Source organism: Sphaerotilus natans, from assembly GCF_900156335.1.
In the GTDB taxonomy this organism is placed as follows: domain Bacteria; phylum Pseudomonadota; class Gammaproteobacteria; order Burkholderiales; family Burkholderiaceae_C; genus Sphaerotilus; species Sphaerotilus natans.
Genome location: NZ_FTMZ01000017.1, coordinates 1 through 106,446, shown reverse-complemented (window position 1 = coordinate 106,446; position 106,446 = coordinate 1). Strand labels below are relative to the sequence as shown.

Genomic DNA, 106,446 nt, shown 5'->3' with positions numbered 1-106,446 from the left:
GTTGAAGACATAGCGCAGCACCACGTTGCCGAACACCAGCACCACCATCGCCGCCAGCAGCAGCCCCATCACGGCTTCCAGCAGCCGGCAGAAATTGTCCAGAACCTTGGCCATCACGGCTCTCCTTGTCATCGCAAGAGCAGTAATGTACGAACTGGTTAGTTTTACAAACCTAGTAAGAACCCTAGGTTTCGGGAATGTCCTCAGGCGCGCACGAAGCGCACGATCATCTCGACGATGCTGTCGCGCCGGGCCTCGATCGCGGCCGGGTCGTCGAAGTCGTGCTTGAAGATCAGCGAGAAGGTGTGGCGGTTGGAGACGTTGAACACCGACAGCGCCGAGATCGACATGTGCAGGTCGATCGGATCGATGCCGCAGCGGAAGACGCCCTCGCGCACGCCGCGCTCGTAGACCGAGCGCAGCAGGTTGATGGCCGGCACGTTGAGCTGCTGGATCAGCCGGGACTGCGCCAGGAACTCGCCGTGGTGCATGTTCTCGTTCATCACCAGCCGGATGAAGTCGGGATTGCTGCGCTGGTAGTCGCAGGTGAAGGCGACCAGACGGCGCAGCGCGGTCTCCGGCTCGAGATCCTCCAGATGCATGTCGGTCTCGATGTGGCGGATGCGCCGGTAGGCCTCCTCCAGCACCGCGACATACAGCCCCTCCTTGCTGCCGAAGTAGTAGTAGATCATCCGCTTGCTGGTGCGGGTCGCGGCGGCGATCTCGTCGATGCGCGCGCCGGCCAGCCCCTTGGCCGCGAACTCCCGGGTGGCGACATCGAGAATGTCGGCCATCGTGGCTTCGGGATCGTTGGTGCGACCGGTCTCCGCGGCCGGGGTGTCGGCGGCGGAGGCGGTCTTCGCGGCGCGGCGGCGGCGCGGGGCGGGGGCAGGACGGACGGGTTCGTTCATGGGGCCGTGAGCATACCGCGCGCGGCGGCTCAGGCGACCGGCTCCAGCAGCATCAGGCCCGAGGCGGTGTTCGAGATCGGGATGTGGTAATTGCGGTGCAGCTCGCGCACCGACTCGCCCAGCGCGCCGCGGGTGGCCAGCCACATCAGCAGCTCGATGCCCTGGGTGCCGGCCTTCTCGACCAGCTCGTGGATGCTCAGGCGCGTCGCCCAGGTCGGGTCCTGGACCAGGCTGTCCATGAACTGCAGGTCGAAGGCCTTGTTGATGAAGCCGGCGCGCTCGCCGTCGAGCTGGTGCGACAGGCCGCCGGTGCCCAGCACCATGACGCGCGCATCGGACGCCCAGGACCGGATCGCCCGACCCACCGCCTGGCCCAGCTTCCAGCAGCGCGCGGCCGTCGGCAGCGGGAACTGCACCGTGTTGATGCAGATCGGCACCACCTTGACCGGCCAGGCCTGGTCGGGCCACAGCAGCGCCATCGGCAGCGTGAAGGCGTGGTCGACCACCATCTCCTGGCAGGTGGTCAGGTCGAACTCGGCCTCGGTCAGCGACTCGACCAGATGCCACGACAGGTCCTGCTCGCCGGTGAAGGCCGGCACCTGCGGGATGCCCCAGCCCTCGTCGGCGTTGCTGTAGCTCGGGGCGGTGCCGATCGCGAAGGTCGGCATCTTGTCGAGGAAGAAGTTCAGGCCGTGGTCGTTGTAGAAGACCACCACCACGTCCGGGCGGGCCTCGGCCAGCCAGTGCTGGACCGGGCGGTAGCCGTCGAAGAAGGGCTTCCAGTACGGGTCGTCCTGCAGGCCGCGGTGGATGGCGCGGCCGATGGCCGGGACGTGCGAGGTGTTGATGCCGCCGATGATGTGGGCCATGGGGAAATCCTGGTGAGCTGAGGAAGGTCGGGCGAGGGTCGGGCGGGATGGGGCTTCAGCCCGCGGCGGCCAGCAGCCTGGCCTTGAACTCGTCCTTGCTCAGGCCGGTCTGCTGTGCGCCCAGGTCCTGCACGTCCAGGCCGAAGATGCCGGCGAACTTGGCCAGGTAGTACACATTGCCGCCGGCGGCGATCAGCGCGAGCACGTTGCGCTGGCGGATGGCCTCGCGCTGCTCGGCGTTCAGGCCGTGGCGGGCGCAGTAGCCGTCCTCGTCCTGCACGAAGGCGGCGCGGTTCTCGGCCGTGTTGAACGAGTAGCACATGCGGTTGAGCGCGTAGCCGCGGCGGGCCATGCGGCCGTCGAACAGCGTGGTGCCGAAGATGTCGGGCATCGTCATCGGGAAAGTCTCCGTGCGGGGCAACGAGGGAGGGTGTGAGGCGATGACCTCAGTGTCCCGATCTGCAATCATTCGATAAACAGATGCATGCTGATGGCTGACATGAACGATATCGATGATTCAGGCCGGATCGAGCTCGACGGCCGGCTGCTGCAGGCGCTGGTGGCGGTGCATGAGGAGGGCTCGCTCACGCGTGCGGCGCAGCGGCTCGGGCTGACGCAGTCGGCGGTGAGCCATGCGGTGGAGCGGCTGCGCGCCATCACGGGCGATGCGCTGTTCGTGCGCTCGGGCCGTGGCATCGTGCCCACCGCGCGGGCCGATGCGCTGGTGGTGGGCGCGCGGCGCCTGCTCGCCGAGCTGCGCGACTTCGGTCAGGCAGGTGCCTTCGATCCGGCACAGCTGCGTCGCACGCTGACGATCGCCGCCAACGACCTGCAGCGCGACCTGCTGCTGCCGCCGCTGCTGGCGCGGCTGCGTGCACAAGCCCCGGGCGTGCTGCTGCGCGTGATCCCGGCGGGCGCGCCGACGCCCGAGCTGCTGCGCGACGAAGCCTGCGCGCTGGTGCTCACCCCGCGGCCGCCGGAGGCGGGCGACATTCTCCAGCGCCGGCTCTTCGACGACGAGTACCGGGTGTTCTTCGACCCGCAGGCGCGTCAGGCTCCGCGCGACCAGGCCGACTATCTGGCCGCCGAGCACCTGACGGTGGCGCATGACGGGCGGCTGCGCACGCTCGACATCGACGACCGCATCGCTGGCCTGGGCCTGCAGCGGCGCATCGTCGCCACCGTGCCGGTCTTCGCCGGCCTGGCCGCGCTGCTGGCCGGCAGCACGCGGCTGGCGACCGCGCCCGGCCGGCTGCGCCACGGCGTGCTGCGTGGCCTGGCCGACGCGCCGCTGCCCTGGCTGCAGCCGGCGCCAGGACTGACGATGTACATGGTCTGGCACCAGCGCCACCAGGATGACCCGATGCACCGCTGGCTGCGCGAGCTGCTGGTGGCGTGCGCCGGCGCGGCGGCGCCTCAGCGGTCCGCATCCCCACCGCCGCCGAGCACCTTGTAGAGCGTGATCCGGTTGCTCTGCTCGGTCAGCTCCAGCGTGATCAGCGCCTGCTGCGCGGCGTAGAGCGAGCGCTGCGCGTCCAGCACCGTCAGCCAGCTGTCGGCGCCGGCGCGAAAGCGGGCCTCGGCCAGCGTCAGGCTGCGGCTCCAGGCCTGCACCAGCGCGCGCTGCGCGTCGAGCCGCTCGGCCAGCGCCGCGCGCACCGACAGCGCGTCGGCCACCTCGCGGAAGGCGGTCTGCACCGCCTTGTCGTAGGTGGCGCGGCGGATGTCGCGGGTGGCCTCGGCGCGGGCCACGCCTGCCTCGATCGTGCCGCCGTCGAGGATCGGCCAGCTCACCGAGGGCACGAAGCTCCAGGCGCCGCCGGCGAACAGGTCACCGAGCTGGCGGCTGGCGGTGCCGGCCGAGGCGGTCAGGCTGATGCGCGGAAAGCGCGCCGCCCGTGCGGCCTCCAGATCGGCGCGCGAGGCCTGCAGCAGGTGCTCGGCGGCGATCACGTCCGGGCGACGCAGCAGCACGGTGGAGGCCAGCGCGTCGGGCAGGCCGACCAGCGCGGCTGCCTCGTCGGTGTCGGCGTCGGTCGGCAGCAGCACCTCGGGCACCGCGCGGCCGACCAGCAGCTCCAGCGCGTTGCGGTCGCGCTGCACCTGGCTCTCGAGCACGGCCACCTGGCCGCGTGCGGTCTCGACCGTGGTGCGGGTCTGCGCCAGCGTCAGGCCGGAGGCGGCGCCCAGCGCCTGGCGGCGCTCGGTCAGGCGCAGGGTGTCCTGCTGGCTGGCGAGCGTCCGTCGCGCCAGCGCGAGCTGGCGGCGGTCGGCGCCCAGCGTCAGCCAGGCGGTGGCGACATCGCCGATCAGCGTCAGCCGGGTGGCGCGCTGCACCGCCTCGGTGTTGAGCCAGCTCTGCAGCGCCGAGTCGCGCATGCTGGCGACCCGGCCGAACAGGTCCAGCTCCCAGGCGCTGATCCCGACGCCGACGCTGTAGCTGCGGTTGAGCGTGTCGCGGCCGGCGCTGCTGGCCTCGGCCGGGGTGAAGGAGGCGCTGGAGCTGCCGGTGGCGTTGAGCGTCGGGCGCCGGGCGGCGTCCTGCACCTGGTAGGTGGCGCGAGCCTGCTCGATGCCGAGCAGCGCCACCCGCAGGTCGCGGTTGTGCTCGAGCGCCAGCGCGATCACCTCGCGCAGCCGGGCATCGCGCACCAGATCGCGCCAGGCGGGCAGGGCCGCGGCGCTGGCGGCCGGCACGGCGGCGGCATCGCTCCAGCGCGCGGCGGGCAGCTCCAGCGCCGGGGCTTCGGCGCGCGGCGGCGCGGAGGCGCAGCCCGCCAGCAGCAGGCCGGCGGCGACGGCGAGGGCGAGGGGCCGCAGGCCCGGGCGGATCGTCTTCATGCTCGTCGGGTTCAGGGTCGTGGAGATCATCACGGCGTCTCCGGGGTCGGGGCGGCGCGACGCGCCATCAGGCGGCGAACCACCACGAAGAAGACCGGCACGAACAGCAGGCCCAGCACGGTGGCGCTGGCCATGCCGCCGAGCACGCCGGTGCCGATGGCGCGGCGGCTGCCGGCCCCCGGCCCGGTGCTCAGGGCCAGCGGCAGCACGCCGAACATGAAGGCCAGCGAGGTCATCAGGATCGGCCGCAGCCGCAGTCGCACCGCCTGCTTCGTCGCCTCGATCAGGTCCATGCCCTGCTCCTGGAGCTGCTTGGCGAATTCGACGATCAGGATCGCGTTCTTCGCCGACAGGCCGACGGTGGTCAGCAGGCCGACCTGGAAATAGACATCGTTGGACAGCCCGGCGAGCTGGGTCAGCCCGAGCGCGCCGATCACGCCCAGCGGCACCACCAGCATCACCGAGAAGGGCACCGACCAGCTCTCGTAGAGGGCGGCCAGGCACAGGAAGACGAACAGCACCGACACCGCGTAGAGGATCGGCGCCTGCGCGCCCGACAGCCGCTCCTGGTAGGACTGGCCGGCCCATTCGATGCCGTAGCCCGGCGGCAGCGCGGCCACCAGCTCCTCGAGCACCGCCATCGCGGTGCCGGAGCTGACGCCGGCGGCGGCCTCGCCGACGATCTCGTAGGAGGACATGCCGTTGTAGCGCTCCAGGCGCGGTGCGCCGAAGGTCCAGTCGGTGCTCGCGAAGGCCGAGAAGGGCACCATCGCGCCGCTGCTGCTGCGCACCTGCCACTGCAGGATGCTGTCGGGCGCGCTGCGGAAGGGCGCGTCGCCCTGCAGGTAGACCCGCTTGACCCGGCCCTGGTCGATGAAGTCGTTGACGTACTGGCCGCCCAGCGCCGCCGACAGCGTGCTGTTGATGTCGGCGGTGGACAGGCCGAGCGCGCCGGCCTTGCGGTCGTCGATGCGGATGCCCAGCTGCGCGGCGTCGTCCAGGCCGCTGGAGCGCACCTGCGCCAGCTCCGGGCGCTGGCGCGCGGCCTGCAGCAGCTGGTCGCGGGCGCGCACCAGCGCGTCATGGCCCTGGCCTGCGCGGTCCTGCAGCTGCAGCGTGAAGCCGCCGCTCGAGCCCAGGCCGCGCACCGTCGGCGGCTGCATCACGATGACCCGTGCGTCGCGCAGGCTGGCGAGCTCGCGGTTGGCGCGCCGCGCGATCGCCGCGGCGCCCTGGTTCTCGCCGGTGCGCTCGCTCCAGTCCTTGAGGCGGATGAAGGCGCGACCGGTGGCCTGGTCGCCGGAGAAGCCCAGGATGGTGGTGTAGCCCTCGATGTCGTCCTGGCGGCCCAGCCAGTTCTCGAGCGCGTTCATCGACTTCATCAGCCGCTCGCTGGTGGCGCCCGAGGGCAGGCGCACCTCCACCATCAGCACGCCCTGGTCTTCCGCTGGCAGGAAGGAGGTCGGCAGCTGGCGGTACATGAAGGCCATCGCCGCGACGATCAGCGCGTACAGCAGCATCATGCGTCCGCCCCGGCGCACCAGCGTGCCGGTCAGCGCGGTCAGGCCGTGGGTGCCGCGGTCGAAGCCCCGGTTGAAGCCGCCGAAGAAGCGCCCGAGCAGGCCGCGGTGCGGCGCATGATGCGCGCCCGGCGGCAGCGGCTTGAGCAGCGTGGCGCACAGCGCCGGCGTCAGGCTCATCGCCACCGCGACCGACAGCAGCATCGCCGTGACCACGGTGATCGAGAACTGGCGGTAGATCACCCCGGTCGAGCCGCCGAAGAAGGCCATCGGCACGAACACCGCCGACAGCACCAGCGCGATGCCCACCAGCGCGCCGGTGATCTCCTGCATCGAGCGCCGGGTGGCCTCGCGCGGCGGCAGGCCTTCCTCGGCCATCACCCGCTCGACGTTCTCGACCACCACGATCGCGTCGTCCACCAGCAGGCCGATGGCCAGCACCAGGCCGAACATCGTCAGGCTGTTGATCGAGTAGCCGAAGACCGCCAGCACCCCGAAGGTGCCCAGCAGCACCACCGGCACGGTGATCGCCGGGATCAGGGTGGCGCGCCAGCTCTGCATGAACAGGTACATGATCAGCACCACCAGCACCACCGCCTCGAGCAGGGTGTGGGCCACGCCCTCGATCGACACCTTCACGAAGGGGCTGGTGTCGTAGGTCAGCGCGGTCTGCAGCTGGTAGGGGAATCCGGGCTGCAGCTCGGCGAGCCGGGCCTTGACCGCGTCGGCCACCGCGATCGCGTTGGCGCCTTCGGCCAGGCGCACGCCCATCGCCGCCGAGGGCCGGCCCTTGAAGCGGGTCACGACGTTGTAGCTCTCGCCGCCGAGCTCGACCCGCGCGACATCGCCCAGGCGCACCGCGCTGCCGTCGCTGGCGGTCTTGAGCACGATCTCGCGGAACTCGCGCACCGACTGCAGCTTGCTGCGCGCGGTGATGGTGACGTTGAGCTGCTGGCCCGGCGGCGCCGGCAGGCCGCCGACCTGGCCGGCGGAGATCTGCGCGTTCTGCGCGTTGACCGCGCTGGCGATGTCCGAGGGCATCAGTCCGTAGGCCGCCAGCTTGGCCGGGTCGAGCCACAGCCGCATCGCGTGGCCGGTGCCCAGGGTCTGCACATCGCCCACGCCGTCGATGCGGCTGATGACGTCGGCCAGGCTGGAGGTGATGTAGTCGCCGATCTGGATGTTGGTGGCGCTGTTGTCGGCCGAGTACAGCGCGACGATCATCAGGTAGTCGGTGCCGGTCTTGGTGACGGTGACGCCCTGGTTCTGCACCGCCTGGGGCAGCTGGGACAGCGCCTGCTGCACCTTGCTCTGCACCTGCATCAGCGCGACATCGACATTGGTGCCGGCATTGAAGGTCAGCGAGACGCTGGCCTGGCCGGACGAGGCGCTGGTCGAGGACATCGCCTGCAGGCCGTCGAGGCCCTTCATGCGCTGCTCGATGACCTGGGTGACCGAGTCTTCCAGCGTCTTGGCCGAGGCGCCGGGATAGGTGGTGCTGACCGAGATGCGCGGCGGCGCGATGTTCGGATACTGCTCCAGCGGCAGCGTGGTGATCGCCAGCGCGCCGGCCAGCATCACGATGATGGCCAGCACCCACGCGAAGATGGGGCGGTCGATGAAGAAGCGGGCCATGGCGGTGCGCTCCTGCTCAGCGGGCCGGGCCCGAGGGCGCGGAAGCCGGCGCGGCGGCGGAGGCCGCGCGCGCACCGGCCGGTGCCGACAGTGCGGCCGTGTCGACCTCGTGCGGCTTGACGGTGTCGCCCGGGCGCACCTTCTGCAGGCCCTCGACGATGACGCGCTCTCCCGCCTTCAGGCCCTCGCCGATCAGCCAGGCGTTGCCGAAGGCGCGGGTGGCGACCACCGCGCGGCGCTCGACCTTGTCCTGCGCGTCGACCACCATCACGCTGGCGGCGCCGCGTGCGTCGCGCTGCAGCGCCTGCTGCGGCACCTGCAGCGCCTGCTCGACGGTGCCGGTCTCCAGCACCGCGCGCACATACATGCCCGGCATCAGCACGCCCTCGGGATTGTCGAAGCGCGCGCGCAGCGTCACCCCGCCGGTGGCGGTGTTGACCGAGACGCCCGAGAAGCCGATGCGCCCGGGCAGCGGGTAGCTGCTGCCGTCTTCCAGCAGCAGCCGCAGGCGGGCCTCGTCACCGCCGATCTTCTGGAAGCGTCCGGCGGCCAGGTCGCGCCGCAGCCGCAGCAGCTCGGCGCTGGACTGGCTGATGTCGACCTGAATCGGGTCGAGCTGGCGCACGGTGGTCAGCGCGGTGGCCTGGTCGGCGGTGACCAGCGCGCCCGGCGTGACCGCCGACAGATCGACCCGGCCGGAGATCGGCGCGGTGACCGTGGTGCGGCTCAGGTTGAGCTGGGCGGCGGCCTGCGCGGCCTGGGCGCTGGCCAGATCGGCCTCGGCCTGCTTCAGCGTGGCCTGCGCGTCCTGCAGATCCTGCTGGCTGACCGCGTCGATCTTCAGCAGCTCGGCGCGGCGCTGCACGGTGAGTCGGGCGGTCTCGACGGCTGCCTGCGACTTCGCCACGCTGGCGCGGGCGCTGTCGAGCGCGATGCGGTAGCTGTCGGGCTCGATCTGGTAGAGCGGCTGGCCGGCGCGCACCAGCGCGCCCTCGGTGAAGCTGACCTCGCGGATCAGGCCGCGCACCTGCGGGCGCACTTCGGCCACCCGGGCGGCGCTGACCCGGCCGGGCAGCTCGGTCGACAGGCTGGCGCGGCCGGTCTGCAGCACCACCACGCCGACTGCGGTCGGGCCGGCGGGGGCCTTGGCGCCTGCTGCACCACCGGCGCCGCCGGCTGCAGCGCCTCCTGCGGACGGGGGGGCCGGGGCATCGTTCTTCTGGCATCCGGCCAGCAGGCCGCTGCCGAGTGCGGCCGCCAGCAGGCTGGCCGCCAGGGCTGCAGCAGGGCGGCGGGGGGTCTTGCGGGGAATCATCGGTGGAGCTCCGGAGAGAGTCGGGGCAGAGAGTGGGGCCGCGCGCTCGGCTCAGCGCATCTGGAACAGTTCCTGGTGGAAGGCCCGGGCCGGCAGGCCCCGGGCGGCGAAGTCGGCGTGCAGCGCGCGGCCGAAGCCGCCGGGGCCGCAGAACCACAGGCTGGCCTGGGCCCAGTCGGGCACCAGGCGGCGGATGCGCTCGCCGTCGAGCAGGCCATCCTCGGCATCGACCAGCACATGCAGGCGGATGCCGGCGGCTTCGGCGTCGGCGCGCAGCCGTGCCAGCGCCGCCTCGTCGCGCTGCGCGGTGGCATGGAAGAGGTCGACCTGCGCGTGCGGGCCGCCGCGGCGGGCGAGCTGCTGCATGCGTGCGACGAAGGGCGTGATGCCGATGCCCGCGCCGACCCAGATCTGGCGCGCGCGGCCATCCTCGAAGTCGAAGCGGCCGTAGGGGCCCTCGACCGTCACCGCTCGCCCCGGGCGCAGCAGCTCGGGCAGCGCACGGGTGTGGTCGCCCAGCGCCTTGGTGATGAAGCTCAGGCGCGGCGACTGCGCGTCCCAGGCGCTGGCGATGGTGTAGGGATGCGCGCCGTCCTTCGCGTCGACCGTCACGAAGGCGAACTGGCCCGCAGCATGGCCCGGCCAGCCCGGGGCCATCTCGATCACCGTCTCCAGCGAATCGACGCCGGGATAGCGCCGCGTCTCGACCACCGTGCCGCGCACCTTGCGGCGGGCGCCGACGCGGCCCGCCAGCACCAGGACCGCCGCGACCGTGCCGCCGGCCATCAGCAGCGCCAGGATCACCCCGACCGGCTGGGTCCAGTAGGAGAACTTCACCAGCACCACCGAGTGGAAGACCAGCGCCAGATAGGCCGCGGCCAGCCACTTGTGGGTCTTGGCGAAGAGGTGATAGGGGAAGCGCTTGACCAGCGCCAGGATCATCAGGATCGCGGCGGCGTAGAACACCCACTCGCCCACCGTTTCGGCCAGGCCGCGCTGGCTGCCCAGCAGCGCCTCAAGATAGCTGCGCTCGACGCCGGCCGGACGCGGCCCGCGCACCGGGCGCTCCAGCCAGCCCCAGCCCACCATCCACTTCGTGCCCTTGGCGAACCACCAGTGCAGCACCGAGGTGCTCAGCGCGGCGATGCCCAGCCATTTGTGCAGGCGGTACATCTTGTCGAGGCCGTCCAGGTGCGGCTCGAGCCGGCGCGGGCGCAGCGCGAGCAGCATCGCCACGCTCATCACGCCGATGGCGATGACGCCGCTGTACTGCACGAAGACCGCGCGGAAGGAGAACCAGGTCAGCGGCTGCGGCCAGGGGCTGGGTTCGGCCAGCAGCCACAGCAGGGTGAGCGCCGCCAGCAGGGCAACGAGGGCATGACGGATGCGATGTGTTGGCATGATGGCGTCAGCATCGCGCCCGAATGTGCAGGAAATTTGGATGTCCGCCGCGCTGGCCGGTGCGGTCGGCGACGACTTGCCTTCGCCTGCGTCCGGTGCGACGCTCGCCAGGCCATGATCATGATGAAGCTGAATCTCTCCCGCCTGCGCCCGCCCTGGCCCCGGCCTGGTCTGACGGTGCGGCTGTTCTTTGCGGTGCTGGCGGTGGCGGTGCTGGTGGCGGTGATGATCGGTCTGGCCGCGCAGCTGGGCTTTCACCGCGGCTTTCTCGGCTACCTGAATCGCCAGGCGGTCGAGCGCATGGAAGCGGCCGTGCCGCGGCTGCGCGATGCCCACGCCGAGCATGGCAGCTGGGACTTCGTCGCCGGCCGGCCCGGGGCCTGGTTCCGGCTGGTGGAGAACGATCTGCCGCGCGGCGATCCGCATCAGGAGCTGGGCGCGATCGACACCGCCCAGCTCGCGCCCAGCCTGCTGGGCTACGGCCGGCGGCTGACGCTGCTGGATGCGCAGCGTCAGCATGTGATCGGCTTCCCGCGCATCCTGGCCAACTCGGAGGAGCGCGAGATCGTCGACGAGGCCGGGCGCACGCTGGGCTGGATCGTGCTGGCGCCGGTGCAGTCGGTGACCGATGCGGCGGCGCTGCGCTTCCAGTCCGAGCAGCTGCGTGCCACGCTGGTCGCCGCCGTGCTGGCCCTGCTGCTGGCCGCGCTGGTGGCCTGGTGGGTGGCGCGCGCGCTGCTGGCCCCGGTGCGCGCGGTGGCGCAGGCCACGCACCGGCTGGCCGCTGGTCACCACGACACCCGCGTCGAGGTGCGCGGCCAGGACGAGGTGGGCCGCCTGGCGCAGGACTTCAACCTGCTCGCGCAGACGCTCGAGCGCAACGAGCGCCTGCGCCGCGAGGCCATGGCCGACATCTCGCACGAGCTGCGCACGCCGCTGGCAGTGCTGCGCGGCGAGATCGAGGCGATGCAGGACGGCATCCACCCGCTGACGCCGCAGGCGCTCGGGCTGCTGCACGGCGAGGTCAGCGCATTGACCCGGCTGGTCGACGATCTGCACCAGCTCGCGCTGGCCGATGTCGGCGCGCTGCGCCTGCGCCATGAGCGGCTGGACCTGGCCGCGCTGGTGCGCGCCCAGACCGAGGCCTTTGCGGCGCGCTGTGCCGAGCGCCGGCTGCGGCTGATCGTCGATCTGCCCGAGGCGGCCGCCACGCTGCTGCCGCCGCTGCTGGCCGACGCCGACCGCCTCGGCCAGCTGCTGCACAACCTGCTCGACAACGCGGTGCGCTACACCGATCCCGGCGGCGAGCTGCGGGTCGCCCTGGCCCATGACCCGGCCGCCGCGCAGCTGCTCCTGACGGTGGAGGATTCCGCCCCCGGCGTCGCGCCCGAGCTGCTGCCGCGCCTGTTCGAGCGCTTCTTCCGCGTCGAGTCCTCGCGCGGGCGTGCCGGCGGTGGTTCCGGCCTGGGCCTGGCCATCTGCCGCAGCCTCGTCGAGGCCCACGGCGGGCGCATCCACGCCGAGGCCTCGCCGCTGGGCGGGCTGAAGATTCGGGTGGCGCTGCCCGTCGAGACCGAGCGCGGTACGGGCTTGTAGACTTCTGCCCCTGTCATCGGCCCTTGGGCCCTCAGCTTCGGGAGTGATGAAAGATGAAGATCTCGTTCGATCGTCTCAAGGAGGCGACGGCAACGACCTTGTCTGCGGCCGGCAAGGCCGGCACGGCGATTCGGGATACAGGTCAGGAGCTGGGCGCCCAGGCCCTGAATCTGCTGGAGCAGGAGCATGCACAAGCGGCGATGCGGCAGGTTCGATCGATCTCGGAGACCGCCTTGGCCGAAACCAGCAGGCTGACCGGACAGGTCATCGACAAGGTCAAGGAGGTCGACCTGAGCCACAAGGCCGTGGCGGACAAGGCGGAAGCGGTCTCCATGGGGCTGGGCATCACGTCCGGCGTGGCGGTGGCTGGTGCAGCCATCGCGGCGCCAACCGGGCTGAGCGCCGTCGGCGTGGCCTTGGGCATCACCAGCGCACCGCTGATCGTGACCGCCGCCCCCGTTCTGGGTGCGGCCGCCACCGCTGCGGGCGTGATCTCCGGCGGAGCCTACTTCTATTCCAGATGGCGTTCCGCGCAGGAAGAAGCAGAAGCGCAGGACGAGGCGCAGGACGCAGGGCGAGACAGCGCCGGTGCATGAGTGGCGGCATGTCTTTGTCCGACCTCATCCTCGTCGTCGAGGACGAACCCCGGCTGTCGCGGCTGGTGGCCGATTACCTGAAGGCCGCCGGCTACGACACGCGCATCATCGACAACGGCCTGGACGTGATGCCGGCGGTGCGCGAGCGCGTGCCGGCGCTGGTGCTGCTCGACCTGATGCTGCCGGGCCAGGACGGCCTGGCGGTGTGCCGCGAGCTGCGCGCGCACGGCGACACGCCGGTCATCATGCTGACCGCGCGGGTCGAGGAGGTCGACCGGCTGATCGGGCTGGAGAGCGGCGCCGACGACTACATCTGCAAGCCCTTCAGCCCGCGCGAGGTGGTGGCGCGGGTGCGCACCGTGCTGCGGCGCTGGCGGGCGGTGCCGCCGTCGGTCGAGGGGGCTGCCGCGCGCGCTGCGCTGCTCGAGCCGGCGGCGGCGCTGCCGGTCGCGCGGCTGCAGATCGACCTCGACAGCCACCGGGCGCGCTTCGACGGCCAGACGCTGGACCTGACGCCGGTCGAGCTGCGGCTGCTGGCAGCGCTGGCGGCTGCGCCGGGCCGGGTGTTCTCGCGCGACCAGCTGCTCGACCGGCTGCATGACGACCAGCGTGCGCTCAGCGACCGCACCGTCGACAGCCACGTCAAGAACCTGCGCCGCAAGCTCGAGCAGGTCAGCCCTGGCGTGGAGCCGATCCGCTCGATCTACGGCGTGGGCTACCGCTTCGAGCCGCCGGCCGGTTGGCTGGCGGATGTGGGAGTTCGGGCGTGACTCTTGGGTGCTACGCGAGCGAGCCGTCTGCCTGACGGGCGAGCTTGCAGCCGAGGCCGGCCTGCTCGCGGGCCCGGTAGAGCCGCTCCAGCGTGATGCGTCGCACCTCGAGCTTGCTCTGCGCGATGTGGGCTCGCAGCAGGCGCTGCGCCTCGTCGCTGCGCCGGCGGGTGATGGCGCCGAGGATGCGCGCATGCTCGTCGTAGGTCGCGGCGATGCGCGCGGTCTGGGTGAAGTCCAGGCGCCGGATGATGCGGATGCGCTCGGTGATCTCGGCATGCACCCGCACCATCTCGCGGTTGCCGCTGCCGGCCACCAGCGCCCGGTGGAAGGCTTCGTCCTGCAGGCCGACCTGCACCCCGTCGCGCAGGCGCTCGTTCTCGGGCAGCAGCCACAGCGCGGCCAGCGCCTGCAAGCCGGGGCGATCTTCCAGGTCGCACAGTCGCTGCACTGCGGCGCACTCCAGCAGCACGCGCAGGTCGTAGAGCTCGTCGAAGGCGTCGAAGTCCAGCGGCGCGACCTGCCAGCCCTGCTTCGGGAAGACCTGGAGGAATCCTTCGCGTTGCAGGCGCTGCAGCGCCTGGCGCAGCGGCGTGCGGCTGACCTCGAGCTGCCGGGCCAGATCGCTTTCGGAAAAGTGATCGCCGGGCATCAGCATGAAGTCGAAGATCAGCGCCTTGACGGCCGCGTAGGCCTGCTCGGCCAGCGAGGGGGGCGGGTTCAGTCGGGGAAAGGCGTCCATTCGATCATGCTGACGTGTGCGGCCGCGATTTTCCATCCCTGCCCGGCCAGCCGGGCCCAGACTTGGGTCTGGAAGCCGCGCAGCACGCTGTCGCTGCGCAGGAACTCGACCTGGATGACGGCCACGTCCGCACCCAGTCCGAGCAGGCGCAGGTGCTGCAGCCGGCGGCTGAAGTCCGGGCTGGGCACGCCGGCGCGCCAGGCGGCCAGCGCGGTCGCGCCCCACTGCCTGTCGGCGATGCCGTAGCGGGTCACGCGCTCGTCGTCCCAGAAGAAGCCGGTCAGCGCCGCGATGTCGTTGGCCATCAGCGCCGCCTCGTAGGCCTCGAACAGCGCAGGCAGCTCGGCATGGGTGGATGGCAGGTCCAGGGCCTGCGGCGTCAGGCCTGCTGCAGGCGGTGGTGCGGTGTGCAATGGCGCCGGCGCCTGGCTCCCGCCGGCCGCAGCCATGTAGCCGCGCCAGCCGCCGAAGCGGCTGACATCGGGGGCGCCGCGCAGCGCCGCCGGTTCGCAGATGAAGCCCTTGACCTGGCGGCCATCGGCCAGCTCGATCGTGCCCAGGCCGAGCGGCGGCGGGATCAGCGCCAGGAAGCTGCCGATCTGGTCGAGCGCGATCTCGTGCACCTCCACCTCGATGGCGTGTCCGGTCTCGTCGTCGGCCACCCGTGCCAGCCCGGGCTTCGGGGGCACGGTGCCGGGCAGCGCATGCAGGCGGTAGCGCGGTGCGGTCCGGGTGCGGGCCAGCAGCCGGGCGCCCCGCTCGACGAGCTGCCCGTGCAGCGGCATGCCCTGCAGGTGCGCACCGACGACGGCCAGCGCCATCGTCGGTGCGCTGGCCGGCAGCTGCAGCGGACGCAGCGCGTCGGGGGCCGGTGCGGGCAGGCCCGCGCCTGCGGGCTGCCGGCCCGGCGGTGCGGCCAGCTGCCAGCAGGCGCCCAGCATGGCCAGCGCGGCGTCGCTGCCGCCCGGCGCGACCCAGGTCACGCCGAAGGGCAGGCCGCTGGGGGTCTCGCCGGCCGGCACCGCCAGCGCGGCCAGCCCGAGCAGATTGACGAAGTTGGTGTAGCGGCCGAGCGCGCTGTTGCGTCGTACCGGTTCGGCCGCCACCTCGGCCAGCGTCGGATGCGTCGGCGCGGTCGGCACCAGCAGCACGTCCATGTCCTGCCAGACCGCCTCGGTCCGGCGAGCCAGCGCGGCGAGCTGGTAGCGCGCCTCGAAGGCGGCAGTCGCGTCGAAATCGCGGGCGCGCTCGATGACCTGGCGCACCGTCGGATCGAGTGCCTCGGGCTGCTGGTCCATCAGCGTGCGCACCACGCTGTGGCGCTCGGCCACCCAGGGGCCGTCGTAGAGCAGCGCCGCCACCGCATCGAAGGGCGCCATGTCGACGGGCACGATCGTCACGCCCTCGCCGGCCCAGGCGGGCGAATCGCCGGCGGCTGTCGGCGACAGCGTCGCCAGCCGGGCCAGCGCTGCGCCCCAGGCCTGCGGATAGCCGAGTGCAGCGTCCAGCGCCGACAGCTCGGCAGGCACACCGACCCGCAGCGGCTGTCCTTGCCGACCCAGCCAGGCCGGTCGTGGCACGGCGGCGTGGAAGACCGGGCCGCCATCGTCGCCTTCGATGATCGCCATGACCTGCGCCGCATCGGCCACCGTCAGCGCGAACACCGAGACCACGTCCAGCGTGCGGCAGGCCGGCAGCACCCCGTTCATGCCGACCCGGCCTGGCGTGGGCTTCAATCCGACCAGATGATTGAATCCAGCCGGCACCCGGCCTGATCCGGCGGTATCGGTGCCCAGCGCGAACGGCACCAGTCCGCGCGCCACCACCGAGGCCGAGCCTGAGCTGGAGCCGCCGCTGATGCGGGTCGGGTCCAGCGTGCAGGGCACCGCGCCGTGCGGCGAGCGGGTGCCGACCAGCCCGGTGGCGAACTGGTCGAGATTGGTCTTTCCCATCAGGATGGCGCCGGCATCGAGCAGGCGCTGCACCACGCTGGCATGGCGGTCAGGGCGACGCTCGAAGTCCGGGCAGGCCGCGGTGGTCGGCAGGCCGGCGACGTCGATGTTGTCCTTGACCGCGAAGGGCACGCCCGCCAGCGGCAGCACATGGCCTTGGCGCTGCAGCGCTGCCAGGCGATCGAGCTGGGCCTGCAGATGGGCGGCGTCGCAGCGCAGGATCCAGGCCGGATCGCCGGCATCGAGCTGCGCCGCCAGGGCCGGGATCAGCGCGTGGGCCTGGGCGCCGTCGCGGTAGGCGGCCAGCCAGTCCGCGATCGTCACCGGCAGGGCATGGGGCCGCGTCGTCATGGGCAGGGTCCTTCGGTGCGCATCGCAGCCAGGGCGGCGATCAGGTCGGCCGAGGTGGCGGTCCAGCCGACGATCGCGCCCTGCGCGCGCACCATCGCCAGCGTGGCGGCCTTGAACTCGGGGAAATAGCTCTCGGTGGCATCCTCGATCAGCACGCAGTCGAAGCCGCGGTCATTGGCCTCGCGCATGCTGGTCTGCACGCAGACCTCGGTGGTCACGCCGGTGAAGACCAGATGGCTGATGCCGCGTGCGGCCAGCCAGGCCTGCAGGTCGGTGCCGAAGAAGGCGCCCTTGCCGGGCTTGTCGATCACCCGCTCCCCCTCGGTCGGCGCCAGCTCGGCAATGATCGCGTGGCCGGGCTCGCCCTGCACCAGCAGGCGACCCATCGGGCCGGTGTCGCCGATGCGCAGGCCCGGCGAGCCGCGCAGCCGCTTGGCCGGCGGACAGTCCGACAGGTCCGCCCGGTGGCCCTCACGGGTGTGCACCACCGCGCCGCCGGCTGCGCGCCAGGCCGCCAGCAGCCGCTGCAGCGCCGGCACGATCGCCTGCAGCCGCGTCACGTCGTTGCCCAGGCTGGCACCGAAGCCGCCCGGCTCGACGAAATCGCGCTGCATGTCGATCACCACCAGCGCGGCATGCCGCAGCGGCAGCATGAAGGGGCCAGGCCGGGCCGGCACGGTCAGGATGGAGGAATCCGGCATGAAGAAGTCTCCCGGTCAGTGGCCGCCCATGTGGTGGCCGATGCGCTGGCGGTCGGCATCGGCCGCCGGGGTCTCGAACACGAGGCGCCCGGCGCTCATCACGACGATGCGGTCCGACAGTGCGAGCAGCTCGTCGAGATCCTCGCTGACCAGCAGCACCGCCGCGCCGCGGTCGCGCGCGGCACGCAGGCGGGCATGGATCTCCTCGACGGCCGCGAAGTCGAGGCCGAACACCGGATTGGAGACCAGCAGCAGATCCGCGCCGTCGGAGAGCTCGCGCGCCAGCACCGCGCGCTGCACATTGCCGCCCGACAGCGTGCGGATCGGCGCCTGCTCGCTGCGGGCGCGCACACCGTACTCGCCGATCCAGCGTCGGGCCTGGGCGCGCAGCGCACCCCAGCGCACCCAGCCACCCCAGGCGAACGGGGCGGCATCGAAGCCGCGCAGGGCCAGGTTCTGCGCGATGCTCATCGTGCCGACGCAGGCGTTGCGCAGCGGCTCCTCGGGCAGGCTGCGCACCTTCAGGCGGCGGTTCTGTTCCCGGCTGGCGCGGTAGTCCTCGCCCTCGACCTGCACCCGGCCGCCGAGCCGGCCGCGCTGGCCGACCAGCGCCTCCATCAGCTCGCGCTGGCCGTTGCCCGACACGCCGGCGATGCCGACGATCTCGCCACCGTGCACCGCCAGGTCCAGGCCGGCGACCGCCCGCTCGCCGCGGTCGCCGCTCACCTGCAGCCCACGGATCGACAGTCGTGGTCTTGCCTGTGTCCGTGTCTGTGTCTGTTTCTGCGCAGGCGTCTGCTCCGGCCGGGGCTCGGGCCTGACCAGGGCCGGCGCGGGCGTGTCCGGCGCTGCCGTGCCGATCATCGCCGCGGCCAGCTGGCCGGCGCTGCTGTGCGCGACCGTGCCGGTGTGCACCAGGCGACCTCGCCTGAGCACGCTGACATCGTCGGCATGCGCGGCGACCTCGCGGAACTTGTGGGTGATCAGCACGATGCTGCAGTCGCCGGACCGTGCGCGCTCGCGCAGTGCGCCCAGCACCTCGTCGGCCTCCTGCGGCGTCAGCACCGAGGTCGGCTCGTCCAGGATCAGCAGCCGCGGGCGCAGGTAGAGCTGCTTGAGGATCTCCAGCTTCTGCTTCTCGCCGGCCGACAGATCGGTCGGCGTGGCGTCCAGGTCGAGCCGGAACGGCGTGGTCTCGAGGAAGGCCGCCAGCTCGGCGCGCATGGCCCGCCAGTCGACCACCGCCGACAGCCGGCCACGCGCCAGCAGCAGGTTCTCGGCCACCGTCATGCCCGGCACCACGGTGAAGTGCTGGTAGACCATGCCGATGCCCAGATCGCGCGCCACCGTGGGCGAGGTGATGCCCACCTCGCGGCCGTCGATCATCACTGCGCCGTCGCTCGGCGGCTGATAGCCGACCACGCACTTGACCAGCGTGCTCTTGCCGGCGCCGTTCTCGCCCAGCAGCGCATGCACCGTGCCCGGCCGCACCGACAGCGAGACATCGTCCAGCGCGGTGAAGGCGCCGAAGCGGCGCGTCAGGCCCACCGTCTCCAGCGCGAGCGCGCCCTGGCGCGGCGGACGGGCGAGGCGGGGATCGAGCGGGGCGGTCATGCGGCCACCTCGCGGCGGAAGACCTCCAGCGTGCGGGCCTTGACGCGCACGAACTCCGGATCGCTCATCACCTCCGGACTGCGCGGTCGCGGCAGATCGAAGGGCACGATCTCGGCGATGCGCGTGGGCCGGCGCGTCAGCAGCAGGATGCGGTCGGCCAGGAACACGGCGTCCTCCAGGTCGTGCGAGACGATCACCATGGTCACGCCGGTGGCCAGGTGGGCCTCCTGCAGCTTGGCGCGGATGAACAGCGTCATCTCGAAGTCCAGCGCGGAGAAGGGCTCGTCGAGGAACAGCACCTCCGGCTCGGTGGCCAGCGCGCGCATGATGCACACCGTCTGCTGCTGGCCGCCCGACAGCTCGTAGGGGTAGCGGGCGAGGTCGAAGCGGATCTCGAACAGCGCCATCAGCTGCTCGACGCGGGCCCGCACAGCAGCTGGCTTCATGCCGCCACGCCGCAGCGGATAGGCGATGTTGTCCCAGGCGCTCAGCCAGGGAAACAGCGCGTCGCGGTAGTTCTGGAACACATAGCCGATGCGGGTCTCGCGCAGCGTCTTGCCGTCGAACAGGATCTCGCCGGCGTCCGGCGGCATCAGGCCGGCGATCATGTTCATCAGCGTCGACTTGCCGCAGCCGTTGGGGCCGAAGATCGAGACGATCTGGCCGCGCGGAAGGTCGAGGTTGAAGTCGGTGTACAGCGGGCTGCCGGCGAAGGCCTTCGACAGCCCGCGCACCGTGACATGGGTGCGCGGCGCCGGCGGCAGCGTCAGCACCGTGTGCGGGGCCTCGGACGAGGGAGACAGGGAAGCGTTCATGCCTTGCCGCTCCAGTGGATGAGGCGCTTCTCGGCCAGCAGGAACACCAGGTTCAGCAGATAGCCCAGCGCGCCGGTGACGAGGATGGACGCGTACATGTCCTTGACGTTGAACACCTGCTGCGAATCGATGATGCGGTGGCCCAGCCCGGTCTCCGAGCCGATGAACATCTCGGCCACGATGACGATGACCAGCGCCATCGACACTGCGCTGCGCAGGCCCACGAAGGTCTGCGCCAGGCTCTCCATCAGCAGCACGTCCTTGAACACATGCCAGCGGCTCACGCCCATGATCTGCGCGGCCATCACGCGGGTCTTCTTCGCGTTCATCACGCCATAGGCGCTGTTGAACAGCACGATCAGCGTCGCACCGAAGCTGGCGATGGCGATCTTGTTGATGTCGGTGATGCCGAAGATCAGCAGGAACAGCGGGATCAGCGCCGAGCTGGGCGTGGAGCGGAAGAAGTCGATCAGGAACTCCACGCTGCGGTAGGCGCCCTCGGCGCTGCCGAGCGCCACGCCCAGCGGCACGCCCACCACCACCGCGATCGCGAAGGAGGCCAGCGTGCGCCAGACGGTGGACTGCAGGTCCGGCCAGATGGCGCCGCTGACCAGCGTGCCCCAGAGGTGGCCCAGCGTTTCGCCCGGCGGGGGCAGCAGCACCGGCTTGACCCAGTGCGCCGAGATCATCAGCTGCCACAGACCGAGCAGCAGCAGCGGGCCGATCAGGGGCAGCCAGCGCCGCTCGGCCACCAGGGTGCGCAAGGGGGCGATCATGCGAGCCGCTCCGCTCAGCCCGCGTAGAGCAGCGAGGCCACATCGACCCGGCGCGAGAAGATCTTGCGCTCGAGGAAGACATCGAAGAACTTCTGGAACTGCGCGATGTCGGCCGGCTTGAACTCGTTGTACAGCGTGAAGCCCGACAGTGGCACCTCCTTGACCAGCGACTCCTCGATGGCGGTGAAGCCGTCGAGGTGGCGACGCGACTCCTCGGGGTTCTTGCGCACATGCTCCACCGCGCGGGCGTAGGCGGCGATGTATTTCTTCGCGTCGGCCGGGCGCTCCTTCAGGAAGGTGGTGGTCAGGCTGGCCGAGCCGCCGAACCAGGGCGCCTCCGCATCGCCCAGCACGTATTTGGAGATCACGCCGTTCTCCAGTACGCGCGTCAGGCCCTTGAGCCGGCCGGCGGTGCCGGTGGGCTCCAGGGTGTAGACCGCGTCGACCTGGCCGGCGGCCAGGGCCGCCACATGCTGGCCCACCGGCAGTTCGGTGACCTGCGGGCTGGCGATGCCGTTCTTCTCCAGGATGATCCTGGCCAGCGTCACGTTCTGGATGCCGGGACCGGAGGCGATGCGCTTGCCCTTGAGCTCGGCGATGGTCTTGATCGGCGAGTCCTTGGCGACCAGGAACTGGTCAAGCACCAGCCTGTGGTTCGACGGGTTCGAACAGATGATCTTGAACAGCCCCGGCGAGGTGATCTCGGCCAGGGCCAGCACGGCAGAGGCCGTGCCGTTGGCCGAGCCGTGGATGCGCCCGGCGATCATGGCCTCGGCCACCTGCTGCGCGCTGGCGAACTTGGCGCCCTCGACGTTCAGGCCGGCCTCCTTGAAGAAGCCCTTCTCCAGAGCGACATACAGCGGCAGGCCGGAGGCGATCGGCCAGTAGCCGATCAGGATCTTGTCGTCGGTGGCGCGGGCCTGCGGCGGCAGGGCCAGCGCGCCGGCGGCGCCCAGTCCGGTCTGCAGGATCTGGCGGCGGGTCGGTCGGGATGCGGTCATGGAAGCCTCGGAGGTCAGGGAGACGGAAGGGCGTGGTGGCGTGGGGACGACGGGCCAGCGGTCTGCACAGCGCTCAGCCGGTGGGGTCCGGCCAGCCCGCGAGCACCGCCAGCACGGAGGCCGAGTCGGCCACGGCGCCGAAGACGCCGCCCTGCATCTGGATCATCTTCAGCGCCGCCTCGTGGTTGCCGCGGTCGGTGGCGCCGGTGCAGTCGCCGAGCATCACGCACTCGAAGCCGCGGTCGTTGGCCTCGCGCATCGTGGTGTGCACGCACACGTCGGTGGTGATGCCCGTCAGGATCAGGTTGCGGATGCCGCGGGTGTGGAGGATCAGCTCCAGGTCGGTCGCGCAGAAGCTGCCCTTGCCGGGCTTGTCGATGATGGGCTCGCCAGCGATCGGGTAGAGCTCGGGAATGATGTCCCAGCCGGGTTCGCCACGCACCAGGATGCGCCCGCACGGGCCGGGGTCGCCGATGCCGGCGCCGATGCGCTGGCTGCGCCAGCGCTTGTTGGCCGGCAGGTCCGACAGGTCCGGCCGGTGGCCCTCGCGGGTGTGGATCACATGCAGGCCGGTGCGACGGGCCTCGGCCAGCAGCCGCTGAAGCGGTTCGATCGGCGCACGGGTCAGGCTGATGTCGTAGCCCATCGTGTCGACATAGCCGCCGACGCCGCAGAAGTCGGTCTGCATGTCGATGATGACGAGCGCGGTGTTGGCCGGCGTGAACTGGCCGTCGCAGGGCCAGGGATAAGGCACGGAGTTCAGATGGACAGGCATGTCGGTCTCCCGGAGAGGTGTCAGCGCTGCACGCCCAGCTCGGCCGGCGCGCCGCGCAGGCTGCGGTCGGGCGAGCAGGTGAGCACCAGGATCAGCAGCGTCAGCGCATACGGCACCGCGTTGAACAGGTAGTAGTGGCCGGTGACGCCGACCGACTGCAGCGCCGGCCCGAGCGCGCCCGCGCCGCCGAACAGCAGCGCCGCGCCCAGGCAGGCCAGCGGGCGCCAGCGCGCGAAGATGACCAGCGCCACCGCGATCAGGCCCTGGCCGCTCGACAGGCCTTCGTTCCAGCTCCCCGGGTAGACCAGCGTCAGCGAGGCGCCGCCCAGACCGGCGATGAAGCCGCCCGCGGTGGTCGCCGCGATGCGCACGCCGTTGACCGGGTAGCCCAGCGCCCGCGCCGCATCGGCCGAGTCGCCCACCATGCGCACGATCAGGCCCCAGCGCGTGTTCGCCAGCCCCCACTGCAACAGTACGGCCAGCACCACGCCCAGCGGGAACAGCGCGTTGATCGACAGCGCCGACTGCACGGCGGGCGAATCGCTCCAGCCGCCGAGCGCGATCACCGGGATCTGCGCCGCCTGGGGCTGGATCAGCGGCTTGCCGAGGTAGAAGGCCAGCCCCGCGCCGAACAGCATCAGCGCGATGCCGGTGGCCACGTCGCTGACCCGCGGCAGCGAGCACAGCAGGCCGTGCAGCAACGCCAGCGCCGCCCCGCTCCCCCCCGCGATCAGCAGCCCGATCCACGGCGAGCCGCTCCAGTAACTGCCACCGAAGCCGGCCATCGCCGACAGCACCAGCACGCCCTCCAGCCCGAGGTTGATGCGCCCGGACTTCTCCGTCAGGCACTCGCCCAGGCTGACGAACAGGAAAGGGGTTCCCACACGCACCGCCCCGCCCAGCACGGCCAGCAGCACGTCGAACCCGAGGAATTCACCTGTGCCCGTCATCGACATCATCGACCTCCGCCAGAACCACCGGAACCACCGAACAGCCGGCCACGCCCGGCTTCGGCCGCCAGGATCAGCACGAACGCAAAGCCCTGCAGCACCAGCACCGAGGCGTCGGGCAGGTCCATCCGGCGCTGCAGCAGACTCCCCGCCGCGCCAAAACCGCCGAACAGGATGGCCACCGGCGGGATCGCCCACGGGTTGTGGCGTGCGACGAAGGACACCAGGATGCCGGTGTAGCCCAGGCCGGCGATCAGCGAGGCGTTCGCGGAGGTGTGGACCGCCAGCACCTCGATCGCGCCGGCCAGCCCCGCCGCCGCCCCGCCCAGCGCACACCCGGCCAGGATCAGCCCCAGCGTCGGCAGCCCGACCAGCCGCGCCGCCCGCACATTGCCGCCCACCACCCGCAGCGCGAAACCCGAGGCGGTGAACGTCAGCCAGACCCCCGCCGCGAGGCAGAGCAGCACGCCCCAGGCCAGCCCCCAATGCACGTCCGTCACCGCGCCGTCCCACGGCAGGCCGCCGATGCGCAGCGACTCGGCCACCGGCGGTGTCGACGGTTTGTTCAGGCTGGCGGGGTCGCGCAGCGGGCCTTCCACAAAATGCTTGAACAGCGCGATCGCCAGGTAGCCCAGCAGCAGGCTGGAAATCGTCTCGTTCACCCCGCGCGCCTGCCGCAGCCAGCCCGCCAGCGCCACCCAGCCCGCCCCGGCCAGCGCCCCCGTCAGCAACATCAGCCCGCTCCCCGGCCAGCCCGCCAGCGACGGCGCCAGCATCGGCAGCGCCGCACACGCCAGCGCCCCGAGCACCAGCGCGCCCTCGCCCCCGATCACTGTCAGCCCCGCCTGCGCCGGCAGCGCCACCGCCAGCGCGGTCAGCATCAGGGGAGCGGCGCGCTGCAGCGTGTTCTGCCACGAGAAGCTGTCGCCGAACGCGCCCTTGAACAGCAGCACCCAGGCCTCGACCGGGTCACGGCCCGACAGCCAGACGAACACACCAAACGCCAGCAGCGCCCCGGTCAGGGCCAGCACCGGCAGCGCCACCGCCTCGGCGGATTCGCGCCAGTGACCGTCGGCGTCGGACTGGGCAGAAGCGGAGGTGGCAGCGGCCAGCGTGCTCATGGCGGCCTCGCCTCAGACCTTGCCGATGACGCCGTCGACCAGGTAGTTCATCGACTCCAGCTCGACATCGGTCTGCTTGTAGACCTTGCCCTTCGGGATGACGACCTTGCCGGTGTTGTCCTTGAGTTCGCCCTTGAAGATGTCGAACTTGCCCGCGACCATCGCCGCCTTGACGCCGTCGGCGGCCTTGCGCGCGCCTTCCGGCACCATCGCGCCATAGGGCGAGGTCTTGACGAAGCCGTCCTTCAGCCCGCCGCGCACGAAGTTCGGGTGCGGCTTGCCGGTCTTGGCCGCGTCGATGATCTGGGTGTAGGCGGTGACCCAGTTCCACTCGGCGCCGGTCAGGTAGGCGTTCGGGGCGAGCTTGGCCTGGCTGGCGTGGTAGCCGCAGACGAACTTGCCGCGCTTGGCCGCCGTCTCGACGATCACCTTCGGGCCGTCGACGTGCATCGTGAAGACGTCGACGCCCTGGTCGGCCAGGCTGTTGGTGGCCTCGGCTTCCTTGACCGGCATCGACCAGTCGCCGGTGAAGATGACCTGCGTGGTGATGGTCGGGTCGACCGAGCGGGCGCCCATCGTGAAGGCGTTGATGTTGCGCAGCACCTGCGGGATCGGCTTGGCCGCGATGAAGCCGAGCTTCTTCGACTTGCTCATGTGGCCGGCGATGACGCCGTTGAGGTACTGCGCCTCGTCGATGTAGCCGAAGAAGCTGCCAGTGTTCTTCGGGTGCTTGCCTTCGCTCCACAAGCCGCCGCAGTGGGCGAAGCGCACGTCGGGGTTCTTGGCCGCCACCGCCAGCATGTGCGGGTCGAAGTAGCCGAACGAGGTCGGGAACAGCAGCGTGGCGCCGTCCTGCGAGATCATGCCCTGCAGGGTCTTCTGCACGGCGTTGGTCTCGGGCACGTTCTCTTCCTCGACCACCTTGATGCCGGCCATCTTCTTCACCACGGCCACCGCTTCAGCGTGCGCCTGGTTGTAGCCGAAGTCGTCCTTCGGGCCGACATAGACGAAGCCGACGGTCAGCGGCTTCTGGGCCAGCGCCAGGCCGGGCACGCCGGAGGCGGCCAGGCCGGCTCCGGTGAGGCCGACGGTGCGCAGCCAGTCGCGGCGGTTCGGGTGGCGGGGGAGGGAACGCATGGCGGACTCCAGCTGTTGGTTGGGATTTCAGCTGGTATACAAGCAGGCGCCATGCCATGCCGGTGCGTGGCGCCACGGCCAGGCCGTGCACCGATCGGGTGGATCGGCCGCACTGCCCTGGGTCGATCCGGGCGCAGGAACGGTGCTTCAGGTCACCGGCGCCGGATTGAACAGCACCAGCGCGTTGTGCAGCTTCCAGTGCTCGGCCCAGGTCTTGCGGCCGCTGGCGACGTCGAGCATCAGCCGGAACATCGCCCAGCCGGCCTCCTCGATCGTCTGCTCGCCGTCGGCGATGCGCCCGGCGTTGACGTCCATCAGGTCGTGCCAGCGCCGCGCCAGGTCCGAGCGGGTCGCCACCTTGATGACCGGGCACTGCGCCAGGCCGTAGGGCGTGCCCCGGCCGGTGGTGAAGACATGCAGGTTCATGCCGGCGGCCAGCTGCAGCGTGCCGCAGATGAAGTCGCTGGCGGGGGTGGCGGCGAAGACCAGACCGCGCTGGTCGGCGCGCAGCTTCTCGCCCGGCGAGAGCACATGCGAGATGGCCGAGGAGCCGCTCTTGATGATCGAGCCCATCGCCTTTTCGGCGATGTTGGACAGGCCGCCGGCCTTGTTGCCCGGCGTGGTGTTGGCCGAGCGGTCGACGCGCCCGCGGTCCAGATAGCGGTCGTACCAGCCCAGCTCGCGCACGATGGCCTCGGCCACCTCGGGCGTGGCCGCGCGGGAGGTGAGCTGCTCGACCGCGTCGCGCACCTCGGTGTTCTCGCTGAACATCACGGTGGCGCCGGCGCTCACCAGCAGGTCGGCGGCAAAGCCCACCGCCGGGTTGGCGGTCACGCCGGAGAAGGCGTCCGAGCCGCCGCACTGCACGCCCACCACCAGCTCGCTGGCGGGAATCGTCTCGCGCCGACGCGCGTTCAGCCGCGCCAGATGCGGCTTCGCGCGCTCGACGATGTCCTCGATCATCGACATGAAGCCGACATGGGCCTCGTCCTGCAGGCACACCGTGTCGGGGCCGCCTTGCGGGTCGCGCCCGTCGTGGATGGGGAAGGAGCCGGGCGGCAGCAGCCGCGCGGGCTGCAGCTTCTCGCAGCCGAGGCTGACCACCAGCACCTCGCCGCCGAAGTTGGGGTTCAGCGCCAGGTTGCGCACCGTGCGGATCGGGATGATCGCGTCGGGCGCGTCGATCGCCACGCCGCAGCCGTAGCCGTGCTCCAGCGCCACCACGCCGTCGACGTTCGGGTAGTGCGGCAGCAGCTCTTCGCGGATGCGCCGCGCCGCGTGATCGACCACGCCGGCCACGCACTGCACCGTCGTCGTGATCGCCAGCAGGTTGCGCGTGCCCACCGAGCCGTCCGGGTTGCGGTAGCCCTCGAAGGTGAAGCCTTCCAGCGGCGGGGCCGGCTCGCGGCGCACGGTGGCCATCGGCAGGCCCTCGAGCTCGCGGGCGGCCGGCATCTGCAGCCGGCGCTCGTTGACCCATGATCCGGCGGGCAGCGGCTGCAGCGCGTAGCCGATCGGCACGCCGTAGCGCAGCACCGCCTCGCCCTCGGCCAGATCACGCAGCGCGACCTTGTGCCCTTGAGGCACCGTCTCGCGCAGCACCAGGCCGCAGGCCAGCGCCGTGCCGGCGGGCAGGCCGCCGTCGTTGGCGACGATGGCGACGTTGTCGTCGGGGTGCATGCGCAGCGTCAGCGGAGCGCGCGGGGCCGGGGCGGCGTTGTCGTTCATGGGCAGACCTGGATCCGGGGAATGAGAGGTGTGATTGTTCCTTGTTGTACGACAACATGCAATTGCCGCAAGCAGCATGGCGCCAAAATAGCACTGATCGTGTAGGGCTAAGGGTTTTCACTGCTAGGGCATTGGGGAGGGCTAGTTGTACGATGACTGTCAACGCTGATCGATAGCGATCCCTGTCACCCCCCACGGAGCCAATCACCATGTCGCCTCAAGAGCTCAAGCTTGTCCTCGAATCGGGCCTGCTGTCCTTCCCGCTGACCGACTTCGACGCCGAGCTGAACTTCGAGCCCAAGGGCTATGCCGAGCGTTTGGAGTGGCTGCAGCCCTACGGCGCCTCGGCGCTGTTCGCCGCCGGCGGCACGGGCGAGTTCTTCTCGCTGGAGCCGGGCGAGTACAGCGAGGTCATCAAGGTGGCGCTGGACACCTGCCGCGGCCGCACCCCGATCCTGGCCGGCGCCGGCGGCCCGACCCGCGTGGCGATCCAGTACGCCCAGGAAGCCGAGCGCCTGGGCGCGCAGGGCATCCTGCTGCTGCCGCACTACCTGACCGAAGCCAGCCAGGAAGGCCTGATCGCCCATGTGCAGGCCGTCTGCCGCAGCGTGAAGTTCGGCGTGGTGGTCTACAACCGCGGCGCCTGCCGCCTGACGCCCAAGAGCCTGCTGGTGCTGGCCGAGACCTGCCCGAACCTGATCGGCTTCAAGGACGGCATCGGCGACATCGAGAAGTTCGTCGCCATCCGCCAGACCCTGGGCGAGCGCTTCGCCTATCTGGGCGGCCTGCCCACGGCGGAAGTCTTCGCCGGCGCCTACAAGGCGATGGGCTGCCCGGTCTACTCGTCGGCCGTCTTCAACTTCATCCCGAAGACCGCCATGGAGTTCTACAACGCCCACGCCGCCGGCGACACCGCCACCTGCGACCGCCTGATCCGCGACTTCTTCCTGCCCTACATCGCGCTGCGCAACAAGGGCGAAGGCTATGCGGTGTCGATCGTCAAGGCCGGGGCCGCGATCGCCGGCCACTCGGCCGGTCCGGTGCGCCCGCCGCTGTCGGACATGCTGCCCGCCGAGGTGGAAGAACTGCGCGCGCTGATGGCGCCGCTGGGCGCCCAGTGATCGGCTGATTGGCTGATCGGCTGAACTTCTTTCCGTCCCCCACCAGAAGAACCTACCTTCCCGGAGACATCCGACCATGAAGATCGCGAAGAAGCTCCTTGCGGCCTGCGCCCTGACGCTGCTGGCCGCCGCCGCCCAGGCCCAGGCCTGGCCCGCCAAGCCGGTCACCCTGCTGGTGCCCTTCCCGCCGGGCGGCGCCTCCGACATGGTGGCGCGCACCATCGGCACCAAGCTGCAGGAGCGCTTCAATCAGACCTTCATGGTCGACAACCGGGCCGGGGCCACCGGCACGATCGGCGCGGCGCAGGTCAAGCGCGCCGCCCCGGACGGCCAGACCTTCCTGGTGACCTCGCTGGGTCCGCTGGTGATCGCGCCGCACCTGATGAAGTCGGTGCCCTACGACGCCACGAAGGACTTCGACCACCTCTCGGTGCTGGTGCAGGCGCCCAATGTGCTGGTGGTGCCGGCCAGCTCGCCGCACAAGTCGCTCGCCGACGTGCTGAGCTTCCTGAAGGCCAATCCGGACAAGATGACCTTCGCCTCCTCGGGCAACGGTTCGTCCGACCACCTGACGGCCGAGCTGTTCTGGCTGCAGACCGGCACCAGCGGCACGCACGTCCCGTACAAGGGCGGCGGCCCGGCCATCTCCGACCTGCTCGGCGGCCAGGTCGATGCCGGCTTCATGAACATCAACTCGGTGCTCAGCCACATCAACGCCGGCAAGCTCAAGGTGCTGGCGATCACCGGCGAGAAGCGCTCGCCGGTGCTGCCCAACGTGCCGACGCTGGCCGAGTCGGGCGTCAAGGGCGCCGACGTGCAGTCCTGGCAGGCGGTCTCGGCCCCGAAGGGCCTGCCGGCCGACATCCGCGCCAAGATGCACGAGGCGCTGGTGGCGGTCATGAACGATCCGAAGATCCGCCAGCAGTTCACCGCGCTGGGCTTCGAGATCGTCGCCAACACGCCCGAGCAGTTCGCCGCCTACCAGCAGCGCGAGAGCGCGCGCTGGAAGCAGCTGATCGAGACGCGCAAGATCACGGCCGACTGATTTCTCCCCGATCCTCACCCTCCGCCCCACGATGACCACCTCCTCGACCCTCGGCCTGTCCGCGCTGCCGCGCATCGCCTCGCTGCGCGTCGTGCCTGTCGCCGGCCGCGACGGCATGCTGCTGAACCTGAGCGGCGCGCATGCGCCCTTCTTCACCCGCAACCTGCTGATCCTGACCGACAGCGCGGGTCGGACCGGCGTCGGCGAGGTGCCTGGCGGCGAGAAGATCCGCCAGACGCTGGAGGATGCGCGGGCGCTGGTCGTCGGCCAGGCGGTGGGCGACCACCTGCGGGTGCTGCGCGAGGTGCAGCAGGCCTTCGCCGACCGCGACTCGGGCGGCCGGGGCCTGCAGACCTTCGACCTGCGCACCACCATCCATGCGGTGACGGCGGTCGAGTCGGCGATGCTCGACCTGCTCGGCCAGCACCTCGACCTGCCGGTGTGCGACCTGCTCGGCGAGGGCCGCCAGCGCGACGCGGTCGAGATGCTGGGCTATCTGTTCTTCGTCGGCGACCGGCGCAAGACCGATCTGCCCTACGCCAGCGAGCCGGACTCTGATGACGACTGGTTCCGTCTGCGCCACGAGGCGGCAATGACGCCGGAGGCCATCGTGCGGCTGGCCGAGGCCACCCGCGCCAAGTACGGCTTCAACGACTTCAAGCTCAAGGGCGGCGTGCTGGCCGGCGACGCCGAGGTGGACGCGGTCACCGCCATCCACGAGCGCTTCCCCGAGGCGCGCGTGACGCTCGACCCCAACGGCGGCTGGCTGCTGAAGGACGCGATCCGCCTGGGCCAGCGCATGCGCGGCGTGGTGGCCTACGCCGAAGATCCCTGCGGCGCCGAGGGCGGCTTCTCCGGCCGCGAGGTGATGGCCGAGTTCCGCCGCGCCACCGGCCTGCCGACCGCCACCAACATGATCGCCACCGACTGGCGCCAGTTCACCCACGCGCTGAGCCTGCAAAGCGTGGACATCCCGCTGGCCGACCCGCATTTCTGGACGATGGCCGGCTCGGTGCGCGTCGCGCAGACCTGCCGCGACTGGGGCCTGACCTGGGGCTCGCACTCCAACAACCACTTCGACGTCTCGCTGGCGATGTTCACGCATGTGGGCGCCGCCGCGCCCGGCAAGGTCACCGCCATCGACACCCACTGGATCTGGCAGGACGGCCAGCGCCTGACGAAGGAGCCGCTGCAGATCGTCGGCGGCCATGTCCAGGTGCCGAAGAAGCCGGGCCTGGGCGTCGAGCTCGACATGGTCGAGGTCGAGAAGGCGCACCAGCTCTACCTGCAGCACGGCCTGGGCGCGCGCGACGACGCCATCGCCATGCAGTACCTGATTCCGGGCTGGACCTTCGACAACAAGCGACCCTGCCTGGTGCGTTGAGCGCGCCGGCCGGAGGAGACATGACCATGAATGACACGACCCCCAGCCGCCGCCAGATCCTGAAGGTGGCCGCCAGCACCGGTCTGGCCGCGCTCGGCGCCCCGGCACTGGCGCAGTCCATCGCCTTCAGCCCGAATGCGCGCTACCCCGACCCGGCCGTCCAGATCCTGGACCCGTCCTTCGCCAGGTACCGCATCTACAGCAGCACGCTGGAGCAGGTCGCCACCGGCATGCGCTGGGCCGAGGGCCCGGTGTACTTTCCCGGTGACAACGGCGCTCCCGGCCATGTGCTGGTGAGCGACATTCCCAACAACCGCATCATGAAGTTCGACGAGAAGACGGGGGCTTTCACCGTCTTCCGCAGCCCGTCGAACTGGGCCAACGGCAACACCCGCGACCGCCAGGGCCGCCTGCTCACCTGCGAGCACTCGGTCACTCGCCGGGTCGTCCGCACCGAGAAGGACGGCAAGATCACCGTGCTGGCCGATCGCTTCGAGGGCAAGCGCCTGAACGCGCCCAACGACATCGTCGTCAAGAGCGACGACAGCGTCTGGTTCACCGACCCGCTGTTCGGCATCAACGGCGAGTGGGAAGGCTTCAAGGCCAAGCCCGAGCAGGCCACCACCAACGTCTACCGCATCGACCCGAACGGGCAGATCACGGCCGTCATCACCGACATCGTCAACCCCAATGGGCTGGCCTTCAGCCCCGACGAGAAGAAGCTCTACGTGGTGGAGTGGAAGGGCACGCCCAACCGCAGCATCTGGGCTTTCGACGTGAACCCGGACGGCAGCGTCTCCAACAAGACCAAGCTGATCGATGCGGCCGACCAGGGCGCGCTCGACGGCTTCCGTGTCGACCGCGACGGCAACCTGTGGTGCGGCTGGGGCAGCAATGGCGCGCTGCAGGCCGAGCCCAGCGACGTCGGTGGCCGCAAGGTCTTCCAGCTCAAGGGGCGTCCCGAAGATCTGGATGGCGTGATGGTCTTCAACCCCGCTGGCAAGCCGCTGGCCCACATCCGCCTGCCCGAGCGCTGCGCCAACCTGTGCTGGGGCGGTCCCAAGAACAACCGCCTCTACATGGCCAGCTGCCACTCGCTGTACGCGATGCATTTCGAGGCGCACGGCGCCACCTGAGCCGCCTGACAGGGCACGAAACGATTTCCTGGAGTTGATCTTCCCATGAGCCAGATGCTTTCCTCCTTCGACGCCCGCACCGGCGCGCTGCTGGCCGAACTGCCGGCGACCTCGCCCGCCCAGCTCGACGCCGCCTGCGAGGCCGCGGCCGCCGCCTTCCCGCTGTGGCAGGCCGCCGCCGGCGCCGAGCGCGCCACGCTGCTGCGCGCGCTGGCCGCCGCGCTCGAGTCCGACCGCGAAGGCCTGGTGGCGCTGGCCGACCAGGAAACCGCGCTGGGCCCGGTGCGCCTGAACGGCGAGCTGGACCGCACCGCCTTCCAGCTGCGCCGCTTCGCGGACATTGCTGAACGTGGCGAGCCCTTCGCCTTCGTGGACGATCCGGCGGTGGCCGGCGCGCCGCCGGCCGGGCATCCGGCGATGCAGCGCTGGAGCGTGCCGCTGGGCCCGGTGGCGATGTTCTCGGCCTCGAACTTCCCCTTCGCCTTCTCGGTGCTGGGCGGGGACACCGCCTCGGCGCTGGCCGCCGGCTGCCCCGTCGTCGTCAAGGCCCACACCGGCCACCTGCAGCTCTCCAACCGGGTGTTCGGCCTGGTGCAGGGGGCGCTGGCCGCTTTGGGCCTACCCGCCGGCCTGATCGGCCTGGTGCAGGGCGGCGGGCGTGACATCGGCGTGCGGCTGATCCGCCATCCGGCGATCGCCGCCGGCGCCTTCACCGGCTCGACCCAGGGCGGCGCGGCGCTGGCCGCCGAGGCCGCCGCCCGCCCGCGCCCCATCCCCTTCTTCGGCGAGCTGGGCTCGGTCAATCCGGTGATCGCGCTGCCCGACCGGCTCGCGACCGACGGCGCGGCGCTGGCGGCCACGCTGGCGGGCTCGATCGCGCTGGGCTGCGGCCAGTTCTGCACCAACCCCGGCCTGATCCTGCTGATCGACGAGCTGCAGCCCGGCGTGGCCGCCAAGGCGATCAACGACCGCTTCGTGGCCCAGCTGCGCGAGGCGCTGGGCGGCCAGCAGCCGCACGCGATGCTGACCCGCACGATGCGCGGCGCCTTCGAGGCCGGCGTCGCGCACTGGGAGGAGGCCGGCGCCGAGCTGCTGCTGCGCGAGTCGGCCGCCGCCGGCCAGCCGCCGCGCCCGGTGCTGGCGCAGGTCAGCGCCATCGAGTTCATCGCCCGCGCGGCGCTGCGGGAAGAAGTCTTCGGCCCGAGCAGTCTGATCGTGCGCGCGGCCAGCTTGAGCCAGGCGCTGCAGGTGCTGCAGGCCGTCGGCGGCAGCCTGACGGTGACGCTGTGGGGCGTCGAGCAGGACGGCGACCGCTCGCGGGCGCTGGTGCGCGGCGCGATGGCGATCGCCGGGCGGGTGCTGTTCGCCGGCGTGCCCACCGGCGTGGCGGTGACGGCCGCGCAGCAGCACGGCGGCCCGTGGCCGAGCAGCACGCGCCCCGAGAGCACCTCGGTGGGCGACGCGGCCCTCGTGCGCTTCCTGCGCCCGGTGTGCCTGCAGGACGCGCCGGCCTGGCTGGTCGGGCGTCAGGGCCGACCGGTTTGAACGTTCAAACTCGCTGAAGGAGACAAGCATGACGATGAACCGCCGGGCCGCCGGTGCCCGAACCCTCGCCCTGGCGCTGGGCGGCCTGGGCGCTGCGCTGATGCCGACCGGAACCGCGCTGGCGCAAGGCCAGAAGGCGCCAGCCTGGCCGGACAAGCCGATCCGCATCGTCGTGCCTTATCCGCCGGGCGGATCATCCGACATCATCGCCCGCGCGATCGCGCAGCCGTTGTCGCAGGCGCTGGGCCAGACGGTGATCATCGACAACCGCGCCGGCGCCAACGGCAACACCGGCGCCGACGCGGTGGCCAAGGCCACCGACGGCCACACGCTGCTGCTGTGCGATGTCGGCGCGCTGGCGATTTCGCCCTCGGTCTATCCGAAGCTGCCCTTCGACCCGAGCCGCGACCTGCGCGGCGTGGGCATGCTGGCCTACTCGCCGCACCTGCTGGTGGTGCATCCCTCGGTGCCGGCCAACAACCTGGCCGAGCTGGTGGCGCTGTCGAAGCGCGAGCGGCTGAACTTCGCCGTCACCGCGATCGGCAGCGCGCCGCACCTGGCGGGTGTTGCCGTCGAGAAGGCCACCGGCGCGCAGTGGAACTACATCCCCTACAAGGGCGGCTCGCAGGCGATCAGCGACACGATCGCCGGCCAGACGCAGATCCTGATGAACGGCATGCTGGCGACGCTGCCGCAGGTCCAGTCGGGCAAGCTCAAGGTGCTGGGCGTGTCCAAGGCCACCCGCGTGCCGCTGCTGGCGCAGGTGCCGACCATCGCCGAGCAGGGCGTCAAGGGCTTCGAGTCCGGCACCTGGCAGGGCGTGATGATGCCGGCTGCCACGCCGCCGGCGGTGGTGCAGAAGCTCTCGGCCGAGCTGACGCGCATCATCCGCTCGCCCGAGGTGCGCGAGCGCTTGGTCGCGCAGGGCGCCGAGGTGCGCACGATGACGCCGGCCGAGCTGGGCGGCTTCTTCGAGCAGGAGCGTCGCCGCTGGGCCCAGGTGGTCGCGCAGGGCGGCGTCAAGCCCGAATGACGGCGCCGGCGCAGCCCCATCGCCATCGGCTGCTGCAGGCCGGGCCGCTGCTGCCGGCTCTGGAGCAGGCGCTGGTCGCGCGCTACGCGGTGCAGCGCCTGAGCGACGAGGCCGACCCGCAGGCTTTCCTGGCCGCCCACGGCGCCGACTTCGACGGCTATGTCACCTCGGCGGTCATGGGGCTGGACGCGGCGCGGCTGGCGCAGCTGCCGAAGCTGCGGGTGGTGTCGAGCTTCGGCGTCGGGCTGGACCGCATCGACCTGGCGGCGGCAGTGGCGCGCGGCGTGCAGGTCGGCTTCACGCCAGGTGTGCTCGACGACTGCGTGGCCGATCTGGCCTTCGCGCTGCTGCTCGACACGATGCGCCGGGTCAGCGCGGCCGACCGCTTCGTGCGGCGCGGCGCCTGGCCGGCCGGGCCGTTCGGCCTGTCGCGGCGGGTCAGCGGCGCGCGGCTGGGCCTGGTCGGCTTCGGCCGCATCGGCCAGACCATCGCGCGCCGGGCCAGTGGCTTCGATATGGCGGTGCGCTACCACAGCCGCCGTCCGGTCGAGGGCTCGGCCTGTCCGCACGAGCCCTCGCTGCACGCGCTGGCCGCCTGGGCCGACGTGCTGGTGGTGATCACCGCCGGCGGCGCGGCCACCCGGCATCTGATCGATCGCGCGGTGCTCGACGCGCTCGGCCCCGAAGGCTTCCTGGTGAATGTCTCGCGCGGCAGCGTGGTCGACGAGGCGGCGCTGGTGGAGGCGCTGCAGACCGGGCGCATCGCCGGCGCCGGGCTGGACGTGTTCGCCGACGAGCCGCAGGTGCCCGAGGCGCTGCGCGCGCTCGACTCGGTGGTGCTGACGCCGCATGTCGCCAGCGCCACCCGCGAGACCCGCCAGGCCATGGCCGACCGGGTGATCGACAACCTGGAGGCCTTCTTCCGCGACGGACAGGTGCGCTTTTCGGCCCTCAGCTGACGTGGCTGGCGGCGCCCAGCGCCCGCGCATGCCAGGCCACATGCTCGCCGATGAAGCTGGCGATGAAGTAGTAGCTGTGGTCGTGGCCGGGGTGGATGCGCAGCGTCAGCGGGTGGCCGGCGGCCTCGCAGGCGGCGCGCAGCAGCTCCGGGCGCAGCTGCACGCTCAGGAAGTCGTCGGCCTCGCCCTGATCGACCAGCAGCGGCAGGCGCTCGGTGGCCTGCGCGATCAGCGCCACCGTGTCGTGCGCGGCCCAGGCGGCCGGATCGTCACCCAGGTAGGCGGCGAAGGCCTTCTGCCCCCACGGCACCTGGCGGGGCGCGACGATCGGCGCGAAGGCCGAGACGCTGGCGTAGCGGCCCGGATGGCGCAGCGCCAGGCTCAGCGCGCCGTGGCCGCCCATCGAGTGACCGCTGATCGCGCGCCGGTCGCTGGCCGGGAAATGCGCCTCGATCCAGCCCGGCAGCTCGTGCACCACATGGGTCTCCATGCGGAAGTGCGCCGACCACGGCGCCTGCGTGGCGTCCAGGTAGAAGCCCGCGCCCTGGCCCAGGTCGTAGGCGGGATCGTCGGCCACCTCGGCCCCGCGCGGGCTGGTGTCGGGCGCCACCACGATCAGGCCGTGCGCGGCCGCATGCTGCTGCACACCGGCCTTGGTGATGAAGTTCTGCTCGGTGCAGGTCAGGCCCGAGAGCCAGTACAGCACCGGGCAGCGCTCGCCCGCCAGCGCCGCCGGCGGCAGGTAGACGCCGAAGCGCGCCGGCCCGCCCAGCGCCTCGGAGTGATGGGTCCAGACCTCCTGGCGGCCGCCGAAGCTGGCGTGCTGCTCGATGCGTTCCATGGCATGTCTCCCAGCGTCTGGTCGGCGATCAGTAATGCACCACGCTGCGGATCGACTGGCCCGAGTGCATCAGCTCGAAGGCCTCGTTGATCTCGGGCAGGCCCATGGTGTGGGTGACGAAGGGCTCGAGACGGATCTTGCCGGCCATCGCGTCCTCGACCATGCCGGGCAGCTCGCTGCGGCCCTTGACGCCGCCGAAGGCCGTGCCCAGCCACTTGCGGCCGGTCACCAGCTGGAAGGGGCGGGTGGAGATTTCCTGGCCCGCGCCGGCCACGCCGATCACCACCGACTGGCCCCAGCCGCGGTGCGCGCATTCCAGCGCCGCGCGCATCACGTTGACATTGCCGATGCACTCGAAGCTGTGGTCCACGCCCCAGCCGGTCATCTCGACGATCACCTGCTGCACCGGCTTGTCGAAGTCCTTGGGGTTGACGCAGTCGGTGGCGCCGAAGGTGCGCGCCAGATCGAACTTGTCCGGGTTGGTGTCGACCGCGATGATGCGGCCCGCGCCGGCCATCTGCGCGCCGTGCACCACCGCCAGGCCGATGCCGCCCAGGCCGAACACCGCCACGGTGTCGCCCTTCTGCACCTTGGCGGTGTTCTTGACTGCGCCCAGACCCGTGGTCACGCCGCAGCCCAGCAGGCAGACCTGCTCGGGGTTGGCGTCCGGGTTGACCTTGGCCAGCGAGACCTCGGCCACCACGGTGTACTCGCTGAAGGTCGAGCAGCCCATGTAGTGGTAGATCGGCTGGCCGTTGTAGGAAAAGCGCGTCGTGCCGTCGGGCATCACGCCCTTGCCCTGGGTGGCGCGCACGCTCACGCACAGATTGGTCTTGCCCGACTTGCAGAACAGGCACTCGCCGCACTCGGCGGTGTAGAGCGGGATGACGTGGTCGCCGGGCTTGACGCTGGTGACGCCTTCGCCCACCTCGACGACGATGCCGGCGCCCTCGTGGCCCAGCACCACCGGGAACAGGCCCTCGGGGTCGTCGCCGCTCAGGGTGAAGGCGTCGGTGTGGCAGACGCCGGTGTGGGTGATCTTGACCAGCACCTCGCCTTTTTGCGGCGGGGCGACATCGATCTCGACGATCTGCAGCGGCTGGCCGGCAGCAAAGGCGACGGCGGCTCGTGACTTCATGGCAGGGGTCCTTGCTCGGGGCGGGTGGGGGAGTGGGGTTCAGCGCAGATAGGAGCGCACCAGCGCGGTGAGGTCGCGCGCCAGCGCCTCGGGGTCGTCAGGCGCGGCCAGCTCGTCGCGGATGTGTGCGGCCATCACCTCGGCCATCAGGCCGTTGACCGCGCCGCGCATCGCCGCGAGCTGCTGCAGGATCGGCGCGCAGTCATCGCCGGCCTCGAGCGCGCGCTCGAGGGCCTCGGCCTGGCCGCGGATGCGACGCACCCGGGCCACGGCCTTCCTGCGGTCTTCCGGCGAGTTGGGCATGGGGCTCTCCTGTACTCCCGGGCAGTATATGGTCCTGCCGCCTCGCTGTCACCGCCCGCGTGCCAGATAGCCCGCCATGTCCTCGTCCGGCACCATGCTGCCGCCGGTGGCCCAGGCGATGTGGGTGGCGTCCGCGGCCTGCTGGGGCGGCAGGTGATCGGCCAGCCGGGCGATGCCGGGCACGCCCGCCAGCGCGGAGGGCTCCAGCCGCAGCCCTTCCTCGCGCTCGGCCAGGGCCAGCAGCGCGAACAGCTCGTCGTCCTGCACGGTGAAGCCGCCCGCGATCAGCCGGCGCAGCGCCCGGCCGACGAAGCCCGAGGCGCGCGCCACCGCCAGCCCGTCGGCGGCGGTGCGGTTGTCCAGGCCGATGTCGTGCACCGAGACGGCCTCGTGCAGGTCGGTGATCAGCCCGAGCAGCATGCAGGGCGCGGCCACCGGCTCGGCGAACCAGCAATGCACCGCGTCGCCCAGCAGCAGCTTGAGCCCGAAGGCCACGCCGCCGGGGCCGCCGCCCACGCCGCAGGGCAGGTGCACATGCAGCGGATGCGCGGCATCGGCCCGGATGCCGGCCTCGGCCAGCTGCGGCAGCAGCCGCTCGGCCGCGACCGCGTAGCCGAGGAAGAGGTGGCGCGAGTTCTCGTCGTCGATGAAATGGCACAGCGGATCGGCCTCGGCCTGGCGGCGGCCCTCGGCGACCGCGGCGCCGTAGTCGGCGCGGTGCTCGACCACGGTGACGCCGCCGGCGCGCAGCCGCTCCTTCTTCCACGGGCGCGCGTCGGCCGACATGTGCACCGTGACCTGCAGGCCCAGCGCCGCGCCCATCAGCCCGATCGACAGCCCGAGGTTGCCGGTCGAGCCCACCGCCAGCCGGTGGCGGCCGAAGAAGGCGCGCGCGTCGGGCGCCAGCAGCCGGCGGTAGTCGTCGTCCTGCCGCAGCAGCCCGGCCGCGAGCGCCAGGGCCTCGGCATGCTGCAGCACCTCGTGGATGCCGCCACGCGCCTTGATCGAGCCCGATACCGGCAGGTGGCTGTCGAGCTTCATCCACAGCCGGCCGGGCAGGGCATCGCGCCCCAGGCGCCGCGCCATCGCCGCCTGCAGCCGCGGCACCTCGCGCAGCGGCGACTCGATCAGGCCGCCGGCCGCGGCGGTGGCCGGAAACAGCTCGGCGATCAGCGGCGCAAAGCGCCTGAAGCGCGCGCTGGCCGCCGCCACATCCTGCGGCCCCAGGCCGACATCGGCCAGCGCCTGGGCGGCCGGCGCCTGGCGAGGATTGGCCCAGAGCAGCGGCTGGCGCGCCTGGAGGATCGGAAGTTCGGGATGACGGTCGATCAGATCAGCGGGGTCAGTCGGGGCGTGAGGCAGGGCGTTCATGATGCGATTCTGCCGCTCGGCCCGAGCCGGCATCGCTGCGGCAGACGCTCTTGCGCATCAGCCCGATCACGCTCAGGCTCAGATCGCTGCAAGGGCGGACCCGGCAGGCCAGGACCCGGCCGTCGCGCTCGTCGTCCTCGCTGACATGGTCGCGGCTCATCACGCGCGAGGCATAGTGGCCGTCGCGGATCTGCACCTTGCACACGCCGCAGCCGCCATTGCGGCAGCCCACCGGGATGCCCTTGCGGCCCAGCGCCTCCATGCCCTCCAGCAGCGAGCGGGTGTCGGCGCAGCGGTAGGTCTCGCCGGTGTCTTCGATGCGCACCGCGAAGCGCGCGGTCGGGGGTGTGCTCATCGCCATGGTGTGTCTCCTGTCTCTGTCTGTTTTCCTGGCGGGAAGGACGATAGCCAGACCCCTTCCCGCCTGTCCAATACCGAAAAGGTCCGCCGCGATGCCCGGCGGGTATGCTGCGGCGCAGCAGTGCTGGGCCCGCTCGCTCAGACCGAACGGAACAGCGGACTGCGCACCCGCTGGGCGTCGGCGGCCGACAGGAACTGCTCGGTGTGGATGTCGCGCTCGAACAGCCGGCCCTGCATCAGCGCCGAGACCGAGGCCTCCACCATCGCCGGCGGGCCGCAGAGGTAGGCCTTCAGGCCGCGGAAATCGCCGCCGAACAGCTCGCGCGCGGCCTCGTGCGCCCAGCCGCGCAGGCCGCGCCAGCCGCTGCCCTCGGGCTCGTGCGACAGCACCGGCAGGTAGCGCAGCCGGGCCGGGTCGGCCTCGGCGCGCGCGATCCAGTCCTCATGCTCGTAGAGCTCCTCGCGGCAGCGCTGGCCGACGACCAGCGTGATCGGCGGGCCGTCGCCCTGTTCGAGCAGATCCAGGATCATGCTGCGCGGGCTGGCCAGGCCGGAGCCCCCGGCGATGAACAGCATCGGCCGCGCGGCCGAGCTGCGCACGAAGAAGCGGCCGTAGGGCCCGGCGAGGTCGAGCGTCATGCCCGGGCGCAGCGTGTCGTGCAGCCAGCCGGTGCCCGCGCCGCCGGGCACGCGGCGCACCTGCAGCGCGATGCGCGCCTCGTCACGCGCGAGCGACGGCGGCGAGGCGATCGAGAAGGCGCGCCGCGCCGCCAGCCCCGGAATCGCCAGGTTGATGTACTGGCCGGCCTGGAAGTCGATCGGCCGGTCGAGCTGCAGCTCGATGCCGAGGATGGTCGGCGTCAGGGCGCGCGTGGCCCGCACGGTGGCGCGGAAGTCCTCCACGGGAATCGTCCGCGCATCCGGGTCGATGTCGAGGTCGGCCTCGATCACCGCGTCGGACTGCAGCGTCGCGCAGCAGGCCAGCGTCTGGCCTTCCTCGCGCTCGAAGTCCATCAGCGCGAAGGGCGAGGCCTCGCCGTGGTCCACCTCGCCGTCGAGCACGCGCACCTTGCAGGTGGCGCACAGCCCGTGGCAGCAGGCGTGCGGCAGCCAGAGGCCCGCGCGCAGGCAGGCGTCCAGCACGGTCTGGTCCGGCGCGACCTCGACGGTCTGGCCGGTCGGTTCGATGCGCAGCTCGAAGCTCATGGGGCTGCCTCCTGCGCGCTCAGAAGGCCGCGCCGGCCAGGCCCGGCAGGGCCGGCGTGCGCAGGCGCAGCGAGGTCTTGTGACCGATGCCGTTGGCCGCCAGGCTCGCCGCCGGGTCCGGCGCGAAGGGCTGGCCGCCGCGCAGCCATTGCACCTGGTCCCAGTCGATGCGCGCGAAGTCGGGATGCTGGCCGTACAGGCCCGGCAGCACCGCCGCCTGCAGCGCGCCGAAGGGCATCTCCGGCGGCACCGGAATGCACAGCGGCGCGGCGAACATCAGGTGCCGGTCCCAGCCGATGTAGAGCAGCTGCTGGCCGCGGTAGTGATCGACGCTGTCCTTCATGTCGCCGTGGTAGTCGGGGGTGATCGCTTTGACGCTCATTCGTGTCTCCTTCTTGGGGCGCGGCGGGCTCAGGCGGCCGGGCCGTGCAGGCTGGCCGGGCGGCCGGTCCATTCGGTCCAGTGGCGCGCGTCGGCGTGGGTGTCGAAGTCGCCGCCGTCCACGCCCGGCTCGATGCCCATGTAGCGCAGCGCCGCCACATGCGGGTTGAAGTCGGGCGCGCTGGGGTCGCTGTCCGGGTGGAACTGCGTGCCCTGGTAGATCTGATGGACCGGCAGATGCGCATGCACGTACTTCTGCGGCTCGCGGCGGAAGATGTCGCGGCAGCCGTCGGAGCAGCAGTGGAAGGTCTCGCCGAGGTATTTCTCCTCGCGGTGGCAGATCTGCGTCGGGTCGCCCGGCTCGGTGAACAGCATCGGCCACTGGCAGACCTGGCAGAGCTGAGGCAGCGTGCCGTTGACGAAGGGCCGGCCCTCGGCGGCCATGCGCGCCCAGTGCGCGTAGCGCGGCCGGTAGAGGCGGTCGAAGCTGTCCGGGTACTTCACCGACAGCCAGTCCATCTCCTCGGCCGAGGGCAGCCAGACGGGGAAGCCCGCGGCGTGGCGGTACTGGTAGAAGGTGCTCCAGAGCTGGTGGCTGGCGTGCGCCTTCTCCTCGACGGTGACCTCCCAGTGCGCCGGCATGCGGATGCCGTAGCGCGCCAGATCCTTGAACAGCGCGCCGCCGTTCTGCTCGAAGTAGATCTCCCAGGCCTCATGCCAGCTCATCACCCGCTTGGGCAGCATGTAGTCCATCATCGCCGCCACCAGCGTCAGCAGCCGGTAGCCGCGCCAGAACCACTTGTCGATCCAGCCCTGCACGATCGGCACGTTGGCCGGGTCCTGCTCCAGCAGGAACTTGATCACCTCGATGCCCAGCGTCATGTGGCGCGCCTCGTCGCTCTGCGCGGAAAAGCCGAAGCTCACCGTCGAGAGGTCGCCGTTGTAGGCCGCGCCCGACATCCATGGCATGAACACCAGATTGGTCAGGACGTACTCGAAGGAGAAGCTGATCGCGACGATGAACTCGAAGGGGCCGGCGCTGATCGCGTCCTCGAAGAAGGACTTCGGGATCGACAGGTACCAGGTGCGGTCGAACTGATGCGGGAACTCCGCCATCCCGGTGAAGAAGCGGTTGTAGTGGCTGAGCGCGTGGATCTGCGTCTGCGCGTGGCGCAGCTCGTCGATCGACTGCATCTGCGCGGCGATGCGCGCGCCGGTGCCCGGCAGCTCGCGCCCGATCATCGCGAAGCCGCGGTGCGCGGTGTATTCCAGCCCGATGACGCCGTTGACGAAGAGCTTGAGCGCCTGGATGTAGCGCGCGTCGCTGACGTTGAACTGGCCGTTGTTCTGCTGGAAGGCGTCGATGATGGCGTAGAGCTTGCGCTCCTTCTCGCCCTGGTATTTCCAGTAGGCGTCCATCGTCAGCCGGAACGGGTCTTCCCAGCCGCTCCAGTCGTGGATGCGGATGCCCTCGAAGGCGGTCAGCGGATAGACCGCCTCGGGCGGCTGGTAGCTCGGCGTCCAGCCCAGGTCCTGGGTCAGCAGCGCGTGGCTTTCCTTCAGGCCGAGCTTGCGGGCGGGGGCGGTGGCGGTGGGGGCGGCGGTGGCGGTCATGCGTTCTTCCATTCGAGCGTGAAGTGATCCTCGGTCTCGTCGACCTCGCCGGAGAGGGAAATCAGGTTGAGCTGCATCTCGCGCAGGTCGTAGGCGCGGCCGATCTGCGCCTCGACCGACTCGCGCCGGATCACCAGCACGCCGGGGGCGTTGATCTTGACCATGCCGGGGTACTCGATCACCTCGGCGTGCGGGTTGTCGGCGCGGATCGCCTCGACGATCGGCAGCGTGTCGTGGTTGGCCTGCAGCGCGATGAAGACCGGCGCGCGGGCGGTGGCGGGCGCGGGCGCGCTGGGGTGGGAGATCGTGTCCATCAGGAATCCTCGGTGCGTGTCAGCGGAGGGCCGGCGCCAGGCCGAGGCGGGCCAGCCGGGCCTGCAGCGCGGTGTCGGCCTCCCGCAGCGCGGCGTCGCCGGCCGCCTCGCCCAGCACCCGGCGCGCCAGCGGGCGCAGCGCGGCGGTGAAGGCGCCGCGCCAGTGCTCGGCCCAGTCGCGCAGCCGGGCGCGGTTGTCCTCGCTCTCGGCGGCCATCACCTTGACGAGCGCATCGACCCAGCGCGCCGACTCCTCGTGCCAGCGGCGGGGGAAGTCCAGCAGCATCGCCATCACCGCGGCGTCGCCGCCCGGGCCGCTCCAGGCCGGCTCGAAGCGGCGCAGCACCAGCGCATCGACCAGCGCGTCCTGCACCAGCGCCTGCGCCACCAGCACCTCGATCGGGTCGCGGCAGACGAAGAGGTTTTCCACCTCGCGGCGCAGATCCTGCCAGGCCGCGTCCTCCAGCCAGGCGCTGCGGGCCGCCTTCAGGCTGGTGCCGGTCTGGCCGTCGAGCAGCAGGCCGATGCGCGAGATCTGCTGCGCCAGGCCGAGCCGGTCCATCATCGCCATCGCCGCGGCCTGGGTCAGCGCGGTGCCGTAGCCGTAGGCGGCCACCAGGCTGAAGCTGGTGTTGGCGCTCCAGTCCACATGGCGCAGCGGCAGCAGGCCCAGGATCACGCTCTGGCGCGCCTCCTCGCCGAGCTGGCGCAGCCAGTCGCGCTCGCGCACCAGCTCGATCTGGCGCTCGACCGATTCCTGCTGGCGGGCCCGTGCGATGGTCCAGCTGCCGTAGTAATGCTGGCGCGGGTCCTTCAGCGCATACCAGTCGCGCATCACGATGGCGGTGCGGCGCCGGTCGTAGATCTCGCGCTCGGGGTCCCAGAGCGGCTTGTAGTGGTGGTTGACCTCCGACTGCAGGTCGTAGGTGCCCTCCTGGTAGCGGCTGGCTGGCTTGTCGCCGAAGCGGCGGGCGATGTGGCCGAAGGTGTGGCGCAGCGGCTTGACGCTCTGCACCCGGATCTCGACGGTCATGGGCGTGTCTCCTCGCGGTTTTCGTTCAGGGGCCAGGTCCGGACGCGCTGCTCGGCGCAGAACGCGGTGAAGGCCTGCCCGGGCAGGATCAGCTCGACGGCCAGCGCCGGATCGCCGATCGAGAACGCGAACTCGACGAAGCCGTCGGGTCGGTGCTCCAGCACCCGCACCCAGCGGGGCAGGTCGGTGGCGGTCGGATCAGGCATCGGGCAGGTCTCCACGGTTGGGCGTGCGTCGTCTCGGATGCCGGGCGGGGGAGCTGTCGAAGCTGATGCAGCGCGCCCGGCTGGCTCCTCTGGCGCGAAGGTCGTGCCAGAACACGGCGAGAAGGCCGCGGATGGGCCAAAGATCAGGGTAGATCCTGAGTCGGACGGCTCGGGGCGACCGCGCACGGGCGTCCTGGGGGCTCTTGGCGTCGGTGCGCGACACGGCAGCGAGGTCGGGGTGTCTGGAATCCGCCAGGTCCGCGGGCGGTGGCTGCGGATTCCTGCACGGCCGGGCCGGTGGCTGGACAGGCAGCGGGAAGCGGCCAATGATGGGCCGATCATCCGTTCCATCCCCAACCCGACAAGGAGTCCCGCCATGTTCCGAGGTCTGCTCATCGACAAGCAGGACGGCCCGCAGACGGCCGTCGTGCAGGACCTGTCCGAGGCGTCGCTGCCCGAGGGCGATGTCACCGTGCGCGTCGCCTGGTCGACGCTGAACTACAAGGACGCGCTGGCGATCACCGGCCGCTCGCCGGTGGTGCGGCGTTTCCCGATGGTGCCGGGCATCGACTTCGCCGGCGTCGTCGAGAGCTCGGCGGACCCGGCCTGGCAGCCCGGCGACGCGGTGCTGCTCAACGGCTGGGGCGTCGGCGAGACCCGCTGGGGCGGCCTGGCCGAGCGTGCGCGCGTGCCGGGGCGCTGGCTGATTGCGCTGCCGGCGGCCTTCGACGCGCGCCAGGCCATGGGCATCGGCACCGCCGGCTACACCGCGGCGCTGTGCGTGCTGGCCCTGGAGCGCCACGGCCTGGCGCCGGGCCAGGGGCCGGTGCTGGTGACCGGCGCGGCCGGCGGCGTCGGCAGCGTGGCGGTGGCGCTGCTGGCGCGGCGCGGCCACGAGGTGGTCGCGCTGACCGGCCGGCCGCAGGAGGAAGACTTCCTGCGCGGCCTCGGCGCCTCGCAGGTGATCGCCCGCGCCGAGCTCGACCGGCCCGGCCGCCCGCTCGAGAAGGAGCGCTGGGCCGGCGCGGTCGATGTCGTCGGCGGCCAGGTGCTGGCCAGCGTCTGCGCGGCGATGCGCTACGGCGGCACGGTCGCCGCCTGCGGCCTGGCCGGGGGCATGAGCTGGCCGGCGACGGTCGCGCCCTTCATCCTGCGCGGCGTCACGCTGGCGGGCATCGACAGCGTGATGGCGCCGATCGAGGCGCGCCAGCAGGCCTGGGCGCGCCTGTCGAGCGACCTCGACCCGGCGCTGCTCGAGCGCCTGCTGCGCGAGATCGCGCTGGACGAGGCGGTCGCGCTGGCGCCGGAGCTGCTCGACGGGCGGGTGCGCGGGCGGCTGGTGGTGCGGATCTGAGACCACGGGGTCTGCCCGCCCGTCCGCCTGCCGCCTTCAGGCGTGGCGCCCCTCCTGCTCGATCAGGCGCGCCAGCAGCCGGCGCACCCGCACCGGTGCGACATCGCTGGTGATCAGCACCGGGTCGAGCGCGAAGAAGTCGCGGGTGTTCATCTCGCGCTGGGCGGCCTCGATGATCGGGCCGTCCTCGCCGACGAAGGCGCCGTGCATCGCCTCGATCTTCATCTGGTTGTAGGCCTCGTCGTCGACCAGATGGTTGCGCCGGGTGGCGAAGAAGTAGTGCGTCTCGGTGGCGCTGGCCGGGGTGCAGGTGTGCAGGTCGTACTGGCCCTGGGTGTGGGCCAGGTCGAGCGCGGCGTCGGCGTCCTGGGTCGCGCCGATGCTGAGCTGGATGGTCGCCGGCGCATGCCAGGTCACGGTGACGAAGTGGCGAGCCGAGGCCGCGGGGTCCGGCAGGAAGTTGGCCAGGATCAGGATCGGCGGCGTCTGCTGCCATTCCCAGCGCACGCCGACGGTGCCGTTCTCCTCCTTCACCGGCGGGATCTGCGGCGTGAGCTGGCCGCGGGTGGAGATGATCTCGCCGTGCACATGGTCGACATGGCTGAGGTCCATGACGTTGTCGATGATCAGCTCGTAGTTCGCCTTCATCGACATGCTGGTGTGGCCGATGCCGCTGGCCGGTCCGTCGTCGAGCGGGCTGAAGTCCGGCAGCTTCGCCGGATCGGCCGGCGCGTCGCCCATCCAGATCCACACGAAGCCCCAGCGCTCCAGCAGCGGGAAGCTGCGCACCCGGGCCGCGGCCGGGATGCGGCCGTGGCCGTGCGGGTTGTGGGTGCAGGCGCCGCTGCAGTCGAAGCGCAGCGCGTGGTAGCGGCAGACCACCTCGTCGCCCTCGCGCCGGCCCATCGACAGCGGCACGAAGCGGTGCGGGCAGCGGTCATGCAGCGCCACCGGCGTGCCGTCGGCGCGGCGGTAGAGCAGCACGCCGGTGTCGAGCAGCTGGCGCGAGAGCATGCCCTCGGCCGGAACCTCGCGCGACAGCGCCGCCGCGTACCAGCAGTTCAGCAGGTAAGGCGTGTCCGGCTTGCCGACCGGGTTGCCCGAGGGATGCAGCAGGATGCGCGCGGGGGCGGTGCTGGCAGGGGTCTGGGTGTTCATCGTCTGTCTCCTTCGTGATGTCGTGATGTCTCGCTGGACATCGGGGTGAGGCAATTCAGGCGGCCGGCGTCCAGCCCAGCGGCGCCAGCACCAGCCGGCTGGCGGCGGGCGCCCGCGAGCAGCAGGGCGTGAAGCGGCGCTCGACCTGGTGCTCGTGCGCGCCGTAGACCAGGTCGCGGTGATCGGCCGGGCCGTCGAGGTGCTGCACGCAGCACTGGCCGCAGATGCCCTGCTCGCAGCTCAGCGCCACGGCGATGCCGGCGGCCTGCAGCACCTGGGCGACGCTCTCGTGCGGCGCCACCGCCAGGCGCTGGCCGGTGGGCGCCCAGTCGATCTCGAAGCCGCCGGCCGCGACCGGTGCCGCCGGCGGTTCAGCCCCCGGCGCGGCGAAATGCTCGGAGACGACCCGGTCGGCGCTCCAGCCGGCGCGTGTCGCGGCCGCGCGCACCGCCGCCATGAAGCCGGCCGGGCCGCAGGTCCAGATCCAGGTGCCGGCCGGTTGCACGGCGATCAGCTGGTCGAGCGTCTCCGTGTTGGCCTGTGCCTCGTCGTCGGCCAGCACCTGCACCGCCTGCGCCCAGGGCGCGTCCTGCAGCCGACGCGCGAAGGGCAGCCGGGTGCGGCTGCGCACCCGCACCTGCAGCGCGAAGCTGCGGTCCTGCGCCCACAGCGTCTCGGCCATCGCCAGCAGCGGCGTCAGGCCGATGCCACCGGCCAGCAGCAGGTGGTGCGGCGCCGGCTGCAGCGCGAAGAGCTGGCGCGGCGCGCTGGCGTCGATGCGGTCGCCCGGCTGCAGCTGCGCGTGCAGCCAGGCCGAGCCGCCGCGGCCGGCGTGCTCGTGCTGCACCGCGATCAGGTAGCGGTCGCGCTCGCCCGGCGGGTTGCACAGCGAGTAGCTGCGCCGGCGCGGCGCCTGGCCCGGCCGGGCGGGCGGCAGGTGCAGGTCGATGTGCGCGCCGGCCTCGAAGGCGGGCAGCGGCCGGTCGTCGGCCGCGCGCAGCTCGAAGGCGACGATGTCGTCGCACAGGGGCTCGCGCCGGCTGACGCGCAGCGTCAGCGTCTGCGCTGGATCGAGGGGCATGGGCTTTGTCTCCGTCAGGGTCCCGGTGTTCCGGTGTGGCCGTCCTTCTGCAAGCCGCGGGCCAGCGGGGTGAGACGGGCCGCCGCTGTCGATTCCCAGACATGAGGAGCAGTGCGGATGGCCGCGGCGCCGGCCGCGCTTCATGATCTGGCGCAGCCGCGGCCCGCGGGCGTTTCATGAATCCAAGCAAGGCCCCCCGACGATGATCCGAGCCATCACGCCCAGCGGCGACACCCGCGCGCTCGCGGCCCATCTGCACTTCGCGCCGGAGTCCGGCCACATCCGGCTGTTCGACCAGCGCATGCTGCTGATGCATGCCGGCGCCTTGGCTGGGCTGCGCCGCGAGCTGGTGGCGCGGCTGGGACGGGCGCAGGCCCGCGAGCTGCTGATGCGCCTGGGCTGGCAGCAGGGCTTCGAGGACGGGCAGCGGGTGCGTCAGATGGTAGACGCGCGCACGCCGCAGGCGGTGGCGCAGGCCCTGGCGATGGGGCCGCGCCTGCGCGAGATCGAGGGCTTCGTGCGCCATCAGCCGGTCGAGGCCATGCAGCTCGATGTCGAGCACGGCCGCTTCTGGGGCGACTTCCTGTGGCACGACAGCTGGGAGGCGCAGGCGCATCTGGCGCACTGCGGTCCGGGCAGCGAGCCGGTCTGCTGGACGGTGACCGGCTATGCCGACGGCTACAGCACCGCGGTGACCGGCGTGCCGATCCACTGGCGCGAGGTCGAGTGCGTCGCGATGGGCCATGCCTGCTGCCGGGTCGAGGGCCGCACGCTGGCCGACTGGCAGGCGCATGACGCCGAGGCCGATCCCAGCGCCTACCTGCGCGCCGACAGCTTCGTCAGCGCGCCGGACACGACCGGTGCGGCCGCGCCTGGGCTGGCGGGCTTCGTCGGCGCCTCGGCCGGTTTCAATGCGGTGGCCCACCTGGTGCGCAAGGTCGCGCCGACCGACTCGACCGTGCTGTTCCGCGGCGAGAGCGGCGTCGGCAAGGAATGCTTCGCGCGTGCCCTGCACGCGGTGAGCCCGCGTGCGGCCGGCCCCTTCATCGCGGTGAACTGCGCGGCCATTCCGCCGGATCTGGTCGAGGCCGAGCTGTTCGGCGTCGAGCGCGGCGCCTACACCGGCGCGGAGCGCTCGCGCCCGGGCCGCTTCGAGCGCGCGCACGGCGGCACGCTCTTTCTCGACGAGGTCTCCAGCCTGGCGCTGGCGGCGCAGGGCAAGCTGCTGCGCGCGCTGCAGGAGCGCGAGTTCGAGCGGGTGGGCGGCACCGAGCTGCGCCGGGTGGATGTGCGCATCGTCGCGGCAGCCAATGTCGACCTGCGCGAGGAGGTGGCGGCCGGGCGCTTCCGCCGCGACCTGTTCTACCGCCTCAACGTCTTTCCGATCGAGATCCCGCCGCTGCGCCAGCGTCCGGAGGACATCGCGCTGCTGGTGGCGCATTTCCTGGCCCGCAGCAGCCGGCGCTTCGGCAAGACGCTGCAGGGCCTGAGCCCGCAGGCCGCCGGCGCGCTGCACGACTACGACTGGCCCGGCAATGTGCGCGAGCTGGAGAACATGATCGAGCGCGGCGTGATCCTGGCCGACGAGGGTGGCGTGATCGAGGTGCAGCACCTCTTTGCCGGCGGCGAGCGGCTGCGCGGGCGCATCTGGCGGCTCGGCCGCGGCGGTGCGCTGGAGCAGCCGCCGACGCCGGGACCGGCCGAGCCGCCAACCGATCCGCGCGCGCGCCGGCTGGTCGATCAGCTGCTGGAGACGCTGCCGTCCTTCGACGCGATCGAGCAGCTGCTGATCGACCGTGCGCTGCAGCGCTGCGAGGGCAATGTCTCGGCGGCGGCGCGGCTGCTGCAGGTCGGCCGCGGCCAGATGGACTACCGGCTGAAGAAGCGCGCCGACGCCGCGGGCGCGGGCACGGCCCCTGCGCCTCAGCCGTCCGAGGCCGCCTCCAGCCCCTTGAGCCGATAGATCAGCTGCGCCCGGCTCAGACCGAGCAGGCGCGCGGCGGCCGACTGGTTGCCGCCGGTGGCGGCCATCGCGCCGCGCACCAGCGCGGCCTCCAGCTGCTCGAGCGAGAGCCGCGCGGCCGCGCCCGGCGTCGCCTGGCCGGTCAGCAAGGCCTGCACCTGGCGCGCCAGGCGCTCGCTGTCGCCGTGGGCGCTCGTCGTGCCGTCGACCTCGGGCGTCGCCGGATCGTTGGCGGCCTGCAGGCGCAGGCTGCCGTCGCGCTGCAGGGCCAGCCAGCGTGCCGGCAGCGCCTCGTCGCCGACAAAAAGGTGCGCGATGTCGATCGCGCCGTCGTCGCTGGCCAGCACCACGCCGCGCTCGACCAGGTTTTCCAGCTCGCGGATGTTGCCGGGCCAGTCGTAGGCCAGCAGCGCGTCGATCGCCCGGCCGGTGAAGCCGGTGACGCGCCGGCCATCGCGCTGGTTGAAGCGGTGCAGGAAATGGTTCAGGAAGACCGGGATGTCCTCGCGGCGCTCGCGCAGCGGCGGCACGCGCACCGGCAGCACGTTCAGGCGGTAGTAGAGGTCGGCGCGGAAGCGCCCGGCCTCGACCTCGCGCTTCAGATCGAGGTTGGTCGCCGCCACCACCCGCACATCCACCCGCACCGTCTGCGTGCCGCCGACGCGCTCGATCTCGCGCTCCTGCAGCGCGCGCAGCAGCTTGCCCTGAGCGGTCCAGCCGAGGATGCCGATCTCGTCGAGAAAGAGCGTGCCGCCGTGCGCGCGCTCGAAGCGGCCTGGGCGCGTCGCCATCGCGCCGGTGTAGCCGCCCTTGTCGACGCCGAAGAGCTCGCTCTCGATCAGCTCGTCGGGGATGGCGGCGCAGTTGATGGCGACGAAGGGGCCGCCCGCGCGCGGGCCGATGCGGTGCAGCGCCTGCGCCAGCACCTCCTTGCCGACGCCGCTCTCGCCCAGGAAGAGCACGGTGGCCTGGGTGCGCGCGGCCCGACGCACCATGTGGCAGACGGCGTTGAAGGCGGCCGAGACGCCGACCACCGCCTGGTCGTCCAGCGGCGAGCGCGCACCGCGCGCCGCCACGCCCAGGCTGAGCTCGTCGGCGCGCAGCCGCGCCAGGTCGGCCTCGGCGCCTGGCGCATCCTCCGTGTCCTGCCAGGCCTCGGCGGGGCGGCCGACGATGACGCAGTGCGGCGCGCCCTGCGCCCGGCACTGGATCTCGCGAAAGACTACCGGCCGGCCCATGAAGCGGCTGACGAAGCCGCTGGCGTAGCCGCTCTGCTGCCAGCAGACGGTGTCGCTGCCGATGCCGTAGGCCTGCACATGCGCCTCGGCCTCGGCGCAGCCGTGCCAGTTGAACTCGCCCAGGAAATGGCCGGCCTCCTGGTCGACCTCCAGGCGCACCTTCTCGACCCGCGCCACGCCTTCGAGCATGTGCAGCTGCGGCCCGATGCAGACCGCGTCGGCCGAGGCGCCCTGCGGGTGCAGGTGGCGCGCCAGCTCGGCGTCATGCGCGCCGCAGTGGTAGCCGATGCGGGTGATCAGGCCGCGGGCGCGGTCCAGCCCCAGGCCCTCGATCAGCTCCTGGCGCAGCACGCCCATCGTGCTGTTGTGCAGCAGCAGCATGCGCTGCTCGCCCAGCCAGATGCGGCCCTCGGCGGCATCGAAATGCAGCCGCGAGACCAGCTCGTCGGTCGGGCTCAGGGATTCGCAGGCGCAGCCGTGCGGCTGCAGCCGGCAGGCGCCGGACTCGGCCATGGCGGCTCCCGGCTCAGAGCGGGAAGACGGCCTTCAGCCACAGCGAGGTGCCGCTGGAGTGATGGCGCGCGCCGCTTTCCTTCAGCACCCGCATCTCGAGCGAGGGGCTGGTGGGCGCGCCCTGCCAGCGCACGGCCGGGCCGGCGGCGAAGACGCGGGTGCGCAAGCCGTCGCCCACGGTGGCGCCGGCCTGCCGGTCGTCGGTGGTCTGGTGGATCAGGTAGCCCTGCAGGCCGATCTGCCAGGTCGGCGCGACCCGCCAGCCCAGGTTCCAGTCCGCATGCAGATACTGGCCGCTGCGGTAGTCGGTGGCGCTGTTCTTCTGGTTGATCGAGTAGGTCAGCTTGGTCGAGGCATCGACCGACTCGCCCAGATAGGACGCCACGTACACGCCGCGCAGCGTGGTGATGTGGCTGCCGGTGTTGGCCAGGCGGTTCTTGTCGTAGTCGCCGGTCGGCAGCACCCCGACCAGCGCGGCGGCGGTGTGCAGCTGCGGGCTGTGGTGCCAGGCGACGAGCGGGCCGGCCTCCAGGTCGCCCAGGCCGGTGTGGCTGCTGCGGGCGCCGCCCGCCTCGACCTGCAGATCGACCAGCGGCAGCACGCCATAGGCGCCGAGCTGGCCGCCCAGCACGCTGGTGTCGCTCATGTAGACGAGGCGCCCGACCACCGCGTTGGCGCGCACCTTGAAGCCGGGAATCAGGCGGTTGCCGTCGCCGTCGTTGAAGCGGTCGGCGCTGTAGTGGTTGACATAGACCAGGCCGTACAGGCCCGCGGGCGGCAGCGCGCCGGCCAGAAAGCCCTCGGCGCCGGCGGCGGCGGTGGTCAGGCCGTTCTCGGTGGCGTGGGCGCCGGCGCTCAGGGCCAGCAGCAGCACGGCGGCTGCAGTGCGGGTGAAGTTCATGCTTGTCTCCTCGTGGGAAAGAGGCCCGGTCTGGATCGCCGGGGTACCTCGGAACATTCGGGGAAGGCGGGCGCGCCGATCAGCGCCGCGCTGCCAGCTCCGCCGCGCGGGCGACGCTGGCGGGCACGCCGCCGATGGCCCAGCGGTCGGGGTGGACCGGATCGATCATCACCCGCACCCGCTGCGGATCGCCACCGAGCACCCGTGCGGTGACCGCGCTCATCTCGGCCATGACGCGGTGCAGCGTCTCGACCGGGCGGCCGTCCATCAGCGCCAGGCGCACCAGCGGGATCTCGACCTCGGCGCGTGGCCGCTCGGCCAGCACCTCGTCGGCGGGCACGCCGGCGACTGCGTAGAGCTCGGGATCGACCTCGGTGATCCAGACCTGCAGGCGCTCGGGCGGCGCGTCGATCACCCGCGCGAGCGTGGCGGCGGCCTCGCGCACCAGCGTCTTGAGCACCGGCCGCGGGTGGCCGGCGAGCACATGAATGTGGGCCAGGGGCATGGTGGGGTCCTCGCAGGGGGCAGGGGAATCAGGGCAGGCCGCGTCGGCGACCCGCATCGAGCATCAGCGTCGAGCCGGTCAGCACGTCGGCCTCCGGGTCGAGCAGCAGCGCCACCGCCCAGGCGACCTGCGCCGGCGTGGTGAGCTGACCCAGGCTGGAGTCGGCGCGCATCGCGTCCAGCACCGCCTCGGGCGTGGTGCCCTGCAGCGCGGCGCGGTCGGCGGCGACACGGTGCAGCCGCTCGGTGTCGGCCGGGCCCGGCGCCAGCGTGTGCGCGGTGACGCCGCGCTCGCCCAGGTGCAGGCTGATCTGGCGCATGACGTTGAACAGCGCCGCGTTGGCCACGCCGGCGGCGGCCGCATAGGCGGTCGGCTCCAGGCCGTAGTGGCCGGCGATGGCGACGATGCGCGCGCCGCGCACCAGCTGCGCATCGACCGCGCGCACCAGCCGCAGCAGGCCGCCGACCTTGATGTTGACCGCATCGACCATCGCCGCGGTCGGCACGGTGGCGATGCCGCCGGCCACGGCCACGCCGGGCCCGTGCACCACCATGCGCACCGGCGCCGCCTGCGCGGCGACGGCGGCGCGGATCGCCTCGACCGCGCGGTCGTCGGCGATGTCGGCGGCGCAGACCTGGATCTGCGGGCCGAAGCGCTCGGCCAGGCCGGCCAGGCTCTGCGCGCTGCGCGCCACCGCCAGCACCGTCAGGCCGCGCCGGATCAGCCGCTCGACGATGGCCTGACCGAAGGCGCCGGTGGCGCCGACGACCACCGCCAGTTCACGCACCGGTGCGTTCATGCCGCCGCCTTCGTGCGGACCACGTCCTTGAGCAGGCCGCGCTCCTTGGCCATCGTCATCGCGGTGTCCTCGATCATGTCCTCCTGGCCGGAGATCATCTTCTTGCGACCCAGCTCGACCAGGATGTCGCGTGCTGGCACGCCGAAGCGCGCCTCGGCCCGCTTGGCGTGCAGCAGGAAGGTGGAATAGACGCCGGCAAAGCCGAGCGTGAGCGAGTCGCGGTCCACGCGCACGATGCGCTCGGCCATCATCGGCAGGATGATTTCCTCGGCCACGTCCATCAGCCTGAACAGATCGACGCCGGTCTCGATGCCCATCCGTTCGCACACCGCCAGGAAGACTTCCAGCGGCGTGTTGCCGGCACCGGCGCCCAGGCCGCCGACCGAGCCGTCGATGCGGCTGGCGCCGGCGGCGATGGCGGCGATCGAGTTGCTGATGCCCAGCCCCAGGTTGTGGTGGCCGTGGAAGCCGATCTCGGTCTCGGGCTTGAGCACCTCGCGCAGCGCGGTCACGGCGGCCGTCACGTCGTCGGGCAGCATGTAGCCGGCCGAGTCGGTGATGTAGACGGTCTGCGCACCGTAGCTCTCCATCTTCAGTGCCTGCTGCGCCAGCCCGGCGGGGCTGTTCAGGTGCGCCATCATCAGGAAGCCGGTGGTGTCCATGCCGAGCTTGCGGGCGAAGGCGATGTGCTGCGGCGCGGTGTCGGCCTCGGTGCAATGCGTGGCCACATGGACGCTGCGCGCGCCGCAGTCGAAGGCCGATTGCAGCTCGCGCATCGTGCCCAGGCCTGGGATCAGCAGCACGCTGACCTTGGCCTGCTTCATCAGCGGACAGACGGCGCGCAGATACTCCTCGTTCTTCGCCAGCGCGAAGCCGTGCTGCAGCGAGTTGCCGCCCAGGCCCGCGCCGTGCGTGACCTGGATCAGCGGCACGCCGGCCGCGTCCAGCGCGGTGGCGACCTTGACCATCTCGTCGACCGAGATCTGCTCGCGCCTGGCGTGCATGCCGTCGCGCAGGCACATGTCATGCAGCACGACCTTGCGGCCCTTCAGGTTCGTCGTCATGGGGGTTCTCCTTCGGGCGTCAGGCGGCCAGCGCCGGGGCGGTGGGCTTGAGCGTGATCGTGCCGGCGAGGATCTCCTCGGCGAACATCTCGGCGGTGCGGCAGGCGGCGGCGGTCATGATGTCAAGGTTGCCGGCGTAGGTCGGCAGGTAGTCGCCCAGGCCCTTGACCTCCATGAACACCGCCACGCGCTTGCCGTCGAACAGCGGGCCGTTGACCAGCCGGTAGCCGGGCACGTACTTCTGCACTTCCTCGATCATCGCCAGCACCGAGTCGATGATGCGGGCCTGATCCGGCTCGGTCTCGCACAGGCAGTTGATGGTGTTGCGCATGATCATCGGCGGCTCGGCCGGGTTGATGATCGCCAGCGCCTTGCCGCGCTTGGCGCCGCCCACGCGCTCGATGGCGCTCGACGTCGTGTAGGTGAACTCGTCGAGGTTGGCGCGGGTGCCCGCGCCCACCGACTTCGAGGCCAGGCTGGCGACGATCTCGCCGTACTCGACCGGCTGCACGCGGCTGATGGCGTGGATGATCGGAATCGTCGCCTGACCGGCGCACGAGATCATGTTGACGTTCATCTCGACGCGGTCGGCGTGTTCTTTCAGGTTCACCGGCGGCACGCACAGCGGGCCGATGGCCGCCGGCGTCAGGTCGATCATCAGCACGCCGAGCGCGTTGAGCTTGCGCGAGTTCTCGGCGTGCACGTAGGCTGATGTAGCGTCGAAGGCGATCTGGATGCCGTCCTCCAGCACATGCGGCAGCAGGCCGTCCACGCCGAGATGGGTGGTCTTCAGGCCCAGGTCGCGGGCGCGCTGCAGGCCCTCGGACTCCGGGTCGATGCCCACCATCCAGACCGGTTCCAGCACCGGGCTGCGCTGGATCTTGTAGATCAGGTCGGTGCCGATGTTGCCCGAGCCGATCAGGGCGCACTTGATCTTCTTGCTCATCTGAATTCCTTGTCCTGATTCCTGGGTCAGCCGAAGCGCACCGCCACGCTGCCGAGGTCCTGGAAGCGCGCGCAGACGAAGTCGCCGGGCTGCACGGCGATCGCCTCGGTGATGCCGCCGCTCATGACGAAGCTGCCGGCGGGCAGCGCGTGGCCCAGCTCGGCCAGCACCCGCACCAAGAGCGCCACGCCATCGGCCGGATGGCCCATCACCGCCGCCGAGGCGCCCATCGCCATCGGCTCGCCGTTCTTCTCCAGCACGACGCCCAGCGTGTCGAGCGCCAGCGCGTCGGGCGCCAGCGCCCGCCCGCCGGTGACATAGCGCGCCGAGGAGCTGTTGTCCGCCACCACGCTGGGCAGGTCGAACTTGAAGCCGGCAAAGCGCGAGTCGATCACCTCGATGGCCGGCACGACGAAGTCGGTGGCGGCCAGCACGTCGGCGCGGGCGCAGTCGCGCCCGCCCAGCGCCGTCTTCAGCACGAAGGCGACCTCGCACTCGACGCGCGGATGCACCAGGTCCTGGGTGGCGATGACGCTGCCTTCGGGCCGCGCCATGTCGGCCAGCAGGAAGCCGACGGTGGGCACGTTCACGCCCATCTGCACCATCTTGGCCTGCGAGGTCAGGCCGGCCTTCCAGCCGATCTGGCGGCGGCCTTCGGCCCGCCAGCGGCGCAGCAATTCCATCTGCACCGCGTAGCCGTCGCCCAGCGTCATCGCGGGGAAGTCATCGGTGAGCTTCGGGATCGCGGTCGCGCCCTTCTGCGCGGCCTCGATGCGGTCGGTGAGCGCCTGCACGTCGGCCGGGCCGAGCGTGGTGCGCATGTCGGTGGCGGGGGTGAGGTTCACAGTGCGGCCTTTCCATGAAAACGTGCCCGGCAGCTGCCCAGGCCGCCGATCGTGCAGACCAGCTCGTCGCCGCCCGTCACCGCCACCAGCGGTGACTGCGAGCCCGACAGGATCACCTCGCCGGCGCGGAAGGGCAGGCCCAGCCGGCCCAGCGTGTTGGCCAGCCAGACGACCGCATTCACCGGCGAGCCCTGCACCGCCGCGCCGATGCTGGTCGCGTGCAGCGCGCCATTGCGGTGCAGCACCATGCCGGCCAGCGCGGCGTCGAAGGTCTTCAGGCTCGCCTTGGCCTGACCCAGCACGAAGACGCCGCAGGAAGCGTTGTCCGCCACCGTGTCCTGGATGCGGATCTTCCAGTCGCGGATGCGCGAATCCACGATCTCGAAGCAGGGCGAGACATAGGCGGTGGCGCGGATCACGTCGATGGCGGTGATGTCGGGGCCGACCAGGTCGCGCTCCAGCACGAAGGCCAGCTCGGCCTCGGCCTTGGGCTGAATCAGGCCGCTCAGGTCGATGCCGTCCGACTCCTGGCAGACCATGCCCGAGGTGAGCTGGCCGAAGTCCGGCTCGTACACGCCCAGGAAATCCTGCACCGGCTTGCTCGTCACGCCGATCTTCTTGCCGACGACGGTCTCGCCGGCCTGCAGGCGGCGCGCCACATAGCGCGACTGGATCAGGTAGGCATCCTCGGTGCGGATGTCGGGAAAGCGCTCCAGCAGCGGTGCCAGCGTGCGGCGCTCGCGCCAGGCGTCGTACAGCTCGTCGCCGCAGCGTTCGATGAGATCGGCTTGCATGGGCGGGATCCTCAGAGCTTGACGCAGACGTTGCGCGTCTCGGTGTAGAACTCCAGCGAATGCACGCCGCCCTCGCGGCCGATGCCGCTTTGCTTGCTGCCGCCGAAGGGCGTGCGCAGGTCGCGCAGGAACCAGGAGTTGATCCAGGTGATGCCGACCTCGATGCGCTCGGCCATGCGGTGTGCGCGCGTCAGGTTCTGTGTCCAGATCGTGGTCGAGAGGCCGTAGACGTTGTCGTTGGCCAGCGCCACCACCTCGTCCTCGCTGTCGAAGGGGCGCAGGTGGCAGCAGGGGCCGAAGATCTCCTCGCGCACCACGCTGGCGTCGTCCTTGAGGCCGGTCCAGATGGTCGGCTGCACCCAGCAGCCGCCCTTCAGCTCGGCCGGCATGTCGGGCACGCCGCCGCCGGTGACGACGGTGGCGCCCTCGTCGACCGCGCGCTGGTAGTAGCCCAGCACCTTGTCGCGGTGCTCCTGGCTGATCAGCGGGCCGTAGGTGCTGTGGTGGTCCTCCGGGCGGCCGTAGCGCACGGCCTCCGCCTTGGCCTTGAGCGCGTCGCGGAAGTGCTCGAAGATCGGCCGCTCCACATAGACGCGCTCGGTGCCCAGGCAGACCTGGCCGGTGTTCAGGAAGGCCGAGCGGAAGATGCCGTCCACCGCCGCGTCGAAGTCCGCGTCGGCGAAGACGATGCCGGCATTCTTGCCGCCGAGCTCGAAGGAGACATCGCGCATCCCCTCGGCCGCGGCCTTCATGATCGCGGTACCGGTGCGGGTCTCGCCGGTGAAGGTGATCGCGTCGACCTTCGGGTGCGTGGTGATGAACTCGCCCGTCGACTTCGGACCGAAGCCGTTGACGACGTTGTAGACGCCACGGGGCACGCCCACCTTGGCCATGACCTCGCCGAGCAGCGCGGCCGTCAGCGGCGTCTCCTCCGAGGGCTTGACCACGACGGTGTTGCCGCAGGCCAGTGCGGGCCCGAGCTTCCAGGTCATCAGCAGGAAGGGCGCGTTCCACGGACAGATCACGCCGATCACGCCTTTGGGCTTGCGGATGGCGTAGTTCAGCGCGCCGCGCCCGTCAGGCGTGTCCATGCGGAAGGACTCGGTCGGCACGTTCTTCACCACGTCGGCGAAGACCTTGAAGTTGGCCGCGCCGCGCGGGATGAAGACCTGCGTCATCACATGCGCGGGCTGGCCGGTGTCCGCCATCTCGGCCTCGACGAAGTCGTCGAAGCGGCGGGTGATCTCGTCGGCCACCGCATGCAGCAGCGCGCTGCGTTTTTCCATCGGCATGCGGCCCCAGTCGCCGAGCAGCGCGGCGCGGGCGGCCTGCACCGCGCGGTCCACCTCGGCCTGCGGGGCCTCGGCGATGCGGGCGATGACCCGGCCATCGACCGGGGAGCGCTTGTCGAAAAGCCGGGCCCCGTCGGGCGACTGGAATTCGCCGTCGATGAAGCTGGTGATGAGTCGTGTCATGTCGTCGGTCCTGAGCGTGTTCGTGTTCGGGGATCCGGGGCGGCGCTGCAGCGCCGTGCCTCAGGTCACCACGGTCAGGAAGGTCTCGTGCATCGTGCGGTGGGCCACGTCCAGGCCGCCGCCCTCGCCCAGGCCTTCCCAGGTCCAGGCGATCGGGGGCAGGTCGGGGTAGGACGAGTTGCCGCCCGAGAAGGTCTCGAAGCGGTTGCCCGACGGATCCCAGGCGTAGATCGTGCCGCCGCGGGTGATGCCGTGGCGGGTCGGGCCGATGTCGACCTTGATGTCGTGCGCGGCCATGATGTCGGCGGCGCGGAAGACCCGGTCGATCGACTCCATGTAGAACGAGACATGGTGCAGCTTGCCCGGCTCCGGGTGGATCACGAAGGCGATGTCGTGCGCCTTGTTCGAGCAGCACAGCCACAGCGCGCCCTTGACGTCGCTGTCGGGCAGCGTGACGTACTCGGCCAGGTGGAAGCCCAGGATGCGGGTGAAGATGTCGAGCACCCGATCGACGTTCGGGCCGTAGAGCAGCGCGTGGTCGAAGCGCATCGGCGCGATGCCGCGGTCCTGGTGCGGCGTCCAGGGCTTCGGGTCCTTCTGGCCGAAGTGGCTGCCGACGAAGGTCTTCTCGGCGTAGAGCTCGATCAGGTGGCCGCTGGGCAGCTCGAAGCGCAGGCGCTCGCCGGTCTCGAGCAGGTCGCCGGCGGGGATGCGCTCGGTCTTCAGGCCGTCGTCGCGCAGCTCGGCCTCGAAGCGGTCGAGATCGGCGCTGCTGGCGACCTTGAAGCCGAAGAAGTCCATGCCGGCCCGGTCGGCCTGGCGCAGCACGATGCTGTGGTGATCGCGCTCGTCCCAGGCCTTCAGGTAGACCCGGCCGGCGGCATCTCGCCCGGTCTCCTCCAGACCCAGCACATCGCGATAGAAACGCACGCCTTCGTCGAGGTCGAGCATGCGCAGCTGAACATGTCCGGGTCGCAGTACGCCAGTCAGGGCCATGATGTCTGTCTCCAGTCGTTGCCGTTTCAGTGGGGAACGGGCGCATTCTGGGCAGACGCTGTCATGCCGTCCAATACCATCAAACTGGGTCAGCCATACCCATCAGGAATGTCAGGGCGGACCGTCCCCGAGCGTGCCGGCGCCCTCGCGCAGACAGCGCAGCAGGGCCTGCAGCAGTTCGGAGTCATCGTCCTGGCGATAGATGCAGCACAGGTCGATGTGGTCGTGGCCGGGGTGGTGCAGCGGGCGGAAGGTGACACCCGGCATGTTCATGTGGGCCGCCGAGCGCGAGGCCAGACAGGCGCCGAAACCGGTGCCCACCAGCGCGACCGCATGCACCACGTCGCCGACCTCCTGCGCCACCTGTGGCGTGAAGCCGGCGCCGCGGCACATCTCGTGCACCCGGTCGATGAAGCTCGGGCGCGAGCCGGTGGGAAACAGCACCAGCGGCTGCTCGCGCAGGTCCTGCATCGTGATGGCGGTGCGCGCCGCCAGCGCGGTGCCCGAGGGCACCGCCACCCACAGCGGCTCGGTCAGCAGCGTCTCGCAGGTGAGGCCGTCGATCGGGCGCATCAGCCGGTTGAAGGCCAGCGTGATGCGGCGATGGTGCAGCGCGTCGATCTGCGCCTCCTTGTCGAGCGAGTGCAGCACGATGCTGACCTCGGGGCAGGCCTCGCGGAAGCGCCGCAACAGCTGCGGGATCACGCCGAAGATGCCCGAGCCGAAGATCGCCACGTCGACCCGGCCGAGCAGGCCCTGCGCGGCCTTGTGCGTGCGCTCGGCGGCGCGCTCGGCCTGCGCCAGGATGCCGCGCGCGTCCTCGTAGAGCACCCGGCCGGCGTCGGTCAGCTCCACGCCGCGCGAGGTGCGCCGGAACAGCAGCGCGCCGAGTTCCTCCTCGAGCTGCTGGATCTGGCGGGTCAGCGGCGGCTGGGAAATGTGCAGGCGCAGCGCGGCGCGGCCGATGTTGAGCTCCTCGGCGACGCAGACGAAGTAGCGCAGGTGGCGGAGTTCCATGACCGGGCACTGTAGCCGGCCCGGCCGCCGTGGGGTGTGAGCAGCGCGTTGGCCGCGCTCAGGACACGTACATCGGCGCGCCGCGCTCGATCCGGGCGCGGCGCTGCACCACGGCCGGCGCGGGTGCGCCCACCACATGCACCAGGCCCTGGCTGCCGCCCTGACGGCGGTGCTCGCTGGGCGAGTGCCCGAACAATGCCCGGTAGGCCTTGCAGAAATGCGAGGCGGTCTGGAATCCGCAGGCCACCGTGATCTGCATGATCGGCGCGCTGGTGTGCGAGAGCAGCTCCCGCGCGCGCCGCAGCCGCAGCGTCAGGTAATGCTGCGCCGGCGTGACCTTGTAATAGCGATGGAACAGCCGCTCGAGCTGGCGCAGCGAAATGCCGGCGGCATCGGCGATTTCCGACAGCGGCAGCGGCTCCTCGATGTTGGCGGCCATCAGTTCGGCCGCCTCGACCAGATGCTCGTAGCCGGGGCCGACAAATTCGGGCTGCGGCAGTTTCTGCTGGTCGCTCTGGTCGCGCACCCGGTCGACGATGAACTGCTCGGAAATCGCCATCGCCAGCTTGTTGCCGTGGTGATGGCGCACCAGATGCAGCATCAGGTGCAGCGGCGCGATGCCGCCCGAGGCGGTGATGCGCTCGCGGTCGATGACAAACACCTCCAGCGCGAAATTCACCTTCGGACAGGATTCGCGCAGCGCGACCAGATTTTCCCAGTGCACCGCGCATCGGTAGCCGTCGAGCACGCCGGCGGCGGCCAGCGCATGCGTGCCGGTGCACAGCGCGCCCAGCGTCTGTCCGCGCGCGGCACGGCGACGCAAGTCCTTGATCAGAGGGTCAGAAATCGATTTCTGCACCTCGACGCCACCGCAGACGAAGACCGCATCGCAGCGGTCCAGATCCTCGGGCTGGCAGGCGCCGCACACGCCCAGACCATTGCTGGCCTGCGCCGCGCCCCCCCCGGCGGCACAGACGCTCCAGGTATAGAGCGTCTGCCGGCTGGTCAGGTTGGCCATGCGCAGCACCTCCACCGCATTGGCGAAGGCGATCATCGAGTAATTCTCGAGCAGCAGGAATCCGAAATGCCGGACCCGGGGATCGGGATTCGAGGAAGAAACCATCGCGTGAAACCTTCGTGGCTGGGGACCGCGGTCCGGGCTGCCCGGTCGGACCTGTTGCCGCCGGAATCCTCATATATTCAGCAACGATCGTGCCAGCACATTGCGGCGCTGAATTTCCACGACATGCCGGGCGGTTCCGGAAAAACTGCGATCCGGGCGCCCGATCGTGCCTGCGACGGTGGGTCGCGCATGAGGTTTGGCGGTGCATGCGGCACCATCACGGTGCCGCGCTTGCCAGATTTCACCGTAATTGGTCTTGATGCAGAACAGGTGATTACGCTGATATTGCGATGATCAAAAAAGAAGGCCCGGCATTCCTGGTCGGGAACGCCGGGCTGATGGAGGCGTGAAGAATGATTTCAGCCAGCAGTCAGACCAAGGCGGCGTAGATGCGCCAGCAGCTCGCGCGCCTTGTCCTGCGCCGTGCCGTCGGCCAGTACTGCACCGCCCTGTCGCGCCGGGGCGGCGGTGCCGGTGGCACGGGCCATGCGCGCCGCGCCGCTCTCGGTCGAGACGGGTGCGAGCGGCCGGCGCTGGCGCCGGGCCGGCTCGGGCGTCCAGGCCGGATTCACCGCCACCACCGGACCGGCGGCCGGGCCGGAGGCGGCGCGGCGGTCCTCGATGCGGCCCTGCTGCGCGGCCAGCCAGGCATGGCGCACGCGCAGGTCCTCGCGCCGTGCCAGGCGCTCGCTGCTGACCAGCACCGCGGCGGCACCGCGCGCGAGCCGCCAGCTGCGCCGCGCGCCACGCGGCAGCGCCTGCACCACCCGCCAGCCGCCATCGGCCTCGGGCTGCAGGTCGATCACCTCGGCGATCAGTGGCCGCTGCAGCCGCTGCGCCAGCCGGTGCGGGAGCAGGCCGCTGGCCAGACCGGACTCGCCGCGGGCGCCGGCGATCACCAGCGGGGTGTCGCGGCAGGCCTCGGCCAGCGCGGCGGTGATCTGCTCCGGATCGGTGCCGGCCAGCTCCAGCCGCTCGAGCCGGTCGACGCCCAGCGCCAGGTAGTCGCGTGCGACCGCCTCGGGCATCGCGGTCTGGCGGCAGCCAGCGTGCAGCAGCCGTGGCTGGGTCGCGTGCGACTGCGACTGGCCCTGCAGCGTGGCTCGGGCCTGCAGCGCCTGCAGGGCCAGCGCCGTGCCGGCGGCGTCGGCACGGCTGCGGGTGGAGCGTCCGCTGACCGGATCGACGCGCACGCTGACCAGCACCGCCACCGGCGAGGCATTCAGGGAGGAGGAACTCATGTCAGGCCGCCTTGAGCGAAGGAATCGGGGTGGACGAGGCCGCCGGCGCCGCCGCCTGCTCGGCCTGCAGCAGCGCGAGCAGTTCGCGCATCAGGGCCTGCACGTCCTCGACCACCGTCAGCTCGGCGCGCTGCACCATCGGCGCGGACACGTCGGTGTTGACCGCCAGCACATGGCGGCATTCGCGGATGCCCTGCAGATGCTGGACCGCGCCGGAAATGCCCATCGCCAGATAGCCGCGCGCTTGCACCGTGCGGCCGGTGGCGCCGATCTGCTGGCTGCGGGCAAAGCGGCCATCGTCCACCGCCACCCGCGAGGCGCCGACCGCCGCGCCCAGCGCCTCGGCCAGCGCCAGGAAGAGCGGCACGTCGGTCACGCCGTTGCCGGCGGCGAGGATGAAGTCGGCCTCCTCCAGCGCCACCTGCTGCGCCTGGCCGGCGATCACGCCCAGATCGACCAGACCGGGCAGCGCGCGGGGCGCGGGCGCCGGCAGCACCTGGCACTCGCCCAGGCCGGTGAAGGGCAGCTCGGTGCGCGCGACCTGGCGCGCCAGCAGCAGCAGGTCCAGCCCGTCGAGCGCCGCAGTGGCGTCTGCGGCAGCGCGACGGACGCCGCCGAGGTCGCGCACCCGCACCCGGCCATCGGCGATCTCGACCACGCCGGCGGCGCAGGCCAGCGGCTGGCGCACCGCCAGGCGCCGGCCCAGCTCGCCGTCGTCGCCGCGGTCGGGGGCCAGTGTCAGGCGCGGCGCCAGCGCCTGCCAGCGGGCCGCGACCGCCTCGGCCAGGGCCTCGGGCGAGGTGGCGGCGTTCACCGGCAGCAGCTCCAGCCGGTCGATGCCCAGCGCGGCGGCGTCCAGCGCGCTGGCCTGCACCTCGGGATCGTCGGGCGCCTGCGGCCAGGGCATCAGCGCGATCACCGCCTCGTCGGGCCGGGCCAGCAGCGCGGCGGCGGCGATCGCCTCGCGGGCATGCTCGTCCAGGCTGCCGCTGTCGGGATGGACCAGCACCAGCAGGCAGCCGGCGGCGCGCTCGCTCGGCGTGGCCAGGCGCGGGCGCTTGGCCGCGGCATGCGACACCGCGGCCAGGCGCAGGCCGCGCTCGCCCTCGGTGCCGCCCAGCACGATGCGGCGCAGGCCCTGCGGCGTGATGAGCGCCGGTCGGCGCGGATCGACTCGTCGGATCATGCGTTCTTCTCCACGGAGGTCTCCACGGCGCGGGCCACCAGCTCGGCCACGTCCAGCACCTCGGGGCGCTTGCCGGTCACGCCTTCGAGCATCGCGGTGCACTGCGGGCAGGCCACCGCGACCACCTCGGCGCCGGTGGCGCGGGCGTCGTCCATGCGCATGTCGGGAATGCGGCGCTGGCCGGGAATGTCGGTGGTCGGCGCGCCGCCGCCGCCGCCGCAGCAGCGTGCGTTCAGGCCGCAGCGTTCCATCTCGATCACCTGGATGCCGATGGCCTTGAGCGCACGGCGCGGTGCCTCGATCTGGCCGTTGTAGCGGCCGAGGTAGCAGGGGTCGTGCAGCGTGACGCTGGGCGCGCGGTCGGCGGCGTCCGCCTTCGGGCGCAGCCGGCCGCCTTCGAGCAGCTCGGCCAGCAGCTCGGTGTGGTGCCAGACGCGGGTGCGCCCTTGAGCGAGCTGCTCGGCCCAGGCGGCGTCAAGCACCGGGTACTCGTTGCGCAGCGCGTGCAGCAGGTGCGGGTCGGCGGTGACCAGGTTCGCCGCCGGGTGCGCCTGCAGCGTCGCGATGAGCTGGCGTGCCAGGCGCTGGTAGCCGGCCTCGTCGCCGAGGCGGCGGGCCACGTCGCCGCAGTCGGTCTCGCGCTCGCCCAGCAGGGCGGGCACCACGCCGGCCGCGCGCAGCGTCGTCACCAGCGCGCGCAGCGTCTTCTGGCCGCGCAGGTCGAAGCCAGCCTCGCCGGCCAGCAGCAGCCATTCGGTGCGCGGCGACGTGCGCTTGTCGGCGATCACCGGCAGGCCCAGGTCGCTGGCCCAGTGGTGGCGGGCGGCCAGCGGATGGCGGCCCTGGGTGTCAGTCTCGCGCAGCGCGGCCAGCACCTCGTCGCCCTTGTTGGGCACGGTGCCGCCCACCAGCGTCAGGTTGCGGCGCAGGTCGACCACCAGATCGACATGCTCGATCAGCATCGGGCAGGCCTGCACGCAGGCGCGGCAGGTGGTGCAGCTCCACAGCGTCTCGGCGTCGATCAGGCCGGGCACCACCGCCTGGTCGGGGGCGCCGGCGTGGCGGCCGATCTCCTTGCCCGGATACGGGTTGCCGGCGTAGTGCGCGTCGCCGGTGCCGGCCATGCCGCTGACCAGATCCTGCACCAGCTTCTTCGGGTTCAGCGGCTGGCCGGCGGCGAAGGCCGGGCAGGCCGCCTCGCACTTGCCGCACTGCACGCAGGCGTCGAAGGAGAGCAGGCGGTTCCAGGGCAGATCGGCGGGCCTGGCCGCGCCGGGCAGATCCTGGCCCAGCGCGACGGGCTTGAGCGCGCTGGCCTGACGCTGCGCCGCCGGGCCCACCGGCTGCGGCCCGAAGCGCTCGGGGCGCGGATGCAGGCCCAGGTGCAGCAGGCCGGCCACCGCATGCTTCATCGGCCCGGCCAGGCCGACGCCCAGGGCCAGCTCGGCCGCGCCCGCGCCCAGGGCCAGCACGCACAGCGCTGCCCACCACGGCGCGATGCTCTCGTGCCACAAGGCGCCGGCGGCCAGCGCGAGCACGCCCAGCGCCCCGGCGCCCAGCGTCCACGGCAGGCGCTGCCACGGCCCGCGCGAGACCCGCGCGGCCACCGCCGGCTGGCGCCGGCGCAGCGCCATCATCACCGCGCCGGCCAGCATCACCAGCGCACAGGCCACCAGCGCGATGTCGAGCACCGCCAGCCGCAGCCGCAGGCCGTCGTTGATCGCCACCAGCGCCAGGCAGGCCAGGGCGCCGCCGGCCACCGCGACGTGCGCGCGCGCCACCGCCGGCTCGCGGGCCACCACATGGTGCAGGTCGACGAAGTAGCGCTTGGGGATGGCCAGCAGACCGCTCCAGGCCACCGAGGCGGTGCGGCCGGTGCGCCACAGCGCCGCGCGGCGCGCGGTGCCGATCGTCAGCGCGGCCACCGCCAGCCAGAAGACCGCGGTCACGGCATCGCGCCAGACCCAGCCCGACGAGGAAGACAGGACGGCATCCATGCTCAGAAGTCCTTGCACAGGCGCAGCGCGTCGTAGATCGCGCCGTGGATGTTGTGCATCGACACGCCGTCGCCGATGCGGAACAGTGCGAATTGGCCGTGGCCCAGCGGCTCGGCCAGCGCCGGCTGCGGCTGGTTGTCGTAGAGCGCGTCGATGTCGGTCTGGCCGTGGTTGACCGAGCGGTCCTTGAGCTGCCAGTACAGCGCCTCGTTCGGGCGGATGCCGTTCTCGATGACGACCTGATCGACCACGCGCTCCTCCTGCACCTCTGTGTACTCGTGGCGCAGCACGGCCACCAGCCGGTCGCCCTCGGGCGTGCTCTCGCGGTAGACGCGGTCGAGCCAGTGGTTGGGCGTCAGGATCACGCCCTGCGCGCAGAGCTGGCGGTAGATGATCGGGAAGGTGGTGCCGCCGGTGTCGTCGGCGATCTTCACGTCGGGCGTGACCATCTCGACCAGGTGGCCGCGGCTGGCGATGAAGTCGGCCACGCCGGAGCCGGCGTGCGCGCTGATGGCGTCATAGACCAGCACATTGCCCTTCGGCGCCACGCGGCCGCTGAGGATGTCCCAGCCCGACACCGCCAGGCCCTCGGCCACGCCCCACTCGGGGTTCTGGCCGGTGTGCGGCAGGCCGCCGGTGGCCAGCACGACGATGTCCGGGCGCTCGTCGAGGATCATCGCCACGTCGGCCTCGGTGCCCAGGCGGCGGTCCACGCCCAGGCGGGTGGTCTCCAGGTCGAACCAGCGGATGATGCCGGCCATCTGCTCGCGCTTCGGGGCCTTGGCCGCCAGGTTGACCTGGCCGCCGACCTGCGGCGCCTTCTCGAACAGCACCACGTCGTGGCCGCGCTCGCGCGCCACGCGGGCGGCCTCCAGCCCGGCCGGGCCGGCGCCGACCACCACCACCCGGCGCTTCGGCCCGCTGGTCTTGGCGATGGTGTGCGGCATGGTGCGCTCGCGGCTGGTGGCGGCGTTCTGCACGCACAGCACGTCCAGGCCGTTGTACTGGCGGTCGATGCAGTAGTTGGCGCCGACGCACTGCTTGATCTGGTCTTCGCGCCCGTCGCGGATCTTGATGACCATGTGCGGGTCGGCGATCTGCGCGCGCGTCATGCCGACCATGTCGACGGTGCCGCTGGCCAGCAGGCGTTCGGCCTGCTGCGCGTCGCGGATGCTCTGCGCGTGCATCACCGGGATCTTCACCACGCTCTTGATGCCGCCGGCCAGGTGCACGAAGGGCTCGGGCGGCAGCGCCATCGGCGGCATGCAGTTGGCCAGGGTGTTGTGGGTGTCGGCGCCGGAGCCGATGACGCTCAGATAGTCGATCAGCCCGGTCTCGCTCATGGCCTGGGCGATCTCCTTGAGCATCTCGTGGTTCAGGCCGTCCTCGTGGAACTCGTCGCCGCACATGCGCAGGCCGACGACAAAATCCTTGCCCACCTCGGCGCGCACCGCCTGCAGCACCTCGATGCCGAAGCGCAGACGGTTCTCGAGGCTGCCGCCCCACTCGTCGGTGCGGAAGTTGCTGCGCGGGCTCCAGAACTGGTCGATCAGGTGCTGGTGCGCGGCCGAGATCTCGATGCCGTCCAGACCCGAGGCCTTCACCCGGCGCGCGGCCTTCGCGTAGTCCTGGATGATGCGGCGGATCTCCTCGATCTCGATCGTCTTGGCGTTGCCGCGGTGCACGGGTTCGCGCACGCCCGACGGGGACACCAGGTGCGGCCAGTCGAAGCCGTGCCAGGCGTTGCGCCGGCCCATGTGGGTGGCCTGGATCATGATCTTGGCGCCATGCTTGTGCATGGTGTCGGCCAGCTTGGCCAGGCCCTCCATCGTCTCGTCGCGCGAGAGGTTGACCGAGCTCCACCAGCTGCTCGGACTGTCGCGCGAGACGGGGCTGGAGCCGCCGCAGATCGCCAGGCCGACGCCGCCCTTGGCCTTCTCCTCGTAGTAGCGGATGTAGCGCTCGCCGGGCATGCCGTCGTCGGCGTAGACCTCGGCGTGCGCGGTGCTGACGATGCGGTTGCGGATCTTGAGCTGGTTGAGCTGGATCGGCTCGAAGAGGTGCGGGTAGCGCATGGCTCAGTCCACGATCGGCGTGACGGTGAACACGCAGTGCGCGTGCCCTTCGGCGGCGCACTGCGTCTCGGTGCTGGTGGTCTTCCAGGTCTGGCCGGTGGCCTGGCCGACCCAGTCCATCGCGCCGGAGAACCAGCCGGCGAACAGGTAGCAGACCTTGTCCTGCGTCACCGGCACGCCGGCGATGCCCTGGGCCAGCACGAAGACCGAGTGCTCCAGCCTGATGCGGGCGTGGCCGGTGGCAGCATCGACCTCCTCGAAGGAGAACAGCCCCCAGCCGCGCTGCGACAGGCGCTTGAGGTAGTGCTCGTAGACCGCCAAGCCCTGCAGGCCGTGCGTCCGGCTTTCCTGCTCGCACCAGAAATAGGCCGAGCGGTGGCCGGCCTTGTAGAGGCTGGCGGCATAGACCTCGCGGCCGATGGCGGCCTCGGCCTCGACGTGGTTGTTGACGAAGAAATGCCGCGGCACGTAGATCATCGGCAGACCGTCGGTGGTCCAGATGCCGGTGTCCGGGGCGACGTCGATGGGCAGTTGCGGTTGCATGCGTGTTCTCCTTGCGTCGCCTCAGGCGCCCCAGACGTCCTTGAAGACGCGCAGCCAGTTCGCGCCGATGACCTTGACGATGCGCTCGGGCTTCCAGCCGGCGCGCTCCATCGCGTCGGTCAGGTTGGGCATCTCGCCGATGGTGCGGATGCCCTCGGGGTTGAGCACGGTGCCGAAGTTCGTCAGCCGCCGGCCCCGGCCCTTGTCGTGGGTGATATGGTCGAAGAAGTCCTGGCCGTAGCCCTGGGTGTGGTCGGTGCCGATGCCCACGCAGTCTTCGCCCACGAGGTTGATGACGTAGTCCAGCGCCTCGACATAGTCGTCCACCGTGGACTCGATGCCGCGGCGCAGGAAGGGCGGGAACATCGTCACGCCGATGAAGCCGCCGCGGTCGGCGATGAACTTGAGCTGCTCGTCGCTCTTGTTGCGCGGGTGGGCCTTCAGGCCGGCGGGCAGGCAGTGGCTGTAGGTGACCGGCTTCTTGCTGGCGAGGATGGCCTCCTCGCTGGTCTTGGCGCCCACATGCGAGAGGTCGACCATGATGCCCACGCGGTTCATCTCGGCGATGACCTCGTGGCCGTAGCCCGAGAGGCCGCCGTCGCGCTCGTAGCAGCCGGTGCCGATCAGGTTCTGGGTGTTGTAGCAGAGCTGCACCACGCGCACGCCCAGGTCGGCGAAGGCCTCGATGTGGCCCAGGTGGTCTTCAAACGCGTGCGCGTTCTGGAAGCCCAGGATGATGGCGGTCTTGCCCTCGCGCTTGGCGGCCACGATGTCGGCGGTGCTGCGCGCCAGCGTCAGCAGGTCGGCGTTGTCGCGGATGTGGCGCTTCATCTCGGCGATGTTGTGCACCGTGGCCTTGAAGTCGTCCCAGACCGAGACGGTGCAGTTGGCGGCGGTCAGGCCGCCTTTTTTCATGTCCTCGAAGACCGGGCGGGCCCACTTCGAGATGATCAGGCCATCGATGACGATGGATTCGGCGTGCAGGGCGTTCATGCGGAGGTCCTTCGTGCGTCGGGGGATCAGAGGGCGGGATAGATGGGGAAGCGGCTCATCAGGGTCTGGACCTGCTCGCGCACCAGCATCTCGACCCGCGGGTCGCCGGCCGGGTCGCGGCGCAGCGCCTGCAGCACGTCGAGGATCAGGCGGCCGACCTCGCGGCAGTCGTCCTCCTTCAGGCCGCGGCTGGTGATGGCGGCGGTGCCGACGCGGATGCCCGAGGTGATGGTCGGCTTCTCGGTGTCGAAGGGGATGCCGTTCTTGTTGCAGGTGATGCCGGCGCGCTCCAGCGCCACCTCGGTCTGGTTGCCCTTCAGGCCCAGCGGGCGCAGGTCCACCAGCAGCAGGTGGTTGTCGGTGCCGCCGGTGACCAGGTCCAGGCCGCCCTCGCGCAGCACTTCGCCCAGGGCCTGTGCATTGGCGACGACCTGGCGGGCGTAGTCCTGAAAGGCCGGCTGCAGCGCCTCGCCGAAGGCCACCGCCTTGGCGGCGATCACATGCATCAGCGGCCCGCCCTGCGCGCCGGGGAAGACGGCCGAATTGATCTTCTTGGCGATCTCCTCGTCGTTGGTGAGGATCACGCCGCCGCGCGGGCCGCGCAGCGTCTTGTGCGTGGTGCTGGTGGTGACGTGCGCATGCGGCACGGGGCTGGGGTAGACGCCGGCGGCCACCAGGCCGGCCACATGCGCCATGTCGACCATCAGCAGCGCGCCCACCTCGTCGGCGATGGCGCGAAAGCGCGCCCAGTCGATGGTGCGCGGGTAGGCCGAGAAGCCGGCGATGATCAGCCGGGGGCGGTGCTCTCGCGCCAGCCGCTCGACCTCGTCGTAGTCGATGCGGCTGTCGGCTTCCCGCACGCCGTACTGCACCGCGTTGAACCACTTGCCCGAGAGCGCCGGCCGGGCGCCGTGCGTCAGGTGGCCGCCGGCCGACAGCGCCATGCCCAGCACCGTGTCGCCCGGCTTGACCAGGGCCAGCATGACCGCGGTGTTGGCCTGCGCGCCGGAGTGCGGCTGCACGTTGGCGAAGCGCGCGCCGAAGAGCTGGCACAGCCGCTCGATGGCCAGCGCCTCGACCACGTCGGCCTGCTCGCAGCCGCCGTAGTAGCGCTTGCCGGGGTAGCCCTCGGCGTACTTGTTGGTGAAGACCGAGCCTTGGGCCTGCAGCACCGCCCGGGAGACGATGTTCTCGGAGGCGATCAGCTCGATCTGGCTCTGCTGGCGGGTGAGCTCGCGGTCGATCGAGCGGGCGACCTGCGGGTCGGCCTGGGCCAGCGGGGCGGAGAAGAAGTCGGCAGTGTTCATGGCGTCTGGGCAGAGGCTGCGGGAGAGGCGATCTCGGATGGCCTCATTCTTCGAGCCCGACGCCGCTGCGGCTTGTGCGCCGCGGACACGCATTTGCCCAAAACCGACATCGCGACATGCCGCGCGCCGATGTCGCCTGCAGACAAATCCGTGTCCGTCACATGCAAGGTCGCCGGGGCGGCTGACCGAACAATGGCCTCGACGACCTGCAGCACCCTGCGTTCCGAGGATTTCCGCCATGACGACAACGACCGCCCCCGTCACCCTGCACCCCCGCACCGGCCGCGCCGACGCGATGCTCGCCACGCTGCTGGAGCGCCGCCGGCCCGGCCACAGCCTCGAAGCCCCGTTCTACCTGAGCGAGGACATCTTCCAGGCCGACCTGGAGCACATCTTCCGCCGTCACTGGATCTTCGTCGCGGTGGCGCCGCAGCTGCCCGAGCCGGGCGACTTCATCACCGTCGACATCGGCGCGGACTCGGTGCTGATCGTGCGCGACGACGACATGCAGCTGCGCGCCTTCCACAACGTCTGCCGCCACCGCGGCTCGAGGCTGTGCGACGAGCACCAGGGCAGCCTGGGCAACATCGTCTGCCCCTACCACCAGTGGACCTACGACCTGGAGGGCAAGCTCATCCACGCCGACCACATGGGCGAGACCTTCCTGCGCGAGCAGCACCATCTGCACAAGGTGCATCTGCGCGATCTGGAGGGCCTGATCTTCATCTGCCTGGCCGACGAGCCGCCGGCCGACTTCGAGGAGGTTGCCGCGCGCATGCGTCCCTACCTGGCGCCGCACAAGCTGTCCGAATGCAAGGTCGCCGCCCAGGTCGAGATCCTGGAGCAGGGCAACTGGAAGCTGACGATGGAGAACAACCGCGAGTGCTATCACTGCGTGGGCAACCATCCCGAGCTGACCATCTCGCTCTACGAGCACGGCTTCGGCGCCCAGCCAGGGCCGCAGAACGCCGAAGGCATCGCGCAGTTCGAGCAGATCGTGCGCGACAGCCACGCCCGCTGGGAGGCGATGGGCCTGCCCAGCGCCCGCATCGAGGAGCTCGACACCCGCGTCACGGGCTTCCGCACCCAGCGCCTGCCGCTGGACCGCGCCGGCGAATCGCAGACGATGAACACCGAGGTCGCCTGCAGGAAGCTGCTGGCCGACTTCACCGACAAGTCGCTCGGCGGCCTGTCCTTCTGGACGCAGCCCAACTCCTGGCACCACTTCATGAGCGACCATGTGGTGAGCTTCTCGGTGATCCCGCTGAGCGCCGGCCGCACGATGGTGCGCACCACCTGGTGCGTGCACAAGGACGCGGTGGAAGGCGTGGACTACACCGTCGAGAACCTGACCGCGGTCTGGAACGCCACCAACGACCAGGACCGTCGCCTGGTCGAGTTCTCGCAGGCCGGCGTGGCCAGCAGCGCCTACCAACCCGGTCCCTATTCGCCGTTCACCGAAGGTCTGGTCGAGGCCTTCTGCGTCTGGTACGTGGACCGCATGCGCGTCAGCCTGACGGCCTCGCGCTGATTCTTGCGCTGATGCCGGGCTGCGGCATGTCAGGCACGTTCATTGCAAACGTCGCGACTCCACGGTTTTCCCCATGAACGACTCCTTTCCTGACCTGGCCGATGCGCCGTTCGACGCCTGGGTGCCGGACGACGAGCACTTCACCTGCGTGCAGGTGATCGACGAGACCCACGATGTGCGCACCTTCGTGCTGCGCCTGCAGGACGGCGCGTGCAGCTTCCGCTACCGCCCGGGCCAGTTCGTCACCCTGGCGCTGGACATCGACGGCGAGCGGCTGCACCGCTGCTACACGCTGAGCTCCAGCCCGACGCGGCCCGACACGCTGGCCATCACCGTCAAGCGGGTGCCGGGCGGGCGGGTGTCGAACTGGCTGCACGCGCACCTGCGCCCGGGCAGCCGGCTGTCGCTGACCGGGCCGGCCGGACAGTTCTGCTTTCCGGCCGGCCCGGTGGCCGTACCGGCCCGCGGCCAGCTCTACCTGTCGGCAGGCAGCGGCGTGACGCCGCTGATGTCGATGTCGCGCGCCTGGGCCGATCTGGGGCTGGACGCCGATGTGCAGTTCATTCACGCCGCGCGCACGCCGCAGGATGTCGTCTTTGCCGACGAGCTGGCGGTCCTGGCGCGTCGGCTGCCACGCTGGCGTGCCACCGTGGTCTGCGAGGGGCGCGGCGCGACCCCCGGCTACAGCGGGCTGCTCGGCCGACTGTCGCTGCCGCTGCTGCGCGCGCAGGTGCCCGATCTGCTGGGTCGCGAAGTCTGGTGCTGCGGCCCGGCGCCCTTCATGGCCGCGGTGCGCGCGATGCTGGCTGACGCCGGCTTCGACATGAGCCGCTATCACGAGGAGAGCTTCAGCTTCGAGGCGCCGGCGGCCTCGGCGCCCGAGCCCGCGGCGGTGCCTGTCGCGTCTGCCGCCGAGCCGGCCCCCTCCTTTGTCATCACGCTCAAGCGCGGCGAGCGCTTCGAGTGCGCGCCCGACGAGACGGTGCTGGCCGCTGCCCGGCGTGCCGGCCTGCGCTGGCCCTTCAGCTGCGCCAGCGGCGTCTGCGGCACCTGCCGCACGCGGCGCCTCTCCGGCGAGGTGCAGATGAGCCAGGGAGGCGGCCTGCGCCCGCGCGAGGTGGCCCAGGGCTGGATGCTGCCGTGCTGCAGCCGCCCGCTCGGGGATCTCGAGCTTGACCGCTAGGGCTCGCCCGCTGTCCATTCCGATGATGAATCTCTCCTGTCTCTCTCCACCCTCGACACCCTCGACGATTGCCCGGGAGCCCCGCATGGCCAGACCCAAGATCCAGATCCGCGACCTGACCAAGGTCTTTGGCCCCAAGCCCGACGCCGCCCTGGCGATGCTGAGCCAGGGGCTCGGCAAGGACGAGATCTTCCAGCGCACCGGCCAGGTGGTCGGCGTCAACAAGGTCGGCTTCGATGTGCAGGCCGGCGACATCTACGTGCTGATGGGCCTGTCGGGCTCGGGCAAGTCGACGCTGATCCGGCTGATCAACCGCCTGGTCGAGCCGACCTCCGGCTCCATCGTCGTCGACGGCGACGACGTGGCGCGCATGCCGCTGCCGGAGCTGATGCGCTGGCGGCGCAAGCGCATCGCGATGGTCTTCCAGAGCTTCGCGCTGATGCCGCACCGCACGGTGCAGGACAACGTCGCCTTCGGCCTGGAGGTCGCCGGCGAAAACCCGAAGCGCTACCGCGACAAGGTGATGCAGGCGCTCGAGCAGGTCGGCCTGAAGGCCTACGCGGCCAAGTACCCGCGCCAGCTCTCGGGCGGCATGCAGCAGCGCGTGGGCCTGGCGCGCGCGCTGGCGGTCGATCCCGACATCCTGCTGATGGACGAGGCCTTCTCGGCGCTGGACCCGCTCAAGCGCACCGAGATGCAGGACCTGATGCTGGACCTGCAGCGCGAGCAGCGCCGCACCATCGTCTTCGTCTCGCACGACCTGGAAGAAGCCCTGAAGATCGGCTCGAAGATCGCCATCATGGAAGGCGGCAATCTGGTGCAGGAAGGCTCGCCGCACGAGATCGTCACCAGCCCCGCCAACGACTATGTGCGCCGCTTCTTCAAGGGCGTCGACACCTCGCGCTACCTGACCGCGGCCGACCTGGTCGACCGCACCGTCGTGCCCTTCCCGGCGGGCGGCACCGGCCGGCTGCGCGCCACCACCGCCTTGCCCGAGACGCTCGACACCGTGCTCGGCCTGGACCAGCCCGTCAGCGTCTTCGACGACGCCGAACGCCTTGTCGGCTGCATCACTCCCCGCAGCCTCCTTCTCAAGATCGCGAGCACCCGACATGCCAGCTGATTTCCTGCAAGACCTGATCGGCGAGGGCAAGAACCTGCTGCCGCTGGGCGCCCTGGTCAACGACGCCGTCAAGCTGCTGCTGGAGCAGGGCGGCGGCCTCTTCGACATGATCGGCGCGCTGGTCGAGGGCTTCGCCAGCCAGATCGAGATCATCCTGCTGGCGATTCCGTCCTGGCTGGTGATGATCGCCGTCCTGGCGCTGGGCGTGTGGCGGCTGAACTGGCGCTTCGGCCTGTTCGCGCTGGCCAGCCTGCTGCTGATCCGCATCATCGGCTTCTGGGACCAGACCGCGGTGACGCTGGCCCTGGTGTTCTCGGCCACGCTGATCAGCATCATCGTGGGCGTGCCGCTGGGCATCCTGAGCGCGCGCAGCGACCGCTTCAACGCGCTGCTGCGTCCGGTGCTGGACTTCATGCAGACCATGCCCGCCTTCGTCTACCTGATCCCGGCGGCGATGCTGTTCGGCCTGGGCCGGGTGCCGGGCATCCTGGCCACCGTCGTGTTCGCGATGCCGCCGGTGGTGCGCCTGACCGCGCTGGGCATCCGCCAGGTCAGCAGCGAGCAGGTCGAGGCCGGCCAGGCCTTCGGCTGCACCTCGATGCAGCTGCTGTGGAAGGTGCAGCTGCCCATCGCGCTGCCCACGCTGATGGCGGGCGTCAACCAGACCATCATGATGGCGCTGTCGATGGTCATCATCGCCTCGATGGTCGGCGCCGGCGGCCTGGGCAACGAGGTGCTCTCCAGCATCCAGCGCCTGGACATCGGCCTGGGCTTCGAGAGCGGCCTGTCGGTGGTGCTGCTGGCCATCATCCTGGACCGCCTGACCGAGAGCTTCGGCGCGCGGCAGCAGGAGAGCTGAGCGATCCCCGCCGGCTTGTTTCCAGCACCCAAAAACCAAGGGCCCTGCGGGGCCCTTGCGTCGTTTTGGGAGGGGTTTTTTGAATCCGTCGATGGAGAAGTCGGCAATTGCTCTAAGCCGTTGTCCTGGCGCACCAGCCGGTGCCTTCCAAGTAATCGCTGGATTGAGTATTCGTGAAGTCAATCAGCTTGGCGTAAATTTCTGCGGAAGGCGTTCCCTTGGCCTTTTCAGCCGCGTAGATTTCCTTCTTCTGGGCGTCAACGCGCGATGCTTCTTTATAGAAGTTTTCCTCGAATGCATCATCGATGATGCGGCCCGTTGATGATAGTTTGCGGGTGAATTCGTGCTTGCCGGGGCCTAGTTGATCAGAAATATCGTAGGCAATTTGGCTGCGGACATTTGCGAATCCTTCGGCCATTTTGTCGGCCCATTGGGGATCGGCTGCTGCGGAGTTTATTGCCCTTTGCTGGATGGCCGTTCGGCCTTGCGTGGCAACGGTTTCTTGACTTGCAAAATTGCGAGCGGCATCAGAAATGCTGACATTCGTGCTTGAAGAGCTGGACCCCGATGTGGATTGGGTTAATGTGCCCATTTTCTTCGCGAGGCCCACTCTATCGGTGGGTTGATAGCTTGTAATTCCACTGCTTGCTTGGATATTCACTTGGTATCTCCATTGGGTACGGGAGGTCGAATTGTTGTTGCTTTATTGTTTGACTGATTTCGGTTGGCATTAATTTTTTTCAATGTTAGATCTAATGCAAATGTGTTGTCAGTAAAAAAACAGGGTAAAAAAATGGCTTTTTTGACGGTTGATTCCATGTGTGCAGGAATTTAAATCCCATCAACTTAACCAGAGGGAGTAAAGTTTTATGGCAATCAATAAGCGTGTATTTTCTTTTTGCTTGATCACTGTTGCGGTGGCTTTCTCGGCTATTGGTAAAAATGCCATTGCGGCTTCTGGTGGTTACAGTAGTTCTGTCGTTGCACCTACAATTTATGCAAAGAATCTATGGTATAATGTGCCATTTCCAGTTGTCGGAACTCCTGTTAGCGGTACATACGTAGGATTGGTATATTATTCGTGGAATTATAAAACGCCTCGACCAACTGGATTTTTGGTGTATCTGTGCAACAATACTGGGCTTGTGTGTTTTGATGTGACAAACTATGCATCTGGGTTTGTTGATTTCACTGGGCAGAATGTTCCTGCAAATCAGACTTTGCGTCTTTACTCGCGTGTCAACGGAACTGGTACGATGTCGTCACTTTATGGTGGAAGCAGTAGTGTAAATGTGAATTGGTCTAATTAGTTATGGCATGCGTCGTGGTTGGCCACCCTCAATGCCCCGCCCGCGAAAACAGATTCAACACCAGCACCCCCGCCAGAATCAGCGCGATGCCGATCGCGCCGGGCAGGTCGATCTTCTGGCCGAACAGCGCCCAGCCGGCCAGCGACACCAGCACGATGCCGGCGCCTGACCAGATCGCGTAGGCCAGGCCCACCGGCACGCTGCGCAGGGCCAGCGACAGGAAATAGAAGGCCGTCGCGTAGCCGATGACGACGATGGCGGTGGGCAGCGGGCGGCTCAGGCCGTCGGAGGCCTTCAGGCTGCTGGTGGCGACCACCTCGGCGAGGATGGCCAGCGTCAGGTGCACATGGGCGGCGGACAGGGACAACATATCCGGGTTCCTGCAAAAGAAAACAGCCCGGCGCGGGCCGGGCTGTCGTGTCGGAAAAGGCGTGGCAGAAACAGCGGCCACGCGGGCCGCCGCGCGGGCCGTCAGCCGCCCAGCGCCTTGGCCACCACCGGCGCGGCGTCCTCGCCCTTGACGGTCTTCACGCCCTTCAGCCACGGGCCCAGCACTTCGGGGTGCTTGGCCAGCCAGGTGCGCGCGGCCTTTTCCGGGCGGGCCTTGTTGAGAATGTCGAGCATCACCTCGTTCTCCATCGTCGTGGTGAACTGCAGGTTGCGCAGGAAGGTGGCGACATTCGGGCAGCGCGCCTCGTAGCCGACGGACACCGCGGTGTAGACCTTGGCCTCGCCGTAGTTCGGGCCGAAGACCTCGTCGCCGCCTTCGAGGTATTTCATCTTCACCTGCACGTTCATCGGGTGCGGCTCCCAGCCGAGGAAGACCACGGCCTTGTTGCCGCGCGCGGCGCGCTGCACCTCGGCCAGCATGCCGGCCTCGGAGGATTCGACCATCTTGAACTTGCCCAGCCCGTGCTGGTTCTGCTTGATCATGCCGGCGATCAGCGCATTGCCGTCATTGCCCGGCTCGATGCCGAGAATGCGCCCGCCGAGCTCCTTCTCGAAGCGCGCGATGTCCTTGAAGGACTTGAGCCCCGCGTCGTAGAGGTATTCGGGCACCGCCAGCGTGTACTTGGCGCCGGTCAGGTTGGGCCGCTCCAGCACCTGGATCTGGCCGGCCTTGACGAAGGGCTCCATCATCGGCGTCATGCTCGGATTCCAGTAGCCGAGGAAGGCGTCGATCTGGCGGCTCTTGATGCCGGCGAAAGTGATCGGCACCGAGGCCACGGTCACGCTGGTCTGGTAGCCCATCGCCTGCAGCACCACCGAGGCCAGGCCGGTGGTGGCGGCGATGTCGCTCCAGCCCACGTCGGCGAAGCGCACCTTGCGGCAGCTGGCGTCTTCCTGGGCCTGGACCGGCACGGCGGCCAGGGTCATGGCGCTGGCCAGGGCGACAAGGGTCGGGGTGATCCACTTCATGGCGGTTGTCCGGTTGGGTGAGGTCGAGAGGAGAGGGCGAAAGAGAGAGCGAGAGCGTGCTTGCACTCTTGCAGGTCAGGCCGGCCGGACTTGTCTGCAGGCGACATGTTCTTTCTTGCGCTGGTCATCGCCGGCGATGACGTTTTCGACCCGATCGGTGTCGGAAAATGAATGCCGGCCTGCGGGCTTCCGGACCACGATCTGCCGACCCCGACCGTCTTCGACCGGCCCCGCGCCCAGGACTTGCCCGTGACTCCTACCCAGCTTCTCATCGCCGGCCAGTGGCAGCCCGCCGCGGCCGCCGGCACCCGCGACATCCTCTGCCCGATCGACGAGCGCATGATCGCCGTCGTCGCCGAGGCCGACCGCGACGACACCCGCCGTGCCATCGCTGCCGCCCGCCATGCCTTCGACCACGGCCCCTGGCGCGAGACCGGCATCCGCGAGCGCGCCCGGCTGCTGCACCGCATCGCCGACCTCGTCGACCGCGATGCCGAGCACCTGGCCTGGCTGGAGTCGCTCAACACCGGCAAGACGCTCGCCGAGAGCCGCACCGACATGGGCGACATCGCCGCGACTTTCCGCTATTTCGGCGCGCTGGTGGCGGGCGAATCCGGCGCCGTCAACGAGGCGCCGGCCCATGTCATCAGCCGCACGCTGCGCGAGCCGGTGGGCGTGTGCGCGCTGATCACGCCGTGGAACTATCCGCTGCTGCAGGCGGCCTGGAAGATCGCGCCGGCGCTGGGCGCGGGCAACACCGTCGTCCTCAAGCCCAGCGAGCTCACGCCGCTGACCACGCTGCACCTGGCGCGGCTGCTGGGCGAGCTGGACCTGCCGCCGGGCGTGTTCAACCTGGTCACCGGCGGCGCGGAGGTCGGCGCCGAGCTGGCCGCCAGCGCGGACGTGGACCTGGTGTCCTTCACCGGGGGCGCGGCGGCCGGGCGCCACATCATGAAGGCCGCCGCCGACAGCAACTTCAAGCGCGTCGCGCTGGAGCTGGGCGGCAAGAACCCCAACATCGTCTTCGCCGACGCCGATCTGGACATCGCGCTCGACCGCGCGCTCGACGCCGCCTTCTTCCACGCCGGCCAGGTCTGCTCGGCGGGCTCGCGGCTGCTGGTGGAGGACGCGGTGCACGATGCCTTCGTCGAGCGGCTGGCCGCGCGCATGGCGCGCATCGTCGTCGGCAGCGGCCTGGAGGCCGGCACGCAGATGGGGCCGGTGCAGTCGGCGGCGCAGCGCGCGCGGCTGATGGCGATGGTCGAGCAGGCCGTGAGCGAGGGCGCACGGGTGCTGCACGGCGGCTGCACGCCCGAGGGCGAACGCTTCCGGCGCGGCTTCTGGCTGGCGCCCACACTGGTCACCGGCGTCACCGAGACGATGACGATTGCACGGGAGGAGATCTTCGGCCCGGTGCTGGCGGTCGAGCGCTTCTCGGGCGAGACCGAGGCGCTGCGCCTGGCCAACGGCACGCCCTACGGCCTGGCCGGCGCGGTCTGGACCCGCGACCTGGCGCGCGCGGCGCGCATGACGCGGGCGATGCGCTTCGGCACCGTCTGGGTCAACGACTACCACCCCTATTTCCCGGAGGCGCCCTGGGGGGGCTTCAAGGCCAGCGGCATCGGCCGTGAACTGGCGCGCGTCGGGCTGGACGAATACACCGAGCTCAAGCACAGCTACATCAACCTCGCGCCGGCCGCCTCGGGCTGGTTCGGTGCCTGAAGGAGGGCGCGCCATGACGAAGGTTCAGAAGGACGCCACACCGGACGAGTTCGACTACATCGTCGTCGGCGCCGGCTCGGCCGGCTGCGTGCTGGCCGCGCGGCTGACCGAGGACGCGGATGTTTCTGTGCTGCTGCTGGAGGCCGGCGGCCCCGACTGGCGGCTGGACTGGCGCACGCAGATGCCCGCCGCGCTGGCCTATCCGCTGCAGGGCACCACCTACAACTGGGCCTATGTCACCGAGCCCGAGCCGCACATGGGCGGGCGGCGCATGACCCAGGGCCGCGGCAAGGGCCTGGGCGGCTCCTCGCTGATCAACGGCATGGTCTACATCCGCGGCAATCCGATGGACTACGAAGGCTGGGCCACGGAGAAGTCGCTCGAGCGCTGGAGCTACGCCGACTGCCTGCCCTATTTCCGCAAGGCCGAGACCCACGACCGCGGCGCCAGCGACTGGCACGGCGGAGAGGGCCCCTTGCATGTCACCACGCCGAAGGCCGGCATCAGCCCGCTGTTCGAGGCCTTCGTGCGCGCCGGCGAGCAGGCCGGCTACGCCCGCACCGAGGACCTGAACGGATTCCGCCAGGAAGGCTTCGGTCCGATGGACCGCACCACCACCGCCGACGGCCGGCGCTGCAGCACCTCGCTGGCCTACCTCGACGCGGCGCGCCAGCGCCCGAATCTGACGGTGCGCACCCGCGCCCTGAGCGACCGGGTGCTGTTCGAGGGCGAGCGCGCGGTCGGCGTGGCCTGGCTGCAGGGCGAGGAGATGCAGCAGGCGCGCGCGCGCCGCGAGGTGCTGGTCAGCAGCGGCGCGATCGCCTCGCCGCAGCTGCTGCTGCGCTCGGGCGTGGGGCCGGCGCCGGCGCTGCGCGCGCTGGGCATCCCGGTGGTGATCGACCGCCCCGGCGTCGGCGAGAACCTGCAGGATCACCTGGAGATGTACCTGCAGTACGAATGCCTGCAGCCGGTCTCGCTCTACCCGGCGCTGCTGTGGCACAACAAGCCGGCCATCGGCATCGAGTGGTACCTCAAAGGCACCGGCATCGCCGCCTCCAACCACTTCGAGGCCGGCGGCTTCATCCGCAGCAGCGAGGAATTCGCCTGGCCGAACCTGCAGTACCACTTCATCCCGCTGGCGATGAACTACGACGGCAGCAACCCGGTCAAGGCGCACGGCTTCCAGTGCCATGTCGGCTCGATGCGCTCGCCCAGCACCGGCTTCGTGCGCCTGGCCAGCCGCGACCCGCGGGTGGCGCCGCGGCTGCAGTTCAACTACATGGCCCACGACGTCGACTGGCGCGAGTTCCGCGCCGGCGTGCGCCTGACGCGCGAGATCATCGGCCAGCAGGCGATGGACGCCTTCCGTGGCCGCGAGATCAAGCCGGGCATGGCGGTGCAGACCGACGCCGAGATCGACGCCTTCGTGCGCGAGCATGCCGAGACGGCGCTGCATCCGTCGTGCACCTGCCGCATGGGCGCGGCCGACGACCCGATGGCGGTGGTCGATGCCGAGGGCCGGGTGCACGGCCTGCAGGGCCTGCGGGTGATCGACGCCTCGATCATGCCGCGCATCATCACCGGCAACCTCAACGCGGCCACGATCATGATCGCCGAGAAGCTGGCCGACGCGGTGCGGGGGCGCCCCGCGCTGCCGCGCTCGGGCGCGGCCTGGTTCCGCGCCGACGGCCTGCCGGCCCGGCGCCAGCCCGAGCCGGCATGATCCGGCTCGGCGTGCTCGACCTGGTCGGGCTGTGCGGCGTCTGCGCCTATGTGGTCGCGCATTTCCTGGTGCAGGTGCGCCACGAGTCGCCGCGCAGCCGCCGCATCGTCGCGCTCAACGTCGTCGGGCCGCTGTGCGTGCTGGTCTCGCTGATCGGCGCCTTCAACATCTCCTCCTTCTTCAGCCAGTCGCTGTGGCTGCTGCTGACGCTGACCGGCTGGTGGAAAAGCCGGCGCTGAAGGCGGGTGGCGGCCTTGTCGCCGCAGGACATCTTGGTGTCGTTCCCGGATCATCCCGGCGATCATCGCGGCCTTAACGTGGAGTCGGTCACACGCCATTCCGCTACCTCTCTTGCTGGAGCATTTCCATGACTGACGACAAGGCCCTGATGAATCGCCGCCATTTTCTGGCCGGTGCCACGACCACCCTGGCGCTGGCGGGCACGCCGCTGTCGGTGCTGGCCCAGGCCAAGCCGATCCGCATCGGCTGGACCGCCTGGTCCGATGCCGAGGCGGTGACGAACATCGCCAAGCTCATCCTCGAGCAGCGCCTGGCGCAGAAGGTCGAGCTGGTGATGACCGACGTGGCGCTGCAGTACGCCGGCCTGGAGCGTGGCCAGATCGACCTGATGCTGATGGCCTGGCTGCCCGGCACCCATCAGGCCTATTACGACAAGGTCAAGGGTACGGTCGAGAACCTCGGCGCGCTCTACACCGACGCCAAGCTGGGCTGGGCGGTGCCGGCCGACATCCCGGTCTCCACGCTGAAGACCATCGAGGATCTGAAGAAGCCCGAGGTCATGGAGAAGCTCGGCGGCAAGATCCAGGGCATCGATGCCGGCGCGGGCCTGATGAAGCTGTCGGAGGCCGCGATCAAGACCTACGGCCTGGACTACAAGCTGATGACCGCCTCGGACGCGGCGATGGTCTCGGCGCTGGACCGCGCCATCCAGCGCAAGCAGTGGATCGTCGTCACTACCTGGTCGCCGCACTGGATGTTCTCGCAGTACAAGCTGCGCTATCTGGAAGACCCGAAGCAGGCGCTGGGCGGCGCCGAGTCCATCCATGCGCTGGCGCGCAAGGGCTTCAGCGCCGACTTCCCCGCCGCCGCGGCCTTCATCCGCAACCTGAAGATCTCGCTGGCCGACCTGGAGGGCGTGATGCTCAAGGCCCGCGACAGCAACGCCGCCAAGGAAGCCGCCGCCTACATCGCCTCGCATGGCGATCAGGTCAACCGCTGGGTGGCGGCGGCGGGCAAGTAATCCGCCTCATCCGACGCAAGAAGGGCCGGGGTTTTTGCCCCGGCCCTTCTTCCCTTCTTGTTTCGGCTCAGCGGCCGGCTCAGCGACCCAGCGCCTGCGGCTGGCCGCCCTTGAAGCCGTAGACGCTCACCGGCGACTGCTTCAGGTCGTGCGCGGCATTGAAGGCGTATTCGCCGGCCACGCCGACGTAACGACCCGCGGCGAGCTGCTCGGCCAGCTTGCCCGGATCGGTCGAGCCGGTCTTCTGCATCGCGTCGGCCAGCAGCATCGCCGCGTCGTAGAACGACACCGCGTAGGTCAGCGGATCGCGCTGGTAGGCGGCGCGGTACTTCGCCGCGAAGGCGCGGCCCGCATCGGCCTGCTCCAGCACCACGCCCGCCTGGCTGCAGAAGACCCGGCCGTCGGCCAGGCTGCCGCCGCTGAGCCGGCTGGTCTCGGTGGTGCAGATGCCGTCGCCGCCGAGCAGCGGCGCGCGAATGCCCTGCGTGACCATCTGGCGCAGCATCGGTCCGGCCTGCGAGGAGTAGCCGCCGTAGAAGACCACGTCGGGCTGGGCAGCGCGGATCGAGCTGAGGATCGCGGTGAAGTCGGTCGCCTTGTCGGTGGTGTATTCCTGGCGCACGACGGTCAGGCCCTGGCGCTTGGCTTCGCCCACGAACTCCTCGACCAGGCCCTGGCCGTAGGCGGTGCGGTCGTCGATCACCGCCACCGTCCTGGCCTTCATCTTCGTGGCCGCATGCACGGCCATCGACATGCCCACCTGCGCGTCGTTGACGCCGACGCGGAACAGGCGTGGATAGCCGAGCTGGGTCACCTTCGGGTTGGAGGCCACCGTCAGCATCAGCATGCCGGCGTCGTTGTAGACCCGGCCGGCCGGGATGGCCACGCCCGAGTTGTACGGTCCGATCACATAGCGCACATGCGCGTCGGCCAGCAGCTGCGCGACCGCCACGCCCTGGCGCGGATCGGCCGCATCGTCCTGCGCCACCACCTCGAAGCTCACCTTGCGCCCGCCCACCTGCACGCCGCGCGCATTGAGCTCCTTGACCGCCAGCATCAGGCCGTCGCGGTTGTCGGCGCCGTAGGCGGCCTGGCCGCCCGAGAGCGGTCCGGTGAAGCCGATCTTCACCACGTCCTGGGCCTGGGCCTGCGGGGCCGGACCCAGCGTCAGGCCCAGACCGAGCGACAGGGCCAGCGGCGCGAGCCGCAGGCGGGAGAGGGCAGTGCGTCGTTTCATGAGTGCGGGGTCCTTGTTCGATCTGCGAGAAGAAAAGGTCGGCGAAGCTCAGGCGGCCTTGCGCTGCCCGTGCTGGGCCGAGGCCGAGAGCAGCGGCGAGAGGACGGTGTCGGGGCACTGGCGGGCCTCGACGAGCCGCAGGCCGTAGGGGCGAGCGCTGCGCTCGACCAGGCGCCAGAGGTAGTCGGCGAAGCTGCGGCGGAAGACCAAGGCGACGCCGGCGGGGTCGCTGCGCAGGATCGTCATCGAGGCCTTGCTGACGACGGTGGAGACGCAGTCGCCGTGGGGCAGGGCCTCGACGTCGTAGGGCGTGAGGTGGCGCAGGAGCTGCAGGTGGGGCAGGCCGGAGACGCGCAGGCTGGTGAAGCCACCGCTGTTGTCGGCGACCTGGGCGAAGCAGCCGGCCAGGGCGGTCTGCAGGCCCTGCAGGAGGCGGTCGCGCTGGTCGCGGGCGCACAGCAGCCACCACTCGTCGGGCGACTGCCAGAGCACGACGCCGGCGGCGCAGCGCAGCACCGAGCGCGGACGCACCGGCAGGGGCGCGCCCAGGACGGCGGCGGTGGCGGCCATGAAAGCGGCGTCGTCCTGGCGGCCGCGCAGCACGAGGTAGCCCAGGTCGGGCAGCTCGGCGGCGGTGAGGGCGGCGGGCTCGCGGGTGGCCGGGCCCAGGGGCAGGTGGGCCAGCGGGGAGCGGAGCTCAGGCATGTTGACGTTCTCCCTTGGGATCGACGAAGACGGGCGAGACGACCTTGACCGGGGTGATGCGGCCGCCGGCCATGGCGAAGAGGCGCTGGCCCTCGCGCTGGGCGCCGCCGCGCACGACGGCCATGGCGATGGAGCGGCCGAGCTCGGGGCTGAGGTAGCTGCTGGTGACATGGCCGAGCATCGGGGTCGGCGTCTGGCTGATGTCGGTGCTCTCGAGGATCTGGGCGCCTTCGGCCAGCACCTGGGCGGGGTCCTCGGGCATCAGGCCGACCAGCTGCTTGCGGTCCGATCGGGCGGTGTCGCTGCGCGAGAGCGAGCGCTGGCCCAGGAAGCTGTACTTCTTCTTGGTGCTCACCGCCCAGCCCATGGCCAGATCATGCGGCGTCATCGAGCCGTCGGTGTCCTGGCCGACGATGATGAAGCCCTTCTCGGCGCGCAGCACATGCATGCTCTCGGTGCCGTAGGGGGTGATGTCGAAGTCGGCGCCGGCTTCCATCACCGCCTCCCAGAGCGCCTGGCCGTAGCCGGACTCGACGTTGAGCTCGTAGCTCACCTCGCCCGAGAAGCTGATGCGGAAGACCCGGCAGGGCAGGCCGGCGACGGTGCCGGCGCGCCAGTCCATGAACTTGAACTTCTCCGGCGAGAGATCGATGTCGGAGCACAGGCGGGCGAGCACCTGGCGAGACTTGGGGCCCACCAGGGCCACGGTGGACCAGTGGTCGGTGACCGAGCTCATCCAGACCTTGAGCTCGGGCCACTCGGTCTGGTGCCAGCGCTCCAGCCAGCCCAGCACCTTGGCCGCGCCGCCGGTGGTGGTGGTCATGTAGAACTGGGTGTCGGAGATGCAGGCGGTGACGCCGTCATCCATGACCATGCCGTTCTCGTCGAGCATCAGGCCGTAGCGGCACTTGCCCGGTGCGAGCTGGCTCCAGGCGTTCGAGTAGACGCGGTTGAGGAACTCGCGCGCGTCGGGGCCGTCGATCTGGATCTTGCCCAGCGTGGAGGCGTCCATGACGGCCACGCCGGTGCGTGCGGCGCGGCACTCGCGGGCCACGGCCGCGTGCAGGTCCTCGCCCTTCTTCGGGAAGTACCAGGGGCGCATCCAGTTGCCCACCGGTTCCAGCTCGGCCTGGCGGGCCATGTGGCTGGCGTGGATGGCGGTGGTGCGCACCGGGTCGAAGGTCTCGCCCTCCATCGTGCCGGCCAGCGCGCCCAGGCTCACCGGGGTGTAGGCGGGCCGGTAGGTGGTGGTGCTGACCTCGGCGACCGGGCGCTTGAGGGCGCGCGCGGCGATGACGAAGCCGTTGACGTTGGACAGCTTGCCCTGGTCGGTGCCGAAGCCCAGGGCGGTGAAGCGCTTGACGTGCTCGATGTGCTGCCAGTTCTCGCGGATGGAGAGCTCGATGTCGGCGGCGGTCACGTCGTTCTGGTAGTCGACGAAGGCCTTGGCGCCGGTGCCCTCGGGGCGGCCGTCGGGCACACGGAACATCGGGCGCGCGCCCTGGCGCGGGGCGCTGCGGCACACCGGCGCGGCCAGCAGTGCCGGGGCGCCCAGCTGGCGCAGCACCTGCTGCATCGCCTCGGTGGTCTGGGCCAGCGTCTCCTGCAGATCGAAGGCGCCGGTGACCGCACCGACGCAGGCCACGCCCTCGCGGCCCTGGCGCGGCGTGACGAAGGCGGCGACGCGCTCGTCCCAGGTCGGGCGGCGGCCGTCGTGGCAGAACAGGTGCACCGTGGGCGAGAGGCCGCCGGAGCTCAGCAGCGCGTCGCAGCGCAGGGTCGGGCCCGAGCCGGTGACCTCGTCGCGGTCCGGGTGCAGCTTGACCAGGCGCGCAGCCTTGACCTGGCTGCGCCCGCGTGCCTCCGCCACCGCAAAGCCCTGGTGCACGGTGATGCCCGCCTCCAGGCGACGGGCAAAGCCGTTGTGGCGCGGATCGACCACATGCACCTGGGCGCCGGCGGCGGCCAGCGCGTTGGCCGCGTCGTAGATCAGGTCGCTGGTGCCGGTGACCACCACCGTGTCGCCCACGCGCACGCCGTAGCGGCGCAGGAAGGTCTGGCCGGCCGAGACTGTCATCACGCCGGGCAGGTCGTTGTTGCCGAAGACCAGCGGGCGCTCGATCGCGCCGGTGGCCAGCACGACATGGCAGGCGCGGATCTTGTGCTGCCGCTGGCGCGGCAGGTGGGCCTCGCGCGCGCCGATCGGCAGGTGATCCTGCATCAGCTCGACGGCCAGCACCAGATTGTCCTGGTAGAGGCCGAAGGCGGTGGTGCGGCTCAGGCAGGTCACATGCGGCATCGCCGCCAGCTCGGCCAGCGTCGCGGCCAGGAAGCCGTCGCGGTCGCGCCCGTCGATGTTGGCGCCCGGGTCCGACAGCAGCCAGCCGCCGAACTCGCACTGCTCGTCGAGCAGCACGGTCTTCAGGCCGGCGCGACCCGCCTGCAGCGCCGCCAGCAGCCCGGCCGCACCGCCCCCGACCACCAGCACGTCGACATGGTGGTAGAGGTGGTCATAGTGATCCGGGTCGGCCTCGGTGGGCGCGCTGCCGAAGCCGGCGAACTTGCGGATCACCGCCTCGTAGGCCGGCCAGAAGCTGCGCGGCCACTTGAAGGTCTTGCTGTAGAAGCCCGCCGGCATGAAGCGCGAGGCGCTGCCGATGACCGCCTTCAGGTCGAAGTCCAGCGAGGGCCAGCCCGAGGTCGAGCCCGCCTTCAGGCCCTCGTACAGCTCGGCCTGCGTGGCCTTGATGTTGGGCACGGTGTGCGCGCCTTCCTCCATCTGCACCAGCGCGTTGGGCTCCTCGGGGCCGGCGCCGATCAGGCCGCGCGGGCGCCCGTACTTGAAGCTGCGCGCCAGGCGCATCTTGCCCGACGCCAGCAGCGCCGAGGCCAGCGTGTCGCCGGCAAATCCCGACAGGGCCTCGCCGTCGAACTGGAAGCGGACCGGCCGGCGGCGGTCGATGCGGGTGCCGGCAATGTCGACGCGGCGGGCGGTCATGCGCGCTCTCCCAGGCCCTGGGCCTTCATCTCCGCCTCGAACAGCGGCTTGCCATCGGCCAGCGTCCAGCTGCCCGAGATCTCGTAGGTCGCGGTGTTGCGACGCACCGCGAACACCTTGCGGCAGGCGGCCGAGTGCTGCCACTGTTCCCAGAACCAGCCCTTGAGGTTGCGGCGCATGAACAGGTAGTCGCCCCAGGTCGCGTCGTCGACCTCCTCGGGACGCTCGGGGCGGGCGATGTAGGCCTCGCCGGCGTAGCTGAACTCCTCCTCGTCTCGGAGTTCGTCGCAGTGCGGACAGTGCAGTCGGAGCATGGGTTCAGGTCCTGCAGAAGGTCAGTGCGCCACGGCCGCGGCGCCGTGCTCGTCGATCAGGTGGCCGCTGTGGAAGCGGTCGATCGAGAAGGCCTCGTTGAGCGGGTGCGGCCGGTCGTTGGCGATCGTGTGCGCGAACACATGGCCCGAGCCCGGCGTCGCCTTGAAGCCCCCCGTGCCCCAGCCGCAGTTGAAGTACAGCCCCTGCACCTTCGTCTTGCTGATGATCGGGCAGGCGTCGGGCGACACGTCCACGATGCCGCCCCACTGCCGGTTCATGCGCACCCGCGAGAACTGCGGGAACAGCTCGATGATGGCCGCGGCCGTGTGGTCGATGACATGCGGGCTGCCGCGCTGGCCGTAGCCCAGGTAGCTGTCGATGCCCGCGCCGATCACCAGCTCGCCCTTGTCGGACTGGCTCAGATAGCCGTGCACCGCGTTGCTCATGATCACGGTGTCGATCACCCGCTGCATCGACTCCGAGACGAAGGCCTGCAGCGGGTGGCTCTCGATCGGCAGGCGGATGCCGGCCATGCGCGCCAGCACCGACGAGTGGCCCGCGGCCACGCAGCCCACCCGGCCCGCCTTGACGTAGCCCTGGCTGGTCTGCACGCCGCGCACCTGGCCGCCCTGGATGTCCAGGCCGGTGACTTCGCAGTTCTCGATCAGGTCCACGCCCAGGCGGCTGGCCGCCCGCGCGAATCCCCGCGCCACCGCGTCATGGTGCGCGATGCCCGCGCGCGGCTGCCAGCTCGCGCCCAGCACCGGATAGCGGCTGCGCCGGCTGCAGTCGAGCTGCGGGATCTTCTCCGCCACCTCGGCCGTCGTCAGCACATGCGCGTCCACCCCCTGCAGCCGGTTGGCATTCACCCGGCGCTCGATGTCGCGCATGTCCTGCAGCGTGTGCCCCAGGTTGAACACCCCGCGCTGGCTGAACATCACGTTGAAGTTGAGGTCCTCGGTGAGGCCCTCCCACAGCTTCATGCCGTGCTCATAGAGCAGCGCCGCCTCGTCCCACAGGTAGTTCGAGCGCACGATGGTGGTGTTGCGCGCGGTGTTGCCCCCGCCCAGATAGCCCTTCTCCAGCACCGCGATGCGGCCCACCTTGTGGTTCTTGGCCAGGTAATAGGCCGTGGCCAGCCCGTGCCCGCCCCCGCCGATGATGACCACGTCGTAGCTGGGCTGCAGCGGCCGGCGCGTCCACGCCGGTTCCCACGTCTTGTGGTGGCGCAGGCCGTTCTTGAAAAGGCTCCACCATGAATAGGTCTGGCCTGACATTTGTCTGGACTCCTGGCTGATCGGGATGGGTCCATTCTTCGTGTCCGACCCCCTTCGCGATTGCCGCATCGCGACACCCTCTTGTCGGATCACGACAGTGGCAAGGCCAGCGGATCGCTCATCGCCAGCGCGTCGACCTTGCCGCGGCGCAGCGCGCTGGCCGGGTAGCCGAAGACCTCGCGGAAGCGCCGCGAGAAGCCGGCGCTGTCGCCGAAGCCACATTCCAGCGCGATCTGCGACAGCGGCAGCCGGGTGTGCTGCGTCATCCAGTGCGCATGGCGCAGCCGCAGTCGCACCGAGAACTCGTGCGGCCCCATGCCGATGGCCTGGCGAAAGCAGCGCTCGAGGTGGCGCAGGCTCATGCTGACGCTGCGCGCCACCTCCTGCAGCGGCATCGGGCTGGCCAGGTTCTGCTCCATCAGCCAGATCGCCTGGCGCACCCGTGGGTCGTCGGTGCGCTCGGCGAAGCTGGGCTGGGGCTGGGGCGTGCGCGCCGGCAGCGCGCCTTCCTCCAGCAGGATGCGCAGTGCCTTCGACGCCGCCGCGCGGCCGCAGTGGCGCTCGATCAGCCAGGCCGCCAGGTGCACGACGCTGGTGCCGCCGGCGCAGGTCAGCCGGTCGCGGTCGACGACGAACATCTCGTGCGATTCGGCCCGCAGGCCGGGAAACTCGCGCAGGAAGTCCTGGTGGTGGAACCAGCTCACGCAGACGCGGCGCCCCTGCATCAGCCCGGCGCGTGCCAGCACGAAGGAGCCGGTGCACAGGCCCACCAGCGGCACCGCGCGGGCGGCGGCCAGGCGCAGGAAGTCCTGCAGCGCCGGGCTCAGCCGGCGCGTGCCGGGCAGCAGTCCGCCGACGACGACGATGTAGTCGAAGCTGCCGGGGTCGGGGAAGCGCTCGGTCGGCATCAGCTCGATGCCGTTGCTGGCGGCCACCGGGCGCAGCTCCTCGGCCAGCACGCTCCAGCGGCAATGCAGCGGGCGGCTGCGGTCGCCCTCGTCGGCGGCCAGCCGCAGCGCGTCGACGAAGCCGGAAAAGGCCACCATCGTGAAGCCGGGCATCAGCACGAAGCCGACGCTCAGCGGGCGTGGATCACGCGGCGGGGCCTCTGCGCCTGCGCCCGTCAGGTCGTCGAGGCTGCGTTCAGCACTCGACGATGTTGACCGCCAGTCCGCCACGGGCCGTCTCCTTGTACTTGGTCAGCATGTCGGCGCCGGTCTCGCGCATGGTCTTGATGACCTTGTCGAGGCTGACATGGTGAGTGCCGTCGCCGCGCAGGGCCATGCGCGCGGCGTTGATCGCCTTGACCGAGGCGATGGCGTTGCGCTCGATGCACGGAATCTGCACCAGCCCGCCCACCGGGTCGCAGGTCAGCCCGAGATGGTGCTCCATGCCGATCTCGGCCGCGTTCTCGACCTGCTCGGGGGTGCCGCCCATGACGGCGCACAGCGCGCCGGCGGCCATCGAGCAGGCCACGCCGACCTCGCCCTGGCAGCCGACCTCGGCGCCGGAAATGCTGGCGTTCTCCTTGTAGAGAATGCCGATGGCCGCGGCGGTGAGCAGGAAGTCGGCCACGCCGGCGCGACTGGCCCCGGGCACGAAGCGGGTGTAGTAGTGCAGCACCGCCGGGACGATGCCGGCCGCGCCGTTGGTGGGGGCGGTCACGACGCGGCCGCCGGCGGCGTTCTCCTCGTTGACCGCCATCGCGTAGAGGTTGACCCAGTCCATCACCAGCAGCGGGTCGCCCACCGCGGCCTCGGCGCGCGAGAGCAGGTGGCGGTGCAGGTCGGGCGCGCGGCGACGCACCTTGAAGCCCCCCGGCAGCACGCCCTCGGTGCGGCAGCCGCGCACCACGCAGTCCTGCATCACCTGCCAGATCCGGGCCAGGCCGGCGTCGATCTCGGCCTCGTCGCGCCAGAAGCGCTCGTTGGCGCGCATCAGCTCGGCGATGCTGCAGCGGTGGCGGCGGGTCTGCTCCAGCAGTTCCTCGCCAGTGCGGAACGTGCGCGGCAGCGCCGGGCGCTCCTGCACCAGCAGCGGCGCTCCGGCCTCGTGACTGACGACGAAGCCCCCGCCCACCGAGTAGTACTCATGCCGGTCGAGCTCGGCGCCCTCGGCGTCGAAGGCCGTGCAGCCCATGCCGTTGGCGTGGAAGGGCAGCGCGCGGCGCTTGTGCAGCACCAGGTCGCGCCGCTCGTCGAAGGCGATCTCGTGGCGGCCGTCCAGGCGCAGGCGTCCGCTCAGGCGCACCTGCTCGAGCAGGCCCGGCACCGCATCGACATCGACCGTGTCGGGCGCGTGGCCCTGCAGGCCGAGGATGACCGCCTTGTCCGAGCCGTGGCCGCGGCCGGTGGCGCCCAGCGAGCCGTAGAGCTGCACCTCGATGCGCGCCACGCGCGCCAGCAGCCCGGCCGCGTCGAGGCGCTGCACATACATCCGCGCGGCCTTCATCGGCCCCACGGTGTGCGAGCTCGACGGCCCGATGCCGATCTTGAACAGGTCGAAGACGCTGATGCTCATGATGCCTCCGGGCTCACCGCAGCACCACGGTGCGCTGGCCGTTGATGAAGACCCGGTGCTCGAGCACCTGGCGCAGCGCGCGCGACAGCACCGTCGACTCGACCTGGCGGCCGACCGCGAGCAGATCCTCCGGGCCGTGCGCATGGTCGACCCGCTCGGTGGCCTGGTCGATGATCGGGCCCTCGTCGAGGTCGGGCGTGGCGAAGTGCGCGGTGGCGCCGATGATCTTGACGCCGCGCTCGAAGGCCTGGTGATAGGGGCGCGCGCCCTTGAAGGCCGGCAGGAAGCCGTGGTGGATGTTGATGACCCGCCCGGCCAGACGCTCGCACAGGCTGTCCGACAGCACCTGCATGTAGCGCGCCAGCACCACCAGGTCGGCGCCGGTGTCGTGCACCAGCTCGAGCAGGCGGGCCTCCTGTGCCGCCTTGGTCTCGGGCGTGACCGGCAGGCAGTGGAAGGGCAGGCCGTGGGCCTCGGCCAGACCGCGCAGCGTCTCGTGGTTGGAGACGACGGCGACCGGCTGCATCGGCAGCTCGCCGTGCTTCCAGCCGGCCAGCAGCTCGACCAGGCAATGGTCAAGCTTCGACACCATCAGCAGCACGCGTAGCGGCTGCGCCAGATCATGCACCTGCCACTGCAGCGCCTCGCACTGCGGTGCCAGCACGGCAAATTCCTCGCGCAGCCGCACCAGCTCGTCGGCGCGGGCCTCGGCGCGGCGGAAGACCGCGCGCACGAAGAAGCGCGCGGTCGGCGGGTCGTCGTAGACGGTGAACTGCTCGACATAGGCCTGGTGCCGGCCGAGAAAGGCCGCCACCGCGGCCACCTGGCCTGCGGCGCTGCGACAGGCCAGCGTGAGCGCGTAGCGACGCGGCGAGGGAGAGTCGGACATGGACATCGGGAGCCACCTTGCGAAACGCGGACCGCTGCGGTCCGCCGGGCTCCACTGTCGGCAGTCCGCCCCCTCAGGGCTTGTCCGATTCCGACATCCGCTTGCCCGGGCTCGCCAGTGCCGGAGCGCCCGGCCGTGCCGTCAGCCACCCGCCCAGCAGGCCGTGCGCGCTGACCAGCGCGATGCCCGCCAGCACCAGCACGCCGCCCACCAGGAAGCCGCGCGAGGGCATCTCGCCCAGCAGCACCGCGCCCAGCAGCACGCCCAGCAGCGGCGTCAGGAAGGAGAACACCCCCAGGCGCGAGGCCAGATAGCGCCGCAGCAGCCAGCACCAGGCCAGGAAGCTGGCGAAGGAGACGATCACGCTCTGGAACATCAGGTGCGCCCAGCCGGCCGCGCTGGGCGCGAAATGGTCGCGCCCGCCGATCCAGGCCAGCGGCAGCAGCAGCGCGAACGCGCCCAGCAGCTGGTAGAGCAGCGTCTCGGTGGCCGGCGCCGACGACAGCCGCGAGCAGCGGATCACCACGGTGGTGGCGCCCCAGGAGGCGCCGGCCAGCAGCGCCATCGCGTCGCCCAGCAGCACCTGCGCGTCCAGCGTCATGCCGGCGCCCGGATCCAGAAAGGCGGTGGCGATGCCCAGGAAAGCCAGGCCGATGCCGGCCCACTGCAGCGGCGACAGACGCTCCTCGCGCAGGCGCAGGTGCAGGCCCAGCGCGGCGAAGATCGGTGAGGTGTAGAGAAAGACCAGCACATGCGCGGCCTGGGTGTGCGCCAGCGCCTCCGACACCAGCACATACTCGAAGGCGAACAGCGCGCCGGCCAGCAGCCCCGGCCGCCAGCGCCCGCTGGCGAGCTGCGGCAGCTCGCCGCGCCGCGCCATCAGCAGCCCCAGCAGCAGCGCCGCCAGCCCGGAGCGCAGCGCGATCATCAGCATCGGCGCGATCTCCGGCGCGGCGGCCTTCATCGAGATCTGCTGCAGGCTCCACAGCAGGCACAAGAGGGTCATCAGCGCGACGGCGCGGCCGTCCAGGGGCAGTCGGGTGTTCATGCCAGCCATTCTGGGATGGCGCCTTTGCTCTAGATGTCGAATATCGGACAATCGATGCTGCCACCCCGACAGTCCGCCCTGCCCATGCGCCGCCCTGATGCCGATGCCGACGACCGCCTGACGCTGCACGCCGCGCCCTATCCGTATGCGCTGCCCGCGCCACTGGTGTTCCGCACCGCGGCGATGCCCGCGCGGGCGCGCTACGAGCGCCATCGCCACGCCTGGGGCGAGTTCGTCTATTCCTTCAGCGGCGTGATGGAGGTGCAGATGGTGGGCGCGCAGACCTTCCTGGCCCCGCCGCAGTTCGGTATCTGGCTGCCGCCGGAGGTCGAGCACATCGGCCTGAACCGGCAGGCGGCCGTGCACAGCTCGCTCTATGTGGATGCGGCGCTGTGCGGGGCGCTGCCGCTCCAGCCCTGCGCGCTGGCGGTCGACCCGATCGCCCGCGCGGTGCTCGAGCACCTGCGTGAGCACCCGCCCGCGCTGCCGGCTCCGCCCGAGGCGCAGCGGCTGATGCAGGTGCTGGTCGACCGGCTGGCGCAGGCGCGCGCGATCGGCAGCTACCTGCCGCGCTCAGGAGATCCGGCGCTGGCGGCGGTGCTGGCCGCGCTGGAGGCCGATCCGGGCGACGAGCGCCCGCTGGCGGCCTGGGCCGCGCAGGTCCACAGCACCGAGCGCACGCTGGCGCGGCGCTGCCAGCGCGACCTGGGCATGAGCTTCGCCGAATGGCGCCAGCGCCTGCGCATCGTGCGCGCGCTGCCGCGGCTGGAGGCCGGCGAGAAGGTCGCCAGCGTCGCGCTGGACCTGGGCTATGCCAGCGCCTCGGCCTTCATCGCGATGTTCCGCCGGGTGACTGGCGCCACCCCGCGCGAGGCCGCGCCGGCCGCGGCCGGTCGCGCTCAGCCGGTGACGGATTCGGGGTAGAGCCGGCGCATCTCGTCGATGCGGCCCAGCGTGCCGCTCAGGTGATCGCGCAGCGCCGCGCGGGCGGCGGCCGGGTCGCGCCGGGCGATGGCCTCGGCGACGGCCTCATGCTGGCGCAGCACCGAGGCGGCCTTGCCGGCCTCGGGCAGGTGCAGCCGGCGCAGCCGGTCGATGTGGCCGCTCTGGCGGCGCACCAGCGTCCACAGCGCATCCAGGTCCAGGGCGGCATACATCGCCTGGTGGAAGCTGCGGTCGGCCTCGATGAACTCGGCGTAGACGGCATCGGGCATCAGCCCGTGCGCGTCCTGGTGCTGCAGCAGCGCGCGCTGCTGCGCCAGCGCGCCGGCCAGCCGCGCCTCCAGCGCCGCATCGGCCTCGCCGCCGGCCAGGCGCTCGACGATCTCCAGCTCCAACGCCAGGCGCAGCACATGCGCCTGGCGCGCGGCGCCCAGGTCGATGCGGCTGACCACCGTGGCGTGCTGGGCGAAGATCTGCACCAGCCCCTCCTCACCGAGCTTCATCAGCGCGTCGCGGATCGGTGTCTGGCTCAGGCCAAAGGCCTCGGCCAGCTCGCTGCGCACCAGCACCGTGCCGGGAGCCAGCTCCATCGAGACGATGCGCGCACGCAGTTGCTCGAAGACCTGCGGCGCGGCATGGCGTGAGCGGTCGAGCGCCAGCTTCGGCGCGGCCACCGGAGCGGAGGAAGCAGTCAAGGCGAGGGCGGGCACGGTGCGCATGACCTCGATTCTAGGCCGCAGGCCGGGTCGGGCCACGGGTTTGTCTGTATCCGTGTACTAATACATTAGTGCTTCAATGCAAGCCTCTGAGAACGAGGAGACACACCACATGGACCGCATCGATCGTTGTTCGCGCCGAGACGCCCTGGGAGCGCTGGCGGCCGGCACGCTGGCCGCGCTGGGCCTGCCCGCCACCGGCGCCCAGGCTGAGGAGGCCGCCACCTGGCCGGCCGCCAAGCCGATCACCTGGGTGGTGCCGTTCACGCCGGGCGGCTCGACCGACGTCATTGGCCGCACGCTGGCGCAGAAGCTGGGCGAGGCGCTCAAGCAGACGGTCGTCGTGGACAACCGGCCCGGCACCGGCGGGGGCATCGGCGCGGCCTCGGTCGCCAAGGCCGCGCCCGACGGCTACACGCTGATGGGCGGCACGATCAGCTCGCACGCCATCAATGCCAGCCTCTACCGCAAGCTGCCCTACGACCCGGTCAAGGACTTCGAGCCGGTCAGCCTGGTGGCCTTCCTGCCCAATGTGCTGCTGGTCAATCCGAACCTGGGCGTCAATTCGGTGGCTGACCTGATCGCGCTGCTGAAGAAGGACGAGCGCCGGCGCACCTTCGCCTCGTCGGGCGCGGGCACCTCCACGCACCTGGCCGGCGAGCTGTTCGCCGACCTGATCGACGTGCCGCTGACCCACATCGCCTACAAGGGCACGCCGCCGGCGATGGTGGACGTGTCGTCTGGCCAGGTCACATTCATGTTCGACCAGATGACCGCGGCGCTGCCGCTGCTGCAGTCGGGCAAGCTCAAGCTGCTGGCGGTGACCACCGCCAAGCGCTTCGCGCTGGCGCCCGACACGCCGACGATGATCGAGGCGGGCGTGCCCGGCTTCGAGATGGCGTCCTGGCAGGCGGTCTACGCCCCGAAGGGCACGCCCAGGCCGATCGTGCAGCGCCTGAACGCCGAGATCGTGCGCGCGCTCAAGCAGCCCGACGTGCGCGAGAAACTCGGCCGCCAGCTCGGCATGGAGCTGGTCGGCAGCACGTCCGAGGAGCTCGCCGCGCTGATGCAGCGCGAGATCCCGCGCTGGGCCGCGCTGGTGAAGAAGTCCGGCGCCAGCACCGACTGAAGCGCCGCCCCCGCCCGCGTTGTCCGATCCCCCTCCCGCCGACCCACCTGCCGATCCCGCCTGCCGACGATGACCTCCGCCTCCCGCTTCCCCTCCGATCCTTCCGACGCATCCGGCACGCCGGTGGTGACCTCGATGCGCGTCATCCCGGTGGCCGGTCAGGACAGCATGCTGATGAACCTGTGCGGCGCCCACGCGCCGTGGTTCACCCGCAATCTGGTGCTGATGACCGACTCGGCCGGCCACACCGGCCTGGGCGAGGTGCCCGGCGGCGAGGGCATCCGCCAGGCGCTGGAGCGGGTGGTGCCCCTGGTGCTGGGGCAGCCGATCGGGCGCATGCGCCGCACCCTGGAGCGGGTGCGCGCCACCTTCGGCCAGGGCGGCGCGCATACGAGCACGGTGCACCAGGTCACCGATGCGGCCGAGGCGGCGGTGCTGCGCCAGCCCCACGAGATCAATCTGCGCATGGACAATGTGCTGACCGCGATCGAGGCGGGCCTGCTCGACCTGCTCGGCCAGCACCTGGGCGTGCCGGTGGCCGAGCTGCTGGGCGACGGTCAGCAGCGCGACGCGGTGCCGATGTTGGCCTATCTGTTCTACATCGGCGAGCGCGAGCGCACCGGCATGGCCTATGCGGCGCCGTCCGGCGGCGATGCCGAGTGGTACCAGCTGCGCGACCAGGCAGCGCTGACGCCGCAGACGGTGGCGCGGCTGGCCGAGGCGGCCCATGCGCGCTATGGCTTTCGCGACTTCAAGCTCAAGGGTGGCGTGATGGACGGCGCCGACGAGATGGAGGCGGTGCGCGCGATCAAGGCCGCCTTCCCCGAAGCCGGCGTCACGCTCGACCCGAACGGCGCCTGGTCTCTGGCCGAGGCGATCGACCTGTGCCGGGGCCAGGGCCACCTGCTGGCCTATGCCGAGGACCCCTGCGGCCCGGAGGGCGGCTACTCGGGCCGCGAGGTGATGGCCGAGTTCCGCCGCGCTACCGGCATCCGCACCGCGACGAACATGGTGGCCACCGACTGGCGCCAGCTCGGCCACTCGCTGCGGCTGGACGCGGTGGACATCCCGCTGGCCGATCCGCATTTCTGGACGATGCAGGGCTCGGTGCGGGTGGCGCAGCTCTGCGAGGCCTTCGGCATGACCTGGGGCTCGCACTCGAACAACCACTTCGACGTGTCGCTGGCGATGTTCACCCATGTCGCGGCGGCCGCGCCCGGGCGCATCACCGCCATCGACACCCACTGGATCTGGCAGGAGGGCCGCGAGCGGCTGACGCGCGAGCCGCTGTGCATCGAGGGCGGCCAGGTGAAGGTGCCCGAGCGCCCCGGCCTGGGCATCGAGCCCGACCTGGAGCGCATCGAGGCCGCGCACCAGCTCTACCTGAAGGTCGGCCGCAGCGCCCGCGACGACGCGCTGGCGATGCAGCCCCTCCTGCCCGGCTGGCAATACCACCCGAAGCGGCCCAGCTTCGGGCGGGCGGCCCGGCTGGGCTGACTCAGCCCCGGAGCGTGATGCGCGCGGTCGGCGCGTCCTCGCCCCGCGCCTGCATCCGCCCGACGCAGGCCGCCTCGGCGAAGCCGGCGGCGCGGAAGGTGGCCAGCACCGCGTCCAGCGCCTCGGGCGCGCAGCTCACCAGCAGGCCGCCGCTGGTCTGCGGATCGGTCAGCAGCGCGCGCTGGGCCTGCGGCAGATCGGCCGGCAGCGCCACCTCTGCGCCGTAGCTCGCCCAGTTGCGGGTGGAGGCGCCGGTGAAGACGCCGTCCTCGGCGAAGCGGCGCGCGTCATCCAGCACCGGCACGGCGGCCAGGTCGAGCGTGGCGTCCAGCCCCGAGCCGCGGCAGACCTCCAGCAGGTGGCCCAGCAGGCCGAAGCCGGTGACGTCGGTCATGGCGTGCACCGCCGGCAGCGTGGCCAGCGTCGCGCCCACCGCGTTGAGCTGCGTCATCGGTGCGCGCATGCGCGCATAGCCCGCCTCGTCGAGCAGGCCGCGCTTGAGCGCCGCCGACAGCACGCCCACGCCGATCGGCTTGCCCAGCACCAGGCAGTCGCCCTCGCGGGCGTCGGCGTTGCGCCGCACCTGGTCGGGCGCGACCAGGCCGATGGCGACCAGGCCGTAGATCGGCTCGGCCGCGTCGATCGAGTGGCCGCCGGCGATCGGGATGCCGGCCTCGCGGCAGACGCTGGCGCCGCCCTCCAGGATCGCGCCGATGGTCTCGGTCGAGAGCTTCTGGATCGGCATGCCCACCAGGGCCAGCGCGAAGATCGGCCGCCCGCCCATCGCGTAGATGTCCGAGAGCGCATTGGTCGCGGCGATGCGGCCGAAGTCGCGCGGATCGTCGACGATCGGCGTGAAGAAGTCGGTGGTGGCGACGATGGCGTGGCGCTCGTCCAGGCGCCAGACCGCGGCGTCGTCGCTGGTCTCCAGGCCGACGATCAGCTCCGGGGGAATCAGCCCCTGCGGCGTGCGCGCCAGGATCTCGGAGAGCACGCCGGGGGCGAGCTTGCAGCCGCAGCCGCCGCCGTGGGCGAGCTGCGACAGCGGCGGGTGCGCGGGGGCTGCGGCAGCGGCGGGCGCGGTCGTCATGGCGGCGCTCACTTCAGCAGGCCGGTGGAGCGGCCCACCTGCTCGATGACGGCGAAGTCCTCGACCTTGGCCGGGACGAATTTCTTCGCGCCCTGCAGGTCGAGCACCGCCTTCTCGGCCGGGTCGTTCATGTCCAGCGTCAGGAAGGCGTCGGCGAACTTCTTCACCGTCTCGGCCGGCAGGTCCTTGCGCGCGGCCCAGACATAGTCGACGAAGGCCGGCGTGGTCCAGATCGCGCGCACCTTGGCCGGGTCGAACTGCTGCTTGGACTCCATGCGCTTCCAGACCTCGATGTTGACCGCGCCGGCCTGCACCTTGCCCGACTCGACCATCTTCACGGTGGCGTCGTGCGCGCCGCTGTAGACCGGGGCGCCGGCGAAGTCCTTGTCCGGGTCGATGCGCCAGGTGGTCTCCAGGAAATGACGCGGGAACAGGTGCCCCGAGGTGGACGACTTCGCGCCGAAGGCGAAGCTCTTGCCGCGCAGCTCCTCGGGCTTGCTGATGCCGGAGGCGGCGCTGGCGATGAAGACGCTGTGGAACTCGCGGTCGATGTCGCGCATGACCACCGGGCGCGCGCCCGACATCACCTTGGCCTGCACGAAGGTGAAGCCGCCCAGCCAGGCGAAGTCGATCTTGCCCGCGCCCAGCGCCGAGACGGCCGCGCCGTAGTCGATCACCGGCACGTAGACCACCTTGACGCCGAGGTGCTTCTGCAGCTGGTCGACCAGCGGCTTGTACTTGCGCGCCAGCTCGGTCGGGTTCTCGTCGGGGATGCCGGAGACGCGGATGACGGTCTCCTGGGCCTGGGCCAGCGGCGCCAGCGCGGACAGGGCCAGCAGCGAGGGCAGGGCCAGCAGGGTGCGACGGGGCAGGGTCATGCGGGAAAAGCTCCAGAGGAAGAAGGGGTGAGGACAGGCGGCGCGCAGCGCGGGCCGCGGTCAGGGGTGGCGAGCAGGCGCGCGCGCAGGCGGTCGCCCACCAGGTCGACCAGCGCCACCAGGCTCAGCAGCACGATCAGCAGCAGCGTCAGGTCGCGAACATGGAAGAGGCTGATGGCGGTGTGCAGCGCGTCGCCGATGCCGCCGGCGCCGACAAAGCCCACCATCGTGGTGGCGCGCACATTGACCTCGAAGCGGTAGAGCGCGAAGGCCGCCAGCCGCGCGCGCACCTGCGGCCAGACGCCGGCGACGAAGACCGCCAGCGGCCCGGCGCCCTGCGCCTGCAGCACCGCCGGCGGCCCCGGCTCGGCCTCGTCGAGCACATCGGCGAACAGGCGGCCCATCACGCCGAGGTTGTGCACCGCAATCGCCAGGATGCCCGCCAGCGGCCCGCCGCCGACCCAGACGACGAAGACCAGGGCCAGCGTCAGCTCCGGCATCACCCGGGTGAGCTGCAGCACCGCGCGCGCGGCCTGGCGCCCCAGCCACCGCGCGAGCCGGCGCGGCCAGGCCGGGCGCGGCGGATCGGGCAGGAAGCTGCCGGTGCTCAGGTGCGCCGCCGCCAGCGGGGCCAGCACCATGGCCCCCAGCGCCGAGGCCAGCGTCGCCGCCCAGGCCATCAGCACCGTCTCGCCGGTCTGCAGTGCCACGGTGCGCATGAAGGCAGCGTCCGGCGCCAGGTGATCGAAGCTCAGCAGCGCCACCGATGAGCCGCTCCACAGGTCAGCCCACGGGATCTCCAGCCACCACAGCGCCGCCGCCGTGCCCAGGCCGGCCAGCGCGAGCGTGCGCGGCAGCGGCCCGCGGCGCAGCCGCGCGCCCAGCGCCTCCAGCGCGACGACGAAGACCAGCACCGCCAGCAGCGTGGTCGCCAGCTTGTCGTACTGGTAATAGCGCAGGCTCAGCGCGATCTCGCTGCCCAGGCCGCCCGCACCGACCACGCCCAGGATGGAGCCGATGCGGATGTTGCATTCCAGGCAGAACAGCGCGTAGCCGGTCCAGGCCCGGCGCACCTGCGGCAGCACCGCGTGCAGCAGCACCGCGCCGCGCGAGGCGCCGGTGGCGCGCAGCGCGCGGATCGCGCCGGGCTCCAGCGCCTCGGCCAGCTCGGCGTAGAGCTTGCCGATGTTGCCGCCCACCGTCAGCATGATGGCCAACACCGCCGCGCCCGGCCCCAGGCCGAGCAGCTGCACGAACAGATAGGCCCAGACGATCTCCGGCACCGAGCGGCAGAAGTTCAGCAGCAGCCGCGCGCCCTGGCGCAGCAGCGCTGTCAGGCCGCGCTGCCAGGCGGGCCGGTGCCGCGGCGGGTCGTCCAGATCGGGCACGCGGATCGCCACCAGGGCCAGCAGCGTGCCCAGCGCGGTGGCCATCACCGTGCCCAGCACGCCGATCAGCAGGCTCTCGAGCGAAAGCTCCAGCACCCGCGCCAGGAACTCGGCCGAGAAGTCCGGTCGCGCCAGGCCCGAAAGGATGTCGGCGGCGTTCTTCAGCCCGTCGGCGTCGAAGAGCTTGGAGGGCTCGGCGCCGGTCAGCGGCAGCGCGATCCCGCCCGAGAGCAGCACCGCCAGCACGATCAGCAGCGTCTGCAGCCGCGAGCGCAGCACCGCGTCAGAGCCGTTCATCGCTGCCGGCATAGAGCTGGGCCAGACGGTCTTCGCCGACCTCGGCCGGCGGGGCGTCGAACAGGATGCGGCCCTCGCGCAGGCCGATGACGCGGGTGCAGTCGCTGCGCACGATGTCGAACCAGTGGGTGCAGAACACCAGCGCCATGTCGCCGCCGCGCGCCTGATCGACGATCAGCCGGGTGATCTGGCGCGCGGTGCGCGGATCGAGCGAGGCGGTCGGCTCGTCGGCCAGCAGCAGGCGCGGGCCCGACACCAGCGCGCGCGCCAGCGCCACGCGCTGCATCTGCCCGCCGCTGAGCGTGCCCGCCGGCGCCCACTGCAGCCCGGCCAGATCGACCGCCTGCAGCAGCGCGGCGACGCGCTCGCGCTCCAGCGGCCACAGCGCCGCCAGCAGCGTGCGCCAGGCCGGCCAGTGCGACAGCAGCCCGGCAACGATGTTGTCGTGCACGCTCGACTGCGGCACCAGCAGGTTCTGCTGCTCGACGATGCGGCAGCGGGCGCGGTGCGCCTGCAGCGCCCGCCACGGCAACCGCGCCAGGTCGCGGCCATCGACCTCGACGCGGCCCTGGCTGGGGCGCAGCGCGCCGGCCATCAGCCGCAGCAGCGTGGACTTGCCCGCGCCGCTCGGGCCGATCAGCGCCACCCGCTCGCCGGCGCGCAGCGTCAGGTCGATGCTGGAGAGCACCTCGCGCTCGCCCCAGCGGCGGCCGACGCCGTGCAGGCGCAGTTCCCGTGCCATGCGTGCGCCCTTCAGCCGAGCGCGTGCAGCGCCTGCGCCACCCGCGCGATGCCGGCGGCGTCGAGCGCCTCGGCCGCGACCGCGCGCCGCTCGGCCCAGCGGCGGAAGTGCGCCGCCTGCGAGCGGCCGTAGGCCGGGTCGTAGTGCAGCCGGCTGAGCTCGTCGAACAGCGGGCGCAGCGCGCGGGTGCGCGCCCAGTCCTGCCAGCGCGCGATCGTCTCGCGGCTGTGCAGCTCGCGCAGCATGTCGAAGCGCGAGGCGAGCTGCTCGGGCTCGTCGCCCAGGTAGGCGTAGTCTTCGAGCAGATAGTCGAGCCGCGCCGCCGCGCTGGCCTCGATCTCCAGACAGGTGGCCGCGCGCATGCGCTCGATCAGCGTGGTCGGCAGCGCGATGCGACCGATTCGGCGGCTCTCGGCCTCGACGTAGACCGGCTGCGCCAGGTCCAGGCGAGCGAGCTGCACCGCCAGCTGCGTCTCGAAGGCCTTCTGCGAGGGCTGCTCGATGCCCGGCAGCGCGCCCAGCAGCGAGCCCTTGTGGCAGGCCAGCCCTTCCAGGTCGAGCACCTGCGCGCCCTGCGCGGCCAGCGCCTGCAGCACGCGCGTCTTGGCGCTGCCGGTGGGGCCGCAGACCACGCGCAGGTCGAGCTGCGGCGCGATCGCGTCGATCTGCGCGATCACATGCTGGCGCCAGCGCTTGTAGCCGCCGGCGAGCTGCTGCGCGTCCCAGCCCACCAGCCGCCACCAGTTCACCATCGAGCCGCTGCGCAGGCCGCCGCGCCAGCAGTAGACCACCGGGCGCCAGCTCGCCGGCATGTCGGCGAAGCGCTCCTTCAGGTGGCGCGCCAGGTTGGCCGCCACCATCGCGCCGCCGACCCGCCGCGCCTCGAAGGCGCCCTGCTGCTTGTAGATCGTGCCGACGATGCGGCGCTCCTCGTCGTCGAGCGAGGGGCAGTTGATCGCGCCGGGAATGTGGTCGAGCGCATATTCCGACGGCGAGCGCGCGTCGATGATGCAGTCGAAGCGCGGCAGGTCGGCGATCTGGGCGGGGCCGCGCGAGCTCATCGGCGGGCCGGCGCCGGCAGCGGCGCGAGAGAGAACATCATGGTCGGGCGGCGAGGGCAAAGGCGAGATGATAGGAGATCGCCCCCCGGCCCGACCGCTGCCGGGCTTCCTTCAGCCCGCCAAGCCGAGCCGCTCCAGCCAGGCGTCCACCGTCTCGCCGCTGCCCATCTCCGGCACCGCCAGCCCGTCGATCAGGAAGGTCGGCGAGACATGGATGCCGTTCTGGCGGGCGTGACGGGCCTGCCACTTGACCGCGGCGGTCAGCTCGGGCCTTTCCCAGGCGGCGGCCAGCGCCAGGCCCGAGAGCGCCTCGATGCGCGCCAGCACCTGCCGCGGCGTGCGGTCGAGCACCTCGCCGCTGCAGTGGTCGGCGGGCTCGAACTCGGCGCGGTGCGTGAAGATCGCGCCCAGCACCGCGCGCACCGCCGCCGCCCCGTCGGGCAGGCTGGCCGCCGCCAGCACCGCGCGCGTCGTCACCGGCGAGAACAGATGCCAGGGCTGCGACTGCAGCCGCAGCCGGATCGTCAGCCGCTCGGCGCCGGCCCGCGCCAGCAGCTCGTCGAGCTTGCCCCAGGCCCGCGCCGAGAACGGGCAGGTGGGCTCGAGGAACACGTCGAGCGTGCGCGGGCCGTGGCCCAGGCGCAGCGCGTCCTGGATGCGGGGGAGGTCGATCGTCGTCATGCGGCGATCTTGCCAGACAAGAGATGGGCTAGCCTGTGGCGCCGGCCGTTGTGGCCGACCCCGATCCCTGCTGAAAGGACGTTTTCCCGATGAGCCCCTGCCCCACCCGCTGGACAAGCCTTCCCGCCGAGGACGGCACGCTGGATGTCTTTGTGGCGCTGCCGCCCGCGGGCCGCGGCCCCGGGCTGCTGCTGCTGCAGGAGATCTTCGGCGTCAACGCGCACATCCGCGCCGTGGCCGAGCAGTACGCGCTGGCGGGCTTCGTGGTGATGGCGCCCGACCTGTTCCGGCGTCAGGCGCCGCGCGTCGAGCTGGGCTATGTCGGCGAGGACCGCGAGCGCGCGCTGACGCTGATGCGCGGCCTGAGCCGCGACCAGGCGGTGGCCGACATGACGACCACGCTGGCGGCGCTGCGCGCGATGCCGGAATGCACCGGCCGCGTCGGCGCGATCGGCTACTGCCTGGGCGGCCGGCTGGCCTTCGCGGCGGCGGCGCTGTGCGAGGTGGACGCGGCGGTCTGCTACTACGGCGGCGGCATCGCCGCGCAGCCCGATCTGGCCGCGCTGGCCGGGCGCATCCGCGTGCCGGTGCAGTTCCACCACGCCGGCCACGACCCGAGCATCCCGCCCGAGGCGGTCGCCGCGGTGCGCGCAGCCATGGGCACCGCCCCCGCCGCCGCGCAGGCCGACTTCCACGACTACCCGCAGGCGCAGCACGGCTTCAACTGCTGGGCCCGCGCCGCCCACGACCCCGCCAGCGCCGCGCTGGCCCAGGGCCGCAGCCTGGTGTTTCTGTCCGCGTTGTTCTGAGGGGCTGATCGGGGCCCGCTTTGTCACGTCTTGGCGGCCCCTTCGTGACTTCCATCACGCCCCGAAAGCCCGCCCCACTGATGATGCCCGCCGTTCGTAGACGCAAAAAATGGCAATCGGTAAGCTGATCTCTCTTTACAGAGACGGCGCAACAGTCAAACCCTGCTGCAGGGTTTTGCGTCGATTTTTACGGGAGAAAAAGCATGCAGATGACAGAAAAATTCATGGCGCGACAACGATTTGTGTGCGTTGCAGGTCTAGGTGAAAGCCTGCAGCGGGCTATTACGCCAGCAGCGAGTGCGGTCTAAATTACTACAAGGGCATCCCCGCGAAGTCAACAAAACCTTCCCGAGCGGATTCCATTGAAACCCGCCTGAGCAGCGTTCGAACGATCTGGCCAACACACACACGAAACCAGCGATCGACAGGGAGAACAAGGTGCGGACTGCAAAACTACAACCGGTCTTTACTGCGGCTTCTGTTGCCGCTGACCCTGATGAAAGACGCGCGTGGGGGCTCCATTCGTTAGCCGAGGTTGCTCTTGCGAGCGCCTCCAAAAGTTAAACGAGCACTCCCCACGCAGGTCTGACCTTGTTCCATCAACGCAGGCATCACGCGGTGGCAGATTCTTCCTTCACGGTGTCGGATGAGAGATTCGAAATCGGTTCGACTGGCCGGATCGGCTCACGTCACGGGTTTGAACGCCTCGCCCTTGGCCAGCATCGCCCAGGCCATGCGGGCATTCTTGGCCGCGATGGCCACGACGGCCTTCCAGTAACCACGCCGCTCGGACAGCGCCACCGCCCAGCGGCTGAGTCGGTCCTTCTTCTTGGCCGCAGCGGCCAGCGTGGCCCGCGCACCCAGGATCAGCAGCG

The 106,446-nt window shown here is 71.0% G+C and carries 97 protein-coding genes and 1 pseudogene; 27 read left to right on the top strand and 71 right to left on the bottom strand.

Features of this window, described 5'->3' with window-relative positions:
- Positions 1-203: 203 nt before the first annotated feature.
- From BW996_RS15055 to BW996_RS15045, 3 genes are read right to left on the bottom strand one after another with little or no spacing between them, the layout of a single operon-like run.
- On the bottom strand, positions 204-911 hold the full coding sequence (locus BW996_RS15055; protein ID WP_037486234.1) for a TetR/AcrR family transcriptional regulator: 708 nt from the start codon (positions 909-911) through the stop codon (positions 204-206).
- A 29-nt stretch (positions 912-940) separates the two neighbouring features.
- Entirely contained in the window at positions 941-1,780 is an 840-nt protein-coding gene (locus BW996_RS15050; protein ID WP_037486230.1) for a class III extradiol dioxygenase family protein, read from the bottom strand.
- A gap of 55 nt (positions 1,781-1,835) precedes the next feature.
- Positions 1,836-2,177 (bottom strand): protocatechuate 4,5-dioxygenase subunit alpha, encoded by a 342-nt coding sequence (locus BW996_RS15045; RefSeq protein WP_037486228.1) that lies wholly within the window; start codon positions 2,175-2,177, stop codon positions 1,836-1,838.
- A 102-nt stretch (positions 2,178-2,279) separates the two neighbouring features.
- Between BW996_RS15045 and BW996_RS15040 the strand changes: the two genes are divergently transcribed.
- Positions 2,280-3,236 (top strand): LysR family transcriptional regulator, encoded by a 957-nt coding sequence (locus BW996_RS15040; protein WP_037486240.1) that lies wholly within the window; start codon positions 2,280-2,282, stop codon positions 3,234-3,236.
- Here the strand turns inward: BW996_RS15040 and BW996_RS15035 are convergent.
- The 4 genes from BW996_RS15035 to BW996_RS15020 are packed head-to-tail and all read right to left on the bottom strand — an operon-like array spanning position 3,197 to position 10,492.
- Complete coding sequence (locus BW996_RS15035) at positions 3,197-4,651, bottom strand: efflux transporter outer membrane subunit (RefSeq protein ID WP_081838317.1); 1,455 nt, start codon at positions 4,649-4,651, stop codon at positions 3,197-3,199. The genes BW996_RS15040 and BW996_RS15035 overlap by 40 nt on opposite strands.
- A complete protein-coding gene (locus BW996_RS15030) occupies positions 4,651-7,776 on the bottom strand; it encodes an efflux RND transporter permease subunit (protein WP_037486235.1) in 3,126 nt (1,041 codons plus the stop codon). The genes BW996_RS15035 and BW996_RS15030 overlap by 1 nt, the downstream gene beginning before the upstream one ends.
- A gap of 16 nt (positions 7,777-7,792) precedes the next feature.
- Positions 7,793-9,091, bottom strand: coding sequence for an efflux RND transporter periplasmic adaptor subunit (locus tag BW996_RS15025; protein ID WP_037486226.1), 1,299 nt, complete (start codon positions 9,089-9,091; stop codon positions 7,793-7,795).
- 51 nt (positions 9,092-9,142) lie between these two features.
- Positions 9,143-10,492, bottom strand: coding sequence for a ferredoxin reductase family protein (locus BW996_RS15020; protein WP_076458988.1), 1,350 nt, complete (start codon positions 10,490-10,492; stop codon positions 9,143-9,145).
- A gap of 120 nt (positions 10,493-10,612) precedes the next feature.
- On the opposite strand from BW996_RS15020, the gene BW996_RS15015 reads away from it, so the two are divergent.
- From BW996_RS15015 to BW996_RS15005, 3 genes are read left to right on the top strand one after another with little or no spacing between them, the layout of a single operon-like run.
- A complete protein-coding gene (locus tag BW996_RS15015; protein ID WP_245801919.1) occupies positions 10,613-12,088 on the top strand; it encodes an ATP-binding protein in 1,476 nt (491 codons plus the stop codon).
- Between the two features lie 53 nt (positions 12,089-12,141).
- Positions 12,142-12,684: a hypothetical protein gene (locus tag BW996_RS21935; RefSeq protein ID WP_206539536.1), complete on the top strand. Its 543-nt coding sequence runs from the start codon at positions 12,142-12,144 to the stop codon at positions 12,682-12,684.
- A gap of 8 nt (positions 12,685-12,692) precedes the next feature.
- On the top strand, positions 12,693-13,454 hold the full coding sequence (locus tag BW996_RS15005) for a response regulator (protein ID WP_076458987.1): 762 nt from the start codon (positions 12,693-12,695) through the stop codon (positions 13,452-13,454).
- 10 nt (positions 13,455-13,464) lie between these two features.
- On the opposite strand, the gene BW996_RS15000 is transcribed toward BW996_RS15005, so the two are convergent.
- The 12 genes from BW996_RS15000 to garD all read right to left on the bottom strand — a co-directional run bounded on the left by BW996_RS15000 (position 13,465) and on the right by garD (position 27,117).
- Positions 13,465-14,196 carry a GntR family transcriptional regulator gene (locus BW996_RS15000; protein WP_076458986.1) on the bottom strand — a complete coding sequence of 244 codons (732 nt, stop codon included), beginning with the start codon at positions 14,194-14,196 and terminating at the stop codon, positions 13,465-13,467.
- A complete protein-coding gene (gene atzF, locus BW996_RS14995) occupies positions 14,175-16,499 on the bottom strand; it encodes an allophanate hydrolase (protein WP_076458985.1) in 2,325 nt (774 codons plus the stop codon). The genes BW996_RS15000 and atzF overlap by 22 nt, the downstream gene beginning before the upstream one ends.
- A complete protein-coding gene (locus tag BW996_RS14990; protein WP_037484935.1) occupies positions 16,496-17,200 on the bottom strand; it encodes a cysteine hydrolase family protein in 705 nt (234 codons plus the stop codon). The genes atzF and BW996_RS14990 overlap by 4 nt, the downstream gene beginning before the upstream one ends.
- 15 nt (positions 17,201-17,215) lie before the next feature.
- Positions 17,216-18,814: an ABC transporter ATP-binding protein gene (locus BW996_RS14985; protein WP_037484937.1), complete on the bottom strand. Its 1,599-nt coding sequence runs from the start codon at positions 18,812-18,814 to the stop codon at positions 17,216-17,218.
- Positions 18,811-19,629 carry an ABC transporter ATP-binding protein gene (locus BW996_RS14980; protein WP_037484939.1) on the bottom strand — a complete coding sequence of 273 codons (819 nt, stop codon included), beginning with the start codon at positions 19,627-19,629 and terminating at the stop codon, positions 18,811-18,813. Before BW996_RS14980 ends, BW996_RS14985 begins: the two co-directional genes overlap by 4 nt.
- Positions 19,626-20,405, bottom strand: coding sequence for an ABC transporter permease (locus tag BW996_RS14975; protein WP_051632228.1), 780 nt, complete (start codon positions 20,403-20,405; stop codon positions 19,626-19,628). The genes BW996_RS14980 and BW996_RS14975 overlap by 4 nt, the downstream gene beginning before the upstream one ends.
- A gap of 14 nt (positions 20,406-20,419) precedes the next feature.
- Entirely contained in the window at positions 20,420-21,406 is a 987-nt protein-coding gene (locus BW996_RS14970; RefSeq protein WP_037484941.1) for an ABC transporter substrate-binding protein, read from the bottom strand.
- Between the two features lie 73 nt (positions 21,407-21,479).
- Positions 21,480-22,181, bottom strand: coding sequence for a biuret amidohydrolase (gene biuH, locus BW996_RS14965; protein WP_037484943.1), 702 nt, complete (start codon positions 22,179-22,181; stop codon positions 21,480-21,482).
- Between the two features lie 20 nt (positions 22,182-22,201).
- Positions 22,202-23,131, bottom strand: coding sequence for an ABC transporter permease (locus tag BW996_RS14960; protein ID WP_051632230.1), 930 nt, complete (start codon positions 23,129-23,131; stop codon positions 22,202-22,204).
- Between the two features lie 5 nt (positions 23,132-23,136).
- Entirely contained in the window at positions 23,137-24,252 is a 1,116-nt protein-coding gene (locus BW996_RS14955; protein WP_051632229.1) for an ABC transporter permease, read from the bottom strand.
- Positions 24,253-24,264: 12 nt separating this feature from the next.
- Positions 24,265-25,389, bottom strand: a complete 1,125-nt coding sequence (locus tag BW996_RS14950; RefSeq protein WP_037484945.1) for a BMP family ABC transporter substrate-binding protein — start codon at positions 25,387-25,389, stop codon at positions 24,265-24,267.
- Positions 25,390-25,536: 147 nt separating this feature from the next.
- Complete coding sequence (gene garD, locus BW996_RS14945; protein ID WP_037484947.1) at positions 25,537-27,117, bottom strand: galactarate dehydratase; 1,581 nt, start codon at positions 27,115-27,117, stop codon at positions 25,537-25,539.
- 209 nt (positions 27,118-27,326) lie between these two features.
- On the opposite strand from garD, the gene kdgD reads away from it, so the two are divergent.
- From kdgD to BW996_RS14910, 7 genes are all read left to right on the top strand, one after another.
- A complete protein-coding gene (gene kdgD, locus BW996_RS14940; RefSeq protein WP_037484949.1) occupies positions 27,327-28,238 on the top strand; it encodes a 5-dehydro-4-deoxyglucarate dehydratase in 912 nt (303 codons plus the stop codon).
- 76 nt (positions 28,239-28,314) lie between these two features.
- Positions 28,315-29,283 (top strand): Bug family tripartite tricarboxylate transporter substrate binding protein, encoded by a 969-nt coding sequence (locus tag BW996_RS14935; protein ID WP_037484952.1) that lies wholly within the window; start codon positions 28,315-28,317, stop codon positions 29,281-29,283.
- A 31-nt stretch (positions 29,284-29,314) separates the two neighbouring features.
- The gene (gudD, locus tag BW996_RS14930) at positions 29,315-30,667 is read left to right on the top strand and encodes a glucarate dehydratase (RefSeq protein WP_037484954.1); all 1,353 of its coding nucleotides are present in this window, start codon (positions 29,315-29,317) and stop codon (positions 30,665-30,667) included.
- 20 nt (positions 30,668-30,687) lie between these two features.
- A complete protein-coding gene (locus tag BW996_RS14925) occupies positions 30,688-31,803 on the top strand; it encodes an SMP-30/gluconolactonase/LRE family protein (protein WP_206539528.1) in 1,116 nt (371 codons plus the stop codon).
- Between the two features lie 45 nt (positions 31,804-31,848).
- Positions 31,849-33,348, top strand: coding sequence for an aldehyde dehydrogenase family protein (locus BW996_RS14920; protein WP_037484956.1), 1,500 nt, complete (start codon positions 31,849-31,851; stop codon positions 33,346-33,348).
- Positions 33,349-33,376: 28 nt separating this feature from the next.
- Positions 33,377-34,381 (top strand): Bug family tripartite tricarboxylate transporter substrate binding protein, encoded by a 1,005-nt coding sequence (locus BW996_RS14915; protein ID WP_037484958.1) that lies wholly within the window; start codon positions 33,377-33,379, stop codon positions 34,379-34,381.
- Positions 34,378-35,340, top strand: a complete 963-nt coding sequence (locus BW996_RS14910; RefSeq protein WP_037484960.1) for a 2-hydroxyacid dehydrogenase — start codon at positions 34,378-34,380, stop codon at positions 35,338-35,340. Before BW996_RS14915 ends, BW996_RS14910 begins: the two co-directional genes overlap by 4 nt.
- Here the strand turns inward: BW996_RS14910 and fghA are convergent.
- From fghA to BW996_RS14855, 11 genes are all read right to left on the bottom strand, one after another.
- Positions 35,333-36,181 (bottom strand): S-formylglutathione hydrolase, encoded by an 849-nt coding sequence (gene fghA / locus BW996_RS14905; RefSeq protein ID WP_037484962.1) that lies wholly within the window; start codon positions 36,179-36,181, stop codon positions 35,333-35,335. The genes BW996_RS14910 and fghA overlap by 8 nt on opposite strands.
- Before the next feature lie 28 nt (positions 36,182-36,209).
- The gene (locus BW996_RS14900) at positions 36,210-37,319 is read right to left on the bottom strand and encodes an S-(hydroxymethyl)glutathione dehydrogenase/class III alcohol dehydrogenase (RefSeq protein ID WP_037484964.1); all 1,110 of its coding nucleotides are present in this window, start codon (positions 37,317-37,319) and stop codon (positions 36,210-36,212) included.
- Between the two features lie 39 nt (positions 37,320-37,358).
- Positions 37,359-37,622: a metal/formaldehyde-sensitive transcriptional repressor gene (locus BW996_RS14895; protein ID WP_037484966.1), complete on the bottom strand. Its 264-nt coding sequence runs from the start codon at positions 37,620-37,622 to the stop codon at positions 37,359-37,361.
- A 48-nt stretch (positions 37,623-37,670) separates the two neighbouring features.
- Positions 37,671-38,993: a D-serine ammonia-lyase gene (gene dsdA, locus BW996_RS14890; RefSeq protein ID WP_037484968.1), complete on the bottom strand. Its 1,323-nt coding sequence runs from the start codon at positions 38,991-38,993 to the stop codon at positions 37,671-37,673.
- Entirely contained in the window at positions 38,965-39,354 is a 390-nt protein-coding gene (locus tag BW996_RS14885; RefSeq protein WP_206539529.1) for a 2Fe-2S iron-sulfur cluster binding domain-containing protein, read from the bottom strand. Before BW996_RS14885 ends, dsdA begins: the two co-directional genes overlap by 29 nt.
- A gap of 137 nt (positions 39,355-39,491) precedes the next feature.
- Positions 39,492-40,559 carry an NADH:ubiquinone reductase (Na(+)-transporting) subunit F gene (locus tag BW996_RS14880; protein ID WP_037484969.1) on the bottom strand — a complete coding sequence of 356 codons (1,068 nt, stop codon included), beginning with the start codon at positions 40,557-40,559 and terminating at the stop codon, positions 39,492-39,494.
- A gap of 19 nt (positions 40,560-40,578) precedes the next feature.
- Positions 40,579-40,941 carry a phenol hydroxylase subunit P4 gene (locus BW996_RS14875; RefSeq protein ID WP_037484972.1) on the bottom strand — a complete coding sequence of 121 codons (363 nt, stop codon included), beginning with the start codon at positions 40,939-40,941 and terminating at the stop codon, positions 40,579-40,581.
- A gap of 29 nt (positions 40,942-40,970) precedes the next feature.
- Positions 40,971-42,554, bottom strand: coding sequence for an aromatic/alkene/methane monooxygenase hydroxylase/oxygenase subunit alpha (locus tag BW996_RS14870; RefSeq protein ID WP_076458984.1), 1,584 nt, complete (start codon positions 42,552-42,554; stop codon positions 40,971-40,973).
- Positions 42,551-42,868: an MmoB/DmpM family protein gene (locus BW996_RS14865; protein ID WP_076458983.1), complete on the bottom strand. Its 318-nt coding sequence runs from the start codon at positions 42,866-42,868 to the stop codon at positions 42,551-42,553. Before BW996_RS14865 ends, BW996_RS14870 begins: the two co-directional genes overlap by 4 nt.
- A 19-nt stretch (positions 42,869-42,887) precedes the next feature.
- A complete protein-coding gene (locus BW996_RS14860; RefSeq protein ID WP_076458982.1) occupies positions 42,888-43,901 on the bottom strand; it encodes a ferritin family protein in 1,014 nt (337 codons plus the stop codon).
- A complete protein-coding gene (locus BW996_RS14855; protein WP_081838326.1) occupies positions 43,898-44,107 on the bottom strand; it encodes a phenol hydroxylase subunit in 210 nt (69 codons plus the stop codon). The genes BW996_RS14860 and BW996_RS14855 overlap by 4 nt, the downstream gene beginning before the upstream one ends.
- A 376-nt stretch (positions 44,108-44,483) precedes the next feature.
- Between BW996_RS14855 and acuI the strand changes: the two genes are divergently transcribed.
- Positions 44,484-45,461, top strand: coding sequence for an acrylyl-CoA reductase (NADPH) (gene acuI / locus BW996_RS14850; RefSeq protein ID WP_037486384.1), 978 nt, complete (start codon positions 44,484-44,486; stop codon positions 45,459-45,461).
- 36 nt (positions 45,462-45,497) lie between these two features.
- Here the strand turns inward: acuI and BW996_RS14845 are convergent, their stop codons facing one another.
- Together BW996_RS14845 and BW996_RS14840 are read right to left on the bottom strand one after the other, a co-directional pair.
- Positions 45,498-46,619 (bottom strand): Rieske 2Fe-2S domain-containing protein, encoded by a 1,122-nt coding sequence (locus BW996_RS14845; RefSeq protein WP_081838327.1) that lies wholly within the window; start codon positions 46,617-46,619, stop codon positions 45,498-45,500.
- A gap of 55 nt (positions 46,620-46,674) precedes the next feature.
- Positions 46,675-47,700, bottom strand: coding sequence for a PDR/VanB family oxidoreductase (locus BW996_RS14840; protein WP_037486387.1), 1,026 nt, complete (start codon positions 47,698-47,700; stop codon positions 46,675-46,677).
- A gap of 202 nt (positions 47,701-47,902) precedes the next feature.
- Here BW996_RS14840 and BW996_RS14835 point away from each other — a divergent pair, with 202 nt between their 5' ends.
- Complete coding sequence (locus BW996_RS14835; protein WP_076458981.1) at positions 47,903-49,663, top strand: sigma-54-dependent Fis family transcriptional regulator; 1,761 nt, start codon at positions 47,903-47,905, stop codon at positions 49,661-49,663.
- On the opposite strand, the gene BW996_RS14830 is transcribed toward BW996_RS14835, so the two are convergent.
- From BW996_RS14830 to BW996_RS14775, 12 genes are all read right to left on the bottom strand, one after another.
- Entirely contained in the window at positions 49,624-51,414 is a 1,791-nt protein-coding gene (locus BW996_RS14830) for a sigma-54-dependent Fis family transcriptional regulator (protein WP_083701059.1), read from the bottom strand. The genes BW996_RS14835 and BW996_RS14830 overlap by 40 nt on opposite strands.
- A gap of 13 nt (positions 51,415-51,427) precedes the next feature.
- Positions 51,428-52,315 carry a SphA family protein gene (locus BW996_RS14825; RefSeq protein ID WP_037480855.1) on the bottom strand — a complete coding sequence of 296 codons (888 nt, stop codon included), beginning with the start codon at positions 52,313-52,315 and terminating at the stop codon, positions 51,428-51,430.
- 79 nt (positions 52,316-52,394) lie between these two features.
- A complete protein-coding gene (locus BW996_RS14820) occupies positions 52,395-52,820 on the bottom strand; it encodes a tautomerase family protein (protein WP_037480852.1) in 426 nt (141 codons plus the stop codon).
- 28 nt (positions 52,821-52,848) lie between these two features.
- Positions 52,849-53,619, bottom strand: coding sequence for an SDR family NAD(P)-dependent oxidoreductase (locus tag BW996_RS14815; protein WP_037480848.1), 771 nt, complete (start codon positions 53,617-53,619; stop codon positions 52,849-52,851).
- On the bottom strand, positions 53,616-54,683 hold the full coding sequence (gene dmpG, locus BW996_RS14810; RefSeq protein WP_037480845.1) for a 4-hydroxy-2-oxovalerate aldolase: 1,068 nt from the start codon (positions 54,681-54,683) through the stop codon (positions 53,616-53,618). The genes BW996_RS14815 and dmpG overlap by 4 nt, the downstream gene beginning before the upstream one ends.
- A gap of 19 nt (positions 54,684-54,702) precedes the next feature.
- A complete protein-coding gene (locus BW996_RS14805) occupies positions 54,703-55,629 on the bottom strand; it encodes an acetaldehyde dehydrogenase (acetylating) (RefSeq protein ID WP_037480841.1) in 927 nt (308 codons plus the stop codon).
- 26 nt (positions 55,630-55,655) lie between these two features.
- Entirely contained in the window at positions 55,656-56,450 is a 795-nt protein-coding gene (dmpH, locus tag BW996_RS14800) for a 2-oxo-3-hexenedioate decarboxylase (protein WP_037480860.1), read from the bottom strand.
- Between the two features lie 20 nt (positions 56,451-56,470).
- The gene (locus tag BW996_RS14795) at positions 56,471-57,268 is read right to left on the bottom strand and encodes a fumarylacetoacetate hydrolase family protein (RefSeq protein WP_037480838.1); all 798 of its coding nucleotides are present in this window, start codon (positions 57,266-57,268) and stop codon (positions 56,471-56,473) included.
- 11 nt (positions 57,269-57,279) lie between these two features.
- Positions 57,280-58,743 carry a 2-hydroxymuconic semialdehyde dehydrogenase gene (locus tag BW996_RS14790; protein ID WP_037480835.1) on the bottom strand — a complete coding sequence of 488 codons (1,464 nt, stop codon included), beginning with the start codon at positions 58,741-58,743 and terminating at the stop codon, positions 57,280-57,282.
- A 60-nt stretch (positions 58,744-58,803) separates the two neighbouring features.
- Positions 58,804-59,739: a catechol 2,3-dioxygenase gene (locus BW996_RS14785; RefSeq protein ID WP_037480832.1), complete on the bottom strand. Its 936-nt coding sequence runs from the start codon at positions 59,737-59,739 to the stop codon at positions 58,804-58,806.
- Positions 59,740-59,850: 111 nt separating this feature from the next.
- Positions 59,851-60,756, bottom strand: a complete 906-nt coding sequence (locus BW996_RS14780) for a LysR family transcriptional regulator (protein ID WP_037480829.1) — start codon at positions 60,754-60,756, stop codon at positions 59,851-59,853.
- A 58-nt stretch (positions 60,757-60,814) separates the two neighbouring features.
- Positions 60,815-61,879 carry a GlxA family transcriptional regulator gene (locus BW996_RS14775; RefSeq protein WP_051631819.1) on the bottom strand — a complete coding sequence of 355 codons (1,065 nt, stop codon included), beginning with the start codon at positions 61,877-61,879 and terminating at the stop codon, positions 60,815-60,817.
- Positions 61,880-61,882: 3 nt separating this feature from the next.
- Here BW996_RS14775 and BW996_RS21400 point away from each other — a divergent pair, with 3 nt between their 5' ends.
- On the top strand, positions 61,883-62,173 hold the full coding sequence (locus BW996_RS21400) for a hypothetical protein (RefSeq protein WP_139330894.1): 291 nt from the start codon (positions 61,883-61,885) through the stop codon (positions 62,171-62,173).
- A 65-nt stretch (positions 62,174-62,238) separates the two neighbouring features.
- Here BW996_RS21400 and BW996_RS14770 read toward each other — a convergent pair whose 3' ends face one another.
- From BW996_RS14770 to glyA, 7 genes are read right to left on the bottom strand one after another with little or no spacing between them, the layout of a single operon-like run.
- Positions 62,239-63,120, bottom strand: a complete 882-nt coding sequence (locus BW996_RS14770) for an adenine nucleotide alpha hydrolase family protein (protein ID WP_037480825.1) — start codon at positions 63,118-63,120, stop codon at positions 62,239-62,241.
- 1 nt (position 63,121) lies between these two features.
- On the bottom strand, positions 63,122-64,306 hold the full coding sequence (locus BW996_RS14765) for an FAD-binding protein (RefSeq protein WP_037480822.1): 1,185 nt from the start codon (positions 64,304-64,306) through the stop codon (positions 63,122-63,124).
- Entirely contained in the window at positions 64,303-66,303 is a 2,001-nt protein-coding gene (locus BW996_RS14760) for a (Fe-S)-binding protein (RefSeq protein WP_076458980.1), read from the bottom strand. Before BW996_RS14760 ends, BW996_RS14765 begins: the two co-directional genes overlap by 4 nt.
- 2 nt (positions 66,304-66,305) lie before the next feature.
- The gene (locus BW996_RS14755) at positions 66,306-68,378 is read right to left on the bottom strand and encodes an oxidoreductase (RefSeq protein ID WP_037483623.1); all 2,073 of its coding nucleotides are present in this window, start codon (positions 68,376-68,378) and stop codon (positions 66,306-66,308) included.
- Between the two features lie 3 nt (positions 68,379-68,381).
- Positions 68,382-68,921 carry a DUF5943 domain-containing protein gene (locus tag BW996_RS14750; protein WP_037483622.1) on the bottom strand — a complete coding sequence of 180 codons (540 nt, stop codon included), beginning with the start codon at positions 68,919-68,921 and terminating at the stop codon, positions 68,382-68,384.
- 21 nt (positions 68,922-68,942) lie between these two features.
- Positions 68,943-69,914 (bottom strand): dipeptidase, encoded by a 972-nt coding sequence (locus tag BW996_RS14745; RefSeq protein ID WP_037483620.1) that lies wholly within the window; start codon positions 69,912-69,914, stop codon positions 68,943-68,945.
- Between the two features lie 26 nt (positions 69,915-69,940).
- The gene (glyA, locus tag BW996_RS14740; protein ID WP_037483618.1) at positions 69,941-71,221 is read right to left on the bottom strand and encodes a serine hydroxymethyltransferase; all 1,281 of its coding nucleotides are present in this window, start codon (positions 71,219-71,221) and stop codon (positions 69,941-69,943) included.
- Between the two features lie 295 nt (positions 71,222-71,516).
- Here glyA and BW996_RS14735 point away from each other — a divergent pair, with 295 nt between their 5' ends.
- The 4 genes from BW996_RS14735 to BW996_RS14720 all read left to right on the top strand — a co-directional run bounded on the left by BW996_RS14735 (position 71,517) and on the right by BW996_RS14720 (position 75,917).
- Positions 71,517-72,752, top strand: a complete 1,236-nt coding sequence (locus tag BW996_RS14735) for an aromatic ring-hydroxylating oxygenase subunit alpha (protein ID WP_037483642.1) — start codon at positions 71,517-71,519, stop codon at positions 72,750-72,752.
- A gap of 73 nt (positions 72,753-72,825) precedes the next feature.
- The gene (locus BW996_RS14730) at positions 72,826-73,935 is read left to right on the top strand and encodes an FAD-binding oxidoreductase (RefSeq protein WP_051632091.1); all 1,110 of its coding nucleotides are present in this window, start codon (positions 72,826-72,828) and stop codon (positions 73,933-73,935) included.
- A gap of 85 nt (positions 73,936-74,020) precedes the next feature.
- Positions 74,021-75,058 (top strand): quaternary amine ABC transporter ATP-binding protein, encoded by a 1,038-nt coding sequence (locus tag BW996_RS14725; protein WP_037483616.1) that lies wholly within the window; start codon positions 74,021-74,023, stop codon positions 75,056-75,058.
- Entirely contained in the window at positions 75,048-75,917 is an 870-nt protein-coding gene (locus BW996_RS14720; RefSeq protein ID WP_051632090.1) for an ABC transporter permease, read from the top strand. Before BW996_RS14725 ends, BW996_RS14720 begins: the two co-directional genes overlap by 11 nt.
- 112 nt (positions 75,918-76,029) lie before the next feature.
- Here the strand turns inward: BW996_RS14720 and BW996_RS21395 are convergent, their stop codons facing one another.
- Positions 76,030-76,578 carry a hypothetical protein gene (locus BW996_RS21395; RefSeq protein WP_139330893.1) on the bottom strand — a complete coding sequence of 183 codons (549 nt, stop codon included), beginning with the start codon at positions 76,576-76,578 and terminating at the stop codon, positions 76,030-76,032.
- A 208-nt stretch (positions 76,579-76,786) separates the two neighbouring features.
- On the opposite strand from BW996_RS21395, the gene BW996_RS21075 reads away from it, so the two are divergent.
- Entirely contained in the window at positions 76,787-77,227 is a 441-nt protein-coding gene (locus BW996_RS21075; RefSeq protein WP_081838207.1) for a flagellar protein FlhE, read from the top strand.
- Positions 77,228-77,255: 28 nt separating this feature from the next.
- Here the strand turns inward: BW996_RS21075 and BW996_RS14710 are convergent, their stop codons facing one another.
- Both BW996_RS14710 and BW996_RS14705 read right to left on the bottom strand, forming a co-directional pair.
- A complete protein-coding gene (locus BW996_RS14710) occupies positions 77,256-77,597 on the bottom strand; it encodes a DMT family transporter (RefSeq protein WP_037483614.1) in 342 nt (113 codons plus the stop codon).
- Between the two features lie 101 nt (positions 77,598-77,698).
- Positions 77,699-78,637, bottom strand: coding sequence for a choline ABC transporter substrate-binding protein (locus BW996_RS14705; protein WP_375131855.1), 939 nt, complete (start codon positions 78,635-78,637; stop codon positions 77,699-77,701).
- Positions 78,638-78,895: 258 nt separating this feature from the next.
- Between BW996_RS14705 and BW996_RS14700 the strand changes: the two genes are divergently transcribed.
- The 4 genes from BW996_RS14700 to BW996_RS14685 all read left to right on the top strand — a co-directional run bounded on the left by BW996_RS14700 (position 78,896) and on the right by BW996_RS14685 (position 83,352).
- Entirely contained in the window at positions 78,896-80,368 is a 1,473-nt protein-coding gene (locus BW996_RS14700; RefSeq protein ID WP_037483634.1) for an aldehyde dehydrogenase family protein, read from the top strand.
- A gap of 13 nt (positions 80,369-80,381) precedes the next feature.
- The gene (gene betA, locus BW996_RS14695) at positions 80,382-82,091 is read left to right on the top strand and encodes a choline dehydrogenase (RefSeq protein ID WP_051632089.1); all 1,710 of its coding nucleotides are present in this window, start codon (positions 80,382-80,384) and stop codon (positions 82,089-82,091) included.
- Positions 82,088-82,330 carry a CBU_0592 family membrane protein gene (locus BW996_RS14690; protein WP_037483609.1) on the top strand — a complete coding sequence of 81 codons (243 nt, stop codon included), beginning with the start codon at positions 82,088-82,090 and terminating at the stop codon, positions 82,328-82,330. The genes betA and BW996_RS14690 overlap by 4 nt, the downstream gene beginning before the upstream one ends.
- A gap of 128 nt (positions 82,331-82,458) precedes the next feature.
- Positions 82,459-83,352 carry a glycine betaine ABC transporter substrate-binding protein gene (locus tag BW996_RS14685; RefSeq protein ID WP_241462018.1) on the top strand — a complete coding sequence of 298 codons (894 nt, stop codon included), beginning with the start codon at positions 82,459-82,461 and terminating at the stop codon, positions 83,350-83,352.
- Positions 83,353-83,431: 79 nt separating this feature from the next.
- On the opposite strand, the gene BW996_RS14680 is transcribed toward BW996_RS14685, so the two are convergent.
- The 9 genes from BW996_RS14680 to BW996_RS14640 form a co-directional block, all read right to left on the bottom strand.
- Entirely contained in the window at positions 83,432-84,589 is a 1,158-nt protein-coding gene (locus BW996_RS14680) for a branched-chain amino acid ABC transporter substrate-binding protein (RefSeq protein WP_083701058.1), read from the bottom strand.
- A 48-nt stretch (positions 84,590-84,637) separates the two neighbouring features.
- The gene (locus BW996_RS14675) at positions 84,638-85,294 is read right to left on the bottom strand and encodes a sarcosine oxidase subunit gamma (RefSeq protein ID WP_076458978.1); all 657 of its coding nucleotides are present in this window, start codon (positions 85,292-85,294) and stop codon (positions 84,638-84,640) included.
- The gene (locus BW996_RS14670) at positions 85,287-88,292 is read right to left on the bottom strand and encodes a sarcosine oxidase subunit alpha family protein (protein ID WP_076458977.1); all 3,006 of its coding nucleotides are present in this window, start codon (positions 88,290-88,292) and stop codon (positions 85,287-85,289) included. The genes BW996_RS14675 and BW996_RS14670 overlap by 8 nt, the downstream gene beginning before the upstream one ends.
- Positions 88,289-88,606 (bottom strand): sarcosine oxidase subunit delta, encoded by a 318-nt coding sequence (locus tag BW996_RS14665; RefSeq protein WP_037483876.1) that lies wholly within the window; start codon positions 88,604-88,606, stop codon positions 88,289-88,291. The genes BW996_RS14670 and BW996_RS14665 overlap by 4 nt, the downstream gene beginning before the upstream one ends.
- Before the next feature lie 21 nt (positions 88,607-88,627).
- Complete coding sequence (locus BW996_RS14660; protein WP_076458976.1) at positions 88,628-89,884, bottom strand: sarcosine oxidase subunit beta family protein; 1,257 nt, start codon at positions 89,882-89,884, stop codon at positions 88,628-88,630.
- An 89-nt stretch (positions 89,885-89,973) separates the two neighbouring features.
- Positions 89,974-91,062 carry a GlxA family transcriptional regulator gene (locus BW996_RS14655; RefSeq protein WP_206539522.1) on the bottom strand — a complete coding sequence of 363 codons (1,089 nt, stop codon included), beginning with the start codon at positions 91,060-91,062 and terminating at the stop codon, positions 89,974-89,976.
- Positions 91,028-92,404, bottom strand: a complete 1,377-nt coding sequence (locus tag BW996_RS14650) for an L-serine ammonia-lyase (RefSeq protein ID WP_037483880.1) — start codon at positions 92,402-92,404, stop codon at positions 91,028-91,030. The genes BW996_RS14655 and BW996_RS14650 overlap by 35 nt, the downstream gene beginning before the upstream one ends.
- Before the next feature lie 13 nt (positions 92,405-92,417).
- Entirely contained in the window at positions 92,418-93,293 is an 876-nt protein-coding gene (gene purU / locus BW996_RS14645; protein ID WP_037483902.1) for a formyltetrahydrofolate deformylase, read from the bottom strand.
- 73 nt (positions 93,294-93,366) lie between these two features.
- Positions 93,367-94,341: a DMT family transporter gene (locus BW996_RS14640; protein WP_037483904.1), complete on the bottom strand. Its 975-nt coding sequence runs from the start codon at positions 94,339-94,341 to the stop codon at positions 93,367-93,369.
- An 84-nt stretch (positions 94,342-94,425) separates the two neighbouring features.
- Between BW996_RS14640 and BW996_RS14635 the strand changes: the two genes are divergently transcribed.
- Positions 94,426-95,265 (top strand): AraC family transcriptional regulator, encoded by an 840-nt coding sequence (locus BW996_RS14635; RefSeq protein WP_051632114.1) that lies wholly within the window; start codon positions 94,426-94,428, stop codon positions 95,263-95,265.
- Here BW996_RS14635 and BW996_RS14630 read toward each other — a convergent pair.
- Positions 95,241-95,978, bottom strand: coding sequence for a GntR family transcriptional regulator (locus BW996_RS14630; RefSeq protein ID WP_241462023.1), 738 nt, complete (start codon positions 95,976-95,978; stop codon positions 95,241-95,243). The genes BW996_RS14635 and BW996_RS14630 overlap by 25 nt on opposite strands.
- A gap of 133 nt (positions 95,979-96,111) precedes the next feature.
- On the opposite strand from BW996_RS14630, the gene BW996_RS14625 reads away from it, so the two are divergent.
- Both BW996_RS14625 and BW996_RS14620 read left to right on the top strand, forming a co-directional pair.
- Positions 96,112-97,128 (top strand): Bug family tripartite tricarboxylate transporter substrate binding protein, encoded by a 1,017-nt coding sequence (locus tag BW996_RS14625; protein WP_037483886.1) that lies wholly within the window; start codon positions 96,112-96,114, stop codon positions 97,126-97,128.
- Between the two features lie 69 nt (positions 97,129-97,197).
- On the top strand, positions 97,198-98,625 hold the full coding sequence (locus tag BW996_RS14620; RefSeq protein ID WP_037483889.1) for an enolase C-terminal domain-like protein: 1,428 nt from the start codon (positions 97,198-97,200) through the stop codon (positions 98,623-98,625).
- A gap of 1 nt (position 98,626) precedes the next feature.
- Here BW996_RS14620 and selD read toward each other — a convergent pair whose 3' ends face one another.
- From selD to BW996_RS14590, 6 genes are all read right to left on the bottom strand, one after another.
- Positions 98,627-99,715, bottom strand: a complete 1,089-nt coding sequence (gene selD, locus BW996_RS14615; protein WP_037483890.1) for a selenide, water dikinase SelD — start codon at positions 99,713-99,715, stop codon at positions 98,627-98,629.
- An 8-nt stretch (positions 99,716-99,723) separates the two neighbouring features.
- Positions 99,724-100,593 (bottom strand): putative selenate ABC transporter substrate-binding protein, encoded by an 870-nt coding sequence (locus BW996_RS14610; protein ID WP_051632116.1) that lies wholly within the window; start codon positions 100,591-100,593, stop codon positions 99,724-99,726.
- The gene (locus tag BW996_RS14605) at positions 100,590-102,278 is read right to left on the bottom strand and encodes a PhnE/PtxC family ABC transporter permease (RefSeq protein WP_076458975.1); all 1,689 of its coding nucleotides are present in this window, start codon (positions 102,276-102,278) and stop codon (positions 100,590-100,592) included. The genes BW996_RS14610 and BW996_RS14605 overlap by 4 nt, the downstream gene beginning before the upstream one ends.
- Positions 102,265-103,020: a phosphonate ABC transporter ATP-binding protein gene (locus tag BW996_RS14600; RefSeq protein ID WP_037483892.1), complete on the bottom strand. Its 756-nt coding sequence runs from the start codon at positions 103,018-103,020 to the stop codon at positions 102,265-102,267. The genes BW996_RS14605 and BW996_RS14600 overlap by 14 nt, the downstream gene beginning before the upstream one ends.
- An 11-nt stretch (positions 103,021-103,031) precedes the next feature.
- Positions 103,032-104,081, bottom strand: coding sequence for a tRNA 2-selenouridine(34) synthase MnmH (mnmH, locus tag BW996_RS14595; protein WP_037483894.1), 1,050 nt, complete (start codon positions 104,079-104,081; stop codon positions 103,032-103,034).
- 111 nt (positions 104,082-104,192) lie between these two features.
- On the bottom strand, positions 104,193-104,762 hold the full coding sequence (locus BW996_RS14590) for a DsbA family protein (protein WP_037483895.1): 570 nt from the start codon (positions 104,760-104,762) through the stop codon (positions 104,193-104,195).
- An 89-nt stretch (positions 104,763-104,851) separates the two neighbouring features.
- On the opposite strand from BW996_RS14590, the gene BW996_RS14585 reads away from it, so the two are divergent.
- Positions 104,852-105,571: a dienelactone hydrolase family protein gene (locus tag BW996_RS14585; protein WP_037483898.1), complete on the top strand. Its 720-nt coding sequence runs from the start codon at positions 104,852-104,854 to the stop codon at positions 105,569-105,571.
- Positions 105,572-106,255: 684 nt separating this feature from the next.
- Here the strand turns inward: BW996_RS14585 and BW996_RS14580 are convergent.
- Positions 106,256-106,446, bottom strand: a pseudogene (locus tag BW996_RS14580) (IS110 family transposase); the annotation flags it as partial.

Bases quoted from the DNA above. Each gene is read 5' to 3' on its own strand.
- BW996_RS15055 (WP_037486234.1), bottom strand. From the start codon at position 911: ATGAACGAACCCGTCCGTCCTGCCCCCGCCCCGCGCCGCCGCCGCGCC.
- BW996_RS15050 (WP_037486230.1), bottom strand. From the start codon at position 1,780: ATGGCCCACATCATCGGCGGCATCAACACCTCGCACGTCCCGGCCATC.
- BW996_RS15045 (WP_037486228.1), bottom strand. From the start codon at position 2,177: ATGACGATGCCCGACATCTTCGGCACCACGCTGTTCGACGGCCGCATG.
- BW996_RS15040 (WP_037486240.1), top strand. From the start codon at position 2,280: ATGAACGATATCGATGATTCAGGCCGGATCGAGCTCGACGGCCGGCTG.
- BW996_RS15035 (WP_081838317.1), bottom strand. From the start codon at position 4,651: ATGATCTCCACGACCCTGAACCCGACGAGCATGAAGACGATCCGCCCG.
- BW996_RS15030 (WP_037486235.1), bottom strand. From the start codon at position 7,776: ATGGCCCGCTTCTTCATCGACCGCCCCATCTTCGCGTGGGTGCTGGCC.
- BW996_RS15025 (WP_037486226.1), bottom strand. From the start codon at position 9,091: ATGATTCCCCGCAAGACCCCCCGCCGCCCTGCTGCAGCCCTGGCGGCC.
- BW996_RS15020 (WP_076458988.1), bottom strand. From the start codon at position 10,492: ATGCCAACACATCGCATCCGTCATGCCCTCGTTGCCCTGCTGGCGGCG.
- BW996_RS15015 (WP_245801919.1), top strand. From the start codon at position 10,613: ATGATGAAGCTGAATCTCTCCCGCCTGCGCCCGCCCTGGCCCCGGCCT.
- BW996_RS21935 (WP_206539536.1), top strand. From the start codon at position 12,142: ATGAAGATCTCGTTCGATCGTCTCAAGGAGGCGACGGCAACGACCTTG.
- BW996_RS15005 (WP_076458987.1), top strand. From the start codon at position 12,693: ATGTCTTTGTCCGACCTCATCCTCGTCGTCGAGGACGAACCCCGGCTG.
- BW996_RS15000 (WP_076458986.1), bottom strand. From the start codon at position 14,196: ATGGACGCCTTTCCCCGACTGAACCCGCCCCCCTCGCTGGCCGAGCAG.
- atzF (WP_076458985.1), bottom strand. From the start codon at position 16,499: ATGACGACGCGGCCCCATGCCCTGCCGGTGACGATCGCGGACTGGCTG.
- BW996_RS14990 (WP_037484935.1), bottom strand. From the start codon at position 17,200: ATGCCGGATTCCTCCATCCTGACCGTGCCGGCCCGGCCTGGCCCCTTC.
- BW996_RS14985 (WP_037484937.1), bottom strand. From the start codon at position 18,814: ATGACCGCCCCGCTCGATCCCCGCCTCGCCCGTCCGCCGCGCCAGGGC.
- BW996_RS14980 (WP_037484939.1), bottom strand. From the start codon at position 19,629: ATGAACGCTTCCCTGTCTCCCTCGTCCGAGGCCCCGCACACGGTGCTG.
- BW996_RS14975 (WP_051632228.1), bottom strand. From the start codon at position 20,405: ATGATCGCCCCCTTGCGCACCCTGGTGGCCGAGCGGCGCTGGCTGCCC.
- BW996_RS14970 (WP_037484941.1), bottom strand. From the start codon at position 21,406: ATGACCGCATCCCGACCGACCCGCCGCCAGATCCTGCAGACCGGACTG.
- biuH (WP_037484943.1), bottom strand. From the start codon at position 22,181: ATGCCTGTCCATCTGAACTCCGTGCCTTATCCCTGGCCCTGCGACGGC.
- BW996_RS14960 (WP_051632230.1), bottom strand. From the start codon at position 23,131: ATGACGGGCACAGGTGAATTCCTCGGGTTCGACGTGCTGCTGGCCGTG.
- BW996_RS14955 (WP_051632229.1), bottom strand. From the start codon at position 24,252: ATGAGCACGCTGGCCGCTGCCACCTCCGCTTCTGCCCAGTCCGACGCC.
- BW996_RS14950 (WP_037484945.1), bottom strand. From the start codon at position 25,389: ATGCGTTCCCTCCCCCGCCACCCGAACCGCCGCGACTGGCTGCGCACC.
- garD (WP_037484947.1), bottom strand. From the start codon at position 27,117: ATGAACGACAACGCCGCCCCGGCCCCGCGCGCTCCGCTGACGCTGCGC.
- kdgD (WP_037484949.1), top strand. From the start codon at position 27,327: ATGTCGCCTCAAGAGCTCAAGCTTGTCCTCGAATCGGGCCTGCTGTCC.
- BW996_RS14935 (WP_037484952.1), top strand. From the start codon at position 28,315: ATGAAGATCGCGAAGAAGCTCCTTGCGGCCTGCGCCCTGACGCTGCTG.
- gudD (WP_037484954.1), top strand. From the start codon at position 29,315: ATGACCACCTCCTCGACCCTCGGCCTGTCCGCGCTGCCGCGCATCGCC.
- BW996_RS14925 (WP_206539528.1), top strand. From the start codon at position 30,688: ATGACCATGAATGACACGACCCCCAGCCGCCGCCAGATCCTGAAGGTG.
- BW996_RS14920 (WP_037484956.1), top strand. From the start codon at position 31,849: ATGAGCCAGATGCTTTCCTCCTTCGACGCCCGCACCGGCGCGCTGCTG.
- BW996_RS14915 (WP_037484958.1), top strand. From the start codon at position 33,377: ATGACGATGAACCGCCGGGCCGCCGGTGCCCGAACCCTCGCCCTGGCG.
- BW996_RS14910 (WP_037484960.1), top strand. From the start codon at position 34,378: ATGACGGCGCCGGCGCAGCCCCATCGCCATCGGCTGCTGCAGGCCGGG.
- fghA (WP_037484962.1), bottom strand. From the start codon at position 36,181: ATGGAACGCATCGAGCAGCACGCCAGCTTCGGCGGCCGCCAGGAGGTC.
- BW996_RS14900 (WP_037484964.1), bottom strand. From the start codon at position 37,319: ATGAAGTCACGAGCCGCCGTCGCCTTTGCTGCCGGCCAGCCGCTGCAG.
- BW996_RS14895 (WP_037484966.1), bottom strand. From the start codon at position 37,622: ATGCCCAACTCGCCGGAAGACCGCAGGAAGGCCGTGGCCCGGGTGCGT.
- dsdA (WP_037484968.1), bottom strand. From the start codon at position 38,993: ATGAACGCCCTGCCTCACGCCCCGACTGACCCCGCTGATCTGATCGAC.
- BW996_RS14885 (WP_206539529.1), bottom strand. From the start codon at position 39,354: ATGGCGATGAGCACACCCCCGACCGCGCGCTTCGCGGTGCGCATCGAA.
- BW996_RS14880 (WP_037484969.1), bottom strand. From the start codon at position 40,559: ATGAGCTTCGAGCTGCGCATCGAACCGACCGGCCAGACCGTCGAGGTC.
- BW996_RS14875 (WP_037484972.1), bottom strand. From the start codon at position 40,941: ATGAGCGTCAAAGCGATCACCCCCGACTACCACGGCGACATGAAGGAC.
- BW996_RS14870 (WP_076458984.1), bottom strand. From the start codon at position 42,554: ATGACCGCCACCGCCGCCCCCACCGCCACCGCCCCCGCCCGCAAGCTC.
- BW996_RS14865 (WP_076458983.1), bottom strand. From the start codon at position 42,868: ATGGACACGATCTCCCACCCCAGCGCGCCCGCGCCCGCCACCGCCCGC.
- BW996_RS14860 (WP_076458982.1), bottom strand. From the start codon at position 43,901: ATGACCGTCGAGATCCGGGTGCAGAGCGTCAAGCCGCTGCGCCACACC.
- BW996_RS14855 (WP_081838326.1), bottom strand. From the start codon at position 44,107: ATGCCTGATCCGACCGCCACCGACCTGCCCCGCTGGGTGCGGGTGCTG.
- acuI (WP_037486384.1), top strand. From the start codon at position 44,484: ATGTTCCGAGGTCTGCTCATCGACAAGCAGGACGGCCCGCAGACGGCC.
- BW996_RS14845 (WP_081838327.1), bottom strand. From the start codon at position 46,619: ATGAACACCCAGACCCCTGCCAGCACCGCCCCCGCGCGCATCCTGCTG.
- BW996_RS14840 (WP_037486387.1), bottom strand. From the start codon at position 47,700: ATGCCCCTCGATCCAGCGCAGACGCTGACGCTGCGCGTCAGCCGGCGC.
- BW996_RS14835 (WP_076458981.1), top strand. From the start codon at position 47,903: ATGATCCGAGCCATCACGCCCAGCGGCGACACCCGCGCGCTCGCGGCC.
- BW996_RS14830 (WP_083701059.1), bottom strand. From the start codon at position 51,414: ATGGCCGAGTCCGGCGCCTGCCGGCTGCAGCCGCACGGCTGCGCCTGC.
- BW996_RS14825 (WP_037480855.1), bottom strand. From the start codon at position 52,315: ATGAACTTCACCCGCACTGCAGCCGCCGTGCTGCTGCTGGCCCTGAGC.
- BW996_RS14820 (WP_037480852.1), bottom strand. From the start codon at position 52,820: ATGCCCCTGGCCCACATTCATGTGCTCGCCGGCCACCCGCGGCCGGTG.
- BW996_RS14815 (WP_037480848.1), bottom strand. From the start codon at position 53,619: ATGAACGCACCGGTGCGTGAACTGGCGGTGGTCGTCGGCGCCACCGGC.
- dmpG (WP_037480845.1), bottom strand. From the start codon at position 54,683: ATGACGACGAACCTGAAGGGCCGCAAGGTCGTGCTGCATGACATGTGC.
- BW996_RS14805 (WP_037480841.1), bottom strand. From the start codon at position 55,629: ATGAGCAAGAAGATCAAGTGCGCCCTGATCGGCTCGGGCAACATCGGC.
- dmpH (WP_037480860.1), bottom strand. From the start codon at position 56,450: ATGCGCACCACGCTCGGCCCGGCCGACGTGCAGGCGCTCACCGACCGC.
- BW996_RS14795 (WP_037480838.1), bottom strand. From the start codon at position 57,268: ATGCAAGCCGATCTCATCGAACGCTGCGGCGACGAGCTGTACGACGCC.
- BW996_RS14790 (WP_037480835.1), bottom strand. From the start codon at position 58,743: ATGACACGACTCATCACCAGCTTCATCGACGGCGAATTCCAGTCGCCC.
- BW996_RS14785 (WP_037480832.1), bottom strand. From the start codon at position 59,739: ATGGCCCTGACTGGCGTACTGCGACCCGGACATGTTCAGCTGCGCATG.
- BW996_RS14780 (WP_037480829.1), bottom strand. From the start codon at position 60,756: ATGGAACTCCGCCACCTGCGCTACTTCGTCTGCGTCGCCGAGGAGCTC.
- BW996_RS14775 (WP_051631819.1), bottom strand. From the start codon at position 61,879: ATGGTTTCTTCCTCGAATCCCGATCCCCGGGTCCGGCATTTCGGATTC.
- BW996_RS14770 (WP_037480825.1), bottom strand. From the start codon at position 63,120: ATGAGTTCCTCCTCCCTGAATGCCTCGCCGGTGGCGGTGCTGGTCAGC.
- BW996_RS14765 (WP_037480822.1), bottom strand. From the start codon at position 64,306: ATGATCCGACGAGTCGATCCGCGCCGACCGGCGCTCATCACGCCGCAG.
- BW996_RS14760 (WP_076458980.1), bottom strand. From the start codon at position 66,303: ATGGATGCCGTCCTGTCTTCCTCGTCGGGCTGGGTCTGGCGCGATGCC.
- BW996_RS14755 (WP_037483623.1), bottom strand. From the start codon at position 68,378: ATGCGCTACCCGCACCTCTTCGAGCCGATCCAGCTCAACCAGCTCAAG.
- BW996_RS14750 (WP_037483622.1), bottom strand. From the start codon at position 68,921: ATGCAACCGCAACTGCCCATCGACGTCGCCCCGGACACCGGCATCTGG.
- BW996_RS14745 (WP_037483620.1), bottom strand. From the start codon at position 69,914: ATGAACGCCCTGCACGCCGAATCCATCGTCATCGATGGCCTGATCATC.
- glyA (WP_037483618.1), bottom strand. From the start codon at position 71,221: ATGAACACTGCCGACTTCTTCTCCGCCCCGCTGGCCCAGGCCGACCCG.
- BW996_RS14735 (WP_037483642.1), top strand. From the start codon at position 71,517: ATGCTCGCCACGCTGCTGGAGCGCCGCCGGCCCGGCCACAGCCTCGAA.
- BW996_RS14730 (WP_051632091.1), top strand. From the start codon at position 72,826: ATGAACGACTCCTTTCCTGACCTGGCCGATGCGCCGTTCGACGCCTGG.
- BW996_RS14725 (WP_037483616.1), top strand. From the start codon at position 74,021: ATGGCCAGACCCAAGATCCAGATCCGCGACCTGACCAAGGTCTTTGGC.
- BW996_RS14720 (WP_051632090.1), top strand. From the start codon at position 75,048: ATGCCAGCTGATTTCCTGCAAGACCTGATCGGCGAGGGCAAGAACCTG.
- BW996_RS21075 (WP_081838207.1), top strand. From the start codon at position 76,787: ATGGCAATCAATAAGCGTGTATTTTCTTTTTGCTTGATCACTGTTGCG.
- BW996_RS14710 (WP_037483614.1), bottom strand. From the start codon at position 77,597: ATGTTGTCCCTGTCCGCCGCCCATGTGCACCTGACGCTGGCCATCCTC.
- betA (WP_051632089.1), top strand. From the start codon at position 80,382: ATGACGAAGGTTCAGAAGGACGCCACACCGGACGAGTTCGACTACATC.
- BW996_RS14690 (WP_037483609.1), top strand. From the start codon at position 82,088: ATGATCCGGCTCGGCGTGCTCGACCTGGTCGGGCTGTGCGGCGTCTGC.
- BW996_RS14685 (WP_241462018.1), top strand. From the start codon at position 82,459: ATGACTGACGACAAGGCCCTGATGAATCGCCGCCATTTTCTGGCCGGT.
- BW996_RS14680 (WP_083701058.1), bottom strand. From the start codon at position 84,589: ATGAAACGACGCACTGCCCTCTCCCGCCTGCGGCTCGCGCCGCTGGCC.
- BW996_RS14675 (WP_076458978.1), bottom strand. From the start codon at position 85,294: ATGCCTGAGCTCCGCTCCCCGCTGGCCCACCTGCCCCTGGGCCCGGCC.
- BW996_RS14670 (WP_076458977.1), bottom strand. From the start codon at position 88,292: ATGACCGCCCGCCGCGTCGACATTGCCGGCACCCGCATCGACCGCCGC.
- BW996_RS14665 (WP_037483876.1), bottom strand. From the start codon at position 88,606: ATGCTCCGACTGCACTGTCCGCACTGCGACGAACTCCGAGACGAGGAG.
- BW996_RS14660 (WP_076458976.1), bottom strand. From the start codon at position 89,884: ATGTCAGGCCAGACCTATTCATGGTGGAGCCTTTTCAAGAACGGCCTG.
- BW996_RS14650 (WP_037483880.1), bottom strand. From the start codon at position 92,404: ATGAGCATCAGCGTCTTCGACCTGTTCAAGATCGGCATCGGGCCGTCG.
- purU (WP_037483902.1), bottom strand. From the start codon at position 93,293: ATGTCCGACTCTCCCTCGCCGCGTCGCTACGCGCTCACGCTGGCCTGT.
- BW996_RS14640 (WP_037483904.1), bottom strand. From the start codon at position 94,341: ATGAACACCCGACTGCCCCTGGACGGCCGCGCCGTCGCGCTGATGACC.
- BW996_RS14635 (WP_051632114.1), top strand. From the start codon at position 94,426: ATGCGCCGCCCTGATGCCGATGCCGACGACCGCCTGACGCTGCACGCC.
- BW996_RS14625 (WP_037483886.1), top strand. From the start codon at position 96,112: ATGGACCGCATCGATCGTTGTTCGCGCCGAGACGCCCTGGGAGCGCTG.
- BW996_RS14620 (WP_037483889.1), top strand. From the start codon at position 97,198: ATGACCTCCGCCTCCCGCTTCCCCTCCGATCCTTCCGACGCATCCGGC.
- selD (WP_037483890.1), bottom strand. From the start codon at position 99,715: ATGACGACCGCGCCCGCCGCTGCCGCAGCCCCCGCGCACCCGCCGCTG.
- BW996_RS14610 (WP_051632116.1), bottom strand. From the start codon at position 100,593: ATGACCCTGCCCCGTCGCACCCTGCTGGCCCTGCCCTCGCTGCTGGCC.
- BW996_RS14605 (WP_076458975.1), bottom strand. From the start codon at position 102,278: ATGAACGGCTCTGACGCGGTGCTGCGCTCGCGGCTGCAGACGCTGCTG.
- BW996_RS14600 (WP_037483892.1), bottom strand. From the start codon at position 103,020: ATGGCACGGGAACTGCGCCTGCACGGCGTCGGCCGCCGCTGGGGCGAG.
- mnmH (WP_037483894.1), bottom strand. From the start codon at position 104,081: ATGAGCTCGCGCGGCCCCGCCCAGATCGCCGACCTGCCGCGCTTCGAC.
- BW996_RS14590 (WP_037483895.1), bottom strand. From the start codon at position 104,762: ATGACGACGATCGACCTCCCCCGCATCCAGGACGCGCTGCGCCTGGGC.
- BW996_RS14585 (WP_037483898.1), top strand. From the start codon at position 104,852: ATGAGCCCCTGCCCCACCCGCTGGACAAGCCTTCCCGCCGAGGACGGC.